Here is a 115343-nt window from a genome sequence, read left to right as displayed (position 1 = left end):
CCGCGGCAACCTCGGCTATGTGACCGTGGGCGCCAGCGTCGGCTTCTCCTGGATGAGCGGCTCCGCGGTGGCCGATGCAGCCGCGCTGGGCAAGGTCCAGATCCCGGCGATGCTGCGCAACGGCTATACCCGCCGCTTCGCCACCGGGCTGTCCGCCGCCTCCTCACTGATCGCCCCGGTGATGCCGCCGAGCATCCCCGCGGTCATCTACGCCGGCCTCGCAGCGGCCTCCACCGGCGCGCTCTTCGCGGCCTCCGTGGTCCCCGCGCTGCTCATGGCGGTGGGCCTGTGCCTGGTGGTCTGGATCCTGGTCCGGCGCAATCCGCAGCTCACCGCGGGCCGCTTCGACCGGCAGGAGCTGCTGGCCTCCACCAAGGGCGTGCTGCTGCCCGCGGTGACTCCGGTGATCATACTGGGCGGCATCCTGGGTGGCCTGTTCACCCCCACAGAAGCAGCCGCCGTCGCCGTCTTCTGGGTGCTGCTGATCTCGCTGGTCCAGCGCTCGCTGTCCTGGAAGGGCTTCCTCGCAGCAGTCCGCGAGACCGTCATCACCACCGGCGCGATCATGCTGATCGTGGCCTCGGCCGCGCTTCTGGGCCACATCATGGCGCTGGAGCGGCTGCCGCAGCTGCTCACCGAGACGCTGCTGGGGATCACCGAGAGTCCGATGGTCTTTCTGCTGCTGGTCGCGCTGCTGATGCTGATCCTGGGCACGGTCATCGACGCCACCGCGATCCTGGTGCTGGTGGTCCCGATCCTGCTTCCGATCGCGCTGCAGTACCAGATCGACCCGATCGTGCTGGGCGTGGTGCTGATCCTCTCGCTGATGATCGGCCTGCTCACCCCACCGGTGGGCACGGCGCTGTTCGTGACCGCCTCGGTCTCGAACACCCGCGTCGGCGAGGTCTTCAAGGGCGCGCTGCCCTTCGCGATGCCGGCGGTGATCGTGCTGCTGCTGGTGATCATCTTCCCCAACGCGCTGATGTTCTTCCCGGAGGTGCTCGGACTGTGAGCAACCCCGACATCGGACGCAGCATCCTGGCCGGTCTGATCGGCCACGGCGTGGGACCCTCGCTGACCCCGCCGATGCACGAGCTCGAAGGCTCCCGACATGGCATGCGCTATATCTACCGCAGCATCGAATTCGCCGGCGGCGCCGATTCCCTCCCGGATCTGGAACGGCTGCTCGAGATGGCGCGCCGGCTGGGCTTCAACGGGCTCAACATCACCTTTCCCGCGAAGCAGAACATCATGCCGCTGCTGGATCGGCTGGGACCCTCGGCGGCCATGATCGGCGCGGTGAACACCGTGCTGTTCGACGAGGACGGCGCCGCCGTCGGGCACAACACCGACGTCACCGGCTTCAAAGCCTCCATCGATGACGCGCTCGCGCAGAACCGGTGCGGACACGTGGTGCTCGTCGGAGCCGGAGGCGCCGGGTCCGCCGTCGCCCACGCCCTGGTGATGCGCGGGGTCGAGAGCCTGCAGGTGGTCGATGTGGACGCACAGAAGTGCGCCGCGCTGGCGGCCAGCGTGCACGCGGCTCACGGATTCAGCATCGGCCAGGCCACCCCGGACCAGCTCCCGCAGCTGCTGGCACGCGCCGACGGCGTGGTCAACGCGACCCCCTTCGGCATGGCGCACCACCCCGGCACACCCTTCGACCCCGAACTGCTGCAGCCCCGGCACTGGGTGGCCGACGTCGTCTACCGCCCGGTGGACACGGCGCTGCTGCTTGCGGCGCAGAAGCGCGGCTGCCTCACCATCTCGGGACTCGGCATGGCCATGCACCAGGCCGCCGACGCCTTCGAGATCTTCACCGGGAACACCGCAGACCGCTCCGCCATGCTCCAAGACCTCAATGCCCTGATCGAAGCCGAATCACTCCACCCTGGTGCAGCGCTGCACCGATGAAAGGAACACCCACCATGTTCAAGTCCAAGAAGACCCTCAGCAAGGCAGCCGTGCTGGCCGCAGTCCCGATCCTGGCGCTGACAGCCTGCGGCGGCAACGGCGACGGCGGAGACGCGGGCGGCGATGGCGAGACCACCGAGCTGACCCTGGCGCACAGCTACAACGACGACCAGCCCCAGGCCCGCTGCGGCGCCGACGTGATCAAGGAAGAGGTCGAGGCCGCCGACGTCGGACTGAGCATCGAGATCTACGGTGCCAGCCAGCTCGGCGGCGACGCCGACCGGATCGCCTCGGTGGCCTCCGGCGACGTGGACATCGACATCCAGGGCGCCTCCGCCCTGGGCGCGGTCTACGAGCCGATCAGCGTGCTCGACGCCGCCTACGCCTTCGACGACGCCGATCACCTCGCCCGGTTCATGGAGAGCGAGGACGGCGCGGCACTCACCGAGGCCTTCGCCGAGGAGGCTGGGATCCAGACCCTGGGCGCATGGTCCGCCGGCGCCCGGCACTTCACCTCGAATGAGCCGATCCGCAGCCCTGAGGACCTCGCCGGGATGCAGATCCGCTTCCCCGGATCGCCGCAGTTCCTGATGAACGCCCGGGCGCTCGGCGCGGACGCGGTGGAGGTCGCCTATGAGGAGCTCTACCTCTCGCTGCAGCAGGGCGCGGTGGACGGCCAGGAGAACCCGATCACCAACATCGAGTCGGAGAACCTCGCCGAGGTCCAGGACTACCTGAACCTCTCCGCGCACCAGCTCAACACCAACCTGGTGATCATGTCCGAGGAATGGAACAACCTCGACGAGGAGCAGCAGGAGGCGCTCAGCGCCGCCGTGGACTCCGCGGTCACCCAGGTCACCGACTGTGTGGTCGAGGACGAGGAGGTCACGCTGGAGGAATGGCGCTCGGGCGATGACTGGGAGGTCATCGAGGATGTCGACGTGGAGGCCTTCCAGGAGCAGACCGTGAGCAACCTCGAGGATGCTCTCGAGGGCGAATCTCTGGAGGCCTTCGAGTCCATCCGCTCCGCGAGCGAGTGACACCACCTCTATGTCCAGCCCGAACCCCGGCCTGATCCCCGGCACGGTCCCCACGCTCACCGGAGAGGTGACCGGCGCAGAGCTGGGCACCACGCTGGTGCATGAGCACCTGATCGTCGGTGATCCTCAGCTGGATCGGGACCTGCCCCACCCCGAGTGGGACTCCACCGCGGTCATGGCCGAGGCCGTGAGGCAGCTGCAGGGGCTGGCAGAGCTGGGCGTAGAGACGATCGTGGACCTCACCGTCCCCGGTCTCGGACGAGATGTGCGGCGGGTCGCTGAACTGGCCCGCCGCACCTCGGTCCGGATCCTGGCCGCCACCGGCTGGTACACCAGCGACGTGCTGCCGCACTTCTTCCACCTCAACGGCCCGGGGCGGCTGGTGGATGGCCCGGATCCGCTGCTGCGACTGTTCCTGGGCGACATCCAGGAGGGCATCGCCGGCACCGAGCTGCGGGCGGCACTCATCAAGGTCTGCTCGGACAGGGCCGGAATCACCGAGGACGTGGCCCAGGTCTTCACCGCAGCGGCCGAGGCGCACCGGATCACCGGGGTGCCGATCACCACCCACTCGGACCCGGGATCAGGCGGAGGCCTGGATCAGCAGCGGCTGCTCGGGCGCCTGGGCGTGGATCTGACCCGGGTGGTCATCGGGCACAGCGGGGACTCCACCGACCTGGGCTACCTTCAGGAGCTCGCCCAGGCCGGGTCCTTCCTGGGCTTCGACCGTTTCGGGATGCGTCATACCGGCTCCGATGAGGACCGGATCACGATGCTGCTGAACCTCCTGGAGCTCGGTCTCGAGGACCAGCTGCTGCTCTCCCATGATGCGGCCGTCTTCAGCCGGATCACCCCGCCCTCCTGGCGGGCAGCGCACGCCCCGCACTGGCGGATGGATCATCTGCACCGACGGATCCTGCCCCGCCTGCGCACGCAGGGCCTGGACCCTGCGCTGGAGCACCGGCTGATGGTGGAGAACCCGCGTCGGATGCTGACAGGAGCATGACGGGCCACCTTTCTGAGCCTGAGGCATCTGATACTGTCGCGGCTGAGCCAGAGGAGAACACTGTGACGCAGACGCCCGCCCGACAGCGAGACGCCGTGCGCACCCGCGCCGAGGTCCTCGCGGTAGCCACCGAAGCCTTCGCCGATGACGGATATTCCGGGGCTCGCATCGACGAGATCGCCCGCCGCACCCGCACCACCAAGCGGATGATCTACTACTACTTCGGCGGCAAGGAAAAGCTCTACCTCGCCGTGCTGGAGAACGCCTACCGCGGGATCCGGCAGGCCGAGCAGTCCCTGCACGTCGATGAGATGCAGCCGATCGACGCGCTGCGCGAACTCGCGGAGCTGACCTACGAGCATCACCTGCGCAACACCGCCTTCATCCGGCTGGTCTCGATCGAGAACATCCACCGCGGCAAGTACATCCGGAAGCTGGAGTCCCTGGGCGACCTGGGCAAGCCGGCGGTGACCATCCTCGACGGGATCATTGCCGAGGGCAAGAAGCAGGGGGCCTTCCGCGAAGAGGTCAATGCGCTGGACCTGCACCTCTTGATCAGCTCCTACTGCGTGTTCCAGGTCGCGAACCGCTACACCTTCGGGCACCTCTTCGATCCGGACTTCACCACCGAGTCCCGCCAGGAGCACATGCGCCGGTTCATCGGCGACGTCGTCGTCGCCTGGGCCACCCACCCCACGCGTTGAGGGGCGGATTCTGCGAGCATCTGACCCCTCAAGAGGCTTCAGATAGTCGCAGAATCCGCCCCTCAGCGCGGGGTGTGTGGGACTGTGCTGCTGGTTATGCGTGACCGTCGAAGAGGGAGGTCACCGAGCCGTCGGTGAAGACCTCCTTGATCGCCCGGGCCAGGATCGGCGCGATCGAGAGCACGGTGAGGGTCTCGAAGCGCTTCTCCTCGGGGATCGGCAGCGTGTTGGTCACCACGATCTCCCGCGCCCCGCAGTTGGCCAGCCGCTCGGCGGCGGGGTCGGAGAAAACAGCATGGGTCGCGGCGATGATGACGTCCTTGGCCCCGGCGTCCTTGAGCACCTGCACGGCGCCGGAGATGGTGCCGCCGGTGTCGATCATGTCGTCGATGAGCACGCAGGTGCGGCCCTCGACCTGGCCCACGACCTGCTTCGAGACTGCCTTGTTCGGCTGGGTCACGTCGCGGGTCTTGTGCACGAAGGCCAGCGGCGCGCCGCCCAGGCGCTCGGCCCACTGCTCCGCCACGCGCACCCGGCCGGTGTCTGGGGAGACCACGGTGACCTCGTCGTCGGCGACGCGTCCGCGGATGTGATCGGCCAGCAGCGGGACCGCGAAGAGGTGGTCCACCGGGCCGTTGAAGAATCCCTGGATCTGCGCGGTGTGCAGGTCCACGCTCATGATCCGGTCAGCGCCTGCCGCCTTATAGAGGTCCGCGACCAGTCGCGCCGAGATCGGCTCGCGACCGCGGCCCTTCTTGTCCTGACGGGCATAGGGGTAGAACGGGGAGACCACGGTGATCCGCTTGGCCGAGGCGCGCTTCATGGAGTCGACCATGATGAGCTGCTCCATCAGCCAGTTGTTCATCGGCGCCGGGTGGGACTGCAGCAGGAAGATGTCCTTGCCGCGGACCGATTCAGAGGATCGGACGTAGATCTCTCCGTTGGCGAAGTCGTAGGCGCTGATCGGCAGCAGCTCGGTGCCGAGCTCCTTCGCGATCTCTTCGGCCAGCTCCGGGTGTGCGCGCCCCGATGCCAGCACCAGCGTCTTCTCCCCGCTCAGCCTGATTTCATCCATGGGTGTTGTTGCCTCTCGCCGGCGTTGCTGTGGGTGGGTTAAGTAGGTGGTCTTCAGACGGCTTCGGGCCGCGTGGACGCCGGGGCGTCGGCGGCCGTGGCCTGGGCGGCGTCGGCGGCTGCGGATCCTGGCCGTTTGGCCTGGACCCAGCCCTCGGCGTTGCGCTGCGGCGCGATGGAGAGCGCCAGCGCTCCGGCGGGCACATCCTTGCGCACCACGGCGCCTGCCCCGGTGTAGGCGCCGTCGCCCACCGAGACCGGTGCGACGAAGACGGTGTTGGAGCTGGTGCGCACGTGGGAGCCGATCTGCGTGCGGTGCTTGTTCTCGCCGTCGTAGTTCGCGGTGATGTTGCCGCAGCCGATATTGGTGAACTCCCCGATCGTCGCGTCGCCCGCATAGCCCAGATGGCTCAGCTTGCTGCCCCGCCCGATCTCCACATTCTTGGTCTCGTAGAAGGCGCCGATCTTGCCCTCGGTTCCCAGCACTGTGCCCGGACGCAGGTAGGTGAAGGGTCCCACGCTCGCACCGGCGCCGATCTGGGCTCCGGAGCCGTGGACCCGGGTCAGCGTCGCGGCCTCTCCGACGATCACGTCGCGCAGCGTGGTGTCCGGGCCGACAACGGCGTTGCGCCCGATATGCGTGGCGCCGTGGAGCTGGGTGCCAGGAAGGATGGTGGAGTCCTCCTCCAAGGTGACGGTGGCGTCGATCCAGGTGGTGGCCGGATCGATCACGGTGGTGCCGGCACGCATGGCCCGCTCCACGATGCGCTTGTTCATCTCCGCGCCGAGCGCCTGCAGCTGGACCCTGTCGTTGGCCCCCTCGACCTGCCAGCGGTCCTCGGTGATGACGGCAGAGACTCGCCCGCCCTCGGCGCGCGCGATGGAGAGCACATCGGTGAGGTACATCTCACCCTGCGCGTTGTCCGTGGTGACCTGGGCCAGCGCGCGGGTGAGCACGGCGGCGTCGAAGGCGTAGATCCCGGAGTTGATCTCGGTGATGCTGCGCTGCTGCGCGGTGGCGTCCTTATGCTCCACGATCCCGAGCACGTCCTGCGGGTCCTCTGCGCTGCGCAGGATCCGGCCGTAGCCGGCGGCGTCCTCGAGCACCGCGGTGAGCACGGTGACGGCGTTGCCGTCCCGCTCATGGGTGTCCACGAGCTCCGCGAGCATCTGGGTCTGCAGCAGCGGGACATCGCCGTAGGTGACGACGACGGTGCCGGTCTCGGCGGGAGCCCCTGCCGCGGTGAGCGCGTCCAGGGCGCAGGCCACGGCGCGGCCGGTGCCCGGGACCTCGTCCTGATCGGCGATCACGGCGCGGGGCTCGACCGAGACGATGTGGTCCGCGACCTTCTCGCGCTGGTGGCGCACCACGGCGACCAGCTGCTGCGGGTTCAGGCCCTTCGCCGCGCTCAGCGCGTGCCCGATCATCGAGACGCCGCCGATCGGGTGCATGATCTTCGGGGTGCTGGACTTCATCCGGGTCCCGGCTCCGGCCGCGAGCACGATCACTGCGGTGGGCTGGGATGACTGGGTGTTGGTCACGAAGGCTGCTCCTCGACGCGGTATTTGGGACTCCTCAGTGTAGAGAGGTCCGGCGATCTCGACTGCCGTTCCGCCTCTAGGATTCGAACCTAGACTGCACAGCTCCAAAGGCTGGCGTGCTGCCATTACACCAAGGCGGAGTGCGACGGCGGTCTAAGGATGCTCGGCGCTGCGAACACCCTCATCTCCGGCCACGCGCTGGTCCATCTTTGCATGGGCCGCCTCGCGGGATGAAACTGCGACCCCACCGTGGCATTACCCTGGATGGGTGGCACATCTTCTCGGGGCCGAAGCCCTACACCTGGAATTCCCTACCCGCACCGTGTTCAACTCGGTGACGATCGGCATCAACGAAGGCGACCGCGTCGGCGTCGTCGGGCGCAACGGCGACGGCAAGTCCTCGCTGCTGGCCATGCTCACCGGCCGGCTGGAGCCCGACTCGGGGCAGGTTACCCGGCGCAAGGGCGTGCAGTTCGGCGTGCTGGACCAGTCGGATGATCTCCAGGATGAGCACACCGTGGGCTACTCGGTGGTCGGGGACGCCGATGACCACGAGTGGGCCTCCGATGCGAAGATCCGCGACGTGATCGCCGGACTGGTGGCCGACATCCCTTGGGAGTCGAAGATCTCCGAGCTCTCCGGCGGGCAGCGCCGCCGAGTGGCGCTGGCGAAGCTGCTGGTGGGCGAATGGGACATCATCGCCCTGGATGAGCCTACGAACCACCTCGACGTGGAGGGCATCTCCTGGCTGGCGAACCACCTGAACCGACGCTGGCCGCGCAGCTCCGGGGGTCTGCTGGTGGTCACCCACGATCGCTGGTTCCTCGATGAGATCAGCACCACCACCTGGGAGGTCCATGACGGTCTGGTGGAGCCCTTCGACGGCGGCTATGCCGCGTATGTGCTGCAGCGGGTGGAGCGCGACCGGCAGGCGGCCACCGTGGAGGCCAAGCGACAGAACCTGATGAAGAAGGAGCTCGCCTGGCTGCGCCGCGGCGCCCCCGCCCGCAGCACCAAGCCGAAGTTCCGCATCGAGGCGGCCAACGAGCTGATCGCCGATGTCCCGCCCCCGCGCAACCCGATCGAGCTGAAGAAGATGGCCACCGCTCGGCTGGGCAAGGACGTGGTCGATGTCCTCGACGTCTCACTGGCCTTCGGCGATAAGCAGATCCTCAATGAGGTCACCTGGCGGATCGGGCCCGGTGAGCGCACCGGGATCCTCGGTGCCAACGGCGCCGGCAAGTCCACGCTGCTGAACCTGATCGCCGGGAAGCTGGAGCCCGACACGGGTCGGGTCAAGAGCGGCAAGACCGTGCGCCTGGCGACCCTGGATCAGCAGTTCTCCCAGCTGGCTGATATCGAGGGCGACCGGGTCCGCGAGGTGCTGGCGCGGGAGAAGACCCAGGTGGTCATCGACGGCAAGGAGCACACCCCGGCGCAGCTCCTTGAGCGCCTCGGCTTCTCCACCGCCCACCTCTCCGCCCGAGTGGGCGAGCTCTCCGGCGGCCAGCGACGACGCCTGCAGCTGCTGCTGGTGCTCCTCTCCGAGCCCAACGTGATGATCCTCGATGAGCCCACCAACGACCTGGACATCGACATGCTCGCCGCCATGGAGGACCTGTTGGACTCCTGGCCCGGCACCCTGATCGTGGTCTCCCACGACCGGTACCTGCTCGAGCGCGTGACCGATCAGCAGTACGCGATCTTCGACGGACGCATGCGCCACGTGCCCGGCGGCGTGGAGGAATACCTGCGACTCAAGTCTGCCCGGGCCAACGGCGCCTCCGCGGACGCCTCAGGGACTGGCGGCTCCGGGTCCGGCGGCTCCGGGTCCGGCGGCAGCGCCGGCGGCGGGTCGGGCAAGGCGGCGGCCGTGGCACGCCGAGAGGCGATGAAGTCGGCCTCGGCCGCGTCAGCTGGTGGCCCGGCGCTGAGCAGCGCCGAGGAACGCGAGGTGCGCAAGGAGGTCGGCGCGCTCGAGCGCAAGATGCAGAAGCTGATCACCCAGATGGAGAAGAAGCAGCGCCAGATGGCCGATCATGATCCCAGCGACTTCGAGGGCCTGGGCAAGCTCACCGCCGATGTGAGTCGGCTGCAGGGCGAGAACGCGACGCTCGAGGAGCGCTGGCTGGAGCTCTCCGAGAAGGTGGGCTGAGCCGGTCAGGCTGCGGGCCACGCGTGAGCGTGGCCTTCAGGTCACGCCCCTTCTCAGCCTGCTTCCAGGGGGTCCCGGTCTCCTGCGAGGCGCCAAGGATGTTCTCCGGCGGCGCCTCAGCGCAGTTCCCTCCGGCCTCAGATCTCGCGGCCGTTGATCAGCCGGGCGCCAGGGGCCGGCCCGGTGACCGGGATGGCCCACACCTCGGTGCGCTCCTCCAGGCTGGTGCAGAGCTGATGGGCGGACTCCGCGTCCCGGGCGAGGAACACCAGGGTAGGGCCGGAGCCCGAGACCATCCCCTGCAGCGCACCTTCGATCATGCCCATGTCCATCATGTCTTCGAGCGAGGGCAGGCTGGCCACGGCGGGAGCCTGCAGGTCATTGGCCATCAGCGTGGCCACCAGCTCGGCGTCGGCGGTGCACACCGCTCGGACCAGGTCTGGATCCAGAACCGGAGCCTCGGCCTCGACTCCGGCCTCGGCGCGCATCTGATCAAGCTTGGCGTATACGCCGGGCGTGGACAGCCCTGTGTTGGCCGGGACCAGGACCAGGTGAAGCTCTCCGCGGCTGAGCAGCGGCGAGAGCTCGTCGCCCACACCCTGACCCACGGCTGCCCCGCCCAGGATCGCGAACGGCACGTCGGCGCCGAGCTCGGCGCCGAGCTCCGCCAGCTGCTCCTTGGAGAGCCCCGCCTCCCAGAGTGCCGAACAGGCCACCAGGGCGGCGGCGGCATCGGCGGAGCCTCCGCCCATCCCGCCGGCGACCGGGACGTTCTTGGTGATCGTGAGGTCAACCCCGTCGGTGATGCCGAGCCGGTCACGCAGCTTCGAGGCGGCGCGGTGCACCAGGTTGCGCTCATCGAGCGGGATCGCCGCGGCCACCATCTCCTGGGTCTCCGGATCCCGGGTCTGGACCTCGGTGAAGCTAGAACGCTCCGAGAGGCTCACCGTGATCGCGCCGTCCTCACGCCGCGCCGCACTGACCTCCTCATAGAGCGAAACCGCCAGATAGAGCGTGGCGACCTCGTGGTAGCCGTCCTCGCGGAGTGGACCGACCCGGAGGCTCACATTGATCTTGCCCGGAGCTACGGCGGTGACATGTCCGAAGAATTCGCTATCGCGCATGCCTCGACCCTACTTCTCGCCACTGACATGTGGGACCGCGCGGTCCGGACCTGAGCCGGACTCGTCGTCGGCGGTGGGGGCCGACGTCGGGTCCTCGGCCAGGGCTTGCGTCGGGTCCTCGGCGGGGGCTTGCGTCGGGTCCTCGGCGGGGGCTTGCGTCGGGTCCTCGGCGGGGGCTTGCGTCGGGTCCTCGGCGGGGGCATCTCGCAGCGCGGCGGCGATCGCGGTGAAGCCGGTGATATCCAGGGTCTCACCGCGGGCGGAGGGGTCCACCCCGGCGGCGCGCAGCACCGCCTCGGCGCGGGTCGGGGAACCGGCAATGCCGGCCAGGCACGCGCGCAGGGTCTTGCGTCGGGTGGCGAAGGCGGCGTCGATCACGGCGAAGACCTCTTCACGGCTGAGCTCGGCGGAGGCCTCGGCGCGCCGGTCGAAGCGGACCAGGCCGGAGGAGATCCTGGGCTCGGGCCAGAAGACGCGCTTGCCGACCACGCCGGCCTTGCGCATGGTGGTGTCCCAGGCGGCCTTCACACTGGGCACGCCGTAGATCTTGGAGCCGGGCCCGGCGCAGAGCCGGTCCGCGACCTCGTCCTGGACCATGACCAGGCCCTTGCGCAGCGAGGGCAGGATCTGGAGCAGGTGCAGCACCACCGGGACCGCCACGTTGTACGGCAGGTTCGCGACCAGCACCTCCGGGCCCTGCCCGTCGCCGAAGTCCGCGAAGGACTCGGGAGTGAGCTTCAGCGCGTCCTGTTCCATCACACGTAGATTCCCGGCACGCTCGGGGCGGAAGCTCTGCACCGTCTCAGCCAGCTGACCTGCCAGCTTGGGGTCGATCTCCACGGCGCTGACCAGCGTCGATTCATCCAACAAACCCAGGGTGAGCGACCCGAGGCCCGGTCCGACCTCGAGCACATGCTCACTGCCGTCGAGATCGGCGAGGCTCACGATTCGCCGGATCGTGTTGGGGTCGATGACGAAGTTCTGCCCCCACTGTTTGGTGGGGCGCACGCCGAGCTGATCCGCCAGCGCACGGACATGGGCTGCGGAGAGCAGCTGCGGCGGTGACGACTGAGGTGACGCCTGGGGCTGCGGCTGGGGCTCCGGCTGCGGCGAAGCCGGCGGTGTCTGGGAATCACTCATGTCCAGCTCCCATAGGCCTGGGTGGTGTTGAACATGACCTGCTGGCACATCGAGTCCAGTCCGGTGTCGCGCACCTGGGCCATGAGCCGCATGGTCTGAGGGATCAGATACGGCGCGTTGGGCTGACCGCGGTAAGGATGTGGCGTCAGGAAGGGCGTGTCGGTCTCCACCAGGATCAGCTGCGGATCAGCGACCGCGAGCGCCTCGCGCAGAGCACGGGCATTCTTGAACGTGACCGAGCCGGCAAAGGACATGTACCACCCGTTGGCGTTGCAGATTCGAGCCAGGTCCGCGTCGCCGGAGAAACAGTGGAAGACCACCGAGCTGGGCAGCGTGGGCGCGGCGTTGAGCACCTCCACCACCTCTGCATGGGCCTGGCGGTCATGGATCTGCATGGCGAGTCCCCGTTCGACGGCGAGCGCGATGTGGTCCTCGAAGCTGCGTCGCTGGGCGGCGATGCCCTCCTCGCCGGTGCGGTAGAAGTCCAGCCCGGTCTCACCGATCGCCACCACCTGATCATGGCGGGCCAGCTCGGTGATCTGGGCGAACGCGGTCTCGTAGTCCCCCTGGGCAGCGAGCACCGGCGCGTCATTGGGATGCAGCGCGACAGCGGCCTTCAGCGCAGGGTGCTCGGCGGCGGCGTTCACCGAGAACTCCGAGGACGCCACGTCGTAACCCACGCACAGCGCGCCGACCACGCCGACGGCCCGGGCGGCCTCAAGGGCCTGCTGCACCGAGACCGAGATCTCTCCGTCCCGGAAGTCCAGGTGGGCGTGGTTGTCGATCACCGGCACAGCCAGCGGCTCGGGGGCAGGCGGGTACTGCAGCCGGCGCTTCTTCCCCGACTTCTCCTCCGCCTGATCGCGAGCGGGGCCGGTGGCCGCCCCGGTGGCGGCCTCAGTGGAGAAGGCGTCAGCGGAAGCCTCCGACGCGGGGGATGCTCCGGCCGAGACCGGGCGCGCGCCGTCGTCGTCGGACGGTGCCGGCCGGTAGGCGGGCGGGGTCTCCCCCGCCACCGCGGCGGGGCTCGACTCGGCGTCTGGAAGGATTCGCTGCTGATGACTCACGGTCATCAACTCTATCGCTCACCCCCTGCCTCGCCTTCCACACCCCGGCCTTCGCGCCTGCTCGCGCCCCGTGAGACCTGGTCTCCCCTTGCTGGGGCGAGAACAGGTGCCATATCCCGCGCGAAACCCTCCACAGCACCCGGTATCGCCCCGCGAACCGCAGCGAGTCAGTCCCGGCGGTGCGTGATGGCGCCACGGACCTGACGCGTCGCGGAGACGAAGCCCTCCGCGTGGTCCCTGGCGTTGAAGCGCAGCACGATCCATCCGGCAGCCAGGAACGCGTTGTCCCGCCGCTGATCGGCCATCGCCTGTTCCGGGGTGAAGTGGCTGGCGCCCTCGTACTGGATGGCGATCTTAAGTCCCGGATATCCCAGGTCGGCGCATCGGGACCGCGGATCATCCGCGGACAGCGGCACCTGGAGCCCCGGCTCGGGAAGCCCTGCGCGGACCAGCGCGAGTCGCAGCCGGGTCTCGGGCCCCGAGTCAGCCCCCACCCGGACGTGCGGCAGAGCTGCAAGCGCCCGCGCTCGGCCTGGAACTCTGATCACGCGCGCCAGGGTCGCCCGAAGCTCATCGATCGTCGTGTACGGAGTCCGTCTGCCCTCGAACTTCGGGTACGGGGACCGCACCAGGTGGTCACCGAAGCACACGAGCTCCACCTCCTGGAGCGCGGCGGCAAGGTCCAGCCAGGTGCGCGCCGGGCTCGCCACACGAGCCCCCTCGAGTGTTAACTGATCATCGAGCACAGCGGACTGCCGGTGGCTGATCACCTCGGGGCGTCGTATCCGCCGGTTCGACTCTCGCGGTTGGGTCAGGTGTATCGTCTCGCTCTCCCCCAACCGCCGAGGCGGCTCCCAGCCATAGAGGCGGGCGGCAGTGGCATGGGAGATCCAGCAGTCGGGCAAGGCCCGAGCCAGGGCTAGGGCATCCTGCAGAGAGGTCCGCTGCGTCGCGGCTGAGACGTGGAACCCATGAGCCAGGCAGCGGATATCCCGACGGCGGACCCGATCCTCATGCAGCTCCAGCGATCGCAGATCCGCACGGGTGAAGACGGTGTTCTGGAGGTCTGATGGCAGTTCCCGAGGCTCCCGCATGGGAGACATCCTGGCCCATCCCGAGCGTCACATCCGAGTTCTCCACAGGCCTGAACCTCGAGACACGAACCCCGAGATCGCTGGGGCGCAGACGGGTGGAACAACCTCTGGAAAACGGTTCATTCCGCCTGTTTGCGCCCCGCAGAGGCAGGCAGGCGCAGGCAGGCGCACGCTCGCAGGCGCTAGCAGCCAAACGGCCCGCAGCCCGGCTCAGTTCGCGTAGATCCAATCGATGACGCCCTCGAAGTCGGCGAGCACCCGATGCCGCTGCAGCTTCATCGAGGCGGTCATATGACCGGACTCTTCGGAGAGTTCGACGTCGAGCAGCTCGAACTTCCTGATGGACTCGGCGCGGGAGACCCTGCGGTTCGCAACCTCCACCGAGAGACCGATCTCCTGGCGCAGCCGGGGGTGCTTGGCGGCGTCGATCAGCGAGAGCGAGCGGTAGCCCTGAGCCCGGCACCAGTCGGCCACTGCATCGGCGTCCAGGGTGATCAGCGCGGCGACGAAGGGCCGGTCGTCTCCGACCACGATGACCTGCGCGACCAGCGGATGCGCCCGGATGACCTCTTCCATCGGCATCGGGTAGACGTTCTTGCCGCCGGCGGTCACGATCAGGTCCTTCTTGCGCCCGGTCAGCCGGAGGAAGCCGTCCTCGTCCAGGTCGCCGAGATCCCCGGTGCGGAAGAAGCCCTCCGCGTCGAAGGCCTCGGCCGTGGCCTCAGGCTGCCCGTGGTACCCGTCGAAGATCACCGGGCCCTTGAGCAGCACCTCCCCATCCGGGGCGATCCTCACCGTGTTGCCTGGCACCGGGATGCCCACGGTGCCGATGCGCGTGGCGCCGGGGATGTTCAGCGTGATCGGGGCCGTGGACTCGGTGAGCCCGTAGCCTTCCTGGACCGGCAGTCCCGCGCCGGTGAAGAAGTGGGCGATCTCCGGGTTCAGCGAAGAGGCGCCGGAGATCATGTAGCGCACGCTGCCGCCGAGGCGGGCATGGAGCTTGGCGTAGACCAGCTTGGCGAACATGGCGCGCCGCGCGCGCAGCCGCATCGAGGGGCCGGGGCCCTCTCCCGTGGCCTCGGCCTGCAGCGCCTTCGAATACGCCACGGCGGTCTCCTTGGCGGTCTCGAAGATCTTTCCTCTGCCCTCGGCGCGGGCCTTGGCGGAGGCGCCGTGGTAGACCTTCTCGAAGACTCGCGGCACCGCCAGCAGCCAGGTGGGGCGGAAGCTGGCAAGGTCCTCGAGCAGCTTCTCGGAGCTGGCCGAGTGCGCCACCTGCACGCCGCGCTGCAGACACATCAGCTGCACCGCCCGGGCCAGCACGTGGGCCAGCGGCAGGAAGATCAGCGTGCGGGACTCGTTCTCGCCAAGGATCTGATCCGCGAAGGGCAGCATGTTCGCCGCGCCCTCGGCCAGGTTGCGGTGCGTGATGCGCACTCCCTTGGGCCGACCGGTGGTTCCGGAGGTGTAGACCAGCGTGGCGACGTCGTCCAGGCCGGCCCGTGAGCGGGCGGCTTCAAGCCGCTCATCGGAGATGTGCTCTCCGGAGGCGGTGAGGTCATCGAACTGGAGCACCTCGCCGATGGGCAGCACCGTGGGGCGCTTCCCATTGAGCTTCGCAGCTGCCGCGCGGAGGTGGTCCTGGAGCTCCACGGTTCCCGCAAGCGCAAGCTTGGCACCGGAGTCCTGGAGCAGGGCACTGATCTGATGCGCGGAGCTGGTCTCATAGATCGGCACGGAGATCGCTCCGGCGAACCAGATCGCCTGGTCCACCACCGCCCAGCTGTAACCGGTGGGCGCCATCACCGCGATCCGGTCCTGGGGTTCGACGCCGAGCGCGATCAGACCCTTGGCGACTCCACGAACCTGGTCGAGGAAGCTGGTGATCGAGACGTCCACCCAGCCGCCGGTCCCGTTGGGCACGGCGTAGACCGGCTGGTTCGGGCGGGCGGCAAAGAGGTCAAGGACCCCGTCAGTAGCGTTGGTGTGCGGATCCAGCCACGCGACCTGCGCGGTGGCAGCTTCGCGGATCTGGTTGCCGCTCGTCTCGGCGGCATGTTCGCTGCCCACGTGCTCCTCGGTCATGACCCCGCCTGCCCATCGATTCCCCTGCGGTGGAGTGCCTCTCCGCTCTGGACGTCATTCTACTGTTCAACTGGACTCTTCGGCGCGTCTCCGGGCAAGTGCCGCATCATAGATCTTGCTGGCGGGGACGGCATGCGCGGCCCCGAGCTCCTTGGCCGCCGTCTTGAGCTTGGCCCCCTCGGCGACCCGGTGAAGCACGACGTCGGCCAGCTCCTGCAGGCTCATCGGTTCACCGCCTGTTCCGGCGGTTGAACCTCCACCCAGGACCAGGACCATCTCGCCGCGCAGGTGGCGCTCGGCCGCCACGCCGGCGAGCTCGCCCAGGCCGCCGCGCAGCACCTCCTCGTAGCGCTTGGTCAGCTCCCGGGCCAGCGCCGCCGGGCGGTCCTCCCCCAGCGCCGCAGCGAACTCACGCAGTGTGGCGGCGATCCGGTGCGGGGACTCGAAGAGCACCGTGGTCCATTCCTCGGCCGCCAGCCGGTCCAGCAGCTTCTTGCGCTCACCTGCCTTGCGCGGGACGAACCCGGCAAAGGTGAACCGGTCGGTGGGCAGACCGGAGAGCGCCAGCGCAGTGGTGACCGCAGAGGCGCCCGGCGCGACGGTGACCCCCACGCCGGCGGCGATGGCGGTCTCCACGAGCCGGAACCCCGGATCAGAGACCGAGGGCATGCCGGCGTCGGAGACCACGAGTATCCGGGTCCCCTGGCGCGCCTGCTCGACGAGCTCCTCGGAGCGCGCCGCCTCGTTGTGCTCGTGCAGGCTCACCACCCGGGCGTGGAACCTGACCTGCAGCGCCCGAGCCAGGTGGCGCGCGGTCCGGGTGTCCTCGGCGGCGATGACCTCCGCGGTGCCCAACAGCCGCTTGAGCCGGTCGGTCGCGTCCCCAAGGTTGCCGATCGGCGTCGCGGCGAGCACGATCGGGGTGTCCCACAGGCCGGAATCATCGGGCTCCTGGGTGTGCTGCGGCTGCTCTGCCTCGCCTGACTCCATGACACGCCCGCTTCTGATCGGTGACCGGCTTGCGCCAAGTAGCATACCCATAGTGAACCCCGCCGAGCCTGTCCGCAGCACTCCGGCCCCCGCCGGGGTGACCGGACGCCTCACCGAGCCGGAGTCCGGCAGCCTCTCCCGGATGCAGCGCCGGCTCGAGGCCGAGGCCTACCGGCCGGGGCTCTGGGGCTGGATCCTGCCCGGGATGATCACGCTCTTCGCCGGAATCCTGCGGATCAGAGATCTCGCCACCCCGCACCTGCTGATGTTCGACGAGACCTATTACGCCAAGGATGCGTACGCGCTGATGCTCGCCGGCTACGAGCTGGTCTGGCCGGAGGACGCCGACGATTCCTGGCTGGCCGGTGAGCCGCAGCCCACCGGTGAGGGCGGTTACGTGGTGCACCCGCCGCTGGGCAAATGGCTGATCGCGCTGGGGCTGCGGGTCTTCGGGACCGAGAGCGCGTTCGGCTGGCGGATCTCGGGGGCGCTGGCGGGCACCCTGGCGGTGCTGCTGATCGCGCTCATCGCGCAGAGGATGTTCCGCTCGGTCTTCCTTGGCGCGTTCGCCGGGATCCTCACCGCGATCGAGGGCCACCACCTGGTGATGAGCCGAGTGGGCCTGCTGGACATCTTCATGATGCTCTTCTGCCTCGCGGCCTTCGGCGCGCTGCTGCTGGATCGATACAGCGGACGACGGCGGCTGGCCGCCTGGGCGGTCGACCCGGGCGCCGAGGGGCACAGGGCCGGCGGGCCGTGGTTGGGAGTTCGGCCCTTTCGGCTTCTGGCGGCCGTGCTGCTGGGCGCGGCGGTGGCGGTCAAGCTCTCAGCGCTGGCGTTCCTCGCGGTGTTCGGCATCATGGTGATCCTCTGGGACCTGCAGGCCAGACGCCTTGCCGGGATCGAACGCTGGGCCCGATCCGGGATGCTCAAGGACGCCCTCCCGGCGGTGGTCACGGTGCTGCCCCTCGCGGCGAGCACCTACCTGGCCAGCTGGAGCGGCTGGCTGGCCACGCAGGGAGGCTGGGGCCGGCAATGGCACCTCTCCCACCCGGCTGAGGGGCTGGCCCGGCTGGTGCCGGATCCGCTGCGATCACTCTGGAACTACCATGTCTCCGCCACGGACTTCCATCAGGGACTCAGCAGCGGACATGACTACGCCTCCACCCCCTGGACCTGGCCGTTCATGGGCCGACCGGTCTCGATGCACTACGACTCGGTCTCCGCCGGAGAGACCTACGCACAGACCGGGGAGACCTGCGCCGCGGAGACCTGTTCCTCAGCGGTCCTGGACCTGGCGAATCCACTGATCTGGTGGAGCGGGTTGATCGCGCTGATCCTGGTGACGCTGCTCTGGGCCGGGCGCCGAGATTGGCGCTACGGCGCGATCCTCTCCGGCTTCGTGGCAGGACACCTGGTCTGGCTGCTCTTCCCGGACCGGACCACGTTCTTCTTCTACGCGATCAGCTATCACCCGTTCCTGATCCTGGCGCTCACCGCGATCGCCGCCCTGGTGCTGCGCGTCGGCACTGCGGCTCAGCGTCCTGGCGGGACCCAGCGCCCCGCGGCCACGATCGTGGCCGCACGTCAGCGCAACACCGTGATCCTGCTCTGCTTCGTGATGCTGTGTGTGGCCGTGTCGGTGTTCTTCCTCCCGCTGTGGACCGCAGAGCTGATTCCCTACGAGCAATGGCGCATGCGGATCTGGATCGATTCCTGGCTCTGAAATCGCGGGGCACCCGGCCTGCCTCGATCCCCTCCGGCTCCTCGGGCCTAAGCTGGTGGGAGCCGAACCGGTCGAAAGGAACGCCCCGAGCATGCTTGACCCCGCCGCATCGCTGCCCTCGCGCCCCCTGTGGGCCGAGGATGCACGCTGGTCTGTCGAGCGAGCCTGGCCGGTCCCAGGACGGCCGCAGGTGTTGACGGTGGAGGTCACCGCCCTAGAGGATCCCGAGCCCGCCGGATCCTCAGCCGCAGAAGCATCAGGCCCGGCAGCCTCGAGCCCCGGCGGGTCACGGCGCGCCCGACGAGCCGGGTATTTCCGGGTCGAGCACCACGGGGGTGCCGCCAGGCACAGGGAACACCTGGAACTGTTTCCGCCGAACACGGATCCCGCCCTGCCCGCCCTGCAGCAGGCCGCCCGGGGCGGTCTCGTGATCGCCCACGAACCCGGCCTGCGTGCAGTGGTGCGGCATCGCGACGAGGCGAATGAGACCTACACCGTCGTCCTGCCCGCTGGTGGGGCGAGCGATCTGCTCGCGGGCATGCGGCGGGCGCAGGCGTTCTCCGGTCCGTTCAGGCTTCCCCGATTGATCAGTCATGGTGACTCCACCGCCACGTTCCAGGCGCTGACCGGCGTTTCGCTGCACCGACCTCACCGGATCGGCGCGCAGGCATGGGAGACCGCCTGGGAGCAGTCCCTGGACGCGTGGTCCACCGCGATCCAGCACCCGGGCGAGCTGCCCGCGAGCACCCCGGTGCACGGGGCCGCCACGGAGATCCGCCGCCTGCAGCGCTGGGAGGCCCTGGTCAGGCCCTATATCGTCGGTTCGGAGCTGTTCCAGCGCAACGTGAGGACTGCCTGTGAAGCGCTGGCCTCGATCCCCGAGCGTCGGATGGTGCCTGCCCACCGGCAGCTGCGCGATGAAGATCTGCTCTACTCCCCGGAGGTGGGACCGGCACTGGTGAAGGTCTCCAGCGCCGGTTGGGCCCACCCCGCACTGGACTTGGGCGGGCTGCGTGCCTGCGCGAAGTGGAACGAGCTGCGCGGGCTGTGGGACGCTCCCCGTCGCGCGGTGGTCTTCCGACTGATCAACGACGCCGCCTACCGGAACGGTGTCGCCGCAGATGCGTTGGAGGCCTATGAGCGGGCTGCCCTGCTGCGCCTGAGCGCCCAGTTCACCTTCTCCCCCAATCTGGCCGACGCCGCAGAGTCTCTGCGAGCCAGCCTCCTGCAGCCGGAACTGCGGGGCTGAGGTCCATGCACACAGCCGACCTTGGCTCCGAATCCGGGGACCCCAGAGCCGAATCCGCGGCCGCAACCAAAGCCGCCGTGCGGTCCCGGCTCCGGGCGGCCCGCCGAGAACTCACCGCGGAACAGATCTCGATCCGCGGCAGGGCACTGGCCCAGGTCCTCCAGACGGTGGTGCCGGCTGGCTCCGCGGTGGCGGGGTATCTCCCGATGCCCGGCGAGCCGGACGTGCGACCGTTCCTCATCGACCATGCCGAGGTCGGCGGTCTGGTCTATGTCCCGGTGATCGCCAGCTCAACAGATCGACTCCTGACGTGGGCGCCGTGGTCGCCTGCGGCGCAGCTGCGACGCAGCGCCTTCGCGGCGGTCGAGGAGCCCCTGGGTGACGGGCTCGACACCGTCACGCTGCGCGAACATCACCCGGAGGGGCTCACGGTTCTGGTACCCGGCCTGGCAGTGGACCATCAGGGGGCACGCATGGGCCAGGGCGGCGGCTTCTACGACACCGCCTTCGGAGCCGGCAGCGATCAGCGGGTCTCCACGTCCGGCGGGTCCGCCGTGGGGCACCCGTCCGACCTCGGCCCGCTGCGCTTCATCGCCGTGGTGCACGCCGAGGAGGTCCTCCGCCCGGGAGCATTCCCGGTGGAACCCCATGACCTGCGCGTGCACACCATCGTGACCGAACGCGAAGCCACCACGCCGCGGCCCTTATAATTGATTGGCAGTATTGCCACAGTCTGGCCGGTGCACCCGACCGTCCAGCACCCTTCACCTCTGAGGAACTCGATGCCCACTTACGCCTATGCCTGCAAGGACTGCAGCCATGCCTTCGACATCGCCCAGAAGTTCAGCGAAGACTCGCTGACCGTCTGCCCCGAATGCCAGGGCACCTTGCGCAAGAAGTTCGGCTCCGTGGGAGTCTCGTTCAAGGGCTCCGGCTTCTACCGGACAGATTCCCGCGCCGCAGCCAGCTCCGGCGGCGAGACCTCGAAGAGCTCAGGCTCCGAGGGGTCAGCGGCCCGTCCCAGCGGCGGCTCCTCCGATTCCTCCTCCAGCTCGACCAAAGCGGCCTCCGGTGCAGGCTCCTCGGGTTCAGGGTCCGCAGGCTCGGGCTCATCGGGCACTTCCAGCTGACTCTTCGGGAGGGCTCACCCCCTCCCGAGCCGTTGCGGGCGGTCCGCCTCCGCGAAGACTCAGGTGCAGGCTTCCCTCCTGAGTGGCCTGAGCGATGGACTCCGCCGCAGCAGGATCCACGGCCAGAATGACGACCCCGCCGGCCTCGGCCCCGCTGGGCAGCCAGTTCTCCGAATCATCCTGCGGGGTCCACAGCACCGGCACGGCGGTCGCCACCAGCTGTGAGGCCGAACCGCGTTCCGGGGTGTCGCTCGAGGCCAGGACATCCACCCGCTGACCCGGTCTGACCAGCGCAACCATCGCCGGATCTGCCGGACGCACCGGCACTGCCACAGTGCCGCGCTGCTGTCCCGCGAGCAGGCCAGGACCCACGAGCTGATCCGGGTGGATCAGCGCACCTGCCGGCATCGGCACGGCGGCCTGGCGTCCCACCACCTGTTCGGCCCGCACGGAGTAGTCGTGCGGAACCGCCGCCACATCGACCTGGACCTCTTCCACCACGGCGGCACTCAGCCGCTCCCCTGCCCCGATATCGGCGCTGACCCGAAGCGCCGCGGTGGTCTCCACCTGCCCCTCGGCACCGGTGAGCACCGCAGCCCCTGCGACCCCCAGACCCAGGATCAGAGCGAGCGGTATCCGGAACCGTTGGATCAGCCGGGGCAGCCCGGAGCCGCGCAGACGGCGGTTGATCCTCGGGGACCTGCGCCTCTGATCCCGGACCGCGGGGGTCCGGTGGGCAGGAATCTGTGTCGTGGGAGACCGCACAGCTGGTGCCGGACCGACGCTGCGCTTCGAGGCTGGACTCTGCGGCGCTCGCCCCCTGCTCGGCGAAGCCGGCTGGGTCCGGACCCGTCGGGGACGCTGCGGAAGGAACGGACCAGCAGGCTCCTGGTGAGGGCCAGCGTCGCGGGAATCGCTGCGGAGACCGCTCCGGGGATCACCGCGAGGCCGGGTACGTCGAACGGGGCTGAGGCTGGACATGTCCACCAGCGTCGCCCACGGGGGCGCCGCAGCTGCCGCGACTCATCGCTCTGTGGAGCCGGGGCGCGGTCTGCGCCCGCACGGTGGGCTGGGGAAAAGTGCACCGGCTGCACCCGGCAGGTCCAGGATCAACCCCAGTGTGGGGGCCGCTGACTCAGGATCCATTGCTCATGGTCCGTCAAGGGCGCCTCGGGGCTTCGGCGCTGCGAGGGGCGCGGCTCGCCAGGGGCCCGCTCCCCCGCAGGATCCGGAGCCTGTTCCGAGGACCCGGCGCCGTGCCCCAGGGGCACCTCGTCTTGGCTGAAGGGGTCGGTGAAGTCAGACTCCACGGCATGGGACTGTCCCGAGGTCGGCGGCGCGACCACGCGCCGTCGTGGCCTCCGCCCGGCCCCGCCAGAACCGGCCCGTCCGGCGCCACCAGAACCGGCCCGTCCGGCCCCGCCAGGACCGGCGCTCCCCGAGGCAGCGTGATCCGAACCGGCCTCATCAGGCCCGTTGCCTACGGCTTCCATGCCCCGCGCTCCCGCGGCGGCAGCCACTTCTTGGACTTGCGGTGGGAATCCTCGTCCTCGAGGTCCGCCGCGCCTCCGAAGCGGATGCCTTCGCCGCGGGCATCCTGCTCGCGGGCTCGGCGGCCGCGCGGGGTCTCACCTGCGGTCTGCACGGTGATCCGGCCCGCTTCGGCGAACTCCGGCCCTGAGGCCAGGCCGACCTGTTCGGCCACGACCTCCGTGCAGCGCACCGGGTTGGAGAAGACCTCGATGGTCCACAGCGCCATATAGCTCCAGCCCAGCGCCTCGAAGGCGGCGGGACGCTGACGGGAGCGCTCGCGCACCGACATGGCGCCGTAGCTCTTGGTCCCGTCGGAGACCATCGCCACCGGCACCATGGGTTGATCCGAGGTGAACCTGCGGGAGCAGGCCGCGAGATCGAGGGTCCCGCGGAACCCGTCCTCGACCCGCCCGCCGCGCGCCCGGATCCGGTCCACCAGATCCAGCACCAGCGGATCGGTCAGCTGCGCCGAGGCAGTGGGGTTGTCCGAGCCTTCGAGGCCGAGCCTGATCAGGTCATAGATCTCACGGGCGCCATAGGTCAGCGAGTCGCGGTACATATCCGCGTTCGAGAGCGAGGTGACCACGCGCAGATGCTCCCGAGCCCGGGTCAGCGCGATCGCGAAGTGCTCACGGCCGCGCACCTCGGAGAGCTCCCCGAAGCGGGTCGCCGCCTCGCCCTTCACCGAGCGGCCGAAACCGAGGCTGAAGATCACGTCGTCGCGGACCAGGCCGGAGGCGCGCTCCACCGGAGTCACCACGAACCTCTCGCCGTGGGCGCCTTCGGTGAAGAACGGCTTCGCCCACGCATGATTGGCCAGGTTCAACCGGATCGCGTCGGCGACCCGGCGGGCGTGCCAGGCGGAGCCGGTGATCACGGCCAGCGAGTGCCCGCGTCGGGAGCGCACATGCTCGAAGACCATGTCCACCACCCGGTTGACCTCACCGGTCGGGGATTCCACGGCGTCGCGGTACCCGGCCTGGATGCCTGCGACCAGCTCCACGGTGAAGCGGCGATCCTGACCGGTCAGCTGCGCGGCGTCGGGAAGTCGCGTGAGCTCGCCGTCGTAGAGCGCGGAGGAGAGCAGACCGGTGAGCTCCTGGTCGACTCCGCGATGGACCTGACGCAGCGCATGGTGCGGCAGCACGGCGGCCAGCTCGTCGTAGATCGAGGCGGGGCGTGGCTGTTCGGTCTCGCGCGCCACCGGGTCGGCGGAGACGTGGAAGGGGGTGGGCGAACCGGCCACCGGGTCACCGAAGGCCACCACCTGTTCGGCCCGGGTCACCGCGTTCAGCGCCGTGGGCACGGCGAGCGACTCGGCGTCGAGCAGGATCACGACATCGGCGCGGTACTCGGGCGGGAACTGCTCCCCGAGCCCCAGCGGCGAGGTGGTCCAGATCGGGACCAGCGGCTGGGTCACCTTGGAATTGATCGTCTCCAGGGCCTCGATGGTGGGCGTGGCGTCGCGCAGCAGGGCGCGCAGATCCGCGGCGGCCTGGGGATGGGCCTCCACGGCGGACTTCCAGCGCACCGCCAGGGCATGGCCGAGGCGCTGCGCGCTGGACTCGATGTGGCCGGCGTCGGAGCTGCGGAAGGTCTCCTCGACGCTGCGCAGGTTCTCACCGGTGGTCATCGCCAGGTAGTCGTCCCCGGAGATCATCGCCTCCAGCGCGGACTGCCACCAGGCGAGCTCCAGCTCCTCGGCGACCACGCTCGCGCTGATCTCGCGCTCGGAGAAGTCCTCGATCAGGTCCCGGAAGCCCTGCTCGCGCAGCTGCTCCCCGAGCAGCGTGCGTTCGGGCAGGGTCTCCAGCGGCTTCTCATCGGCAGCCAGGGTCTCCACGGTGTCCAGCAGCACCTCAATGGGCATCTCGGTCAGCGACCCGGTCTCGAGCACCTCATCAAGACGCTGCAGCCGGGCCTGGACCTTCCCGAAGGCGTCACAGAGCGCGTCCAACCGGTGCGGCACCTTGGGCGCGGAGCCGGAGAGGGACCACTGGTTCCATTCCTCCCGCTCGGACTGCACATCGATCAGCGAGGAGTGCAGATCACCGATGGCGACGCCGGGGCGCACGTACTCCTTGGCGAGCCGACGCAGCCGGGAGCGGGTCACCGAGGTCATCTCGACGTTGTTCTGCCGACGCCACCACCCCGGGGCGGTGGCAGCGATCAGATCGTCCACCGCGCGGGCGTAGACGTCGTGGCTGAACCTGCCCAGGGATTCCTGCACCCGCTGGAAGAGCAGCACCTGGCTGTTCCACTCGCTGAAACTGGCACCCGGGGTGATCCCGGCGGCCTCGCAGGCGGAGACCATCATCTGTCTCAGCTCCGGGAGCTGCTCGCGCAGCTCGATGACCAGGGCCATCGCGTCCCGGGTCTCCTGTCGGTTGGAGAGCCGGGCGTTGAACCAGGGACTGTCGCGGGTCTCGGCGGAGAAGGCACCCAGCTCGGCGGCGCGCTTGAGCTTCACGGTGATCTGGCTGCGGTCCACGGTGTTGTCGAGCACCGAGCGCTTCAGCCGGACCGAGGTCGACGGCGCCGGGCTCAGGCTGGTCAGCGCGGCCAGGGCCTGCATGGCCTGGTAGGGCGAGCAGTCCCAGCGGCGGCGCACATTGTGCAGCGACTTCACGTGTTCCACCAGCTGGTGGCGGGACTTCTTCAGCTTCGTCTGCAGGGTTCCCAGCCGAGGCGGCTCGGCCCGCTCATTGCGGCGGATGGCGCGGATCAGCTGATCCCGGATCTCCTCGGAGGTCCCGGCGGCAGAGATGTTGCCGGCCAGCGTGCCCAGATGGACCTCGGAGAGCCGGTTCTTGAACTGCTCCAGGGTGGCGGTGCGCTCGGCGAGGACCAGCACCCGTCTGCCCTGCCAGGCCAGACCGGCCGCGGCGTTGATCGCGGTCTGGGTCTGACCGGTGCCGGCGGGGGCGGAGACCACCACGGACTGCCCGGCGAGCACCGCGTCCAGCGCTGCCTGCTGGTGCGGATCGGCGTCCGCGACCAGGCGCTCGTCGCGGGGCTCCCGCTCATCCACCGGGGGCAGGTCTTTGCGGGCGAGCTCGGCACGAGCCTGGCCCAGCGGCTTACCGGTGGCCATGGCCCGGATGACGGGGTGATCCAGATCCAGCCCGGTGGGGTCTCCCAGGAAGGTCAGGTCCGCGAAGGTCGAGACGTAGAGCTGTCGCCACACCTGCACCGAGTGCATGGTGTCCACGCCTCCGGCGATCCGGGCGAGCGCATCTGCGGGACGGCTGGGATCGAAGCGGGCGGTCACATAGCCGGAGCTGTGGAACTCCACCGGGTCCAGCCGGGTGCCATGTCGGGTGGCGAGGTGACGGATCAGGGCAGGGTTAAGCCGGGCGGCCGCGCTGAACTGGATCTCGAAGTCGCCACTGCCGTCCTCCCGCGGACGCAGGGTGATCGGCACCAGCATGACCGGAGCCGTGAAGTCCTCGGTGAACTGCTCCCCCGAGGAGGATTGACCGGCATCCTCGGTCCAGCTGACCACGCCGGCGGCGAGGAAGCCGACGTCGATTCCGCGCTCCTCGGACATCTCGCGGGTCTTGGCCCGGATGCCCTGGGCGGCCTGCTTGCCGATGGTGAAGGCGTGCTGATCGTTGAGCAGCGTGGAGAGCCGGGTCTTGCGCCCCGCCATCAGCTGCATCATCCCCGAAGAGTTTGCGTCGGTGAGGTCGATGGCATTGTGCTGGCTCGGTGAGAACCGCAGCATCGTGTCGTTCTCGGTCCCCGAGCCCACGGATTCCAGCCAGGCCGCGACCGGGTCGCGGCCGTTCTTGGCCAAGGGTGCCGAGGGCGTCGAATCTGGGGACGCCGCAGAGCCCGCGGACGCGGGTGAGGACGGGGACGCCGGTGAGTCTGCTGAGTCCGGTGAGCCGGGCGACCCGGCCGAGTCTGCGGAATCGGCCGATCCGGGCGACTCTGGGGTCGACGCCGATGCAGCCGAGCTCGCGGAGTCTACGGATCCAGGAGACTGCGCGGATCTCGGGGACTGCGCGGAACCGGGCGAGTCCGAGGCCGCAGGGGCGGCGTCGTCCTCGTTGTCACGGTGCTGATGCTCCAGCGCAGTTGCTGCGGGCCCATTCTCGGACGGCAGGTCCCACTCCTCAGCGGCTGGTTCTTTGCTCACAGACGACCTTCCACAATCCCCACCGGAATGGGCTCACGCCCATTCCGGCACCCTCGTCTCCCTCAGGGACGACGAGGATCGCCGATAATTACATGCAGTGAAGTCTAATGATCCCGGCGGCACAACCCGCAATCGGTCTCAGCCTGACCTTGAAGCCGCCGGTCGGCCGCGGGTCAGGGCCAGAAGTGGATCAGCGAGCCGATCAGGAACGAGGAGATCGCGAGCCCGGCGAGCAGAAATTCGAGCACGATCCCGAGCCCGACGGCGCGCAGCGCATGCAGGCTCGCGGTCCCAGCGGCACGCCAGTCGCGCTCCCGGCGCACGAATTCGGCGCCGAAGAGCCCTGCGGCGAAACCGATGAACAGCCCCAGCGGCGGGAACACGATCAGCCCGATCAGTGCCGTGAGGATCGCGATCATGATCGGCCCGCGCGGAATCTGCTGCCGGTGCAGCGATCGACCGGTGAGCACCGTGGAGCTGCCCCAGCCGATCACGGCCAGGACCACGCCCAAGATCGCCGCGGGCCAGGCCACCGGGCCACCCAGCAGCACCGCCCAGACGATCAGGGTGATGACGATCAGCAGCGAACCCGGCAGGATCGGGAGCACCACGCCGAGCGCGCCGAGCACCAGCAGGAGTCCGGCGACGACGGTGGTGATCGCCTCGGCGGAGGGAGCATCAAGCATGAGTCGTCTGACTCACTCCCATTCGATGGTGCCTGGCGGCTTGGAGGTGACATCCAGGGTGACCCGGTTGACCTCTTCGACCTCGTTGGTGATCCGGTTGGAGATCTTGGCGAGCAGCTCATAGGGCAGCCGTGACCAGTCTGCGGTCATCGCGTCCTCGGAGGAGACCGGGCGCAGCACGATCGGGTGGCCGTAGGTCCTGCCGTCGCCCTGGACTCCCACGGAGCGGACGTCGGCGAGCAGCACCACCGGCATCTGCCAGACCTCCTGGTCCAGCCCGGAGGCGGTGAGCTCCTCACGGGCGATGGCATCGGCCTTGCGCAGGATCCGCAGCCTGTCCTCGGAGACCGCACCGATGATCCGGATGCCCAGCCCGGGCCCCGGGAACGGCTGACGCTGGACGATCTCGGCAGGCAGTCCCAGCTCGGCACCGACGGCCCGGACCTCGTCCTTGAACAGCGCGCGCAGCGGCTCGACCAGCTTGAAGACCATGTCCTCGGGCAGCCCGCCGACGTTGTGGTGGGACTTGATGTTCGCCGCACCCTCGCCGCCGCCGGATTCCACGACGTCGGGGTAGAGGGTGCCCTGGACCAGGAACTCGACCGTGGCGCCGTCGGCGGCCGCCTCGGCGAGCACCGCCTTCTCGGCGCCTTCGAAGGCCCGGATGAACTCCCGGCCGATGATCTTGCGCTTGGTCTCGGGATCGGTGACGCCCTCAAGTGCGGCGAGGAAGCGTTCCCGCTCATCGGCCACATAGAGCTTCGCGCCGGTGGCGGCGACGAAATCGCGTTCGACCTGTTCGGCCTCACCTTCGCGCAGCAATCCGTGATCGACGAACACGCAGGTCAGCTGGTCTCCGATGGCCTTCTGCACGAGGGCGGCGGCCACGGCGGAGTCCACGCCGCCGGAGAGTCCGCAGATCACGCGGGCGTCCCCGACCTGGGCGCGGATCGCGGCGACCTGTTCTTCGACGATGTTGCCGGTGGTCCACTCGGGGGTCAGGCCGGCACCGTTATAGAGGAAGTTCTCGATGACCATCTGGCCCTGGGGCGAGTGGCGCACCTCCGGATGCCACTGCACGCCGTAGAGCCTGCGCGCCTCGTCGGCGAAGGCTGCGACGGGAGCGCCTTCCGAGGAGGCCAGGACCTCGAAGCCCTCCGGTGCCTGCTGCACGGAGTCGCTGTGCGACATCCAGGTGGACTGGACCGTATCGGTGCCGGTGAGCAGCGAATGCGGGGCGTTGACGCTGCGCACCTCGGTCTTGCCGTATTCGCGATCGCCGGTGCGGGCCACCTCGCCGCCGAGGCTGTGAGCCATGGCCTGGAAGCCGTAGCAGATGCCCATCACCGGGATGCCTGCCTCGAAGAGCTCGGTCTCCACCTCGGGGGCACCCTCGGCGTAGACCGAAGAGGGCCCGCCGGAGAGGATCACTGCGGAGGGATTGCGCGAGATGATCTCTTTCGCGGCGAGGGTGTGCGGGACGACCTCGGAGTAGACCCGGGCCTCGCGGACGCGGCGGGCGATGAGCTGGGCATACTGCGCGCCATAGTCCACCACCAGCACGGTCTGGGCCTCGGAGTTCGAGCGCTCCACGGCGGGAACGGCAGAGTCTGCGGAATCAGGCTGAGAAGTCACCGTCCCATCCTAAGCGACAGCACCCGCGGCGCACCGCCCTGCCCCGGAGGTCCTGCTCACAGGTCGCCTGCTTGAAAACCCGTCGAGGGCCCGCCGTAGGATGATCGGGACCAGATGCACACCTGTGAACAGGAGAGACTCATCGTGACTGCCGAAACATTCTCACTCAACGTTGCGCAGCTGGGTGAGTCTGGCGAGACCGTGGTGTTCCTGCACGGGCTGTTCGGGCAGGGTAAGAACTTCACCCAGATCGCGAAGGCGCTCTCCCCCGAGCTGCGCTCTGTCCTGCTGGATCTGCCCAACCACGGCGCCTCCGACTGGACCCAGCGCTTCGATTATGTCGAGCAGGCAGATATGGTCGCGGATCACCTGCGTCGCACCGTGGCCAGCGAGGCTCCGGTGCATCTGGTGGGGCATTCCATGGGGGGCAAGGTCGCCATGGTGCTGGCCCTGCGCCATCCGGAGCTGATCAGCCGCCTCGCCGTCGTCGACATCTCACCGGTCGCCCGGGAGTCCATGGGTGAATTCGATCATCTCATCAGCAGTCTGAGCCGGTTGGACCTGGCAGGCCTCTCCTCCCGCGGCGAGGCTGATGAGCTCCTGCAGGAGCCGATCCCCGAGCGGATGGTCCGCGGCTTCCTGCTGCAGAGCCTGGCGCGCGACGGCGAGGGGTTCCGTTGGCGGGTGAATCTGGACCTGCTCCATGAGTCGCTGCCGCAGATCGGGGGCTTCCCGGAGTTCACGGACGAGACGTTCGAGGGCCCCGTGCTCTGGATCGCCGGAGCCGAGTCCGACTATGTGCAGGATGACTTCGCTCCTGCCATGCGGGCGCTGTTCCCGCGCGTGAGCCTGACGACGATCAAGGACGCGGGTCACTGGGTCCACGCGGAGAAGCCCGAGGTCTTCTCGGCCGTGCTCAAGGCCTTCTTCACGGCGGACTAGCCCCAGAACGACGACGACGCTCGCCCGCGCCCTGCTTTTCAGCGCCCACGCGCCGTCTTTCGCGCCCGCGCGCCGTCTTTCGCGCCCGCGCGCCGTCTTTCGTGTTGCTGGGGCGAGAACGGGCGGAATGGCTGTGTCGGGCGAGCTGAGAACACCCGTTTGCGCCCCAGTGACGGGGATGAAGTCTCCGCTCAGCGGACTTCAGGGCTTTCGACCGCCGCGCTGGGGCGCGAACGGGCGGAATCGCCCCTTCACGCGAGCTGAGAGCACCCGTTTCCGCCCCGGAGACGGGATGACCCCTCTCCTCGGCGGAGGGTCGCGGCAGGCGGCGGTCTATGATTCGGGCATGACTCACGGGGGCGCCCAGCCGCGGACACTCACGCAGCAATCCGAGGCGAAGCGGGCCGAGGTGCAGCGGCGTACGCTCACCGTCGTCGTCTTCAGCCAGATCCTCGGCGGCGCCGGACTGGCCGCAGGGGTCACCGTGGGCGCTCTGCTGGCCCAGGAGATGCTCGGCTCAGCGAGCCTGGCCGGGCTGCCCATCGCGCTGTTTACGCTGGGCTCCGCGCTTGCGGCGTTCTCCGTGGGGCGGGTCAGTCAGCGCTGGGGTCGCCGGATCGGGCTGGGTCTCGGGTTCACCGCCGGAGGGCTCGGCGCGATCGGAGTGGTGGCCGCGGCGATCGCGGATCACGTCCCGCTGCTGTTCTTTGCCCTGTTCATCTACGGGGCCGGGACCGCGACGAACCTGCAGGCCCGCTACGCCGGGACAGACCTGGCGCCGGAATCACGCCGCGCCACCGCGATCAGCATCGCCATGGTCTCCACGACCCTGGGGGCCGTGGCCGGCCCGAACCTGGTTCAGCCGCTGGGAGATCTCGCGACGAGCCTGGGCATCCCGCCGCTGGCAGGACCCTTCCTGCTCGCGGCCGCGGCCTACCTCGCCGCCGCAGCGATCCTCCTCGCCTTCCTCCGCCCGGACCCGTTCCTGCTGGCGCGGGAGCTCGCCGAGATCGAAGCTGCGGAAACCCCTGGCATGGCCGGGGAACCCGCCGCCAGCACCCACGGGGGTACGGCGGCAGACGCGGCCGAACCTGTCTCCGAGCTCGCCGCCGGCGCAGGCTCCACCGGCTCAGCGCATTCCGCCCCTGCCCCCAGGCCCGAGCCCGGCGTCTATATCGGCGCGACCGTGATGGTGCTGACCCAGATCGCGATGGTGGCGATCATGACCATGACCCCGATCCACATGTTGGCCCACGGCCACGGACTGGGATCGGTGGGACTGGTGATCGGGCTGCATGTGGGGGCCATGTGGCTGCCCTCGCTGGTCACCGGGGTCCTGGTGGACCGGTTCGGTCGGATTCCGATGAGCGTCGCGGCTGCCGTGCTGCTGCTCGGCGCCGGCGTGGTGGGCGCCGCAGCCCCCGGGGATTCCCTGGGTCTGCTGATCCTGGCGCTGATCCTGCTGGGGGTGGGTTGGAACGTGGGGCTGATCTCCGGCACTGCGCTGGTCGTGGACGCCACGGTCCCGGAGAACCGTGCCCGCACGCAGGGCGGCGTGGATGTGCTGATCGCCCTTGCCGGAGCCGGCGGTGGGGCGATGTCGGGGGTGGTGATGTCCACGACGAGCTTCGAACATCTCTCGCTGGGCGGAGGGCTGCTCGCGCTGCTGCTGATCCCGGTGCTCTTCTGGGCCGGTCGTGCGCAGGCGCGGCCCGTTCCGGCGCCCCGCTAACCGTTCCGGCGCTCCGCTAGCCCGCCCGGGCCGGACTCTCGCCCTCCCGGGGCAGGCGTCGATGCGGTGGGCCGCTCAGTAGCGGCGCACGGCCTCGGGGTTGGACTCCATGTCGACCCGGACCTCGCGGGCGATCTTGCGCTCCACCACGAAGCTCAGGAACGGCACGACGCCGCCGAGCACGATGGTGACCAGCCGGCCGACCTTCCAGTTCATCAGGTACCAGAGTCGGAATCCGGCGATGATGTAGATGACGTAGATCCAGCCGTGGATCACCGCGATCCAGTAGGAGATCCCGGTGCCGTCAACAACCGAGTCCTTGGGGTGGAAGCCCAGCGAGTTCTCGGCTCCTGCGGCGGTGGTGCCGCCGGCGTAGAGCTCGTAGCCGAAGCCGTAGTCCATGGTCATCTTGGCGACCAGGATCAGCAGCATGATGCCGGTGATGAAGGCGAAGGCCTTGTAGAAGTTCAGCGATCCTTGGATCTGCGCGGCGGTGCCCCCGAAGCGGCGCTGCTTGGGCCGCGGCGGAGCCGGCGGGATGTCATCGGTCGCCGCGGGATCGGTCAGATGGGCGTCGCCGGTACGGGAGTCACTCATGCGTCTCTAGTCTTTCGCTTGGGTCTGTTGCCGCAGGGCGAGCTGCTCGGCGCGCCACTGCTCCTGCCATTCACGGTCGAGCCGCTCTTCCTCCAGCTGCTTCTCATGGGCGTCCTTGACCAGGCGCCACCACAGGTAGAAGGCGAATCCGGCGAAGACCGTCCATTCCACGCCGTAGAAGAGGTTCAGCCAGTTGATGTCCGAGGTCTCGGGCTGCGGGTCAACCTGCACCGGCTCCATGGCGGAGGACGACGTCGCTCCCACCTCCGCGCCGCTGGCGTCCAGCGTCTCGAAGGCCACGACGAAGCCTGAATAGCCCGGCTCATCCCACACGTTGATCAGTTCAGCCGGGGACAGCGTGGGGAAGATCTGCGTTCCATCGGCTGACATTCCGCGCTGACCCGGGCCGGGAGCCTCGGGAGGAAGCAGCCGGCCCTGGACCTCGAGCGCCTCGCCGGAGGGAAGCTCCTCGGCATCGGCCGGATCGGAGACCCAGCCTCGCACCACCGGGATGATGTTCTCATCCGGGGCGTCCTCGGGGCGGAAGGCCGCGACCACCCAGTAGCCAGACGTCCCATCCTGCAGGCGCTCATCGATGATCACCTGGGTGTCGGCGAGGAACTCGCCGCTGAGTTCCACGATCTGGTCGGCCTGGGCCACCGTCATCGGCTGCATCGGCGCATGCACCTCGGTGAGCGGGACCGGGTTCTCGGTGATCTCCTGGGTCGGCGGCGGCTCGGAGCTCGATTCGCTGAACTGCCAGGCGCTCAGCACCACGAAGACCGTGGCCAGGACCAGCGCCAGGGCGAGGGTCCCGATCCATTTGGGCTGCAGAGCGGTCTTGAGCACTCATCAAGGATACGCGCCCTGCAGAGCACTCCGGGCGCCATGGTCGCGATGTTTCTACAATCGGTAGAAAAATCCCGGATAAGTATGAATATTCAACTCGATTTATACCTGTGCGGTCAGTGGTGTCATGATGGCCTCATGATGCGCCTCGATCACGTCTCCTATGCAGTCGGTCCCGATGGAATGGAAGCCACGGTGGCACGAATCACCGATGCCCTGGGCGTAGAACGCGTCCGCGGCGGGATCCATCCGCGCTTCGGAACCCGCAACGCCATCATTCCGCTGGAGAACCGGCAGTACCTGGAGATCGTCGAGGTGCTGGACCATCCCAGCGCGGACAAGGCGCCCTTCGGTCAGGCCGTGCGCAACCGCTCCCTGGTGGGCGGCGGCTGGATGGGCTGGTGCGTCAGCGTCGATGACCTCACCCCGTTCGAAGAGCGGCTGGGCCGCAAGGCCGTCCCGGGCAACCGCAAGTTTCCCGACGGCCAGGAGCTGACCTGGCAGCAGATCGGCATCAAGGGGCTCATCGCCGATCCCCAGGTGCCTTATCTCCTGCGCTGGAACGATGGCAGCGACGGGCTGCACCCCTCGCAGGCCTATCCGCCGGAGGCCGCCCTGACGAAGCTGAGCATCGCCGGCTCCCCGGACCGAGTCACCCAGTGGCTCGCCAGCCCGAATGTGGATCCGTTCGAGGATGTGGACGTGGAGTGGATCGCACCCTCAGGCACACCGGGCATCATGTCGGTGACCTTCCGCAGCCCCAAGGGCGACGTCACCATCTGAGCCGGCGTCCTCGGCGTGCCTACCGGCACGCCGCTCCCTCGGCCGCGCCTTGTACGCAGCGGTCCCAGGGCGGAGCACCGTTGAAGCCGCGCACCTCGAAGCGGCTCAGCGCAGACTGTTCGCCTTGGTCACCACGTGGTTCGCCAGCAGCACCGCAGGGTCCACCAGCGGTCGCGGTGACTCCTCGGTGGTCATGGCCAGCGGGATCTCGGTGCATGCCGCGACGATCACATCAGCGCCCTGGGCCACCAGAGACCGGGCTACCCGGACCAGGCCGGCGCGCAGCTCGGGCCCGAGGCTTCCGGCCTTGACCGCGTAGATCGCCTCCATGACCGTGTGCTGGTCGGCGGGCTCAGGGACGATCGGCTGCACCCCGTAGGCGGCCAGGCTGTCCTGGTAGAGGCCTGCGGTGAGCGTCGCATCGGTGGCCAGAAGTCCGGCGGCCTTCACGTAGGGCAGCGCACTGAGGTGCTCGGCGGTCACCTCGATCATGGAGACGTACTCCAGGTCCACCTGCTCGCGGACGCGCGGCAGGAAGGCATGGGACCCGTTGCAGGCGGCCACGTAGAACGCCGCGCCGGCGTCCTTGAGCTGCTGGGCGCCCTCCGCGAGCTTCGGCGTCGGGTCCTCCCCGTGGCCCACGATCGCCTGCGAGCGGTCCGGGACGGTGGGATCGGCCCAGATCATCACCCGCAGGTGCTGCTGGTCCGTGGCGGCGGGGGTGGCTGCGATGAGCTTCGAATAGAAGTCCACTGTGGCGGCAGGACCCATGCCGCCCAGGATCCCCACGAGGGGGCCCTGGGCGGCATGGGTGGCGGCGGTGTTGTCACTGGTCATCAGCGAAGAGTGTACCCTTCGGCGCCTGCTGAACAGGCGCCCTCGGGCACCGGCGGGTCAGCCCACCGCAGTGGTCTGATCCCGCTCTCGGTCCAGGTTGCGATCACGCTTGCGACCGCGGGCAGGGGTGTGAGCAGGTGCCTCGCTGTACTCTGCGTTGCCCTTGTTCAGCTCCTCGACCAGCTTCACCTTGCGACGCTCGTGCACCTCGGCCAGGCGGGCTGCCCGGCGGGCACGACGACGGCGGGTCGGCCAGGTCGCGATCAGCAGGATCACGGCGAAGAGCACCGCAAGCGCGACCACGGCCACGCCGGCGTCGATCCAGAACTGCTCGGGGTAGAGCTGGATCAGCGTGGAGTCGGCCGGGAAGGTCCAGGTGCCGTCGGCGAAGAAGATCCGGTGGAACTCGGCGAAGAAGAGCTGCCAGTCGATGATCGCCAGGACCGCGACGGCGATGATGATGCCCAGGGTGACCCAGGCGCCGGCGAAGAGCCCGCGGGCCGTGCCTCCGGGACGCCAGGCGCGCAGCAGCAGGGCGAGGATCAGGGTGATCACCAGCAGGATGACGCCGATGAGCATGGCCCAGAGGACCACGAACTTCACGTCGATCATGTGTGAGACCTCACCGTCGGTGAACAGCTGCTCCCCACCGGGGGCCAGTTCCGAGAGGTACCGGCCGTTCGCCAGGTTGGTCAGGAAGTCTGTGCCGTAGGAGCCGTAGACCAGCCGGTCATCGGCGTTCATGCTGTAGGCCCCGTCGGGGATCCAGGGGCGGTTGTAGGCCACCCACAGGAAGAGCGGCGAGGCGACCAGGCGCACGGCGGCGACCAGCAGCAGGATCGGGGTGAAGATCGCGATCAGGACCTGGAAGAACCGTGAGACCCCGCGATTGGAGCGGGCGACCTCATCGTCGAGATCCGCGTCGGTGACCGACTCATCCGAGCCGTAGGCCGCGTGGGTCGGGCTGGAGGCCGAGCGACCGGAGCGGTCAACGCCCCCGGCACCTGCCGCAGTGCCTGCAGCTGCACCGGCGCCAGCCCCGGCGGCCGCCGGGGCCGCTGAGCCCGAGGCTCCGGCGGTGGCGGGAACCACAGCGGTGTCCTGATCCTCGGACTTCGCCTCGTCCCGATCACGACGGCGCTGCTCACGTCGGCTCAGTTCGGCGGCATTCTCTGTGGGCTGGTGGGCATCAGCACCCTGGTTCGAGGTTGCCGGGGTAGGGCTCGGCACGCCCTGCTGCGCTGCCCCGGGCTCCGCCGCGGCACCTGAGCTCGCGGCGCCTGAGCTGGCGGCATCTGCTCCCCCAGCACCTGCTCCGCCGGCACCTGCTGCGGCCGCCCCGGTGAACGTGGTCGTGTCCTCCATGGAACGGGTGTCCCGGGAGGTGCGCACATCATCGAGGGAACGCGTGGCATTGGGGTTCTGCGCAGCTGCTCCCTGGTCGGGCGTGCGCGGAATGTTCTCGGTGGGGGCATCCTGGTCCTGACGGCCAGGACCGCCCTGCGGTGCCCGGGTCGCGGGGATGGCCTGGGTGGCCTGGTCATCGGGCTGGCCTTGACCGGTCCGTGCCGGGCGCTGGTCTCGCTCCGCACTCAGGTTGTCGTCGGGGAAATCGGGTTCTTCGGATGCGAAGGCACCGTAGTCCAACCCGGATTCAAAATCTTCGTTCTCGTCGGCGGGCCTGCCGGCCTCGTTCCGATCGGAATTCGCGCTCATATCTGCCTCTCCACGCATTACTGACTCTCCCCAACAGTATGAGCGTGACGCCACTTATGCGGGGAGGAAGCCCGGAGAGTCGGCGATGAGCATCCCTGTGATCCCGCGGAAGGACCGCACTCGGACAGCCTTCGGGCGCTTCGGGCTCGTGTCCGGATCACTCCGGCCGCGATCACCGCGCGGCGCAGCAGGATCAGCGGAGCACTCTGGGCCCCGGCGGACACCGGCGTCTCCAGGCAATTGAGGTGAAAAACTCAGCGGTTCGAGCTCGACCGACCCAGGCTCAGGCAGTGAGCTCCACCGTTCCGGCGTCGTACTTGCCGAGGTCCCCGGTGACCCCGGCCCGGTGGGCGCGCCCGCCCAGCACCAGGGTGTAGACCCAGTACCCGGCCAGCACCGCGGCGCCGATGCCGATGCGCAGCCAGTGCGGCAGATCCGAGGGGGTCACGAAGCCTTCCACGACTCCGGAGATCAGCAGGATCAGCACCAGCCCGAAGGCCACCGTGATGAGCTTGCGCCCCTCGGCGGCCAGCGCGGCAGAGCGTCGCATCTGGCCCGGCGCAACCCAGGCCCAGAAGATTCGCAGCCCGGCCGCCCCGGCGATGAAGATCGCGGTGATCTCCATCAGGCCGTGCGGCAATATGTAGAGCCAGAAGGTGGACGCCTCACCCTGTTCCGCCATGACCCCGGCGGCCATGCCGAGGCCCTGGGCGTTGACGAAGAGCACGAAGGGCACGAAGACGCCGGTCACCCCGAAGGCGACCTCCTGGGCGGCGATCCAGGCGTTGTTGGTCCACACCTGTGCCGCAAAGCTGGAGTTGGGGTGCTCCGAGTAGTAGTTGGCGAACTCGGTGCCGGCGTAGCTCTGCCGAGCCTCCTGGGGCATCAGCAGATCGATCTGCGGGTGGTGGATCGTCCAGAAGGCGAAGGCCGCCGCCACGGCGATGAAGGCGGCACCCAGGATCACGGTGAGCCACCGGATCCGGTAGAACGCCACCGGCAGGGTCTGGGTGAAGAAATAGGCGCTGGACACGAACACGTTCTCCCCGGACCCGGTCAGATGCGCGCGAGCCCGTCCCAGCGGGGCCGAGAGTGAGGCCACCACCGGAGAATCCGGCTCGGCGGCGCGGATCATGGACAGGTGGGTGGAGGTCCGCTCGTAGAGCCGCAGCATCTCGTCGGCTTCGGCGGCGGCGAGCCGCCGGCGCGAGGCCAGCGCCGCGAGCCGGTCCCACTCGTGCTGATGCACGGCGATGAAGGCGTCGATATCCACGCCACGAGACTACCCCGTGCTCAGCGCGTCACCGCGGTGCCGGTGAAACTGCCTTCCCTCGGCGTCGCGCATGTGCCACGATGCCAAGATGACTTCCATAGAACAGCACGCCCAGCGCCTTCTGGATCTCCACCACCAGGCCACCCCGGTCATCCTGCCCACGGTCTGGGACGCCTGGTCCGCTGAGACCTGTGCCTCGCTCGGATTCTCGGCCCTGACCATCGGCAGCCACCCGGTGGCGGACTCCCTCGGCGAGGCCGACGGCGAGGCCATGGAGCTTGCCGAGGTGCTGCGCGTCGTGCGGCGGATCACCGACGTCGTCGACATCCCGGTCTCCGTGGACCTGGAGTCCGGATACGACACCCCTGCCGAGGAGCTGGTGCACCGAACCCTGGAGGCCGGCGCCGCAGGCATCAACATCGAAGACACGGTGCACTCGATGGATGAGATGCGCTCCCCCGAGGAGCACGCCGGCTACATCGCCGCGATCCGGGCCGCCGCGGACGCCACCGGCACCCACCTGGTGATCAACGGCCGCACGGATGCGTTCACCACCGACGCCGGACCGGAGGCCCAGCTCAAGGACGCGCTGCACCGGCTGCGTCTGCTGGAACAGGCCGGAGCCGATTCGCTCTACCCGGTGAAGGTCCCGTCCCGGGACTACCTGGAACAGATCCTGGCCGCGGTGAAGACCCCGGTCAATGTCACGGCACACCCGGTCAACGGCGCCATCCCCGGCGGACTCAGCATTGCCGAACTCACCACGCTGGGCGTGAAGCGGGTCTCCTTCGGCCCGTTGCTGCAGCGCAGCCTCACCGATGCCATGAACGAGATCCTCCAGCCGTGGACCCCGAGCACCTGAGCCTTCACTGCGCCGCCCGAACCCGCCCCGGCGACGCTAGGCTTGACCCATGCGCAATGTGATCACCGGTGAAGGCGTGGAGCTGGAGCTTCCGGCCGCGTCCTTGATCACCCGCGCCGCCTCGCTGATCGTGGACCTGATCATCGCGTGGGCAGCGCTGCTGGCCTTCCTGATCCTCTCCGGCCTGGCGGCCGGGGCCGGGGTCCTGGATCCGGCCATGGAGGCTGCGGTCATGCTCGGCGGCGCCGTGCTGTGCCTGGTGATCCTGCCGATGACGGTGGAGACCCTCTCCCGCGGCCGCTCGGTGGGACGGCTGATCTTCGGCACCCGAGTGGTGCGCGACGACGGCGGCGCCATCCGGCTCCGGCACGCCGGTATCCGCGCGCTGGTCGGCTTCGGAGAGATCTACCTCAGCTTCGGCATCATCCCGCTCTTCGCCGGAATGTTCAGCCGGCGGACCCGGCGCCTGGGCGATATGGTCGCGGGCACCTATGTGATCCGGGTCCGGCAGCCGGCCGTGAAGCCGATGATGCTGCCGGTGCCTGCCCAGCTGACCTCCTGGACCCAGATCGCTGACCTGGGCCGGATCCCGGACGCCGTGGCGGCCCGGGCCTCGCGGTTCCTGCGCACCATCCAGGACAACCCGCGCGGGCACAACGCCCAGGCTCTGGAGCACACCGCGCACCGGCTGGCCAACGAGGTCGCTGGCCACGTGGCTCCCCCGGCCCCGCCCTCCTCGGCCACCGAGTTCCTGGTGGCGGTGATGGCCGAGCGGCGCAACCGGGAGTACCGGCGGCTTCGCATCCAGGCGGAGCGGCAGCAGCGGCTCGGCCAGCGGCTGCACCAGCTGCCCTACAGCTGAGCTGGACCACGTCCACGAGCCCGGGCGTCGGCCCCTGGCCACGGCACCGGAGGGGGTCTGCTCGCCTGTGCTCCCGCTCCCGCGCACGGCCACTCTCCCGCGCGGCCACTCTCCCGCTCCCCCACATCGATAGTGCAATTTGTGCAGGTTTATCCGCCGAAACCGCCGCAAAATGCGCTCAAATTGCACAATGGATCTCGCAGCCGGTCGGAACAGAGCGCAGCAGGTGCGGGCGCAGCAGGCGCGGGCCGGGTACGCGCCGTGCCAGGCTATGGCGATCCGGGAGCACCGGCCTGAGCAGGGCGGATCCGGCGTAGTCGATCTCGCGCGCTGCCCTGATCGCGACCCACCTCCACGGATTCCGTCGCCTCGCTGAGCCCCGCTGCCGGGGTGTCCACGTAGACCGACTCCGCCTGCGCCACCTGGCAGCCCTCATGCCAGATCCCGACCGCGCCCGGAATCTTCTTCGCACGACGGTTGAACTCCGCCCAGGCCGGGCGGTGCAGCCCCTCGCGGTCGGAGGCGTAGGCATAGAGCTGCTCGGTGGAGGACCAGTACCGGATGCACAACGGGCCTCCGCGTCCGAACACCAGTCGGTGGCCGAGCAGCCCCGAGTCGGGGTCCGCGGTGAGCTCCTCGAGCATCTTCGGCATGGCAGCGAAGACCGGGAACCACGCGCGCACCCGCCACGGCTTGTGGATCGTCATCCCCACCATGAACACCACCAGGTCACCTTTGTGGTGGTGCGTCCGTCGTCCCGTGATCACCTTGCGCATCTGAGCCTCCTCCGCTTCGCGAATCGCTGCTCCTCAGCCTGCTTCGGCGAATTCCCTCTCAGTGTTGCGCATCACATCAACCCGTCGTAAAATGAACACGAATCATTATCTGATGGTGGAGGAGACCTCTGTGAACTCCCGGCTTGAGAATTACATCAACGGATCGTTCGTCGCGGCCAAGGGCACGGCGGAGCTGGAGGTCCTCAGCCCCATGACCGGCGAGCGCGTCGCGCTCTCACCGGTCTCCGATGCGGAAGACATCGACGCCGCCTTCGCTGCGGCACGCAGCGCCTTCGCCTCCTGGAAGTCCGTGACCCCCTCAGAGCGTCAGCGCTGTCTGCTGGCTCTGGCGGACAGGATGGAGCAGCACTCGGACGAGCTGGTCGAGGCCCAGCACCGCAACACCGGACAGCCACGCCGGATCATCGCGCAGGAGGAGGTCGCCGCGGGCGCGGACCAGCTGCGCTTCTTCGCCGGTGCGGCCCGGCTGCTGGAAGGCCGCGGGGCCGCAGAGTACCTGGAGGGCCACACCTCCTATGTGCGGCGTGAGCCGGTGGGCGTCGTCGCGCAGATCACTCCATGGAACTTCCCGCTCATGATGGCCATCTGGAAGATCGGCCCGGCCCTGGCCGCCGGCAACACCATCGTGCTCAAGCCCGCGGAGACCACTCCGGAGTCCACCCTGGTGCTGGCTCGTCTGGCCGGGGAGGTCTTGCCACCCGGCGTGCTCAACGTGGTCCTGGGCGACGGAAGCACAGGTCAGCTGCTCACGGAACATGACACCCCAGCGATGGTATCGATCACCGGCTCGGTGCGCGCAGGCCAGGCCGTGGCCACCTCTGCCGCGAAGGCGGTCAAACGCACCCACCTCGAGCTCGGAGGCAAGGCGCCCGCCGTGGTCTTCGCCGACGCGGACCTGCACAAGGCCGCCGAGCTGATCCTGACCTTCGGAACCTTCAACGCCGGCCAGGACTGCACCGCGGTGACCCGGGTACTGGTCCAGGACAGCGTCCACGACGAGTTCGTCGAGCTGCTCGCCGCTCAGGCGGCCAAGCTCACCACCGGAGAGCTCGATGACGGGTTGAACGACTACGGGCCGCTGAACAACGTGCGCCACTTCGAGACCGTCTGCGCCAAGCTCAAGAACATCCCCGACCACGCCACGGTGATCACCGGAGGCGTGCCCCCGGAGGGTGGGCGGGGATTCTTCGTGAAACCCACCATCATCACCGGGGTCCGCCAGGAGGACGAGCTGGTCCAGGAGGAGACCTTCGCCCCGGTGCTCACGGTGCAGCCCTTCAGCACCGAGGAGGAGGCCCTGACCCTGGCCAACGGCGTGGACTACGCGCTGGCCTCCAGCGTCTGGACCACGAATCAGGGTCAGGCGATGCGGATGAGTCGGGATCTCGACTTCGGCTGCGTCTGGGTCAACACCCACCTGCTGCTGGTGGCCGAGATGCCGCACGGCGGGTTCAAGTCCTCCGGATACGGCAAGGACCTCTCGCTGTACTCAGTGGAGGAATACACCCGGGTCAAGCACGTCATGCACGCCTTGGACTGAACGTCTCGCCGTCCTGGATCCGCCGGACCAGCCCGTCCACCAGGATCTCCAGCGTCATCTCGAACGCCCGGTCTGACGAGGCCCGGGCGTCGGCGGCGCGCAGCTCGGCCGCGCGTGCGAAGGTCGGCGCGATCTCCACGCTGTCGCCGGGGTCGAAGATGTTCGCCGGCGCCGAGGCGTCGAAGGCCGCGCCGAAGACCAGCGCCTCGATCCCGACGATGATGTCCACCGCGTCGCGGTCATCGATCCCCGCCGAATGCAGCGCCTCGAAGACGCGTTCATACATCCGCAGCGACTGCGGAGCGTCTGCGATGGGCAGGACGGCGATCAGCGGAATCAGCTCGGTGTGCTCGATGTAGCACTCCCGGTAGGAGCGCGCCCAGGCCATCAGCGCCTCGGGCCAGGGAAGCCGGTCGAAGGCGCTGCAGTCGATCTCCTCATTGAGCCGATCCTGGATCAGCACCAGCACCTCCTGCTTGGAGGAGACATGGTTGTACAGCGCCGAGGCCGAGACCCCGAGCTTGCGCGCCAGGCCTGCCATGGTCAGGTGGTCGTACCCGCGCTCGGCGACCAGGGTCATCGCCCGACCCGCGATCACGCCTCGCGAGAGCACCGGCGAGGTGGGTCGCCCTCGCCCCCGGGGTCGCGTCTTCTCCGCAGTCACTGTCTCTGTTCCTTCGCTCGTCGCGCTGGTCGTTCCTTGACTCGTCGCGCGGATGGTCGCGCCGTTCACAAGGGGCAAGTCTAAGAGCTCGGCGTCGCGCCGTTGAAAATCTCCGGCAGGTCTTGACAACCGCTCCGGACTGCCCGTTAATGAATATAGTTAATTTATCTGTGAAGGGGAACACTATGGAACCCAAGCGATCACTGGGCAGCAGCGAGGCGCAGGAGTGCGACGTCGTCGTCGTCGGAGCGGGACCTGCCGGACTGATGGCCGCCCGGACGCTCCATGCCGCCGGGCTCTCCACCATCGTGCTGGAGGCGCGTGACCGCGTCGGCGGCCGCACCTGGTCTCAGGAGATCGATGGGGCCTTCCTGGAGGTCGGCGGACAGTGGGTCTCCCCCGACCAGACCGTGCTCCTGGGGCTGCTCGAGGAGCTGGGGATGGAGACCTTCACCCGCCACCGCGAGGGCGCGAACATCTACCTGGACCGCGAGGGCGTCCGCCATGAGTTCACCGGAGAGATGTTCCCGGCACCGGAGCAGACCGTGACGGAGATGCAGCGGATCATCGAGACCCTCGACGAGCTGGCCGCCTCGATCGGTCCGGAGGAGCCGTGGGCGCACCCGCTGGCGCGCGAGCTCGACACCGTGACGTTCAACGAATGGCTGCGCCGCCAGACCCAGGACACCGCCGCCCGGGAGAACATCGCGATCTTCCTCGCCGGGGGGATGCTCACCAAACCCGATCACGCCTTCTCCGCGCTGCAGGCGGTCCTGATGGCAGCTTCCGCGGGGTCGTTCAGCAACCTGGTGGACGAGGACTTCATCCTGGACCGACGCGTGGTCGGCGGGATGCAGAGCGTCTCCGAGGAGCTGGAGGCCCGGCTGCCCGCAGGCTCGGTGCAGCTCTCCACCCCGGTGCGCACCATCGCCTGGCACCCTGAGGGCGGGGCGACGGTGTTCTCCGATCGGGTCACTGTGCGGGCCCGCCAGGTCATCCTGGCGGTGCCGCCGAACCTGTACTCGCGGATCAGCTTCGAACCTCCGCTGCCGCGGCTTCAGCACCAGATGCATCAGCACCAGTCCATGGGCCTGGTGATCAAGGTCCACGCAGTCTATGACCGTCCCTTCTGGCGGGAACAGGGGCTCTCCGGCACCGGCTTCGGCCCGAACGAGATCTGCCAGGAGGTCTACGACAACACCAACCACCAGGACAGCCGCGGCACCCTGGTCGGCTTCATCTCTGATGAAGTGGCCGACCAGATGTTCACCCTCTCCGCGAAGGAGCGCCGAGAGGCCATCCTGCGCTCCCTCTCCGCCTACCTGGGGGATCAGGCGCTGACCCCGGAGGTCTACTACGAGTCGGACTTCGGCTCCGAGGAATGGACCCGCGGCGCCTACGCCGCCAGCTTCGACCTCGGCGGCCTCTCGCGCTACGGCGCGCATCAGCGCAGCGCAGTGGGCCCGCTGCACTGGGCCTGCTCCGATCTGGCCGCGGAGGGCTACCAGCACGTCGACGGCGCGCTGCGGCAGGGACGCCGGGCCGCCGAGGACATCATGCATCGCTTCGCGGAGACCACGGATCGTCCCGCCGCTGCCTCCGACCAGGAAGAACACCTAGACCACATGGAGGTGCGTCATGGTTGAACCTACGATCCACCGAGTCGCCGTGGGCTTCGGCGGCGATGAGCGCAGCCACGACGCCCTGGCGCTGGGCATCGCGCTGGCCCGCTCTGCCGGGGCGCGGCTCGACCTCATCCTGGTGATCCGTCAGGACTCGGCGTTCAAGCAGGAGTACCCCCCGGTGGGCAGCGTCGTCGGAATCATCGCCGAACAGGCCCAGCAGTGGATCGCCGAGGCCGAGGCGGTCATCCCCGCAGAGATCCGGCACCACAGTCATATACGCCCCGGCGGCTCCGTGGCCGAAGGACTGGTCGCCGCGGTCCAGGAGCTGGACTCCGACGTGCTGGTCACCGGCTCCGGCATCGGGTTCGGGCGGATCATGACCCACCCGGCGGTCACCGCCCTGCTGCACAGCTCCCCGGTTCCGGTGGCGCTGGCCCCCTCGGGCTATCGGGCGAACACGCAGATCACTGACGTGATGGCCGCGGTCTCGGCGGCCCACCCCGATCACCAGGTCACCCGATCCAGTGAGTCCTGGGCTCGCCAGCTGGGGGCGGCGGTGACCCGCGTGACCTTCGAGGACAAGGAGTCTGGATCCGTCGCAGGTTCAGCGGATGCAGACCCAGCCCTCGACTCCGGCAGCTCCCAGCCCGGCAAGCACATCTACGCCACCGGGCGGTCGCTGCGCCATGCAGTGGGCACGGTCGACTGGCCGCAGGGCGGGATCCTGCTCATCGGTTCGTCCCCGCTGGCGCGCCGCCGGCACATCTTCCTGGGCATGACCGCCGCCCGGGTGCTCTCCCACCTGCCGATCCCCATGATCCTGCTGCCCCGCGAGCCCGAACCCAGCGCGTCTGACAACCGCGAACCTGACCCCAGCGCGTCACCCGCGCGCTGACCGAGGAGACCATCATGAGCGAACCACGCGGCCCCGTCGTCAAGGCACCCGGTCAGCACACCCACAGCAAGGGGCTCAGCGTCGGCAGCATCGGCGCGCTCGGCGCCGTGGTGATCGGCGTCTCCACGATCGCTCCGGCCTACACGCTCTCCGGGGCCCTGGGGCCCACCGCCTCAGCGGTCGGGGACCATCTGCCGGCGGTGCTGATCGTCGGGTTCCTGCCGATGCTGCTGGTCGCTCTGGGCTACCGCCAGCTGAACCGTGCGATGCCCGACGCCGGCACCACCTTCACCTGGGCATCGAAGGCCTTCGGTCCGTGGATCGGCTGGATGGGCAGCTGGGGACTGCTCGCCGCCACGATCCTGGTGCTCTCCAACCTGGCGGGGATCGCGGTGGACTTCTTCTACCTGGCGATCAGCCAGATCACCGGGGTCGATTCGATCGCCGAGCTGACCCGCAACGTCCCGGTCAACGTGATCACCTGCGTGATCTTCATGGCCGCAGCCGCCTATGTCTCCTACCGCGGGATGGAGACCACCAAGACCGTGCAGTATGTGTTGGTCTCCTTCCAGGTGCTGGTGCTGCTCTGGTTCGCCGTGGCGGCGTTCCGCCAGGTCTCGGCCGGCTCCGCCTTCGATGCCACCGGCTTCAGCTGGGAATGGTTCAACCCCTTCGGCATCGAGTCCTTCTCGGCCTTCTCCGCCGGCATCGCCCTCTCGGTGTTCATCTACTGGGGCTGGGACGTGGTGCTGACCATGAACGAGGAGTCCCGCGGGACCACCACCACCCCGGGGCGGGCCGCGATCCTGACCATCCTGGTGGTCGTGAGCCTCTACACCATCGTCACCCTCGGCGCGCTGACCTTCGCCGGAGTCTCCGACGGCGAGTACGGCCTGGGCAACCCGGACATCCAGGAGAACGTCTTCGCCGCCCTGGCCGGACCGGTGATGGGCCCGATGGCGATCCTGATGTCGCTCGCGGTGCTCTCCTCCTCGGCCGCCTCGCTGCAGTCCACGATGATCTCCCCGGCCCGGACCATGCTGGCCATGGGCCACTACGGCGCGCTGAACCGCAAGTACTCCCAGGTCAGCCCGCGCTACCAGACTCCGGCATACGCCACCGTGGTCGCGGTGATCATCGCCTCGGTGTTCTACGTGGTGATGCGCATCATCTCGGAGAACGTCCTGTGGGACACCATCACCACGCTGGGCATGATGGTCTGCTTCTACTACGGGATCACCGCGCTGGCCTGCGTCTGGTACTTCCGCCACGAGGCCACCGCCTCCGCGGGTGCATTCTTCAACAAGCTGCTCGCCCCGCTGGTGGGCGGAATCCTGCTGCTGATCTTCTTCTTCCAGACCATCTGGGACTCCATGGATCCGGACTACGGCTCCGGCTCGGAGATCGGCGGGATCGGCCTGGTGTTCATCCTGGGCATGCTGGTCTTCACCCTCGGCATCGCCGCGATGTTCTGGCAGCACCATAAGCGGCCCGAGTTCTTCCGCCAGCGCTTCGAGACCACCGAGTTCATCGCCGACTGACGGAGCCCCATGACCTCCTCCCCCCACCTCGACCTGCGAATGCCCCCGGAATGGGCGCCGCATGAGCGCACCTGGATGGCGTTCCCCTGCGCCAACGCCACCTTCGGTGCACCTGGATCCGCCACCCTCGACGCCGCCCGGGCGGCCTGGGTCCGGGTGGCGAAGCTGATCGCCGAGCACGAACCGGTCACCGTGGTGGTGGCCCCTATGGATCTCACCGTGGCCCAGGAGCTGCTCGGTGACACGGTCACGCTGCGGCCGCTGCCGCTGGATGACGCCTGGATGCGCGACATCGGACCGACCTTCGTCCACCGGTCCGACGGCGAGCTCGCCGCGGTGGACTGGGTGTTCAACGGCTGGGGCGCACAGAGCTGGGCCAGCTGGAACAAGGACGAGCACATCGCCGCCGCGGTCACCGCCGCGACCGGGGCCGTGCGGGTCACCAGTCGGCTGATCAACGAGGGCGGCGCCTTCCACGTCGATGGTCGCGGCACGGTGCTGCTGACCGAGACGGTCCAGCGCGATCTGGGCCGCAACCCCGGGATGTCCCACGCCCAGATCGAGGCCGAGCTGCACTCCGCGCTGGGCACCACCCACGCCGTCTGGTTCCCGCGCGGGCTGACCCGGGACTATGCGGAGTTCGGCACCCGCGGCCATGTGGACATGTTCGCGGCCTTCACCCCCTCCGGAAGCATCCTGCTGCACCGCCAGGACAACCCGGCCCACCCGGACCATGCGGTCACCCGTGAGCTGCGCGGCTTCCTGGAGACCGCCCGCGACGCCGCCGGTGAGCCCTTCGACATCATCGACGTCCCGGCGCCGGCGACCATCCTCGCGGACGGGGAGCATGTGGACTGGACCTATATCAACCACTACGTGGCCAACGGGGTGGTGCTGCTCTGCGCCTACGACGACCCTGCCGACGAGGAAGCAGCCGCGATCCTCGCCAAGGCCTACCCCGACCGGCGCATCGAGCTTCTCGACGCCCGGGACATCCTGCGCTTCGGCGGCGGCATCCACTGCATCACCCAGCAGCAGCCCGCCGCGGTGAACCCCGCCGCACCCCTGGACCTCCTTCCCGGAGACCCTGACCGATGAGCGGCTCACCATCGAGCGGCTCCTCTGCGAGCCGGCCTCCGGCGAGCGCGGAGACCACCGAGACTGCCACGACCAGCGGGGCGGGCTTCGACGTCGTCGAGGCCAGCATCGCCGAGCTGCGCGCGGCGCTCGAGCAGGGCAGCGTCACCAGCGAGCAGCTGGTGCAGGCCTATCTGGACCGGATCGAGGCCTATGACCGGCGGGAGGACCGGCAGGGCCCGGGGCTCAACGCCATGGTCGTGATGAATCCCGCCGCCCTGGATGAGGCCCGCGCCTCCGACGCCCGCCGCGCCGCAGGTCAGCCTCGCGGGGCGCTTGACGGGATTCCCTACACCGCCAAGGACAGCTATCGGGTGGCCGGGCTGAGCGTCGCCGCGGGCTCCCCGGCGTTCGCGGACCTGATGGCCGGCGGGGACTGCTTCGTGGTGGAGCGGCTGCGCGGCGCCGGTGCGATCCTGCTGGGGCTCACCAACATGCCCCCCTTGGCGAATGGAGGCATGCAGCGCGGCCTCTATGGCCGGGCCGAGAGCCCCTATAACCCCGCTTATCTGACCTCGGCCTTCGGCTCTGGTTCGTCCAACGGCTCCGGCACCGCCACCGCGGCCAGCTTCGCCAGCTTCGGGCTGGCTGAGGAGACCTGGTCTTCGGGGCGAGCCCCGGCGTCGAACAACGCGCTCTGCGCCTATACCCCGTCCTGGGGCCTGATCTCGATGCGGGGCAACTGGCCGCTGGTGCCGACCATGGACGTCGTCGTGCCGCATACTCGCACGATGGCCGACCTGCTCGAGGTCTTGGAGGTGATCGTGGCCGAGGACCCGCAGCCGCGCGGGGACTTCTGGCGGACCCAGCTCTGGCACCCGCTGCCCCCGGTCTCCGAGCTGCGACCGGCCTCCTATGCCGCGCTGCACATCTCGGATCCCGCGGCTGCCCGCGAGACGCTTGGCGGGCTGCGCATCGGGGCTCCCCAGATGTATCTGGGCGAGGACCCCGAGGCGGGGACCGCTCCGCCCTCACCCGAGGGCATCACCGGCATCGGCGGATCCACCGGCCGCCCGGTGATCCCACGCGCCTCGGTGCTGGAGCTCTGGCGGGCCGCCGTGGCAAGCCTCACCGCTGCCGGCGCGACTCTCACTCCCAGTGACCTGCCGGTGGTGACGAACTACGAGGGCGACCGGCCCGGGGCACCGAGCATCGCGACCCGGGGCCTGGTCCCCGCGGAGTATCTGCGCCAGGAGGTGGGGCTGCTCTCGGCCTGGGCCTGCGAGGACTTTCTGGCCGCCAACGCCGATCCAGCGCTGCACAGCCTGGTCCGGGTCGACGGCCGCGAGATCTTCCCTGCTCCTCCTTCAGCTCTGCCGGACCGCTATGACGGCTTCGAGGATGACATTGCGAGCCTGCCGGACCTGGTGCGCACCCACCCGGACCTGCAGCTGCGGCGCCTGCCGTGGATGCAGGAGGGCATCGACGGGCTGCTGCGCACCCGCGAGCTGGACTTCGACCGATGGATGGAGCAGCACGGCCTCGACGTCATCGCCTTCCCCGCCGTGGCCGACGTCGGACCCGCCGACGCCGATCACTCGGTGGACTCCGCGGATCTGGCCTGGCGCAACGGGGTCTGGGTCGCGAACGGGAATCTGGTCTGGCGCCACCTGGGGATCCCCACCGTGACGGTGCCCATGGGCACCATGGGTGACACCTCGATGCCGGTGGGGCTGACCTTCGCCGGCCGCGCCTATGACGATGCCCGGCTGCTGCGCATCGCGGCAGCCTTCGAATCCACCGGCTCCCGCCGCACCGAACCCCCGCTGACCCCCCGACTCTGAGCCGGTCCAGCGCCGAGGCCACCTGCGCCCCGGGCCCCCGCTGAGACCACCGCTGCGCACCCGCCCCTCCTTCGAAAGGCAGACCCCGATGACCGATCCCACCAGCACCCGCCAAGGCGCACTCCCTGCACTCTCGGCGCTGCCCACCCGGCTTCCGCAGCGTCGTGAGCTGCTCACCGAGGTGCCGGGCCCCTCCTCGAAGCGGCTCGCCCAGCGCCGGGCCGCCGCGGTGGCCTCCAGCGCGGTCTCCGTGATGCCGGTCTATGTCGCCGACGCCGACGGCGCCGTGATCCGCGACGTGGACGGCAACAGCTTCGTGGACCTGGGCTCGGGGATCGCGGTGACCTCCGTGGGAGCCAGTGCCCCCGCCGTCGTCGCCGCGGTGGCTGAGCAGGTGGCGCACTTCACGCACACCTGTTTCATGGTCACCCCCTATGAGGGATACATCGAGGTGGCCGAGGAGCTGGGCCGGCTGACCCCCGGTGATCACGCCAAGCACACGGTGCTGTTCAACTCCGGCGCGGAGGCGGTGGAGAACGCGGTGAAGATCGCTCGGCTCGCCACGGGCCGACAGGCCGTGGTGGCCTTCGACCACGCCTATCACGGGCGCACGAACCTCACGATGGCGCTGACCGCGAAGTCCATGCCGTATAAGACCAATTTCGGGCCCTTCGCACCGGAGGTCTACCGGATGCCGATGAGCTACCCCTACCGCGACGCGCACCCGCATATCAGCGGCAAGACCGCGGCGAAGCGGGCGATCGATCAGATGGAGAAGCAGATCGGCGCCAGCTCCCTCGCCGCGATCCTGATCGAACCCATCCAGGGTGAGGGCGGATTCATCGTTCCCGCCGAGGGGTTCCTGCCCACCCTGGCCGAGTGGGCGCGCGAACACGGCGTCGTGTTCATCGCCGACGAGGTCCAGTCGGGGTTCTGCCGCACCGGCGACTGGTTCGCCTCTGAGCACGAGGGCGTCGTCCCGGACCTGATCACCATGGCCAAGGGGATCGCCGGCGGGATGCCGCTCTCGGCAGTCACCGGACGGGCGGATCTGCTCGACGCCGTGCACCCCGGCGGTCTCGGCGGCACCTACGGCGGAAACCCCGTGGCCTGCGCCGCAGCCCTGGCGGCGATCAAGACCATGGAAGAGCACGACCTCGCCGGGAGGGCTCGAGCCATCGAGGCCCTGGTGCTGCCCCGGCTGCGCGCCCTGGCAGATGAGCTGGGCACCGCGGAGGGCCCGATCGGCGATGTCCGGGGTCGCGGCGCGATGCTGGCGATCGAACTGGTCCACTCGGGCAGCACCGTGCCGGACCCGGAGACGACTCGCGCCGTGGCGGCTGATTGTCTGGCCCAGGGCGTCCTGGTGCTGACCTGCGGCACCTACGGCAATGTCCTGCGGCTGCTGCCCCCGCTGGTGATCAGCGAGGAGCTGCTCAGCGAGGCCCTCGACGTCCTGGAGGGCGCGCTGCGCCGGCACAGCGTCGCGGCTCAGGAGGTCTGAACCATGGACGTGTCGCCACAGCGCCTGGATGCGCTGCTCACTCAGACCCCGACCAGCCTGTTCCTCGACGGGCAGTGGCGTCAGGCCAGCTCCGGGGCCCGCTTCGCGGTGAAGAACCCTGCCACCGAGGAGACCCTGGCCAGCGTCGCCTCCGCGGGCGCCGACGATGCCCGTGCCGCGATGGATGCGGCGGCCTCGGCACAGGACTCCTGGGGCCGGACCCCGTCACGGCAGCGCGCGGAGATCCTGCGGCGCGGATTCGACCTGGTGCAGGACCACGCCGAGCAGCTGGCCCTGCTGATGACCCTCGAGATGGGCAAACCCCTGGTCCAGTCCCAGGGCGAGGTCGTCTACGGCGGAGAGTTCCTGCGCTGGTTCTCCGAGGAGGCGGTGCGCGATCACGGCCGCTACGCCGACACCCCTGAGGGGACCCTGCGGATGCTGGTCACCCGCAAGCCGGTGGGCCCGTGTCTGCTGATCACCCCGTGGAACTTCCCGCTGGCGATGGCCACCCGGAAGGTCGCGCCAGCACTCGCCGCCGGGTGCACGATGATCCTCAAACCCGCCGCGCTGACCCCGCTGACCACGCTGTACCTCACCGCGCTGCTGGTCGAGGCCGGGCTGCCTGCTGGGGTGCTCAACGTGCTGCCCACCGACACCCCCGCCGCGGTCTCCGAGCCGCTGCTGGCCGACCCGCGGCTGCGCAAGATCTCCTTCACCGGGTCCACCGCCGTGGGCAAGCACCTGATGAATCAGGCGACCGAGAATGTGCTGCGAACCTCCATGGAGCTCGGCGGCAACGGTCCGCTGATCGTGTTCGAGGATGCGGACCTGGACAAGGCCGTGGCCGGGGCGCTGGCCGCAAAGATGCGCAACATGGGCGAGGCCTGCACCGCTGCCAATCGAATCCTGGTCCACGAATCGGTGGCGGAGGAGTTCACGGCGAAGCTCGCGCAGCGCATGTCCGCGCTGAAGGTCGGTTCCGGGCTCGAGGAGGGGGTCGACGTCGGCCCGCTGATCGACGCGAAGGCCTGTGCCTCGGTGGCGGAGCTGGTCGAGGACGCGGTGCAGCGCGGAGCCGAGGTGGTCCTCGGCGGAGGCGCTGTGGAGGGCCCGGGACATTTCTTCGCGCCCACGCTGCTGCGCAACGTCTCCCCCGATGCCCGGGTGGTGAAGGAGGAGATCTTCGGGCCGGTGGCACCGGTGCTGACCTTCGGCAACGAGGATGAGGCGGTGGCGATGGCGAACGCCACCGAATACGGGCTGGCCTCCTACGTGTTCACCGAGAACATCTCCCGCGGCCTGCGCATCGGGGACCGGATCGACTTCGGCCTGCTCGGCCTCAACGTCGGGGTGATCTCCAACGCCGCCGCGCCCTTCGGCGGGGTCAAGCAGTCCGGGCTGGGCCGCGAGGGCGGCGCGGAGGGACTCGCCGAGTACACCAGCACCCAGTACATCGGGATCGAGAGCCCCTGGAGCAGCTAGAGGCGATCACCGGGTCATGGCCTCGGACACGGAGGCTGCGAAGACCCAGGCCGGCACGGCGAAGAAGCCTACGAAGGCGCTGACCACGGCGAGCCCCCAGCTGCGGCCCCATAATGCCAGCCCGGCCCCGATCAGACCGCAGACGAACGGCGCGCCCATCAGCCAGAGGCTCACGGGCGCGCCGTCGTCGTTGAAGTCGACCAGCAGCACCGGTGACACCACCGCAAGCCCCAGGAAGACCAGGGCCGCGGTGAGTCGCCAGCGGTACATGCGGGATCAGCGGCGGTAGATCAGTACCGGTAGTGCTCCGGCTTATACGGCCCGGCCACGTCCACCCCGAGGTAGTCGGCCTGGTCCTTGGAGAGCTCGGTGAGCCGGGCGCCCAGGGCGTCGAGGTGCAGCCGGGCGACCTTCTCGTCGAGGACCTTGGGCAGCACGTAGACGTCGGTCTCGTAGCGGTCCGCCCCGGTGTAGTCCGGAGCGGTCTTTGCGAAGAGCTCGATCTGCGCGATGGTCTGGTTCGCGAAGGAGGAGCTCATCACGAAGCTCGGGTGCCCGGTGGCGTTGCCCAGGTTCAGCAGCCGGCCCTCGGAGAGCAGGATGATCGAGTGGCCCTGGGCGCGGGTGCCGTCGGCGGGCATGACCCACTCGTGCACCTGCGGCTTGATCTCGACCTTCTGCACGCCGGGGATCGCGGCCAGACCGGCGATGTCCACCTCGTTGTCGAAATGTCCGACGTTGCCGACGATGGCCTTGTTCTTCATCTTCTGCATCGCCTCGGCGGAGATGATGTCCTTGCCGCCGGTGGTGGTGATGAAGATGTCACCGGTCTCCAGGACGTCTTCCAGGCGGGCGACCTGGTAGCCGTCCATGGCAGCCTGCAGCGCGTTGATCGGGTCGATCTCGGTGATGATCACCCGGGAGCCCTGGCCGCGCAGCGCCTCGGCCGCACCCTTGCCCACATCGCCGTAGCCGCAGACCACGGAGACCTTGCCGCCGATGAGCACATCGGTGGCGCGCATGATGCCATCGGGCAGCGAGTGCCGCACGCCGTACTTATTGTCGAACTTTGACTTGGTGACCGAGTCGTTGACGTTGATCGCCGGGAACAGCAGCTTGCCCTCGCGAGCGAACTGATACAGCCGGTTCACCCCGGTGGTGGTCTCTTCGGTGACCCCGCGCAGGTTCTTCGCGATCCCGGTCCAGCGCTGCGGGTTCTCCTGAAGGGACTTGCGCAGCGTGGCCAGCACGTAGTGGTACTCCTCGGGATCGGAGTCCTGCGCCGAGGGCACCGCACCGGCGGCCTCGAACTCGACGCCCTTGTGGACCAGCATGGTGGCGTCGGCGCCGTCGTCGAGGATCATGTTCGCGCCCACCGTGGGGTCCTCATCGACTCCGGGCCAGGCGAAGATCTGGCTGGCGGTCCACCAGTACTCTTCGAGGGACTCGTTCTTCCAGGCGAAGACCGGGACGCCCTGCGGGTCCTCCGGAGTGCCGTGCGGACCGACGACGACGGCGGCGGCCGCCTCGTCCTGGGTGGAGAAGATGTTGCAGGAGGCCCAGCGGACCTCGGCGCCCAGCGCGGTCAGGGTCTCGATCAGCACGGCGGTCTGCACCGTCATATGCAGCGATCCGGCGATCCGGGCTCCGGCCAGCGGCTGGGACTCGCCATACTCCGCGCGCAGGGACATCAGTCCGGGCATCTCGTGCTCGGCCAGTCGGATCTGGTGGCGGCCGGCTTCGTGGGAGGTGATGTCCGCGATGCGGTAGTCGAAACTCATAGGTATAGAAGTCCTTCTGCTGTCTGGGGTAAAGGTCTGATGCCGTGCGTGGTCACGTCCGGCGGGCTGGCTCGGGCTCTGGGTCTGGGTCTGGCTCAGGTTCGGGCTCAGCGCGGGGCGAGAAGCTTCGGCACGCCGCGTTCAATCGGGTAGCGCAGGTTGGGATCCAGGGTGGAGATCAGCTGATCCCCGTCCTGGCGCAGGGTGCTGCCACTGACCGGGCAGCGCAGGATCTTGAGCAGATTCTCAGAGAGTGCGCCGGCGGACGGCCCCGGGGCGGGGTGCGGCGCGGCGGAAGGCTGGGCACTGGGCATGGCCCCAGCCTACCGCGCAGGCCACGGCACAGGGCCGGCGTCGTCATCCGAGGACACCGGCCCTGGGTGCAGTCAGGCCATGCTGTTGCGGGGCGGGTCAGTGACCGGCGCCGAGGTTGCCCGCCATCCGCTCGTGCAGTGCGGCACTGGCGGTGTTGAGTCCGGAGATCTCCACCCGCTTGCCGTATTTGGAGTACTTCTCGGTGATCGCGTCCAGCGAGGCCACCGTGGAGGCGTCCCAGACGTGGGAGTTGTACATGTCGATCACCACGTGATCGGGATCCTCCGCGTAGTTGAACTGGGTGTAGAGATCATTCGATGAGGCGAAGAACAGCTCGCCGGAGACCTCGTACTTCACCATCTCCTCGCCGAAGTGCTGCTCGATCCGGCGCTCCACCGTGGCCAGGTGGGCCACCCTTCGGGCGAAGAGCACCATTGCGGTGAGCACACCGAGCCCGACGCCGATCGCGAGGTTATGCGTCCAGACGGTGGCGATCACGGTGACCACCATGACCGAGGTCTCGGACTTGGGCATCATCTTCAGCGTGGAAGGCTTGATGCTGTGCCAGTCGAAGGTGGCCACCGAGACGAAGATCATCACCGCGACCAGCGCGGCCATCGGCATGAGGGCGACGATATCTCCGAGGCTCACGGCGAGGATCAGGATGAAGATGCCGGCCATAAAGGTGGAGATCCGGGTGCGAGCTCCAGAGGCCTTCACATTGATCATGGTCTGACCCACCATCGCGCAGCCGCCCATGCCGCCGAAGAAGCCGGTGATGATGTTTGCCGCGCCCTGGCCCCAGGACTCGCGGACCTTGTCGGAGCGGGTGTCGGTGACGTCGTCGACCAGCTTCGCGGTCATCAGCGACTCCAGGAGTCCGACGGCCGCCATGCCCAGCGCGAAGGGCGCGATGATCTGGAAGGTCTCCATGGTGAAGGGGACGTCCGGGATGAACAGCTCAGGGATCGACTCGGGCAGTTCGCCCTTGTCTCCCACGGTGGGGACGTTCAGCGCGAAGACCACTGCCAGCACGGTGAGCAGCGCGATGGCGATCAGCGGCGCCGGGACCACCGTGGTGATCCGTGGCAACAGGTAGATGATCACCAGACCCACCGCCACCATCGGATAGACCAGCCAGGGGACGCCGATCAGGTCGGGGAACTGCGAGGTGAAGATCAGGATCGCCAGAGCATTGACGAAGCCGACCATCACCGAGCGCGGGATGAACCGCATCAGCTTGGCCACACCCAGGACCGCGAGCAGCACCTGAAAGACGCCGGCGAGGATGACCGTGGCAATGAGGTACTCAATGCCGTGGCTCGCCACCAGCGGGGCGATCACCAGAGCGGTCGCCGCGGTGGCGGCTGAGATCATCGCGGGGCGTCCGCCGAGGAACGCGATCGAGACCGCCATGGTGAAGGAGGCGAAGAGTCCGTACCGCGGGTCCACGCCGGCGATGATCGAGAACGCGATGGCCTCGGGAATCAGGGCCAGCGCCACGACGAGCCCGGCAAGGATCTCGGTCTTGAGCAGCCGCGGGGACTTCAGCGTGCGAAGAACTGACTGCCGCTGTTCCGGGGTCAGCTCCTCGGCGACGGCCGTGGGAGTGTGGGCCATGAGGCTCCGTTCGCGGGTTGTGGACACGGCGGTGTCCCTTGAATTGATTGAGCGGTGCGGGGCGCGGCGTTGCGCAGAGAAGAACGGGGAACCGGTGAGCCGAGCTCCAACCAGGCACGACAGAGACCCTACTCTAACGTTAGGGTAGGGTTCGATTCATGTGAGCAACGTCTCAGGGAATGGACGGATGCTCAGCTGTCGAGCTGGTGGCTCAGCTGCTCGGCCAAAAGGTCAGCCTGTTTCAGGTAGGCGGCGAGCTTCTCTCGCTCGCGCACCACGTGGTCCAGGGACGCCTGGGCACGTTCACGCTGTTCGGCGTCGAGCGAATCCAGCTCCAGCAGCGCGACGACCTCGGTGAGCTCCTCGAGGCTGAACCCCAGTGGCTTGAGGTACTTGATCCGCATCAGTCGCTGCTGGTCCGCCTCGCTGAAGAGCCGGAAGCCGCCCTCGGTCCGACCGCTGGCAGGGAGCAGACCGACGTCGCCGTAGTGCCGGATGGTCCGCAGTGACATGCCGGTGCGGTCAGCGAGCTCGCCGATGTGCATCGTCTGCGCGTGCGCATCTGTTCTCACGTGACCTCCCGATGTCATTGGCGATTCACTCTACCAACGCCTGCGGGCGCAGGACCCGGGATGCGGTCTCCCCAACGGGGGCCACGCGCGCTGCGGCCCAGTCCTCGGCTCAGTCCTCGAGCATCCGCAGATGGCCGCGGGAGATCCCGGGGCCTCCGGCGCGGACCGGTGGCGCCATGCGTTCGCGCGTGGAGCGGGTGGGCAGCTCCGGCTCGGAGCCGCGTTCGGCTCTCGGCCCCTGGGATGAGTGGTCCGTCTGGCCCGACTGCTCCGCCTCGCGCTGGGCCTTCTGGGCCAGCGCCCAGGCGGCCTGGACCTCGGGAGACTCGCGCACGGCGTCGGCCAGTGCCAGGAGGTCATCCTCCTGCTTCGGCGCTGAGGACAGCGTGAGTCGCAGCACCTCCCAACCGCGCGGCGGGGTGACCGATGCGGCGTGCCGGTCGCAGAGATCGTAGGTGTGCGGCTCCGCGTAGACGCTCAGCGGACCCACCACCACGGTGGAGTCCTTATAGGAGTAGGTCAGGGTGGCGGCGGCAGGCCGCTCACAGCTGTTTCTGGTGCATCGACGCGAGGAATCCACGAGAGACCACCCTAGCAACCACTCCCCCAGACGCCGGTCAGGCGCGGCGGCCGATCGGTGCGGGCATGTTCCCACCTGGATCAGGGAGCAGGCCTGCTCCGCCCCCGCTGTGGGCCCGCACGGTGTCAGATCCGCGGCCCCATGTGCTCCAGGAACCTGATGATCGCGCGTTCGGTGAGCTCGGGCTGCTGTGACTGCGGGTAGTGTCCCGCCTGCGGCACCATCACGACGTCGGCCTTCAGCGTCTCCCCGATCCAGTGCGCCTCTGCCTCGGGGTCTTTGAAGTCGGGGTCCCGTTCTCCCATCACCACCAGCACCGGAGCGCTGACCTCCAGGAGTCGGGCCTCAGCCGGGGCATGGTCGGTCTGCCGGGTGGTGAGCGAGAACGCCCGAGCATAGGCGGGGCGGCGCAGGCTGGCGATGACCGTGTTGCGGTAGTCCGTGAAGTCCACCGGCTTCTTCCCCGAGTACAGCGTGGGCATATAGGCCTTCCACATCGACGCGACCCAGAACGGAGAGGTCATCGCGCGGAAGATCGCCAGGCTGATCCGTCCGGCCGGCGGGTTCCGCACGAAGGGCCCCAGCAGCACCAGACCGTCGACCTGCTGCGGGTGATCGGCCGCCACGATCACCCCGGCCCCGGCGGCGAGCGAGTTGCCGATGAGCACCGCAGGGCCGCCGAGCGAGTCGATCAGCGCGCTGAGGTCCGAGGCGGTCTCAAGATCACCGTAGGCGGAGAAGCTCGGGTCGCTCTCGCCGTGGCCGCGCAGATCCGTGGTCACCACGGTGTAGCCCGCCTGCACCAGTCCCGGTGCCAGGAACCGATAGCTGGAGCGCAGCTCGCCCATCCCGGGCACGAGCACCAGGAGCGGACCGGTGCCTTCGACGTCGTAGGCGAGCTTCCCCTCGGGGCGCTGCAGGAACTGCGTGGAGGGAGCGGCCGCGGCGGCAGAGGAGCTCATATCGGGAATGCTCCACAGTCGCTCAGGCCGCTGTCAATGGTCTGCGCCGCGCGGGGCGCTGCCGGCTCGGCCCGCCGGCCCAGTCCGCTCGTCCAACTTACGGGCTCAGCGCTCCGGCCCAGCGCGCGGGCCCAGCGCGCGGGCTCAGCGCGCGGGCTCAGCGCGCGGGCTCAGCGCAGCAGCCGCACCGGCACGTGCTCCTGGGCGCCGCGCAGCTGCGAGACGGGGGTCAGGCTGAACTGATCTTCGTCGGTGGTACTGGTCATCGTGGCGTGGACGCTGCCCTCGCCGTCGAGCTGCGGATCCTCGAACACGATCACCGCAGCCTCCTGGCCGCCCTCGGGTTCCGCGGCAGCCAGATCCTCGGCGGAGACGACGCTCGCGCCACCAGCCGGGAGCTCCACGCTCTGCTCGGGGCCGAACTCTCCCTCGGTGTCCATCACTCGGTAGGCGATGCTGCCCGAGGCTGCGGAGGCGAACAGGTGCAGCTCCGTCTCACCGAGCTGCGGCAGCAGGGTGCCGTAACCCTCCTGCAGAGCCGCGGCCGGAGCGGCCCAGCTGAAGTCTGAGCCGGTCTCGGTCTCGCTGCGCACCGCCACGTAGGCGGGAACATCGGTGCGCACCCGGATATCGCTGACGCCGGGCTCGAGCCCGCGCAGGTTCACCGCGTCGATCTCGCCGCCGTTGACCGTGAAGACCCCAGGGGTCTCGATGACCTGCTGGCCGTCTTCGCCGTAGACCTGCAGCTCTACGGTCGCGCCCTGGTCGCCCGGGACGTGGATCCAGAGCTCCGGCGGAGTGGTGGACTCTTCGTCCGCCTGCTCTGCCGAGTCCGGGACGCCTTCGGGGATGGGCACCCCGGGCATCAGGTGTTCGGAGCCCGGTGCGGTCAGCCGAGGCAGGAACTCCACGCCGGTGCCGGTCAGTCCCGCAGCGCGCGAGGACTGCAGCTGGGCGGTGACCGGCGCTCCTGCCGAACGGACCTGCACCCCCAGATCCGAGCCGGCCGAGGCCAGCCCGGCGATGTTCACGGAGCGAGTCGTCTGGCCAGGGACCACCACGGAACGTGTCCCGGTGGCCCCGCGGTCACCGTCGGAATCCACACTGGTGACCTCCACGGTGGCGGAGCGGTCGAAGGGGTTCGCCAGAGTCAGCAGCGAGGTGGACCCGGCCGCGACCTCCGGGCCGAAGAACCACTGCCCGCGCTCTGGCGCGGTGCACTGACCGACCGCGAGACCGGCCACCGGGCCGTCCTGAGCCTCGTACTCGTAGAGCGCCGCGGCAGCGAGCGCACCGCCATCGGGGGGCGCGGAGGCCTCCAGCAGCGGGGGCCGAGCGACGTCGAGGGCCGATTCATGGACCGCCTCGCGCTGACTCAGCCCGGCGTCCGCAGAGTCTTCGGCATCTGAGTCTGTGTCAGCGGTCTCGGCGGGGTTGGTGGATTCTGCCGCGGAGGCGTCGGTGACGGGGGTTTCGTTGATCCGCTCGTCCTGGTTCAGCTGGGCCCACGAGGAGTCGGGGAAGGACCCGCTGAGGTCCGTGGCGAAGAGCACCGCGGAAAAGCGTGAGTCGGCCGAGGAGTCCCGGTCGCGGTACTCCAGCTGACCATCGGTGCTCAGGGAGTCGGGCTGACCGGGCAGCGGGGGGCAGATGAAGGTCGCGCCGGCCTGGGGAGCCGTCACGGAGGCGCCGCCCAGCGCTGCGGCGGCTGGCTGTGGCTCTCCGGGTGCCCCCGTGGCGGCCTGGGAATGACCGTCCATGAGTCCATCCAGCGCCACGGATCCGACCATGGTGGCCAGGACGCCCGCGGTCACGACGACGGCGGCGGCACGGGAGTTTGCACCTCGTCGCTCTCGCCGAGTGCCCTTGCGACGGGGCCGGGGCTGGGGACGGGAGCGGGGCTGGGGCCCCGGGGCACTTGGCGCCGCGTCGGCGTCGGCGTCGGCCGGAATCGCCTCGGCGGCCGGAGTCGTGGCGGACGCGGGCACGGCAGCCGGAGTCGTGGCGGACGCGGGCACGGCAGCCTGAGTCGCGGCGTCGGTCGGCGTCGCGGCGTTCTCCGGAGACGCTGCGGGAGTCCTCGCCTGCTGCTCCGCGCGCTGCTGGCGTTCCTGGTCCTGCCGCTGGCGCTCCTGATCCTGCTGCTGGCGTTCCTGTTCCTGACGCTGGCGCTGCTCGGTCTTCTGCTGCTGGCGCTCGGTCTGCCGCTCCACGCGCAGCCGCTGCTCCTCGGCCTTCAACTCGGTTCGGGCCGCAGCGGCGTCTCGCTTGGCCTTCCGTGTGGCGGCGCGCTCCTGGTCCCGGATGGCGCGTCGACGCGCCTGGCGCTGCTCCTTGATGAGCTTCTTGACCCTGACCTTCTTGGCGCTCATCCTCGGCGTCCTTCCAGCTCATCGGTGTCTGCCACGGGCAGCATCCGGCTTCCGCGGGGCAGCGGAACGGCGATCAGCGCCACCAGCAGCAGGAACACGCTCAAGGTGATCAGCACCGGAAGCTGATAGCTGCTGCGGTGCTCGGCGCTGAGCTGGCCTTCCCACCCGGCACCTGTATCGGTGAGCGCCTCTGCGGGCAGCTCGAAGCGCTGCATCCAGGAAGCGGATCCATCGGACGTCTGCCCGGAAGCCTCGGTCTGCACCGCTGCCGGTTCCAGCGCCTGGCCGTCCCAGCTGGCCCGCCAGCGGCGCGCCTGCTCGGTGGAGAGTTCCAGCAGGTACTCGGTCTGGGGATCCAGATCCAGGCCGGCTCCGTCCTCGGCGGTGACCTGTTCCAGATCGACGTCGAGCGCGTGTGACCGGCTCGGCAGCAGCGCCTGGACCTCACCCTGGGGGTCCACGATCCGGGCCCAGCTTGCGGGGACCCCGGAGATGCCCGGCCCGGCGGGCAGCAGCGCCTCCTCGTCGATCTCGGCGCGCCACAGCTCGCCGCGGTCGGTCACGCCCACGGGCACGAGTCCCGCGGCGGTGTCCACGGCGTCGCTGAGCACCTCGGGCTCTGAGGGATCGATGAGCACGTAGCCCACCCCCAGTTCTGCCATCAGCTCCTCGGTCTCCAGTGCCCCGGGAGTGATCAGCGAGGCGATCAGCGAGGCCAGGCGCTGCTCGGCGACGGTGAACTCGGTGCTCGTCGTGGCCGCGGCCATCGGATCGGCTGCGAGACCGGCGTCATCTCGGGCGCCGCCGAGAAGGTTCGGGACGCGCTCGGGCTGCGCCCACAGCGGCAGGTCTCCAGCGGCTGCCACCGCCCGGGACTTGTCCAGCGTGCGCCCCTCTCCGGAGACCAGCTCGCCGATCACCCCGGGATCGGCCGCAGAGAGCACCAGCGTGCGCAGTTGTGCGGGGCCGGTGCCCTGATCCGCGGCGGTGGCCGGGAGCTGACGCAGCGAGCCGGCTTCGATGAGCGTCGGGGCGGCGTTGACCGCGGTCAGCGGCTGACCGGTCAGCGGTGCTCCGGGCATCACGCGGGGGCTGTAGAACAGCACCAGGGATGCGCCGATGGCGAGCACCAGCAGCGTGGAGATCACCGGGGTGATGGTGCCGCCCACCCGGGGGAAGGCCAGCGGGAATCGGTCCAGGGAGGCCATCCCGGCCGCCAGCAGGCAGAACAGCATCACCGACACCACGGGTCCCGGGTTGCCGCTGATCACCGCGGTGCCATCCGATCCGGCGGCCAGGAGCCCCACCAGCGCGGAGAGACCCAGGGCCGCGAGCAGCAGCGTACCGGCCACGATCGGCAGTGGTCGGGTGCGGCTGCCGGTGAAGATCCCCAGCAGCGCGATGACCAGCAGCGGCAGCCCGATCAGCAGCGCGATGCGTAGGCTCCAGAAATCCCCGGCGAGGTAGCCCGGCAGCCAGGAGCCGGCGGCTCCGGCGGAGGCCAGCCCGGCGGCAGGGTCGAAGGCACGCGAGAAGCCGAGCAGCTGCTGCCACAGCGGGGCGGCGTCGGCCGCCAGCGCGCGGCCTGGCTCGTGGACCAATACCGCTGCGAGGTTCTTGCCCTGCAGCACGGCGGAAGCGATCATCGGTGCGGCCACGGCCAGCGAGGTCAGCGGAATCAGCCACAGCGGGCGTCCTCGGCGACCAAGGATCGAGGCGAGCACGATGCCGACGATCACCACCAGCGGAAGCAGCGCCGGGGAGGCGGCGGTGAGCACCATCAGCAGCAGCGCGGCACCGGTGGCGTATTCCCAGCTTCCCGCGACGCCCAGGCCGACGGCGGCGCGACCGACCGCGCGGACCGTGGCCACCACCGCGACCGGCAGCAGCACGTGGACCAGAACCGCTCCGATGCGACCTTCCCCTACCGCGATGTGCAGGGTGGGCATGGCGGTCCAGAGCAGCGCCGAGACCACCCGCCGGGAGGCCTTCGTGGACCAGAGGCCGGCGGCGTACCAGGCGCTGAGCGCGCTCAGCGGCAGCGCAAGGATCAACAGCCAGACCAGCACTGCGGACCCATGGCCGAAGCTCAGTGCCGAGAGGGCGAGCAGCAGCAGGTTGAACGGGTCCGCGGCGGAGAGCGTTCCGAGGCTGTCTGCAGCCAGGAAGCTCACCGAATGGGCGAAGACCTCCGGCAGCGAGGCGGCCACCGGCAGGGCGGCGCCGCCGGTGATCGCCTCGGCGGAGAGCAGGTCGCGGAAGGCCAGCAGAGAGGCTCCGGCCAGGGCCAGCAGCATCAGGAACAGCCCGAGCCGGTCTCCGGAGCGCCGCGAGGGCATCTCGTCGAACTCGCCGTCGGAGGCGCCGATCTCGAGCAGGGCGTCCTCGTTGTTCTCACGCTCCCCGGTGTCCTCGGGCTCGCCGTAGAACCCGGGGGTGAACCGGGTGCGCGGGACCGAGACGGTCTCCGCGGTCATCGCCGAGCGGCGCTGGGCCCGGACCTCGGCGGGGCTGCACATCATGCGCGCCTCGGTCTGGCGTCCGCTGCGCAGGAGCTCGGCGGAGGAGCTGATCTGTTCGTCGCGGCTGAGCCTCGCCAGTGCAGCACGGCGACCCTGGGTGGCGAATCGACGCGTGTGCACGATTGCCGCCCAGTTCAACAGTGCGCGCAGCGAGGCGAAGAACTGGCCGGCCCCGGCGTCGGGGGCCTTGACCACGGTCAGCCCGATCAGACGCAGCAGGGCGGCGAGCCACATGCCGACCCAGAGGAACGGCACCGCGAGCGGATTGGCGTCGGCGAGTCGACGGCGGATCTGGCTGACCCGCTGGGCACCGGGAAGGTAGAGCGCTCCACCGAGCCGGTGCACGGCGTCTCGGCGCGGCGGGTCCTCGCGCAGCACCCGTGCGCTGGGTTCGATGACGATATGGGCACCGACCTCGCGGGCACGGCGGCAGAACTGCGCGGCGGCGTAGTCTCCGCTGAGTCCCGGGTCGAAGCCGCCGAGATCTCCGAACAGCGGGGCGTGGACCAGCATGGCCTCTCCGGAGACGGCGGGTACCGCGTCGCGGCCGTCGTACTGCCCCTGGTCCAGCTCCTTGGGCTCGGTGGCCGTGAGCACCTCGGCGGAGCGGGCGCTGTAGAGACCCACGTTGACCAGCCGCTCTGGGATCTCGGCGGAGAGCTGTTTGGCGCCGATCAGCTGGATCTGGCCGTGGCGCTCCTCGTCCTTGACGGTGAAGAGGCGCTCTTCGAGCCGCTCCAGCGCATCGGTCGTGGGCACGGTGCCGGCGGGCAGGATCCAGAGCCATTGGTGGCGCGGGTTGAATCCTTCCGGCAGCTGTCGCTCCAAGCTGCGCCAGAGCTGGGTGACCTTGATCCCGCCCGGGCCCTGGCTCGCCGTCCCCCGGGCCTGCCGGCGGTCTTCGAGCAGGCCGGAGCGCAGCGACCGGGAGAGGTCCTGGACCCCACGGTAGCCCGCGGCGGAGAGTTCGATGATGTGATCCGGGGCCCGGGTCTGCGCGGCCAGTGCCTCCCGGGTCCGCTGCACCGCGGTGCCGAACTCGCCAAGAGCAGTGTCGAGGGTTCCGGGAGCGGGGGCTCCGGCGCTTGAGCTGTCGGCGTCGGTGAAGGACCCGCCTGGAGCGGACGACAAATCGCCGCCGTCGTGCAGGACGACAGCGGCGATATGAGGGCCAGAATGAGCGTTGATCAGAGCGCTCTCTTTCGCAGCTTGCGCCGCTCCCGCTCGGAGAGTCCACCCCAGATGCCGAAGCGCTCATCGTTGCCCAGCGCGTATTCCAGGCATTCCTGTTTCACGTTGCACGCGCCGCAGACCTTCTTGGCGTCCCGGGTGGAGCCGCCCTTCTCAGGGAAGAAGGCTTCCGGATCGGTCTGGGCGCAGAGCGCATCGACCTGCCAGGCGAGCTCACCCTCGATCTCCTCGGTCGGGACCAGCGCGGGCAGACCCAGCCAGGTGGTCCGGCCCGAATCCGCGGACTGGGTCTCCGGAGCCGGAGTCGCCCGGGCGGGCAGCTCGTGGGCCGGGGCCTCAGTGCGGCGGGAAGGCGCCTCACTGAGAGCCGTGACCGAAGATCGGGTGACGGCCGCGTCCTCCTCGGAGCGGCGTTCAGCCTCCTCGTGGGCGGCGAGGAAGGCCGTGGCCTGATCCTCCAGGGTCTTGCCGTGCTCCAGCCGCTCCGCGGCCTGAGGATCAGCAGGGTCCACGAACCAATCAGCAGGAACCTCGAGACCTGTCCTGCGCGCTGTGGCCGTGGTGCCGGGCTGTTCTGCGCCCAGCCGCTCTGCGTTCCCCATCAAAGGGCCTCCCGAGGTTGATCATGCGTGTACTGCCCCTAATTACACTGGCGTAAGTAATGATCCGTCAAGTGAGCGACTTAAGTAGCCACTAGCAGACCGCCAACCCCATGATCACGCCCGACACGCCGTGAAAAATCAGCTTGCCGCGAGGCGCGGCGGACCCAGGAGAGAAACTATGACACCGATCACACTCGGCGGCTCTGCCGCCCAAGCACCCCAGAACTTCCCGGCCCTGCTGGACCTGCTCGAGTCCCGACCGCAGCCCGCGCTGATCTGGTACGGAGCTGGTGAGAACCAGGAACGGGTGGAGCTCTCCGGGCGGGTGCTGCAGAACTGGGCGGTCAAGCTGATCGGTCTCTTCAGCCAGGAGACCGAGATCGACGAGGATGCCCCGGTGCTGGTCGACGCCGCCCCGCATTGGAAGGCCGCCGCCGTCCTGCTGGCCGCCGGGGCGCTGGGCTGGAGAACGACGCTGAGCGCCCCCGCAGCGGCGCAGGACGACGCCGAGGCTCTCGTGTCGCTCGCTTCCGGGCTGGAACCCGGGTTGATCATCACCGACCGGCCCGACGCGTGGACCGGTGCAGGGCCGATGGCGTCTGGGCTCGGCGAGGCCGAGCTCGCGGCGCTCTCGCCCGGGCTGCTCGATGCTTCCTTCGAGGAGTCCACCGGAGAGCGGCTTCCCGCCTGGGCGCTGGACATCTCCGCAGAGGTCCGGCAGCACCCGGACCAGCTGCCGGCCCCGCTGCCGCCGCTCGCGCTTCCCGGAGCGACCACCGGGGCCGAGTCCGGCGCTGCGGCAGGAGGTGGGCTCGTCGTCGTCGGCGCTGCGATCGAGACGAGCCTGAAGGACTGGCGACTTGCCCGCTGGGCCGGCGAGGAGCTGTTCGCGCAGATGCTTCAGACCTGGGCGCAGAGCCGCCCGGTGGTGCTGTTCCAGGGCGATCCCGCCGCGCAGCCCGAGGCGTGGGAGCAGATGCTGCGCAATGAGGGCGTCCGCTGAGGGCGGCGACGCGGGCACGGGCAGGGGCAAGGAGCCCCTCCCTGGGGCGCAGATGGGTGGAATCCTGCCCGGATTCGTGATCTTTCCGACCGTTCGCGCCCCCGCGACAGGGGCGGCGGGCCCGGGCTCAGCGGGAAGTGACCTCGGCGGCGTCGGCGGCGGGGTCCTGCTCGGCGGGCAGGTCCGAGAAGCTCGTGCGGTCGGTCGTGAAGACCCAGTACTTATAGGCGAAGAAGCGGAAGATGGTGGCCAGCACCAGGCCGATCACGTTGCCGGCGATGAAGACCTCGCTCACCGAGTCCATGCCCAGGACGTACTTCGCGATGCCCACGCAGCCGGTCTGGATGCCCAGGCCGATCGCATTCATGAACAGGAACAGCACCAGCTCGCGCGCCTTGCCGGTGGAGCGCCGGTGCCGGAAGGTCCAGTAGCGGTTGGCCATCCAGGAGAACATGGTGGCGACGACGCCGGCGACGACCTTGGCCTTGAGCTGCGAGTCGTCCATGGGCCCGCTGATCAGCCAGAGGAAGATCGCGGAGTCGATGATGAAGGCGACACCGCCGACGGCGCCGAACTTCGCGACCTCGCGCCAGAGCGCGAGGAACAGGGTCTCGATGCGCCGATACAGCTTGGTGATCATGGGCGATATTCCTGCCGGTCTGTGCTGGCGAAGGTGGAGCTGGCCAGGAAGGCCTGGGCGTGAGCGGCGGCGCTCAGCCGGTGGCCGGCGGTGGCCGGCAAGAAGGCGGATTCGCCGGGGGTAAGAGTGAGCATATGAGGTGTTCCTGAGCCTGAGGTGGGTCCCACGCCGACGCCGGGGTCACTCGGTGCCGCTGACTCATCCCGCGTTCCGGGCGGAGCGTGCAGCGTCAGCTCGCCGGCCGTGCACAGCACGATACCGGGGCCGGGCCGTTCCAACATCACCTCTCCGGGAAGCTCAAAGGATTCCAGCGCGAACTCCTCGAACGGGGCCTGGTATCTGGTCCGGTGCGGGGAAGCATCGCTGCGCTGCACCGGGCAGTGCGGGACCGGGAGCACCCCGAAGTCGGTGACGCTGAGCAGCTCCTCGACATCCAGGTGCTTGCCGGTCAGTCCGCCGCGCAGCACGTTGTCGGAGTTGCCCATGAGCTCCACGCCGACCCCATGCAGGTAGGCGTGGAGATTCCCGGCGGGAAGGTAGATCGACTCTCCGGGCGCCAGCTGCACGCGGTTGAGCAGCAGCGTGACGAAGATGCCCGGGTCCCGGGGGAACGCCGCGCTGACCTGGTCCAGCATCCCTCGCGTGCCCGGATCCAGGGACGCGCTGATTCCGGCGTCGTCTTCCCGCCGCGGTCCTGACGCCGGGTCCAGCATGCCGTGCAGCTGGCCGGCGGCGATCGCGGACTCGTCCCGGTGGCTGCCCAGCAGCTGCTCCAGCGCTGCGGCGTAGTCCTGGGCGACCACGCAGCTGTGCAGCCGGTCCAGCACCGTGCGCAGCTGCGGGTGATCCTGCGGCTCAGCTCCGCCGTGGCCGAGACCGGCAAGCGAGGTGCGAAGCGACTCCAGAACCGTCACAGCCTCCGCATAGGGCCGGAAGCCGCACAGCGCGGAGAATTCCGTCAGCGCGACGACCAGTTCGGGTTTGGCGTGGGGGTCTTTATAGCTGCGGTGCGCAGCGTCCCGGGCGACCCCGGCGGTTTCCTCTGCCGCGAAGCCGAGGCGGGCGCGCTCTGCGGTGGGGTGCGACTGGATCGAGAGCGGCTGCTCGGCGGCGAGCACCTTGAGCAGAAAGGGGAAGCTCTCCGAGGCCTGGGCTGAGTCGTGGAGGTACTCCGGGAGGGAGGTGATCTCACCGGGACCCTGCGCGCCAGCAGATGGCAGTTCCAGAAGGGACGGGCCTGAAGGATGGGCCCCCATCCAGAGCTCGGCCTGCGGGGTCGCGGATGCGGCCCAGCCGAAGAGCTCTCTGAACGCGGTGGTGGAACCCCACGCGTAGTCGCGAACAGGGTTGATCATCTTGAACATCGGGAGAACCTTATCAGCCCTAATTCACCGGGTCGCAGCGGTAGTTCGAGGAGGCGGCCTCCTCGAGGACCCCGGTCTGACCATTGCGCTGAGCGTCGATCAGATACTCCCGGGTCAGTTCCGAGCCGTCTGGCTGGGTAGGCGGCGACGTCGGGTCGATCGAGGGCTCGTCGTCCTCGACCGCGCCAGCGGCCTGTCCGGTGGCCTGGGCCGGTGTCGCCAGCATCACACCGAGCGTCCCGGATTGCGCGGGCAGGAACCCGGCGGAGCCGAAGAGCCCACCGCCGTTCTGGTGCTCCTCGTTGGCGATCAGCTCATCCACCCGCTGCTGGATCTGCTCGAAATCGGGGTAGGTGGAGAACAGGTCGCCGGAGGCCCCGAAGTCGGGGGCGCCTAGCACCAGGCGCTGCGGGGTCTGGCCCTGCGCGTCGACGGCCAGGTCCAGGAACGAGCCCAGCTGGGACTGCGGCAGGTTGGTCTCCACCACGTTCCCCCCGGCCTGCATGATCTCGCTGAATCGCGAGAGCAGCGTCTGCGGATTGAACTGGGACATCATCGCCTGCTGGATGCACTGCTGACGCTGGATCCGGTTGTAGTCGGAGCTGAAGGTGCGCGAGCGTGCGTAGGCCAGAGCCTCCTGGCCCGAGAACTCGTACACACCGGGGGCCCACCAGTTGTCCCCCCAGCTGCCGTCGGGCATCGGGCCGCGGTAGGGCACCCAGCCGCCGGAGTCCACGCTCACCCCACCCATGGCGTCGATGAGCTGCTCGAATCCGTCCATGTCCACCATCACGTAGCCGGAGACCTCCAGGTTCAGGCTTCCGGAGACCGCGTCCATCATGGCTTCGGCACCGGGATCCTCAGCTTCGGGGTAGAGGTCCTGATGGTTGTTCATCACATCCGTGTAGAGGAAGTTGATGATGCACTCGTCGCCACAGTCATAGCCTGTCGGATAGACCGCGTTGAGCGGGGAGTCCTCGTTGAACTGGGCGTTCTGGAAATTGCGCGGGATCGAGAAGATGATGGTCTCTGCGGAGTCCTCGTTGACGCTGACCACGTGGATGGAGTCTGGGCGCAGGCCCTCGCGCCCCTCGCCGGCGTCGGCGCCCATGAGCAGGAAGTTATACCGCCCGTCCACGGCGTCGATGCCGGGACCGGAGGCGAAGATCCCGTCCAGCGCGGCACGACCCTCGTTGACCAGTTTGGCGCCGTAGCCCAGTGCCCCCGAGGTCACGGTGATCAGCACCACCAGCACGACGGCGACGATCGGCTTGAGCCCCTGCGCCAGGGAGGTGAAGTGAAGCAGCCGGAAGGTGTCAAGCCAGAGGATCAGCCAGCCGAGCGCCAGCGCGCCCAGCACCACCGCGCTGAGCCAGAGCATGAACGGCTGGGTCAGCAGCGAGAGCACGACTCCGCGCATGGTGAGGAACATCAGTCCCAGCAGGAGCGCGGAGAACCAGCAGCCGATGGTGACGGCCAGGGCGGCGCGGCCGAGCTTCTTGGAACCCGCAGCGATCTGGGCGGCGCCGGGGATGAACAGGGTCAGCGCCAGGAGCATCAGGGCGCGTCGGGTGCGGTCAGTCTCGGAACCGCGCTGCGGGCTTCGGATCACCTCGGGTTCGGTGGTGAACCGGTGATAGCTGATCGTGGAGTCGCTCATCGCGTCCGGTACGTGCCCAGCTCGGCGGCCTCTTCGCGCAGTGCGGCGCCCTTTGCGTGGGCCTCGGCGGCCAGCGACTTCTGGAAGTCCAGCAGGCTCTCGCGCAGCTGCGCGGCCTGGGCGGAGTCTCCGGCGGCCAGGGTGCGCACGGCGAGCAGCCCGGCATTGCGGGCGCCGCCCACCGAGACGGTGGCCACGGGCACCCCAGCTGGCATCTGCACGATGCTCAGCAGCGAATCCATGCCGTCGAGGTGCTTCAGCGGCACCGGCACGCCGATCACCGGCAGCGGCGTGACCGAGGCCAACATGCCCGGCAGGTGGGCCGCTCCCCCGGCACCGGCGATGATCACCCGGATCCCGCGCTCGTGGGCGGTCTTGCCGTAGCTGATCATCTCTTCGGCCATCCGGTGGGCCGAGACGACGTCGGCCTCGAAGGTGATGCCGAACTCGTCCAGCGCCTGCGCGGCGGCCTTCATGATCGGCCAGTCGGAGTTCGATCCCATGACCAGACCGACCTGGGCCGCAGAGGCGCTGCGGGTCTGTGCCTCGGCGTCGCTCGAGGACGCTGCGGCGGCCTGGTGCTCAACAGGGTGACTCACGGGGTTCTGGCTCACTGGCTTCTCACTCAAGGGTTGGGTTCTCACTCACGGGGCTCTGGTGCGCTGGGTGCTGGTGCGCTGGGTTCTGGCTCACTGGGTTCTGGCTCACTGGGCAGGTCCTTCCACGATGATCTCGGCCACATCCGCGGCGGCTCGGCGCACGCGCTGGAGCCTCGCGCGGCGCGCTTCCCAGGTCTCCTGCGTGGAAAGCGTCTGGGTGAGGATGTTCACATGCCCGATCTTGCGACCTGGGCGGGCTTGTTTGCCGTAGAGGTGGATCTTGGATCCCGGCGAGCGGCGCATCGCCGCGGCGAAGGAATCGTGTGGGGACCGTTGCTCCTCGGCGTCGCTGCCGAGCAGATTCTTCATCACCGTGTAGCCGCCGGCGCCGCCCTTGACCTCGGTGGCGCCCAGCGGAAGCCCGAGCACGGCGCGAAGGTGCTGCTCGAACTGGCTGGTGACGGATCCGTCCATGGTCCAGTGCCCGGAGTTATGCGGTCGCATGGCGAGTTCGTTGATGAAGATCCCGGCGGTGGTCCCGGTCTCGGGGTCGGCATCGTCTTCACTGATCTCGAAGAGCTCCACCGCGAGCATGCCGGTGACCTGCAGCTTCTCAGCCACCGTGCGTGCGATGCGCTCGCACACCTCCAGGTGGTCCGCGCTGGTCTGCGGCGCCGGGGCGATGACCTCATCGCAGACCCCATTGGTCTGGGTGGATTCCACCACCGGGTAGGTCACGGTCTCCCCCGCAGCGGAGCGCGCCACCTGCGCGGAGAGCTCACGGGTGTAGCGCACCTTCTGCTCCGCGAGCAGACCTGAACCGGTTTCGGCGGCGCGGCCGAACCAGTCCTGGGCCTCGGCGGCCTGTTCGGCTGAGTCGATCATCCGCACCCCCTTGCCGTCATAGCCTCCGCGCGGGGTCTTCAGCACCACCGGCCAGCCGACGTCGGCGCCGAATCCCAGCAGGTCCTCGACGCTGCGGACCTCGGCCCAGCGCGGGTTCGGCAGGCCAAGCTGCTCCACGGCGCTGCGCATCGCGAGCTTGTCCTGGGCGTAGATCAGCGCCTCGGGACCGGGGTGCATATCGGTGCCGGCGGTGGTGAGCGCCTCGAGCACCTCGGCGGGCACATGCTCATGGTCGAAGGTGACCACGTCCAGGCCGGCGGCGAAGGCGGCCACCTCGTCGGGGTCGGTGTAGTCCCCAAGGGTGGTGTGCGGGATGACCTGGGCGGCCGAGGAGTCGGCCGAGCCCGCGAGCAGGTGCAGCTCGATGCCCAGCTCCACGGCGGCCGGGGCCATCATGCGGGCCAGCTGGCCGTCGCCGATGACCCCGATCTTCGGGGTGCCGGCGGGGCTGCTGGGCTGGTCTGGGTTGCTGTCCTGTCGCGTCACAGTCCCCAATTATGCGCCATGACCTCCGCTGGCCCGCACAGGGAAACACCCCCGGCCGGAGCCGGGAACGCCGGACAGCTGACCGGCCCCACCAATCCCAGGTCACTCGGCGGATGTGCAGGTTGCGACCCTAGCCTGGGCTTCACATGTCGGCACGACGCAGGGATGGGACCGCAATGGGACGTTACGTAGTCACCTTCGACACCGCAGATTCTCAGATGCTCGAGCACGATGCCCCCGGGCTGCTCAGCGCCCAGGGCTTCTCCACGGACAGCTATTTCCCGCGCCTCGGCGTGGGCGTGGTGGACGGTGAGGCCGGTGACCTGGAGGCCTTCAGCGGACGTTGCCGGGACCGTCGAGCCCCGATGAGCTACAGCCCCGAGCTGACGTATTACGCGATCGGCGGCCGGGCGGCTGATCTGTCGGCCGTCGAACTGCCCTCCGCCGTCGGGTCCGTCGAGGCGCCGTTCACCGACACGGCCGAGCTCACCTGGGGGCTTCAGGCGGTGGAGGTCGGGCGTGCCCAGGAGGCCGGACTCACCGGCGCCGGGGTGCGCATCGCGGTGCTGGACACCGGCTTCGACCTCGAGCATCCGGACTTCCTCGGGCGCGCCGTGACCGCAGAGTCCTTCATCCCAGGCGAAGGACCCGCAGACGTGCACGGACACGGCACCCACTGCGTGGGCTCCGCCTGCGGACCCTGGGCTCCCCCGTCTGGGCGAGGCTTCGGAGTGGCCTCCAGAGTCGAGATCTTCTCGGGCAAGGTCCTCGGTGCAGACGGCTCCGGCTCGGACGCCTCGATCCTTGCAGGCATCGATTGGGCCCTGCAGAACGACTGTCAGATCATCTCGATGTCACTCGGCGCCGATGTGCGCGAGGTCCATCCTCCGTATGTGACCGCGGGTCGGCGGGCACTCGAGCGGGGTTCGTTGCTGATCGCGGCGGCGGGCAACAACGCCGGGCGCAGCGCGGGTGATCCCGGGTTCGTGGGGGCACCGGCGAACAGCCCCTACGTCATGGCGGTGGCGGCGCTGGACGCGGGACTGCAGGTCGCGGACTTCTCGGCCCGCTCGCTGCCTCATGACGGCGGGGAAGTCGACATCGCCGGCCCCGGGGTGGACATCTATTCCTCCTGGCCCGGTCCCGCGCATCACCGCAGCATCAGCGGCACCTCCATGGCGGCCCCGCATGTCTCCGGCGTCGCCGCGCTGCTCTCGGCCTCCACCGGGCTGCGCGGCCAACCGCTGTGGGACGAGCTGATTCGGACCGCTCGCCAGCTCTCAGGTGCTGACATGGAAGACGTCGGGGCCGGACTGGCCGTGATTCCGGCGCAGGGCGGGTGATCGGTCGTGACGGATCAGCAGTGGATCATCACCGTCGACGAGGAGCACCTCGACGGGATCGACCAGGTGGTCGCGGACCTGGAGGCGGCAGGGCTGATGGTGGACCGGGTGCTGCGCAGCCTCGGGCAGATCACCGGGCACACCGTCACCTCCCCGGGAGTGCAGGCCCAGGCGGCGGACGAGCCGCCGAGCTTCTCTGCCGTGGCCGGAGTAGCCTCCGCCGACGGCGCCCAACAGCACCATATAGCCCCACCCGACGCTGAGGTCCAGTAGCGGCCGCGTCGTGGCGTCGGGTGGTCCCTGCTGCGTCGATTTCAGTGCAGCGGGGACCCGATCACCTCGAACCGGTGGCCGTCCATGGCACCGGAGAGCAGGGGCATGGCCTCTGCGATGAGCGCCTGGACACTTGCCAGCTGGAGTGACTCTCGGTGGGCCTCGGCGGAGGTCCAGAGCTCGGTGACGAAGACCGTCTCGGGGTGCTCTTCGCTGACGCCCACCTCGTAGAGCAGACAACCCGCCCGCTGCAGGTCTGGGTTATGCCGGGTCAACAGGGACACGACCTGGTCCCGGGCGCCCGGCGCTACTCCCAGCGTCCCCACATTGGCGAAGGTCATGGGATCACAGTAGAGGCGCCGCGCGGACCTGTCAGCCCCTCCCGGCGGGGCCGCTCAGGGCGTCACTGCCGGGTGTAGGACTCCCACTTGCGGGCCTGGTGCTCGGCGTCGATGATCCGGACGGTGCCGGACTTCGAACGCATCACGATGGACTGGGTGGAGACCTTGTCCCCCTGGTACCGCACGCCGCGCAGCAGGTCGCCGTCGGTGATCCCGGTGGCGGCGAAGTAGCAGTTGTCCCCGGTGACCAGCTCATCGGTGGTCAGCACCCGGCTGACGTCGTGACCGGCGTCGAGCGCCTTCTGCGCCTCCTCGTCGTCCACCGGGGCGAGGCGACCCTGGATGACGCCGCCCACGGCCTTGATCGCGCAGGCGGTGATGATGCCCTCGGGGGTGCCGCCGACGCCCATGAGCACATCGATCCCGGAGCCTTCGCGAGCCGCGGCGATGCCGCCGGCCACGTCACCGTCCATGATGAACCGGACCCGGGCGCCGGCCTCGCGGATCTCGGTGACCAGCTTGGAGTGGCGCGGGCGGTCCAGCACGCAGACGTTGAGCTGGCTGATCCGCTTGTTCTTGGCCTTGGCGATCAGGTGCAGATTCTGCTTCACCGGCAGGCGAAGGTCCACCATGTCGGCGGCTTCGGGCCCGGTGATCAGCTTGTCCATGTAGAAGACCGCGGAGGGGTCGAACATGGTGCCGCGCTCGGCCACGGCGAGCACTGCGAGTGCGTTGTTGTAGCCCAAAGCGGTGAGCCTGGTGCCATCGATCGGATCGACCGCCACGTCGGCCTCGGGCCCGGCACCGTTGCCGACCCGCTCACCGTTATAGAGCATCGGAGCCTCATCCTTCTCGCCCTCGCCGATGACCACGACACCGTTGAGGTTCACGGTGTCGAGCAGGGAGCGCATCGCGTCCACGGCGGCACCGTCGGCGGTGAGCTTGTCCCCCATGCCGACCCAGGCGCCACCGGCGATGGCTGCGGCCTCGGTGACCCGGACCAGCTCCATGGCCAGGTGGCGGTCCGGCTCGGAGTCCCCCACGGCCAGTCGTGCCGAAAGATGGGAGAAGTCCTGGGACGAGCCGTCGTCGGAGCGTGTCCCGCGGTGCTGCGAAGAATCGTTCATGGGCTTGGGCCACCTTGTCGTCTCGGCTTCTGGCCGGCCTCGTCGCCGGCCCTGCCGCCATCATAGCCGCGAGCACGGACGCGGCATCGAGTCACGGACCCGGGCATGTCAGTCCACGGTGACACAATAGAGAGGTGACCGAGCCAGAAGAAGCCCCCACTCCGCAGCTGACGCAGTCCCAGGCGAAGCGTCTGCGCCAGCCCCTGATCGGCGTCGTGATCACGGTGGCCATCACCCTGCTCGCGGTTTTCGCCGTGACGGGACTGCGACCCGAGCGCGACGTCGCCTTCACTCCGGACGTCGATGTCGCGGAGGCGGCGGGGTGGACCAGCGACGTCGCGGACTTCACCGCCATCTCCCCAGAGGTGCCCGAGGGGTGGACCGCGAACTACGCCCGCTGGGAGAACCGCGTCGAGCTCGGCGTCACCGCCTGGGAGGTCGGGTACTCCGTGGACGAGGAGAGCTTCCTGAGCTTCGCGCAGACCGATGAGCCCAACCCGGCGTGGGTCAACGATGCGACCCGGCAGCTCGGGCCCACCGGGGAGGAGACCATCGAGGGGCTGACCTTCGAGGTGCGCGAGGATGACCAGTGGAAGTACTACGTCCTGGAGGCCGAGGAGAACCCGATCGACGGCACCGCGATCGTGCTCGGCGGCGATGCCACGGCCGAGCAGTTTGAGACCTTCCTCGCAGCTGTCGCGACATCGATCGATGTTGAGGTAGAAACAGAGGACGACAACGGAGGTTCCACAGGATGACCGCATCGACCACGCCCGTCCAGCCGCTTCCTGCGGAGGTCTGGGAGCTGCTCAAGGCCGGAAATGCCCGTTTCGTCGCCGGCGACTCCAAGCACCCGAACCAGAACGCCGCACGCCGCTCCTCGCTCACCGAGTCCCAGCACCCGGTGGCCACGATCTTCGGCTGCTCGGACTCTCGTCTGGCCGCCGAGATCATCTTCGACGTCGGCCTCGGTGACGTCTTCGTCGTGCGCACGGCAGGTCAGGTCACCGACGACGCCGTGCTCGGCTCCCTGGAGTTCAGCGTCGCCGAGCTCAAGGTCCCGCTGATCGTGGTGCTGGGCCACGACTCCTGCGGCGCGGTCTCGGCCGCGCTGCAGGCCACCGAGTCCGGGGTCACCCCCACCGGCTTCGTGCGCAGCCTGGTGGAGCGCATCACCCCCTCGGTGCTGGCCGCGCAGCGTGCGGGGATCACCAGTGTCAATGAGACCGTCGAAGAACATGTGAAGCAGACCGCGCACCGGATCGTGGATCACTCCCGGGTGCTCCACGATGCCGTGGCCCAGGGTCGCACCGCGGTCATGGGGGTGACCTACCGGCTCTCGGAGGGCCGTGCCGACGTCGTCACCAGCATCGGCGAGGTCTGACCTTCGGCTCAGCCGGCTGAATCTCCCCAGGTTGGTCAGCCCCATTCCCTCCGGAGGGGCTGACGCCTAGGGTGGGTCCGTGATCGCGTTCATCACCGAGCTCCTGAGTTCCGGATCGCTGGGCCAGGCCCTTGCGGGGCTGTTGCTGCTGGTCGGCGGGGTCGTCTTCGTGGTCTGCGCCATCTCGCTGAGCTTCATCGATCTGCGGGAACACCGGCTTCCGAACCGCATCATCTACCCCTGGGCCGCAATCGCGCTGGGCCTGCTGATGCCCACGGCACTGCTGCTGGGGGACCCGTTCGCCGCGCTGCGGGCCCTGGCTGCCGCACTCATCTGGGGCGGGCTCTTCCTGCTCGTGCGGCTGATCGCTCCGCCGGCACTGGGCATGGGAGACGTGAAGCTCGCCGTCGTGCTGGGGCTCTACACCGGCCTCCTCGGCTGGGACACCGTACTGGCCGCCGTCGTGGTGTCCTTCCTGCTCGGCGGACTGGTCTCGGCGGGGCTGCTGGTCTCCGGGCGAGGCACGGCCAGGACAGCGGTTCCCTTCGGGCCGTTTCTCCTGGTGGGCACCGCTGTTGCGCTGATGCTCAGCGGCGGCGACTCGCTAGGCTGAACCCATGCCCACCCCTGACTTCATCAAGGAACTGCGTCAAGACATCGGCACCAGGGAGCTCTGGATCCCGGCGACCCAGGGTGTGGTGCTGCGCCGGGCCACCGGGAACCACGAGACCGAGGTGCTGCTGGTGCGTCGAGCCGACAACGGAGCCTGGACGGTGACCTCGGGGATCCTGGATCCAGGCGAGGACCCGGCCCTCGGCGCCGTCCGCGAGGTCGAAGAGGAGACCGGGGTCATCGCCCGTCCGGTGCGGGTGGCCGGGGTCTTCGCGACCGGGCTGGTGCGCTACCCCAATGGGGACGCCTGCCGGTACCTGGACACGGTGCTGGAGATGGAGCCCGTCTCGGGACAGGCCCGGGTCAACGATGACGAGTCCGTCGAGGTCGGCTGGTTCCCCGTCTCGCGGCTCCCGGAGCCGATCAGCGACGATCAGCGGATGGTCATCGACTGGGCGCTGGACGCCGAGGCCCCCGCCCGATTCCGCAGCTGAGTCCACCCCACCCCGCTGGTTGAGTTCTCCGGTCGGTACGTATCGACCGGAGAACTCAACTGCCTGGGACGGAACGGAACGGGGATCAGCCGGGGCGGGTCATGCTCATCAGGTCCAGGGACTCATCGAGCTGCGCCTCGGTGAGGTCGCCGCGCTCGACGTAGCCCAGCTCGATCACGGCGTCGCGCACGGTGAGCTTGTTCTTCACCGCGTGCTTGGCGATCTCGGCGGCCGCCTCGTAGCCGATGTGCTTGTTCAGCGGCGTCACCACCGAGGGGGACGCGGCGGCGAGGAACGCGGCGCGCTCCTCGTTGGCGGTCAGGCCCTTGATCATCTTGTCGGCCATCACGTAGCTGGTGTTCTTCAGCAGCCGGATGGACTCCAGGAGGTTCGCGGCCATCACCGGGATGCCCACGTTGAGCTCGAAGGCGCCGTTGGTGGAGGACAGCGCCACGGTGGTGTCGTTGCCGATCACCTGGGCGCAGACCTGGATCGCGGATTCGCAGATCACCGGGTTGACCTTGCCGGGCATGATCGAGGAGCCCGGCTGCAGGTCCGGGATCGCGATCTCACCGAGACCGGTGTTCGGACCCGAGCCCATCCAGCGCAGGTCGTTGTTGATCTTCATCAGCGAGTAGGCGATGTTGCGCAGCTGCCCGGAGGCCTCCACCAGCCCGTCCCGGTTGGCCTGGGCCTCGAAGTGGTCCCGGGCCTCGGTCAGCGGCAGCCCGGTGTCCTGGGCGAGGCTGGCGATCGCCTTCTCGGCGAAGCCCAGCGGGGTGTTGATCCCGGTGCCCACGGCGGTTCCGCCCAAGGGGACCTCGGCCACGCGCGGCAGGGCGGAGTCGATGCGTTCGACGCCGTAGCGGACCTGTGCGGCATAGCCGCCGAACTCCTGGCCCAGGGTGACCGGGGTGGCGTCCATCAAGTGGGTGCGGCCGGACTTCACCACGGAGGCGAACTCTTCGGACTTCGCCTCCAGGGCCTCGGCGAGGTACGCCAGGGCCGGCTGCAGATCGTTGACCAGCGCAGAGGTGGCGGCCACGTGGACGGAGGTGGGGAAGACGTCGTTGGAGGACTGCGAGGCGTTGACGTGGTCGTTGGGGTGGACCTCCTTGTCCGAGCCCTTCTCCGCCAGGTAGCGGTTGGCCAGGGTGGCCAGCACCTCGTTGGTGTTCATGTTCGAGGAGGTCCCGGAGCCGGTCTGGAACACGTCGATCGGGAAGTGCTCGTCGAGGTCTCCGGTCTCCACCAGCTCGGCGGCGTGGACGATGGCCTCGGCGAGCTCGGCGTCGAGCACCCCGAGGTCCTTGTTCGCCCGGGCTGCGGCCTTCTTCACCCGCGCCAGCGCCTCAATGTGGGCGCGCTCCAGGGTGCGTCCCGAGATCGGGAAGTTCTCCACGGCGCGCTGGGTCTGCGCGCGGTACAGGGCCTGGGCGGGCACCTTCACCTCGCCCATGGTGTCGCGCTCGATACGGTATTCGGTCTCAGTAGTGTTCTCGGTCATAGCCTCAGTCTAATAACCGATCCCCGGGGACCGAGACAGTGACGCGCAGCCCGAGCGGAGCACACGGCTCGGCTCACCGGCCGGGCCCACCGGCCGGGCCCACCGGCCGGGCTCACCGGTCGGGCTCAGTCGACGCTGGCGATGAGTCCGTTGAGGAACTTCGCGGCGGCCGCGCGTTCGGCCTCGGTGAGCGCCTCCACGGCCGCAAGCATCCGGCGGTGCATCTCGCTGAGCGTCTCGCGCACCTCGTGGTCCCCTGCGATGGTGGGTTCGATCGCCACCGAGCGGCGGTCGCTGGGGAACGGCACGCGGCGGACATATTCATCGCGGATCAGTCGGTCCACCAGGACGCTGACCGAGGCGGCGCTGATGTCCAGTTCGCGGGCCAGGTCCCGTTGACGCAGCAGCTCTCCCGCCGCCTGGGCCCGCAGCACGTGGCGCAGCGCGAGGAGATCCGTCTCCCCCATGCGCATCGAATCCCGGGTGCGCGAGCGCATCTTCCGCTCAGACTCGCGGTACCTGCGCAGCAGGTTCAGCACCTCCACGGAGCTCGGCGCATGCGGAGTGTCCTGGTACCAGTAGCCGCCAGTTCGGAGACCGGGGGAATCTGCCTGATGTCCGTCTTGGTCCTTCAACATCCCCGCCTCGAAGTGGCCGTCACGCCACTGCCTCTCGATAGTTGCTTGGGCTAGGTGTTAGCTCCTGAAGGCAATGGTAGGACACCGCAGAAAGCCGGGCCACCGAGGGTGCACACCGAGCCCCGGCATCTGCGTAGCATGGAGTGATGAGCAGAGCGTTCCAACGATCCGGCGCGGGCGATCAGATCGGCAGCAAGTCCGAGGATTCCTGGGGATCCCTGAGCTCGGACCTGAGATCCACCTTCGGCCGAACCTTCCTGCCGGTCGTGGTGCCCATGATCGGGATGTGGGCGGTCTATCTGGTGATGGTCTTCACCGGGAACTGGCTCAACCGGGCCTTCGGCCTGCAGGCTCGCGACGTGGACGGGCTGCTCGGGATCCTGTTCATGCCGCTGCTGCACGGCAGCCTCGGGCACATCCTGAGCAACTCGATGTCCTGGCTGGTTCTGGGTGGCATGGTCTCGCTGCTGACCCGGCGGTTCGTCAGCATCACCGCCGTGATCTGGCTGCTCTCCGGGGTGCTGCTCTGGCTCGGCGGCACACCCTGGATCTGCCACGCCCCGGAGGGTTTCGACTGCGGTCGACTGCACATCGGCGCGTCCGCGGTGATCTATGGCTTCGCGACCTTCCTGGTCGCCTTCGGCTTCATCACGCGGCGGATCCTCGCGGTGGTGTTCTCACTGGCCGTGCTCTTCCTCTATGGCCTGAGCATGCTCGTCGGGATGACCCCGATCAGCCCCGGCGGGGTGTCCTGGTCCGGGCATCTGGCCGGGGCGGCGGCCGGCGTCGTCGTCGCCTTCATCTTCACCAGGTCTGCGCGCGCCGAGCGTGCCAGCAGGAGGATCGCGCGAGGCTGAGCAGATCCGATCGGCCGGCGGGCCGAGCGCGCCCCGGGTACCTGAGCCGGACGGGGCACGCTCAGCCGCGAAGGATCTAGACGTCCTCGAGCAGCTCCGTGACCAGCGCGGCGATCCGGGAACGCTCCGAGCGGGTCAGCGTGACATGCCCGAAGAGCGGGTTGCCCTTGAGGATCTCCACCACCGCAGCGATCCCGTCGTGCCGGCCCACCCGAAGGTTGTCGCGCTGAGCGACGTCGTGGGTGAGCACGATCTTCGAGTTCTGCCCCATCCGCGACATCACGGTGAGCAGCACGTTCTTCTCCAGCGACTGCGCCTCATCGACGATCACCCAGGCGTCATGCAGCGAGCGCCCGCGGATGTGGGTCAGCGGCAGCACCTCGAGCAGCCCGCGGTGCATCACCTCCTCCAGCGCGTTCTCCGAGACCAGCGCCCCGAGGGTGTCGAAGACCGCCTGTCCCCAGGGGTTCATCTTCTCGGCCTCGGAGCCGGGCAGGTATCCCAGCTCCTGGCCGCCCACCGCGTAGAGCGGGCGGAACACGATGATCTTCTTGTGCTCTCCGCGTTCCAGCACGGCCTCGAGCCCGGCGCAGAGGGCCAGCGCGGACTTCCCCGTTCCGGCTCGACCTCCCATCGAGACGATGCCCAGCTCCGGGTCCATCAGCATGTCGATGGCCAGGCGCTGCTCGGCGGAGCGTCCGTGCAGCCCGAAGACCTCTCGATCTCCCCGGACCACCTGGACGTATTTATGTGAGGCTCCGTTCTGCTTGACCCGACCCAGTGCGGAGCCGCGGTCCGAGGAGATCACCAGCCCGGTGTTCACCGGCAGCTGCTCGGCGTCCTCGAGGTCGATCTTCTCGCCCTCGTAGAGCTGGGAGATCTGTTCCGAGCTGGCGCTGACCTCGGCCAGGCCGGTCCAGCCGGAATCAGTGACCCATTCGTTGCGGTACTCATCGGCCGCGAGCCCCATCGCGGAGGCCTTCACCCGCATCGGCAGATCCTTGGTGACCACGGTGACATCACGGCCCTCGTCGGCGAAGCTCTTCGCCACCGCGAGGATCCGAGCGTCGTTGTCGGAACCGCGGAAGCCCTGCGGCAGCACCTCCAAGGAGATGTGGTTGAGCTCGACCAGCAACCGTCCGCCCTGGTCATTGAGCGGGATCGGTCGGTTCAGCGCACCGTGCTTCACGCGCAGCTCATCGAGGAGTCGCAGCGCCGAGCGGGCGAAATAGCCCAGCTCGGCATCGTGGCGCTTCTTCTCCAGCTCGGAGATGACGACGACGGGGAGGATCACCTCATGCTCGGCGAACCTCAGGAAGGCCTTCGGATCCGAGAGCAGCACCGAGGTGTCGATCACGTAGGACTTCTGGGCCAGTGCGCCGGCGATCTCCTTCTCGAGCTCGTGCTTGTCGACGGAGTCAGGGGTTGCAGGGGTCACATGCGAGGAGGCCACGGTTTCTCCATATCCGGAAACACAGAAGGTCCCGTCCGCGAGTCTCGACGGCGGACGCCTGGTGGCGTCTCCGACTCGCGGCGGAACCTTGAACTGTCCCCGTTGTGATTCTCAGGGGTGGTCGGTTCGGCCCTGAGGGGCCGGTCCGACCCCTTCTCCGTGATGCCTGCGGCATACGCGATCGGGCCTCTCCGGTCAGTGTTCTGACACTTCAAAGCGTACTCCGCATCGAACTACATGGCAGTAGTTTTCGATGAGATCGGCATGACGAAACGGTAAACAGTTCGAGACCGGACGCTCATGACGCCGACCGGCTGCGGCGGGGAACGGCGTCAGTTTCCGAAGCGCCGTTGCCGCTGTGCGTAGTCCCGCAGCGCACGAATGAAGTCCACCCGGCGGAAGTCGGGCCACAGCGCCTCGCAGAAGTAGAACTCCGAATAGGCCGACTGCCACATCAGGAAGCCGGAGAGCCGCTGCTCCCCCGAGGTCCGGATGATCAGCTCCGGGTCGGGCTGGCCGCGGGTGTAGAGCCAGTCGGCGATCGAGCCTGGGGTCAGCTCCTCGGCCACTTCGCTGATGCTGCGGCCCTGAGACTCGGCGTCACGCAGCAGGTCCTTGACCGCGTCCACGATCTCCTGACGCCCGCCGTAGCCCACCGCCACGTTGACATGCACGGCCGGCTCCTCCTCGGCCCGGGCAAGCTCGGCATCCACGCAGCGCAGCCGCTCGGCCAGCGGGGCGGGCAGCAGCTCGGGCTGCCCGACGGGGTGGACCCGCACCGGGCGCCCGCCGGGCCGGGATTCACACAGCCGCTCGAGGGTGTCGGCGATGATCTCCATGAGCTGGTCCAGCTCCTCGGCGGACCTGCTCATGTTGTCCGTGGAGAGCATGTAGAGGGTCACCGTGGGCACGCCGAGCTCGGCGCACCAGTCGATGAACTCCACGATCTTGTTCGCGCCCGCCAGGTGACCGTCCGCAGTCGGAGTGCCGGCCAGCTTCGCCCAGCGACGGTTGCCGTCCACCACCACACCGATGTGCTGCGGGATCCGGTTCTGCGGCAGCGCGCGGCTGATCTGCCGCTCATAGACGGCATAGGCGAGAGAACGCAGCCCCATGGGACCTCCTGCAGTGTTGGCCATTCCCACCCTAAGGGACGGCCCTGGGATCTGCGCCCGGGGGCGGCGCGCGTCCAGATGCGGCGTGTGACACAGTATGTTACTGACAGGTCACCTGTGGCTCTACACTGGTGCCGTGGCCCCGCATGAGCATAAGACCGAGCTTCCTCACCGCAGCACTGCCCCGGCGGAGCGGCTCTTCGATTCCGAGGTGCCGCCGAAGCCGCGGATGCGCGGCTGGCTGCACGCCGCGATGGTGCCGCTGGCCCTGAGCGCGGGCATCGTGCTGATCGTTCTGGCTCCCCCCGGCACCCTGCGCGTGGCCTCGGTGGTCTATGTGATCACCGGGCTGCTGCTGTTCGCGGTCTCTGCGACCTATCACCTGGGCACCTGGTCACCACGCACCGCACGGGTGCTCAAGCGCCTGGACCACACCAACATCATGCTGATCATCGCCGGGACCTACACCCCGCTGACCTTGGCGCTGCTCCCGGAACCGCGCGACCTGATCCTGCTGGTGGCGGTCTGGACCGGGGCCATAGGCGGGGTCGCCTTCCGGGTGTTCTGGACCGATGCGCCGCGCTGGCTCTACACCCCGGTCTACGTCCTCCTGGGCCTGGCGGCGCTGGTGTTCCTGGGTGACTTCTTCGCCGCCGACGTCGCCGCGGCCACGCTGATCTGCGTGGGCGGGCTGTTCTACATCGTAGGTGCGGTCTTCTATGCGCTGAAGCGGCCGAACATCTCGCTGCACTGGTTCGGGTTCCATGAGCTCTTCCACGCGTGCACGCTGATCGGGTTCATCTGCCATTACATCGCGATCATGTTCGCCCTGCTGGACTGAGGCCTTCGCTGCGCAGCCGCGGACTTCACCCGCGCAGCGCGGCCAGCGCCTGGTCCAGTGAACCCACCGGAGGCAGGCAGACCATCGCGCCCACGGCGTTGAGGCATACGCTGAGCTTCAGCCCGGCCTCCGGCTGCACGGTCTCGGCGGCAACCGGCTCCACCGGCACCCCATGAAGCGCCCCGGCCCGGCGCACCTGAGCCAGGTCCGCCGCGGTGCCGGCGAGGAACCGGAACGCCGGGGACTGCCGTCCCGCGCGGCGCGCCACCAGCATGGAGGCCCCGATCACCGTGGGCGCCTTGGCGGAGGCGAGCTTCACGTGCTGCAGGATCATCCCCGGCCTGAGGTCCTCGGCACCCAGCAGCTCCAGCGCCTCGGCCATCTGCAGCGCTTGGGCCAGGGCGGCGACGCTGCTGGGCTCGGGTCCGTCCAGCGGGGTGGCCAGCAGCGGGCCCTGCTGCGCGGCGGTGAGCAGCCCTTCGGCATCCGAGCTCTCCAACAGCTGGATCTCCCCGCCCTCGCGGATCACGAAGCTTCGCAGGATCTGACCCAGCACGGCGGCGCCGCGGCGCACCCACTCGGCGTCGGCGCCGGCCGAGCTGAGTTGGAAGCAGGCCACCGCCAGATGCGCGTGATCGGCGAGGCCGCCGAGCTCGGCGGCGGGCACCCCGGCATAGGAGATCCGCTGCACGCGCACCCCACCGGCCTGGTGGAGGGCAGCGGACTCGGCCGCCGGATCCTCGCCGGGTTCACTCGTCACGTGGATCTGCCAGAGCCGTTCGGCGAGCGCCTCGGCCTGGGCCAGCAGCGCAGAATCGTCCCAGAGCGCCGCGGCCGTCGCCATCGAGGTGATCGCCTGGGCGTTCCAAGCCGCCACGACCTTCTCATCCCGGGCCGGCTGATCCCGCAGCCGCCGACGACGGCGCAGCTCCGGCGCCACCTGCTCCATAAGCTGAGTCTGGGCACCGGTCAGCGGGGCATCGAAGTGCAGGGTGCGCGGAGTCTGCGCGCTGATGTGCAGCGGGGCGCCCTGCGTGATCGACTGCTCGTCGGCGGGGACGCCGCGGTTCAGCGCCACCAGCTGCTGGGCCTGCTCCTCCCCCAGGCCGGCAGCCCCGGCGGCCTCGTTCAGCTCGTCGTCGGAGAAAAGGTAGGTGGCGCCCTCACTGTGCTGACCGGAGGTGTCGACCGTGTCGGCGTCGAGCGAGGAGGCCAGCAGCCCCGAGTCCGGCAGCAGCATCCGCTCGGTGAGCCAGTCCATGCTGAGTCGAGCCTGACGTTCGGCGCGTCCACGAGAGACCTCGTCCACGGCGGGGTGCCTGCTGAGCCGGGCGTAGTGCCCGATGAGCTGGGCATTGTCGTAGAGCATCTTCTCGAAGTGCGGCAGCGCCCAGGCGAGGTCGGTGGCGTAGCGCGCGAAGCCGCCTTCGACCTGATCAAAGAGCGCAGAACGGCCCAGGGTCTCCAGCGTTCGCAGCGCCAACCCGGCCGCCGCGGAGCCGGGGTCCCAGACGGACTCCTCGAGCAGGAAGCCCAGCAACGGGGAGGGAGGGAACTTCGGCGCGGAGCCGAAGCCGCCGTGGACCGGGTCCTCCTGGTCACCCAGCACCCGCAGGGCGTCGTCCACGAGGCCGTCGAGCTCCGCGGATTCGATGCGTGAGGGGTCGATGCGCGCGGGATCGGTATCCGCGCCGTCGATGGGTGCGCCGTCGTCCAGGGCATGGACCGTCGTGGCCAGTCCCGCCTGCTGCCGGCGCTGAGCCCCGAGGGACTCGGCGATCTTGCCCGCGGAGGTCTCGACCTCGCTGCGGCGCTCGGTCCAGGCCTGGTGGACGGCGTCGAGGACCTCGGCGAAGGAGGGGACCTGGCCCACCCGGCGGGGAGGGAAGTAGGTGCCGGCGTGGAAGACCCGGGCGTCGGGGAGGGTGAAGACGCTCATCGGCCAGCCGCCCTGCCCGGTCATCGCCTGGGTGGCGGCCATATAGGTGTCATCGACATCGGGGTGCTCCTCGCGGTCCACCTTGATCGCGACGAATCGTTGGTTCAGCGTCGCCGCGAGCACCGGGTCCGCGAAGGACTCGCGCGCCATCACGTGGCACCAGTGGCAGGCCGCATAGCCGATCGAGACGAAGACCGGGACGTCGCGTCGTCGCGCCTCGGCGAAGGCCGCGGCCCCCCAGGGGTGCCAGTCCACGGGGTTCTCCGCGTGGGATCGGAGGTACAGCGAAGAGCTTTCAGCAAGGCGATGTCCCATCCGTCCAGTCTCGCGCACCCGCGACCCGGCGTCGAGCGTCCCCCCACCCGCGTTGAGGGGCGGAATCTCCGCGCATCTGAGGCCTTGATCCCACTCAACTGCTCGTGGAATCCGCCCCTCAACGTCAGGGAGGGGTCAGCGGCTCAGCTGCAGGTGTGGGATCCCCTTAGGTTCGAAGCCGAAGATCTGGCCGTAGAAGCTCAGCGCAGCCTCGAAGCTGGTGATGATGTTCTCGGCCTTGCGGAACCCGTGCTGCTCCCCGGCGAAGAGCAGGTACCCATGCGGGATGGACTTCGCCGCGAGCGCATCGCGGAACATCTCGGCCTGGTTCGGCGGGACGATCGGGTCCTCGTCGCCCTGAAGCAGCAGCACCGGGCAGCTCAGGGTGTCCACATGGTTCAGCGGCGCCCGCTCGCGGTAGATCGCTGCGGCCTCCGGGTAAGGGCCGACGAGCCCATCCAGGTAGCGGGACTCGAAGTCGTGGGTGTCCTCGGCCAGCGCGACCAGATCAGCCACCCCGAAGCTGGAGACCCCTGCGGCGAAGGTCTCGGTGCGGGTCAGGCAGGCCAGGGTGGTCCATCCCCCGGCACTGCCGCCCTCGATCCCCAGCCGACGCGGATCGGCGATCCCTTCCCTCACCAGGTGTTCCATGACCGCGACGGTGTCCTCCACGTCCACCACGCCCCATTGGCCCTTGAGCCGTTCGCGGTAGGCCCGGCCGAAACCGGTGGATCCGCCATAGTTGATGTCCACCACGCCGAGTCCGCGCGAGGTGTAGTAGGCGATTCCCAGTGAGAGTCCGACGGCGGCCTGGCCGGTGGGCCCGCCGTGCACCTGGGCGATGAAGGGTGGCAGCTCACCCGCCGGAGCTGCGAATCCCTCCTGGCGCGGCCGGTAGAGCACCGCATGGATCTCCTGCCCTGAGGCGTCGTGCACCGTGATCGGCTCGGGCACCGGCAGCAGCCCGGGGTCGGGAGCGTCCTGTCGGGAGGAGCGGACGACGTCGAGGCTCTCCACCGTCCACTGCCCCTCGGTCACCACGAGTTGACCCGCACTGATCGCGGGGAACTCGGTCCTCGAGGAGCCATGCAGCGCGAGTGCGCCGTCCTCGCGCAGGCTCACCCCGGAGATGGCGGTATGCGGCAGCGCGACCGGCGAGACCGTGCCGTCACGCAGGTTCAGCACGCCCAGCGAGTCGGTGGCGGTTCCATGGACGCACAGGGCGTGATCGGCGTCGATCGGGGTGACCCAGCGCTGGCCCAGCTGCCAGAGCGGCCCGGCGTACTCCTGCTCATCGACCAGCAGCTGGCGCGGCGTCTCTGCCGGGGCGGCGCCAGCCGAAGCGGCGCCGTGGGACGCGGCGCCGTGGGACGCGGCGCCGTTTGGAGCGCTGAGCTGAGTCCCGGTCTGCACCGTCCAGGGGTTCCACCACCCGGAACGGTCGCTGAGGTAGAGCAGTTCCCCGTCGCGACGCCACTGGGGCTGCAGCACCGAGACCTCGGGGCCGCCGTCGAGGACCTGATCCTCGACCACGATCCCGCCGGCGACTTGGCCCACGTGCAGCGCGGTGCCGTCCCAGGGCATCTGCGGGTGTTCCCAGGAGATCCAGGCCAGCTGGGTCCCATCCGGTGAGAGCTGCGGGTGTGCGACGAACCGCGAGGACGGGGTCACCTTGCGCACCGCAAGCTGGTCCTCGGCGGCCGAACCGTCCAGCGGAAGCGCCGCGATATAGCGTTCGATGCGCGCCGCGCCCGCTGAGTCCTCACCCCCGAGGTGTTCCTCGCAGATCCACCACACCTCCATGGTGCCGTCGGCGAGAGAGACCGCGGTGGGCTGCGCCCAGCGCAGCGAGGGTCCGCCGGCGGCGGGGATCTCGGCACCCACCGGACTGATCGGCTGCGGGGTCGCGCCCTCGACGAAGGCGTAGACCCGCTGGTCGGTGAAGTTCACGAACAACACCAGCGGATCCCGGGAACCAGACTGCTGGGAGCCGGCCTGCTCCGGGACGGCGCCGAGGGGCGGGGCTGTCGAGGCCGGCGGGCCGGCGGGCAGCGCGATCCACGAGGAGCCGCCGTATTCGTGGACCCGGGACCGGGCGTTGAACGGGGCCGGCAGCACACTCACGGTGCGGGCGCGCGCGGCAGGGGTCCGGCGAGCCGCGTCGTCGTCATGCTCCGCGGCCGCCAGCGGGTCTGCATCGGTCCGCACGATGGTCTGTCGGCCGCCCTCGGCGGCGAGGGACTCGCTCCACCAGAGCTGGGCACCGACCCACTGTGGGGAGCCCAGCCGGTTGCCGCCCACCGCCAGCTGTTCGGCAGAGATCGTCGACGGCCAGGATCCATGAGGAAGGGTTGTCACCATGGCGACAGTGTAGGACACCCCACCCACACGTTGAGGGGCGGAATCTCCGGGTATTCAGTCCCCGAAACCCACTCAACTGCTCGCAGAATCAGCCCCTCAACGAGAGGGGGAAGAGGGGCCCGACTCAGCGGGCGGGGGGGCTGGGACTCGTTCTCGGTGGGCGGGGTCGTGGGCGCCGGGCCGAAGCGGGCCTCGGCCGCGGCATCGCGGGAGCGCTGCTGGGAGGCTGAGATCTCGGCCTCGGTGATCTCGCCGGGGAACTCCGCCTCGTCCTCGCCGTACTCGGCCTCCACCTGCGCCCGGTACTTCATCCGGCGCATGCGCTTGACCAGGTCACGGACCACCACGATGAGCAGCACCACGACCAGGGCGGTGAAGAGGAAGCCTTCGATCCCCGGGGTGATGTCAGCCTCTTCCAGCCCTGGACGGAGCTCGGGGGCGTCACCGCCGCCCCCACCTGGCCACGGGTTGTTGACCGAGGGAATTAGAACCACAGGTGTCTCTGCCTTTGAACGTCGTCAGTCCTGATGGACCGGGCTTATCCGGCAGCCGCCGAGGGCGACCGGTGAGTCAAGTCTACGCGTTGTAGAAATCCAGCGAGGAACCGAGACCTCAGCGCAGACCGCTGAACAGGTCCTGCTCCGGCAGCTGCGTCTCCACCCGGGAATCGACCAGGACGTAGTCGTCGTAGGGCCAGACCTCGCGCAGGAAGTCGTTCGGGGTGGCGAAGAAGAAGCCGTCGGGCTCGACCTGGGTGCGGTGGGCGCGCAGTGCGCGGTCGCGATGCTCCAGGAAGGTGCCCACCGGGATCTGGGTGGTGACCTCATGCTCGGTCATCCATGGAATCGACCCATCCCGGAAGCGCAGCAGCCGATCCTCATAGGGGGACTTGTGCCCGGCCTCGACCAGGGCCTTGTGGATCGCCTCGAACCGTCCTGGGTTGAAGGCGCGGTCGTAGTAGAGCTTCTGTGGCTCCCAGGCCTCGCCGAGGCCGTGGTACCGCGTGGGGTCTCCGGCGGTCCGGTAGGCCTCCACGGTGATCTTGTGGCTCATGATGTGATCCGGGTGCGGGTACCCGCCGACCTCGTCGTAGGAGAGGATCACATGCGGCCGGAAGCGGCGGATCAGGCGCACCAGTGGAGCGGCGGCCTGCTCGAGGGGCAGCGTCGCGAAGCTGCCGAAGGGCAGCGGCGGTGTCGGGTCCCCCTCAGGCAGCCCGGAGTCGGCGAAGCCCAGCCAGACATGGGAGATGTCCAGCGCCTTGGCCGCCTCGGCCATCTCCATCCGGCGCACGCCGGGGAGGTCACGGTGGGTCTGCAGGATCTCGCCGGCCTCGGGGTTCAGCAGGTCGCCCTGCTCGCCTCCGGTGGCGGTGGCCACCATGACCTCAGCCCCGGCGGCCGCATAGGCCGCCATCATGGCGGCACCCTTGGAGGACTCGTCATCGGGGTGGGCATGCACGGCCAGCATGCGCAGACCGGAGGATCTCGGAAGGCTCTGCGCCTTGGCGCCGTCTACCGCCGCCGCGACCACCTCGGCACTGATCCCGGCACCGACCTCGGGGCTTCCGCCGTCGCCATGATGGGCGCCGCCGGCGTGCCCGGCGCGGGAATTCAACGGACCCGAGGAGCGGGTGGTGCGGTCCGGTAAGGACTTCTGGGAGAAGGTGCGGTGTGAGCTCTGCATAAGCACCTAGAATAGTCCTGATGACTGAGTCCAGCACCACCGACGCCGCTGCCTCCACCGAGCTGGAGTCCCGCTACGGCGCCCCGAGGCGCAGCGTGTCGGCGAAGTCTCAGCGCTGGATGATCCTCGGCGCACTGGTTCTGGCCTTCGGCGCGATCGTCTACTTCACCCTTGGCAACGCGGTCGGTCAGCTCACCCACAACGACGTCGGCTACACGATCACCTCCGACACCGAGGCCTCGGTAGACTTCGAAGTCTCCAAGGACCAGGATGCTACGGTTCAATGCATGATCCACGTGCTGGACAATAGTTACGCGGTCGTCGGAGCACGGGTGGTCACCATCGGTCCCCACGAGGGGTCAAGCCCAGGAGATCGCAGCGAGTATTACCGCACCGATCTGCGGACCGAGTCCCGCGGAGTCACCGGAGTGGTGGACTCCTGCTGGCAGCTCGAATGACCGCCGCGCACGACTTGCATCACCCATAGAGCTCTAGCAGACGGGCTCCACACCCTCATAGGGGCCTGTCCATGAAACCCGACTCTCTCTTCTTCCGCCTCCGCGGCGTGATCGCGCTCGTGCTGCTGCTCTGTTTCGTCGCAGCCTTCGTGCTCAGCGCCTGCGGCTCTGCGGCAGGGATCAACACAGACGAGGGCCGCAGCGTGAACGTACTCGCGGCACCTTCCACGGCACCCGCGCTTCAGGCGCTCGATGCAGACCTTCAAGAACGGCAGAGCGGCGTCTCCACCCAGGTGGAGTACCTCGACGCCGAGGCGCTACAGCGCAGGATCGATTCCGGGCACGAGGCAGACCTCGTGCTCACCGCCTCACGGGAGCAGATGCAGGCGCTCAGGCGTCAGGGCAGCATCGAGGGTGATCCGCTCCCGATGGCGAGCAACCGCCTGGTGCTGGTCGCCACGGCGGAGAACCCCTCGGACATCTTGGATTTCGAGGACTTCTCCGCCCGCTCCTCCGAGCTGAGGGTGAGCACCTGCACCGGGGACGCTCCCTGCACCGAGCAGATCACCGAACTCTCCGGCGACTTCGATCTGGACCTGAAGCACGAAGACTCCCGCGTCGCTCGTGCCGGCTTCTCCGCTGAGCCGGAGAGCGCCCTGCAGAACCTCATCCAGGGCGAGAGCGATGTTGCTCTGGCCTATGTCACCGACGTGCTGGCCCAGGACGCACCGCTGCAGACCTTCGAGATCCCGCAGTTCCAGCACAGCACCACGCAGGTCTGGGCGGGAGTGCTCGCCGATCCGCAGAGCCCTGGAGCTGCCAATGAGTTCTTCGGGATACTCGCCGGGGAACAGGCGCGTTCAGCCTTCAGCGGAGCAGGCTTCCTTCCCGCGCCTGTCGCGGAAGCTGGGGCCAGTTCCGAAGAATAGCCACGGTCCTGATTGAGAATCCGGAGCACCCCCACTAGCATGTGGGGAACGCATCAACACCCCGCCGAGGCATGTTCCGGGCTGAAGGGCCGAAGCACCATGCCGACCTCCGGCGGGGTCTTTGCATGAATAAGGAGAGATGAACCGTGTCAACGCACACCCCCGAGATCGACGAGAACGCTCAGTGGCTGACCCAGGAGGCCTACGATCGGCTGGAAGGCGAGCTCAAGCACCTCAGCGGACCCGGTCGCCAGGAGATCGTTGACCGCATCGAGTCTGCCCGCGAAGAGGGAGACCTCAAGGAGAACGGCGGCTACCACGCCGCGAAGGAGGAGCAGGGCAAGGCTGAGGCGCGCATCCGCTACCTCAAGGACCTGCTGGAGAACGCCTATGTCGGCGAGGCTCCCACCGGTGACACCGTGGTGCCCGGAATGCTCGTGGAGGCCAAGATCGCGGGCAACACCATGAAGTTCCTCTTCGGCAACCGCGAGATCGCCGGAGACACCGACCTCGAGGTCTACTCCGAGCGCTCCCCCATCGGCGAGGCGATCAACGGCGCCAAGCCCGGAGACAAGCTCAGCTACTCCGCGCCCAACGGCAAGGACATCCCGGTGGAGATCCTCTCCGCCGAGCCCTTCGGCGGCTGAGAGCCACACCCAGCAACACGACGGCGGCGGCCCCCACCTTGAGACTCCTCAGGGTGGGGGCCGCCGCCGTCCTTGTGCGGTGAGCTTCCGGGCCGGCCCAGCGGGCCGCTGGCGTCAGTGCTGCGGGACCATGGGTTCGTAGCCTTGGGCGCGCAGCCGGTTGAGCACACGCTCGGAGTGCTCGGCACCCTTGGTCTCCATGTTGATCACGATCGAGACCTCCCCCATGGAGAGCGCACCTCCGATCCGGCTGTGGTCGACCCCGGTGACGTTCGCGTCGGCATCGGCGATGATCTGGGAGATCGTGGCCAGTTCGCCGGGAAGATCTTTCAACATCAGCTTCACGGTGAGGAACCGGTCGGCGGCGGAGAGGCCGTGCTGGATCACGCGCAGCATCAGCATCGGGTCGATGTTTCCGCCGGAGAGCACGGCCACCACGTTCTTGGACTCGATGCCCAGCTCGGTGAGCTTGCCCTCCATCAGCGCGGCCACCGGCACGGCACCTGCGGGCTCCACGACCATCTTGGAGCGCTCCAGCAGGAAGATCAGCGCCCGGGCGATCGCGTCCTCGCTGACCGTCACGACCTCATCGACCAGGTCCTTGATGATTTCGAACGGGATCTCGCCGGGACGGCCCACGGCGATCCCGTCGGCGATGGTGCGCACCCCCTTGATCGGGACCAGCGCGTCGGCTGCGAGCGAGGGCGGGTAGGCGGCGGCGTTCTCGGCCTGGACGCCGATGATCCTGACCTCTCGGCCCAGCCTCGCGGCCTGCTGCTTGATCGCCACGGCGGAGCCGGCCAGCAGGCCGCCACCGCCGATGCCCATGATCACGGTGTCGACCTCGGGCTCCTGCTCCAGGATCTCGAGGCCGATGGTCCCCTGTCCGGCGACGACGTCGGTGTTGTTGAACGGGTGGATGAAGACCGAGCCGGTCTCATCCGAGTGTCGCTGCGCCTCGGCCAGGGCCTCGTCCACGTTGGAGCCGTGCAGGATGACCTCTGCGCCGTGGTCCCGGGTGGCGGCCAGCTTCGGCAGCGCCACACCGTGCGGCATGTAGATCTTCGCGGTGATGCCCAGCTTCTTCGCCGCCAGGGCCACGCCCTGGGCGTGATTGCCCGCGGAGGCTGCGACGACGCCGCGAGACTTCTCCTCCTCGGAGAGCCGCGCCATGCGCACATAGGCCCCGCGCACCTTGAAGGAGCCGGCGCGCTGAAGGTTCTCGGCCTTCAGGTGCACGGTGGCCCCCACCAGGCGGCCCAGCGCACGGGAGTGCTCCATCGGGGTGCACACGATGATGTCAGAGAGCAGCTTTTGAGCGGCTTCGATGTCCTCGAGCTGCACGCTCAGCTGGGCGCCCGGGCGGTCCTCCGCCTCGGAGTGGTGCTGGATCTGTGTCATTCTCTTGTGCCCCCATCCTCAGACCGGGTGTCGTCTCGGGTCTGTGTTCGAGTCTCTGTTCCCGACTGCGCTCCTCTGCCGTGGTCAGTCTCCTCGGCATCGGGATGCGGGCGGGTGCCGGCAGCGGTGTGCGTCTCGGTGCGGGTCACCTGAGCCTCGGAGGAGTCCCCACGGCGCCCGAATCCACGCCGCTCCGGATCCAGCCCGGGGATGGTCTCCTTGAACCGTCGGGTGATGTTCGCCAGCGAGGCCTGTTCCTCGGCCTCCTGGACCTCCTTCTGGGCGGCGCGTCTGACCGCCTCCTCCTTCTCCAGCTTCTCCATCGCCTTGGCCTCAGGGTCGCCGCGCCATTCCTCCTTCACGAGGTATCGGGTGGCTCGGGTGACGAAGGCCAGGACCGGCACGGCGAAGAGCGCGCCGACGATGCCCAGCAAGGTGGTGCCGGCGGTCACCGCGAGGATCACTGCCAGCGGGTGCAGCCGCACTGCCTTGCCCATCACGATGGGCTGCAGGATGTTGGACTCGATCTGCTGGACCAGCAGCACCACGCCGACCATCAGCAGCGCATTGCCCAGTCCGTTGGCCACCAGGGCGAGGATCACGGCGACGGCGCCGGTGACCACGGCGCCGACGATCGGGATGAAGGAGCCCAGGAAGACCAGCACGGCCACCGGCAGCGCCAGTGGCACGCCCAGCAGAGCCGCACCGACGCCGATGCCCACCGCGTCGACCCCGGCCACAAAGACCTGCACGCGCATATAGGAGCCCAGCGCGGTCCAGCCGCGGCGCCCGGCCCCGTGGATGGCGGGGCGGTGCTTGCCGGGGGCGAAGAAGACCAGGAAGTCCCAGATCTTGCGGCCATCGGCCAGGAAGAAGATCAGCGTGAACAGGGCCAGGATGCCGCCGACCACGATGTTGCCGGCGGTGGAGCCCAGCGCCATGGCTCCACCCAGGATCGCGTCGGAGTTGTCCTGCAGGTAGGTCAGGCCTTCTTCCAGGCCCTGGTTGATCTGCTCGGTCGAGATCTCGATGTTGAAGCCTGCGGCGGTCTCCTCCGCGAGGGCGACCAGCTCGAAGAGGCCCTCCTCGACCTGGGTCGCCATCTCGGCGAAGCCGGTGACCAGCTGCTGGCCGACGAGGGTGAGGAGCCCGGCGACGAAGCCGATGAGCACCAGCAGCGTGGTGATCGCGGCGAGTACGCGCGGGAACTTCCACTTCACGAAGACGTTGTGCAGCGGGCGCAGCAGCGTGGCCAGCAGGGCGGCCACCAGCAGCGGGATCAGCAGCAGCGAGATGTGGCTGAGCAGCCAGATCAGCACGCCCGCGAAGAGCAGGATGATGATGACGCGCCAGGACCAGGCGGCAGCGATCCGGATGCCCCAGGGCACGTCGTCCTGGATTCGCTGTTCCTCGGCCATCCGGGGAGGGACGTCCTCTTCCATCAGCTCGAGCTTTTCAACAGTGTTCATTGCTACATCCTGCCATGGCAACCAGGGGGTGAAACGACGACGGGCCCGCCGGATGCTAGCGGCATCGGGCGGGCCCGTCGTCTCTTGCGGGAAGTCAGTTCCTCGGCGCTCGGCGGCGTGGGAAGGACTCGGTTCTCGGGTGTTCCTATTCAGTCATCGAGCGCAGGATCGCGATCACGCGAAGGATCTCGATGTAGAGCCACACCAGGGAGACGGTGAGTCCGAAGGCGGCGGCCCAGCCGTACTTCTGCGAGACACCGGCCTCCACACCTTCCTGGATGTTGGTGAAGTCCATGACCAGGGAATAGGTGGCCAGCAGGATGGCGAAGGCGCCGATGGCGACACCCATCCAGCCCGCGCGCAGACCGAACATGCCGATGTCGGTGAACATCACAAGACCGAAGTTCATCAGCGAGAACACCGCGTAGCCGATGATCGCGACGAAGAACATCTTGTTCAGCTTCGGGGTGGCGCGGACCTTGCCGGACTTGAACAGCGCCAGCACGGTGCCGAAGACTGCCAGTGTGGCCATGACCGCCTGAACGGCGATCCCGGGGAACATGGCCTCCATGACCATGGTGAAGGCACCGAGGAAGAAGCCCTGGGTGGCCGAGTAGGCCAGGATCAGGGCCGGGTTCGGCTCCTTCTTGAACGCATTGGCCAGGCCGAGACCGAAGCCAGCCAGGGCGGCGACCAGCGCCAGCCCCATGATCGCGCCGGGCATCACCAGACCGAGCGCCACGGCTCCGGCCGCGCCGAGCAGCACGACGGCGAAGCTGGTGACGGTCTTGCGGATGACGTCGTCATAGGTCATCGCCGCACCCTGCGAGCCCGCGGCGTCAGGCAGGTTGTACTGGCGGTTCAGCTGATCCGCGCCCGCACCGCCGGCCTGCTGGCCGGGCATGCCGTACTGGGCCGCGAAGGGCTGGCCCTGGGAGGGGCTCTGGCGCGACTGCTCCGTCACGCCCTGATCGTTCATGTAGAACCGGCGCCGCTCGCGCTTCTTCTCGCTGAACTGATCAGGGAAGGCACCGGTGTTGAATATGGGGTTGGACATGTGTGACCGCACTCCTATCGGTGCTCGGGTGGATGTCTCATCGTCTGTCCCCGCAGGTCACGGCTGTCCGGCCGGTCCCATCAGAGACGAGTCCCTCAATATTCTAGCGCCATGGCCCCGGCTCAGCTGGAGATTACCCGGTAATCTGCCGCCAGCGGACGACAGGCGATCTGAGGCGCTATATTTGAACGGTGTTCAACAGATCCTCTGCGACTTCCGCATCAACTGCCCCATCCCCCGCCCCAGGATCCTCCGGTGGTGCTGCGCCCGCCGCGCCCAGCACCGGGGTGCGCAGCATCGCCCAGATGGCGATGTTCGCGGCCCTGGTCGCGGTGCTGGGCCAGCTCCCCGCCATCCCTCTGGCCGGCGGGGTCCCGATCACGCTGCAGACGCTCGGAGTGATGCTGGCCGGTGCCGTGCTGGGACCGTGGCGCGGAGCCGGGGCCATCGTGCTGCTCCACGTGCTGGTCGCAGCCGGACTGCCGCTGCTGGCTCACGGCTCCGGCGGCCTGGGGGCCTTCGCCGGTCCCAGCGCCGGCTTCGCGCTGGGCTGGATCCCCGGAGCCTTCCTGGTGGGACTGATCACCCAGGCTTCCTGGCCGCTGCGCGTCTGGCGCACCATCTTGGGCACGGTGCTCGGCGGGATCGTGGTCGTCTACGCCTGCGGGCTTCCGGTGATGGCATTCCAGATGGGACTCAGCCTGGAACAGGCCGCGCTGATCAACCTCGCGTTCCTCCCCGGTGATGCCATCAAGGCCGCGATCGCGGTGACGCTGACCCATTCCCTGGCTCGCGCCTACCCGGCACCGTTCACCCACGCGCGCAGGCGTCGGCGGTGACGCGGCCGAGGACACCGCCGTTGAGGGTCACGCCCACCGTGGGGGCGCCCCGGTGATCCCGCTCTACCAGCCGGGCACCTCGTACCTGCACCGGCTGCCGGTGGGGGCGAAATTCCTCGGAATCTTCCTGGCGGCCCTCATCGCCTCGATCTTTCGTGAAAACCTCGCGGTGCTGCTGGGAATATGGGCGCTCACCCTCACCGGCTTCCTGCTCTCCGGGATCGGACTCCGGGGCCTGCTGGCCCAGCTCTGGCGGCTCAAATGGTTGGCTCTGGTGCTGACCATCCCCCAGCTGATCTTCCTGACCCCCGCAGAGACGGGATTCAACGTGGCGCGGGTGCTTGCCGTGGTGCTGATGGCCGCCCTGTTCACGCTGACCACCGCCACCTCGGACATCCTCTCCAGCTTTGAGCGTCTCCTGCGACCGGTGGATCCGCTGCTGCTGCGCCTGGGACTCAGTGCGGAACGGATCTCCCTGGCCCTGTCCCTGACCATCCGCTCGGTGCCGCTGATCCTGTCCTTCTACGCCGACATCCGCGAGGCGCAGCGGGCCCGCGGAATGCGTCCCACCCCGCGCGCCACAGTGCTGCCGCTGCTGGTGATGAGCCTGCGTCATGCCGAGGAGACCGCCGAAGCGCTGGCTGCGCGCGGAGTCCGCTGACGCCGCGTGTGCTCGGGTCCGGCTGAAACGGGTTGAGTCCGGTTGAGTCTGGGTCAGTGCTGCTCGGGGCCCGCTCCGGTCCAGGTCTGCAGCCGCCCACACATTCCCCACAGCCGGGGCTCCGGACGGGGTTCGCCTCGGATGACCGCTGCCTCCTGAAGATGCGCGCCGTTCCCGGCACCCAGCGCGAGCAGCTGCGCCCTGGTGCGTTCGGTCTCGGCCTCGACGCTGCGCTCCCAGATCTGCTGCCAGTCCCTCACCCGCGGACGGACCAGGCCCACGGCGAGCGCGTGGAAATGCTGCATGGCCTGTGGCCCCTGGACCTCTATCCTGCTCAGCAGCTGCCGATGGCCTTCGATGGCCAGGTCCCGCCGGGCCCGCGCCGCCTCGGCCCGACCGTCCTGATCGGCCTCGGCGGGCAGCGCGACGGCGTCGCGGTAGCGCTGCGGATCGGCAAGGATCTCCTCGGGGAAGGTCAGCACCGCATCCCCGGCCTCGGGCAGTCCGGCGTTGGACATGATGACCTGCATCTGAAGCTGGTCGTGGTTGACCAGTCGATGCACCGTGCCCGGGGTGAACCAGAGCAGCGAACCGGCGGCGAGCTCATCGACGGCCGGACCGGCAGCGCTGATGGTGTGGACCTCTCCGCGACCTGAGGTCACCACATAGGCCTCGGTGGAGAGCGTGTGCAGATGCGGCGATCCGCCATGCAGCCCATCGGAGGTCTCCCAGTCATAGACACACAGCTGGCTCAGCGAGGTCCCACCGGGGAACCGTGGCAGCGAGCGGGACGGCGGGGCCTGCCCCGGTGTCTGTGCCGGGGCCTGCCCCGGTGTCTGTGCCGGGGCCTGCCCCGGTGTGTGCGCCGGTGTCTGGTGGTTCATCAGAGCGCGAACTCCTGTCCGATCTGGTTCCGCTCCTGAGATGTCAGGACCCGGGCGATGAAGACGAAGCGGTGGTGCAGTCGCAGGGTGGCGCCTGCCTGGAGCTGGATCTCCTCATCGAAGGCCGGTGACTGACTGGCCACCGCGAAGATCGAGGTGCGGGTGAACCACTTGATCGGCGGCAGCTGGGTCCCGGCGCACTCGGAGGTGCCGGCGAAGGCCATGATGGTGCCGCCGCCGTCGAGGTCGTCGTGCTCCGAGGAGAAGGCGACCCAGTCGGCCACCTGGCCCATGGTGTTCTCCTCCCCTTCGGCCCCGTTGGAGTTCACCACCTGGCAGCCGCTCCAGGACCGGGGGCCGCGCCAGAACCAGCCGGTGTATCCGGCGTTGGGGCGCCCCGCCGTCGTCGGACTGCCCAGCGGCAGGGTTCCGGTGGAGACGTTGGTGAGCTCGGTGGTCAGGTCGATGGCCCAGATTCCGCGGGCGGGGTCCAGGGAATGCACGCGCTGGACCCGGTGCTCATCGAACCAGTGCTCCCCGCGGGAGGTGATCCATTCCAGGGTCTCGTTGAAGCTGACCTCATCTCCGCCGGAGGGCTGCGTGCTGAACCCGGTGTGGTTCATCCTCCCCAGGTTGCCGCGCATCTTGTAACCGTCCTCGGCCGCGAAGGTCGGCCCGCCCCAGAAGTTCTGGTCCGCGACGTGGGACCAGGTGAACTGCAGCCCGGTGTGCCAGCGGTGGTCCCAGGGGCGGCGGACCGAGGCCTCGCCGCCGTCGAGGAACCGCAGCGGGTAGAGGTAGGGCTTCGGGGCCTCCTCCTGCGGGGAGTCCGGGTGGGTGACGTAGCGCAGGATCTCGGTGCCGGCGGCGGTCACCGCGATCTCCTTCTCCCCCGGGGTGACCTCGAAGTGTGCGGCCCCGGTCTGAGCCGAGGTGGCTGATCTGGAGTTGGTGGGGGCGGTGGAGGCGGCTGATGCGGAGACGGCAGGAGTGCCGGGCGTGGCTGGCGCGGATTCGGTGTGCTGCTGATCGGTGCTCATCGGGTCAGTTCTGCTTTCCGTAGATGTAGGACTCGTCATGCATCGCGGTGTAGTAGGTGCCGTCCTGGCTCAGCTCGGAGCGCTTCACGGACTTTCCGGTCTCTGCCGACTGATACAGCGCGGCGATGAACTCCAGGGTGCGGCGCCCCTCCTCCCCGGAGGCGCGCGGCCGGACCTTGGCCTCCATGGAGTCCAGAAGCTCGGCGAGCTGCTGCCGGTGTGAGGAGGGCACGTTCTCCTGCGGCGACCACGCCTCCACGGCCGCGAGGTTCTCGGCAGCATGCGGCGCCGGAGTCCAGGTCCAGGAGCTGTTGTCATAGCCGTAGAGGTGTTCCACCTCCACGGTGGCGTCTTGGAAGTCGAAGCGCAGGTAGGAGACCTCCCGCGGTGAGATCACACTGGTGATCACGGTGGCGATGGCGCCGTTGGCGAAGCGCACGATGGCCGAGGAGAAGTCTTCGGTCTCGACCTCGCGGTCCAGCCTCTCGGCCACCGCGGTGATCTCGGTCCACTCCCCGAGCACCTCCAGGAGCAGATCGATCTGGTGGATCCCGTGACCCATCGCCGGGCCTCCGCCCTCGGTGGCCCACTTCCCCCGCCAGGGCACGTCGTAGTAGGCGTGCGGCCGGTACCAGAGGGTGTTGCACAGCGCGACCAGCGGCCGGCCCAGGGTGGATTCAGCAACCTGCTTCTTCAGCGTCTTCGCGCCGGAGCCGAAGCGGTGCTGGTAGACGTAGGAGGCATAGGGCCCGCCCTCCACCTCCTCGGCGGCGACCGCATCGTACTCGGCCAGCGTCAGCACCGGCGGCTTCTCGCACCAGACCCAGGCGCCGGCCTGCAGGCCCTGGATGGCGGCGTCCTTATGCGCCGAGGGCGGGGTGCAGATGATCAGCAGGTCCGGAGACTCCGCATCGAGCAGCTCCTGCGCGGAGCGATATCGGCCCGCGATCCCCCACTCGTCGGCGACCTGGCCGACCCGATCAGGATCGAGGTCGGCGATGCCCACGACCTCCACGCGATCCGCGTGGGCCTTCAATGTGGGCAGGTGGGCGATGGTCGCGATCCCGCCGGCCCCGATGAGCCCGGCTCGGATCTTCGCGCTCCGGCCGGAGTGTGCGGTCTCAGACATGCGGTCTCCTCGGTGACTGTGGCAGGTGATTCATTCCAGAATGTGAACGATCACTCTGAGCGTTCCACCTGAGGTTATTGACTCCGCGGTGTGACTGTCAACACATTGGCCTGATCGGAGTGCTGAACCGGTGTGCGAGGATCGTCGTGGCGGCCGAGATCCGGCCCCGCACCCCGCCGAGGAGCAAGCACATGGCCAGCACACCCCCGCGCGCGGCCACCCTGCACGAGGTGGCCGCCCTGGCCGGGGTCTCGCACCAGACCGTCTCGCGGTTTCTGCACAATAAGGGGCCGTTCAAGCCGGCCACCATCGAGCGGGTCGAGGCGGCGATCCAGGAGCTGAACTACCGTCCGAACATGATCGCGAGATCCATGCGCACCCGGGAGACCGGGATCCTGGCCGCGATCCTGCCCTCCCCGGTCACGGCGATGCCCACCCCCACCCTCGCCGCGGCCGCCGAGCTCGCCCGGCAGAGCGGCTACTTCATGGAGATCTCGGTGATCGAGGGCCCCGCACAGGATCGGGCCCGGCGCACCCAGGAGCTGCTGGACTCCGGACGCCTTGAGGGCGTCCTGTCCCTGGGCGCACTGCCCGGCATGAGCGAGCGGCCCCGCAGCCCAGGCACGACGGCGCTCGCGATCCTCGACCAGTACGATGACCGGCTGCGCGGCATCGGCCCGCTGGCCGACGCCTCCGCGCTGCGCGAGATCATCGAGACCCTTGCCGGCATGGGACACCGCCGCTTCCTGCACATTCAGGGGCCCCAGGACTGGTCCTCAGCGCGGGCCCGACGCGAAGAGTACCTGCGCAGCATCGAGGACCTGGGGCTTGCCTCCCATGGCATCCGGGGCGGTGACTGGACCATCGAGTCCGGGTACGCAGCGGTCAGCGGCCTCGAAGAGGACTCCGGCGTCACCGCGGTCATCGCGGCCAACGACTACCTCGCACTGGGCGCCGCCCGCGCGGCCCACGACCGGGGGTGGCCTGTGCCCAGGCAGCTGAGCATCACCGGCTGGGATGACCTGCCGACCGCACGCTACGCCGTTCCAGCACTGTCCACCGTCGCGGTGGATCAGAGGTCGCAGGGCCGCTCGGCCATGGAGCGGCTGATCGCCCTGGTCCGCAATGAGCCGGCACCGGATCCGAGCATCCCGGTGAGTCGACTGATCCTGCGCGAATCCACCGGCCCGGCGCCTGCACCGGGGACCTGAGAGCCCACGCCATGGCCCGAGACGCGTGACGGTCTCCAGGGCTGGGAGTGAACGTTCACACTAATCGGCGAGAACGCTGCCGGTGAGTTCCGCCGCCGAGGTGGATGGGCGAGGTGAGCGCCGCACTCCCCGGTGCCCCCAGTGGGACTCGAACCCACACTGGACCGATTTTAAGTCGGTTGCCTCTGCCGATTGGGCTATAGGGGCCGAAGGCGGGCTGTCAGTGACAGCCCGCCTTCTCGTGCTGAGTCATGGATGACTCAGGGTCAGCCCTTGGCTGCTTCCTTGGGCTTCACGCCGCCGGCAGCTTCCTGGAACTGTCGGTAGGGGCTCTCGAGATCGCGCACCGGAGTGTAGTCCCGGCCCAGCACCAGCTCGTTGACCCAGCCGCCGATCACGCGGACCTTGCGCTCCACGGTGGGGATCGCCAGCGCGTGGTAGCCGCGGTGGGCCATCCAGGCCGGGAACCCACTGATCTTGACCTTCAGCGGGTTGCCGACGCCCTGGAACATGCCCAGTCCGGCGACAGCGCCGAGGGAGTCGTGCTTGTACTCGTTGAGCTGCCCCTGGCCGTAGCTCGCGGCCAGCAGGTTCTTCGCGAGCACCTTGGCCTGGCGGGAGGCGTGCTGCGCGTTGGGCACGCAGGTGCCGTCGGGCAGGCCGCCGCCGCTGAGGTCGGGGATCGCGGAGATGTCACCGGCGGTCCAGGCGTTCTGCAGGACCTTGCCGTCTTCGTCGGCGATCTGCAGCGTGGCGGCGCCGGTGACCCGGCCGCGCGGGTCCACCGGGAAGCCGGACTTCTTGGCGACCACGTTGGCCGCGACGCCGGCGGTCCAGACCAGAGTGTCGGATTCGAAGCGGTCGGCCTCGGACTTGTCCTTCATGTTGATCAGGCGCATCTCGCCGTCCACGACGGAGCCCAGCGAGGTGTTGAGCAGGACCTCGATGCCGCGGCCGCGCAGGTGCTCCACGACGCCGACGGCCTGATCCTCGGTGACCTCGGGCATGACCCGGCCCATGGCCTCGACCATGACGATGCGCACATCGGTCTGCCCGATGCGCGGGTTCACGGCCACGGCCGCACGGATGATGTCTTCCATCTCGGCGACGGTCTCGATTCCGGCGAAGCCGCCGCCGACCACGGTGAAGGTCAGGGCGCGGGACTTGGCCACCTCATCGGTCATCACCGAGGCGGCCTCGATGCGCTCCAGGATGTGGTTGCGCAGAGTCAGCGCCTCTTCGATGGTCTTCAGACCGATGCCGTGCTCGGCGAGACCCTCGATCGGGAAGGTCTTGGTGGTCGCACCGGCGGCCATGACGATGTCCTGGTACGGCAGTTCGACGGTCTCGCCCTGGGAGAGCTCCACGGTGGCGGTCCGGCCGTCGTGATCCACGGCGGTGACCTTGCCCGTGATGATCTCGGAGTCCTTGAGGTGGCGGCGGTGGGATACGACCGCGTGGCGGGCCTCGATGTGGCCGCCGACGACCTCGGGAAGGAACGGCTGGTAGGTCATGTACGGCATCGGGTCGACGACGGTCACGATCCCGCCGGCGGCCTTCACCTTCTTCTGAAGCAGCTGTGCGGTGGTGAGACCGACGTAGCCGCCGCCGACGATGAGGACACGAGGTTTCGCAGAAAGCGTCTGTGGAATAGCCATATGCCTCATCATATACGTAGCTCGATGGTGGGTGGTGAGGTCACCTCAGGCCGCAGGAGCCGGGAGCAACGCTCAGCTCTGCTCCTGGCGGCGGACCAGGCGATAGTGGATCACGGCCATGGTCAGCACTGCCACCACCAGCATCGCGGCGGCACCGACCGCCACGGGCCCGGCCCAGTCCTGTGCGGTGCTTGGCTGTCCCGGCTCCGGCATCGCGCGCGGCTCGCCCTCGGGTCCGGCCACGACGCCGGCGTCCTCGGGGATCTCGTCGGTCTCGGTCGGCTCGACCTCGCCCCGGCGATGCACGCGCACCCATTCGGCCAGGGTCGGATACTGGGCCGTTTCGAAGGCCGGGACGTCGCCGGAGACCGCCTCGGCCACGTCGAGCACTCCATGTCCATACTCCGGGTCCACTCCCTCGGCTCCCTCGGAGTCTGCGGTGGAGAGCACTCGGTGCTTGACCTCTTGGGCGCTGAGCTCCGGGTTGGCGGCCCAGACCAGGGCGGCGGCTCCGGCGACGATGGGAGAGGCTCCCGAGGTGCCGTTCCACTGCATGTAGTCATCACCCGGCATTGCTCCGACCAGGGGTTCGGAGGCGGCCGCGATGCCGATCGCGATGCCCTGGGAGGAGGAGTCCGCGCTGATCTCACGGGACTCATCGACCCCGGCCACGGCGAGCACCCCCGGGATGGTGGCGGGGGCACCGACCGAGAGGTGTCCGGAGGCACGGTTGCCGGAGGCTGCCACGACGAGCACGTCGTTCTGCTCGGCGTAGAGGAAGGCCTCATCCCAGGCCTCGGGCCATTCCTGGAAGCCCGAGCCCAGGGACATGTTGATGATGTCGGCGCCGTTGTCCACGGCCCAGGTCACGGCCTCGGCGATCTGCTCCTCGGTGCCGCCGCCGTAGGGATTGGGGTCCTGGAGCAGCAGCGAGACCGAGAGCAGGGACGCTTCCGGAGCGACACCGATCACGCCGTCCTGTGGATCGGCATCCTGGGTGAGCTCGCGGGGCGCGGTGCGGGTCTCTTCGAACTCGGAGCGTGCCTCGGCGTCGACCTCGTCCTGCCAGTCCTCGCCGTAGATCTCCTCCAGCGAGGCCTCGAAGTCCTCCCACCAGTCCGCCCACTCGTCCTCGTCGAGGTCCTCGACGTCCTCGTCCACCAGTGCCGCGACCGCATCGGCCTGCGCGGAGGTGCCGCGGCCGGCCGCCAGGGAGGCCACCAGCGTGCCGTGCTCGGTGGCGACCTGACCCACCGGGGCACCGCCGTCGCCGGCGCCCGAGACGTCGGTGCCACCGACCACGGCGCCGGAGAGAGTCGGGTGCCCGGAGTCCACCCCGGTGTCGATCACGGCGATGGTCATGCCCTCCCCGCGGGTGGTCTCCCAGGCCTCGGTGATGCCGTAGTCCTCGAGCCAGTACTGCTGGTCGCGCCACTCATCGGCGTGGGAGGCCGGAGCCGCGAGGATCATGCCGCTCAGACCCAGGCCGAGGGCGAGTGCGGCACCGAGGGCGCGGGAGCCGACTGTCATCCCTGGGGCTTTGCTGAAGCCGCGGAGGGCGCGCGCGCCTGAGCGTGCGCCAGGGACATCGCGATGCCATCGAGGATGTCATGCTCGGAGGCGACCGCAGAGACGATCCGCCCATGGGTGACCTTGTTCAGATAGTCCAGGATCGTGCCCCAGATCAGCGCGCCGGCGCCGATGACGTCGACCCGTCCGGGGTGCATGATCGGCATCTGAGCCCGCACGTCCCGGGTGGAGTGCACCAGCTGCTCCACCGACTGGTGCAGGGTGTCCAGATCGATCTCGGCGCCGTGGATCAGGTCCGGCTCGTAGTCCTCGAGCTTCAGCGCGTGGGCAGCCACGGTGGTGACGGTGCCGGCCACCCCGATGACCACCTCGGTCTCGTGCAGCGGCATCACCTCGGAGACGTTCTCCAAGAAGGAGAGCGTCTCGAAGCTGGTCATCGAGGTCTCGGTGTCGGTGGGCGGGTCGCTGCGCATATGCCGCTCGGTGAAGCGCACGCAGCCCATGTCGGTGGAGATGGCGTGCTCGACTTCGGCCGAGGTGCCGAGCACGAACTCGGTGGAACCTCCGCCGAGATCGACGACCAGGATCTTGCGCTCGGCGTCCCAGTCCAGCACCGAGGCGGCGCCGGCGAAGGACAGACCGGCCTCCTCGCTGCCGCGGATGACCTCGGGCTCCACGCCGAGCCGGTGCTTGACCCCGGCGACGAACTCGTCCCGGTTGGTCACGTCGCGGGAGGCCGAGGTGGCGACGAACCGCACCGCCTCCACATGGTGCCTGCGGATGAGCGCCCCGTAGCTGTCTACCGCCGCGAAGGTGCGTTCCAGGGCGCCGGCGGAGAACTCTCCGGTCTCGTCCACACCCTCCCCCAGGCGGACCACGGTCATCTGCCGCACCACATCCCTGACCCGGCCGCTGGCCTCGACATCGGCGATCAGCAGCCGGATGGAGTTGGTTCCGCAGTCGATGGCAGCAACTCTCATGGGGGTGTCCTTCTCCTCGCCGGTATGGGTGAGCGGTCGACGCGCTGGCCGAGCCGCGGGGGTCCTTGCCAGCACTCTATGCGGTCTCTTCGGGGTCCTGCGAGACCCGGTCCTGCGCGTCCGCGTCCTGCGTGCGGGCGAATCCCTGGTTCCGGCGGCGCACGTGCCGGCTCAGATCACGCTGCGGGACCGCAGCCTCGTGATCCCAGGAGGTGGCACAGATGCAGATCTGCGGGGTGAACTCCTCGGCGATGCGTTCCAACGCCTCGTCACCGAGCGGGTTGATGCCGGGTCCCACCGCCAGCGAGTGCCCGACGAGCACATGCAGACACTTGACCCGATCAGGCATCCCGCCGGCGCTGATGCCTTCGATCTCCCAGACCGGGTCCAGTCCGGCGACGCCGCGCAGCCGTTCCCGCTCGGCGAGGTAGTTCTCGTGGGCTCCACGGTGGGCCGCGGCGAAGTCGGCGTCGGCGCTCAGCCGCTGGCTCATCTCGGCCATGAGTCCTGAGGCCTCGAGCCGGGAGACGGCGGCGGTCGCGGCCGGATGGGTCAGGTAGAAGGTGGTCGGGAACGGAATCCCGTTGCTCAGCCGTGGCGCCGTGGCTGCCACCAGGGGGTTTCCGCAGGTGCAGCGTGCGGGGATCTCGACGACGTCGCGCACTGGCCTGCGCAGCTGAAGGCTCAGGGTGTCCAGATCGCTGGGGTGGGGGGTAGTCGAGTTCACGGGAGCCGAGTTTACTCCACCGCCTCGGCCGGTCGGCCCAGTCCGCGGCGAGTCGACTCAGTCCTCTGCGGCGGAGCGGACCAGGGAGTCCCAGAGGGCCTCGGCCCAGGGGAGGTCGTGGCGGACCTCGGCGGAGTCCAGCTGCTCGACGTCATCGGTGCTCGCTCCGGGCTCACCCATGACCTGGTAGCGGCGCTCCCCCGGCATGACCAGGTTGATCCGCTCCCGGGCCTGCTGGCGGACGAAGTCCGGATCGTCCCAGCGCACCAGCTCCGATTGCAGCTGGGCCTGTTCCTGCTGCTCGGCGGCGATCTGAGACTCAAGCTCGTTGAGTTCCGAGCGCTGCTGGAAGAAGCTGTTCACGGTGGGGACCAGGAAGGAGATCACGACCAGGACCACGATGCTCAACAGGATCATCCGGCCTGGGAAGGTCCGCTCAGGGACCGTCGTGGCGGCGCTGACCGGGGTCTTCACCGACCCAGCGGAGGCTGAGGCCGAGGTGCGCGTCTTGCGGCGTGCTGTGATGTCCGCAGGGGTCCGGATCTCTCCGGAGACCTGCTCGCGTTCGGCCAGCCGACGGGCCTGGGCCGCGCGCGCCTTGACCTCCGCTGAGGAGGCACGTCTGCTCGGCACGATATGTCACCGCCTTGCGGGGAAGAGGGGAAGTAGGCGTGGCTTCTGAGGATATCTGCCGTGCGCCTCGCGGCTGGAATCTGACACGCGAGAAGACCGAGCATGGCGGAGTTCACCCGCCGACAGGCTGGGAAGGCCAGCAGGCCGGGAAAGCCGACGGGGCGCCATGGGAGCGGAACCTGTGTCCTAAGACCAGGACCCGCACCCATGACGCCCCGTATCACTCACCGGCGTCGAAGATCCCTGCGGCTATGCGGTGAAGCGCGGGAACACCGAGGCTCCGGCGTAGCGTGCGGCGTCGCCGAGCTCCTCTTCGATGCGCAGCAGCTGGTTGTACTTGGCCACGCGCTCGGAGCGAGCCGGGGCGCCGGTCTTGATCTGACCCGAGTTCGTGGCCACCGCGATGTCCGCGATGGTGGTGTCCTCAGTCTCCCCGGAGCGGTGGGAGATCATCGTGGTGTAGCGGCTGCGCTGAGCCAGCGAGACCGCGTCGAGGGTCTCGGTGAGCGAACCGATCTGGTTGACCTTCACCAGCAGCGAGTTCGCCGTGTCTGCCGCGATGCCCTTGGCCAGCCGGTCCGGATTGGTGACGAAGAGGTCGTCGCCGACCAGCTGGACCTTGGCCCCGATCTGATCAGTGAGGTTCTTCCAGCCGGCCCAGTCGTCCTCATCCAGCGGGTCCTCGATGGAGACCAGCGGGTAGGCCTCGACCAGCTCGGCGTAGTAGGTGCTCATCTGCTCCGGAGTCCGGGACTCGCCCTCGAAGGTGTAGACGCCGTCGGCGTAGAACTCGCTGGCCGCCACGTCCAGGGCCAGGGCGATGTCCTTGCCCGGGGTGTAGTTGGCGCGCTGGATCGCCTCGGTGATCAGGTCCAGAGCCGCACGGTTGGACGTGAGGTTCGGGGCGAAGCCGCCCTCGTCACCCAGCCCGGTGGCCAGGCCCTTCTCCTTCAGCAGCGCCTTCAGCGAGTGGTAGACCTCCACGCCGGCGCGCAGCGCCTCGGAGAAGGTGGCCGCGCCGATCGGGGCGATCATGAACTCCTGGATGTCGACGTTGGAGTCCGCGTGGGAGCCGCCGTTGAGGATGTTCATCATCGGCACGGGCAGCAGGTGCGCGTTGGGGCCGCCGAGGTACTTGTACAGCGGCAGGTCGGAGGCGTCTGCGGCGGCCTTGGCCACGGCCAGGGAGACGCCGAGGATCGCGTTGGCGCCGAGCGAGCTCTTGTTCTCGGTGCCGTCGAGATCGAGCAGAATCTGGTCGATGATCCGCTGCTCGGTGGCGTCCTGTCCTTCCAGGGCGGCGGCGATGACGTCGTTCACGGCGCCCACGGCGCCGGTGACGCCCTTGCCGAGGTAACGGTCCTTGTCACCGTCGCGACGTTCAGCGGCTTCGAAGGCACCGGTGGAGGCGCCGGAGGGGACTGCGGCCTGGCCGAAGCTGCCGTCCTCGAGGAGGACATCGACCTCCACGGTCGGGTTGCCTCGTGAGTCGAGGATTTCGCGGCCGTACACGCTGACGATAAGAGACATATTCTGTCGGCTCCTTGTTGTTCATTCAGTGGGAAACTTTTCGGATGTGCCGAGCGCGCCCTTGCGCCGGTGCCTTGGGGATCGAGCTGTTGAGCTTCTCGCTCAGGCCATGCGGTTCAGGTGGCTGCGCAGCGCGCGCTCCGGGTCCTGGCCGTTCGCGCGTGCGGTCCGCACCACAGCAAACAGTAGTTCACCGAGCTCCGCCTCGTCAGCCGCCGCCAGCGTGGCCGATTCAGAATTGGGGAGATGTTCATCGGGCTCCCGGCCGAGCCGGTCGATGAGCTTCGCGGCCCTGGCCAGTGCCGGCAGGTGCGCCGGCAGCGAGCCGACGACGGCGGAGAGGCCGCCGTCGTCGACCGGTGCCGCTGGTGCTGCGCCCGCCGGCGCCGGATTCTCCAGAGCCTTCTCCTCGGCCTTGATCCGGGTCCAGGCGGCTTCGACCTGCTCGATGCTCGCGTGGGGGTCCACGTCCAGGCGGCCCTCCGCGGTGAAGACATGCGGGCTGCGCCGGACCAGCTTCGCGGTGATGGCTTGGGCCACCCCGTCGAGGTCGAAGCTGCCGCGCTCCTGGGCCAGCTGAGCATGCAGCGCGATCTGGAACAGCAGGTCCCCCATCTCCTTGCGCAGGCCTTCGTCGAGGCTGCCGGCCTCGATCTCCTCGAGCACCTCGTAGGCCTCTTCCACGAGGTATTCGGTGAGATCCTCGTGGGTCAGCTGGGAGGTCCAGGGGCAGTGCTCGCGCAGCCGGGCGATGACCCAGCGCAACAACGCGATCTGGTCCTCCCCCGTGGGGCGGGGCCCGGACTGGTCGCTGGGCTCAAGCTGGTCGCTGCGGGTGGGCCCGGACTGGTCGCTGGGCCTGGGGCTCACTGCCAGGCTTCGAGGATCATGCCGGCCAGTGCCTCGCGCTCCTCGTGACCGAGGAAGGAGGACTCCAGCGCGTTGATCTGGAAATCGGCGAGCTCACCCAGGCCGTAGTCGAAGGTGCTGGCGATCAGCGCGAGCTCTCCGGAGAGGGTCACCCCGGAGACCAGGCGGTTGTCCGTGTTGACCCCGACGTTGAAGCCCAGCTGGTAGAGCATGTCGAAGGGGTGATCGCTGAGCTCCGGCGACTCGCCCTGGGCGAAGCCGGCGATCGCGCCGGTCTGCAGGTTGGAGGTGGGGCTGACCTCGAGGTGGATCTGGCGGTCGCGGACCCAGCGGGCCACCGGGCCGAGCTCGACCTGGAAGACCTCTTCTCCGGCCTCGAGGTCATCCTCGGAGTCGGGCTGGGTCTCGATGACGCTGATGTCCTCGGCGACGCGGACGCCGTGGCCCAGGCGCTGCGCGCGGCCCGAGACCAGCGCGTCGCGCACGGACTCGATGCCGTCGCCCTCGCCGGCGTGGACGGTGGTGGGAAGCATCTCGGTGGCGAGCCGGGTGAACGCATCGGCGAAGCGGCTGGGCGGGAATCCCGCCTCAGGCCCGGCGATGTCGAAGCCGACCACACCCTTGTCCCGGTGGCGCAGCGCGACCTCGACGATCTCATCGGCACGGTCGGACTGGCGCATCGCGGAGACCAGCTGGCCGACGACGATGACGCCGTCCTGCTCGGCGACGGTCTCCATGCCCTGGTTCAGCCCCTCCTGGACCGCCTCGACGGCCTCATCCAGGCTCAGGCCCTGCGTCTGGTGCTGCTCGGGAGCCCAGCGGACCTCGGAGTAGATGATGCCGTCCGCGGCCAGGTCTTCGACGTACTCCTTCGCGACCCGGCGCAGGTTCGGCGCGGTCTGCATCACGGCGGTGGTGTGCGCGAAGGCCTCCAGGTACTTCTCCAGCGAGCCGGAGTTCGCGTTCTGCCGAAAGCGCTCGGCGAGCTCCTCGGCGTCCTGGCTGGGGAGGTCGTGACCGATCTCGGCGGCCAGCTCGATCAACGTCGCTGGGCGCAGCGAGCCGTCCAGGTGATCGTGCAGGGAGACCTTGGGCAGGTTGCGCAGCTGCTCTTCGAGCTTGGCGGCGGCGGTGCGGAGGTCAGCGGCGGTAGAAGTCATGACGCCGAGTCTATCGAGGAGACGGACGGAAGTCGCCCGGGTGGTTCTGCGCGGGCAGCTCAGCGGCGGGGATGCTCCTGGTCGGCGTCGCGGTCCTCGTCCTGACCTCCGCGGTAGCCCCCGTCACGGCCTGTGTCACGGCCTGTGTCACGGCCTGTGTCCCGGCCTCTGTCACGGTCCCCGCGTGGGCCCCCGTCGCGGTGCCGGTCATGATCCGCCCGGTCGCGGTGCAGCCGCAGCGGGGGTTCCACGGGCAGCGCCGCCGTGTCGAAGTACCCCTCGGGGTCCAGGTGGACGCCCTTGCGGTCCAGCCAGCGGGTCAGCAGCCGGAAGATCCGGTCGAAGATCCAGCCCAGCAGCACCGCCCCGGCGATCGAGACCGTCATCGCCACCAGCACCGAGTCGAAGATGTTCGCGCTGATCGCGCCGATCCCCACCGAGTAGGAGGCCCAGACCAGGGAGGCGATCGCATCGATCACCAGGAACCGACGGAGCGAGAACCCGGTGGTGCCGGCGACGAAGTTGATCGCCACCCGGGCTCCGGGGATGAACCGGCCGACGAAGATCAACAGCACTCCGCGCTTGTCCAGCTCGTGACGTGCCCAGATCAGCGTGCGCTGGGGGGTGGGACGGCGCATCCATCCGAAGCGCATCGGGCCGATCGCGCGCCCGATCCGGTAGGCGATGAAGTCTCCGAGCAGGGCTCCGGAGGCGGCCACCAGGATCACCCAGAGCAGGAACGGGGTGCCGGGCTCGTTGGCGAGCGAGCCCAGGCCGATCACCAGCGAGTCTGAGGGCACCACCGGGAAGAACCCGTCGACCACGCAGAGCACGAACAGGCCCACCAGCGTCCACCATCCGGAAGCGGCTTCCAGGATGGTCTGGTTGATGACGTCAAGGAGCTCCCCCGGGCGCATCCGCGTGGCCTCAGTCGGTCAGGTCTGCCGCACTGATGCGGCCGAAGACCAGATCAGGCGTCTCGTGCGGGCCGGAATCGACGTCGACGTCCACGGCGCGCTCCAGCGACTGCTGCGCCCGAACGATCCGGTGCTCGTCATCGGTGAGCAGGGTGAACAGCGGCTGACCTTCGGTGATGCGGTCCCCGGGCTTGGCGTGCATCCGCACCCCGGCTCCAGCCTGCACGGAGTCCTGCTTCCGCGCCCGACCTGCGCCCAGCCGCCAGGCGGCGAGCCCCACGGCCATCGCATCCATCCGGGTCACGGTGCCGGAGACCCCGGCGTGGATCGTGTGACTGTGCACCGCCTGCGGCAGGGCCGCGTCGGGGTCACCGCTCTGCGCGGAGATCATTCGGCGCCAGGAGTCCATCGCGCGTCCGTTGCGCAGGTTCTCCGCCGGGTCCACCCCGGTGATGCCCACGGCGGTGAGCATCTCCTGCGCCAGCGCCACGGTGAGCTCGACGACGTCGCCGGGCCCGCCCCCGGCGAGCACCTCCACCGATTCTTCGATCTCGATGGCGTTGCCTGCAGTGAGCCCCAGCGGGGTGTCCATGTCGGTGAGCAGCGCGGAGGTCTTCACGCCGGCATCGGTGCCCAGGGCGACCATGGTGCGGGCCAGCTCCTCGGCGTCTGCGCGGGACTTCATGAACGCACCGGAGCCGGCCTTCACATCGAGCACCAGGGCGTCGGTGCCCTCGGCGATCTTCTTGGACATGATCGAGGAGGCGATCAGCGGGATCGCCTCCACCGTGCCGGTGACGTCGCGCAGCGCGTAGAGCTTCTTGTCCGCCGGGGCCAGCCCCGGGCCCGCGGCGCAGATCACGGCGTTGACCTCGTCGAGCTGGCGCAGCAGAGCCTCGTTGCTCAGATCCGCCTGCCAGCCGGCGATGGCTTCGAGCTTGTCCAGGGTTCCACCGGTGTGGCCGAGACCGCGGCCGGAGAGCTGCGGGACGGGCACGCCGAAGCTGGCGACCAGCGGGGCCAGCGGGAGCGTGATCTTGTCGCCGACTCCCCCGGTGGAGTGCTTATCGGCGGTGAGCCGACGCGCGCCCTCGGGTGTGCGCAGGGAGGAGAAGTCCATCCGCTCGCCAGAGGCGATCATCGCGGCGGTCCAGTGCCCGATCTCCTGACGGGTCATCCCGTTGAGCAGGATCGCCATGGCCAGCGCCGACATCTGCTCATCGCCGACGAACCCATCGGTGTACGCGGCGATGATCCATTGGATCTGGTCCTGGGAGAGCCGTCCGTGGTCACGTTTGAGCCGGATCAGTTCCACGGCGTCGTGGGCCGAGCGGTCGTAGGTCATGCCGGCAGCGGTCATCGCATCTCCAAGTCGTTGGTCTCAAGATCGCGAGGACCGAAGGATTCCGGCAGCAGCGCGTCCAGGGTGGTGGTGCCCCGCGCGGTGCGCACGTGCATGGTGGGGGCGGAGAACTCCAGCAGCAGCTGCCGGCAGCGGCCGCAGGGCGTGATGTATTCGCCCTGCCGGTTGACGCAGGTGAACGCCACGATCTTGCCGCCGCCCGCCATCTGCAGGGCACCGATCATGGTGCACTCGGCGCAGAGGGTGAGCCCGTAGGAGGCGTTCTCCACGTTGCAGCCGGAGATGATCGTTCCGTCCTCGAGCAGCGCCGCGGCGCCCACCGGATAGTCCGAGTAGGGCACGTAGGCCCGGGTCATCGCGATCCGGGCCTGAGTGGTGAGGCGCTCCCAGTCGGCGGCGTGGTCCGGCGCGGGGATCCGTGCGATGCGTCCGGTCAGAAAGTCATCGTCCTGAGTCATAGGGGACATCCTACGAGGCCACGCGGGGGCCCGAGTGCCAATCACTCAGGCGCAGGCGCGTCGAGCCCCGGCTGCTGTGCGCTAGGCCCGGCGGAGCTCGTTGATCGCGCTGAGCGCTGTGGTCACCATGATCTTGGTGCCGTAGCCGATGCACCGCTCATCGGGGACATAGTCCCCGCGGTGCAGGTCGAAGTCGATGCCGCCCGGGGTCTTGGTCCCCAGCCGGAACATGGCGCCGGGGAGCTCCTGGGTCATCCAGGCGAAGTCCTCCCCGCCCATGGACTGCGGGGCCAGCTCCAGGCCCTCGGCACCGAGCACCTCGCGGCCCGCACGCTCCAGCAGGGCGGTCTCGCGCTCGTTGTTGATCACCGGGGGCACGCCGCGGATGTGCTCCAGCTCTACGTCCACGCCCCATGGCGCCGCGACCTGCTCGACGGTCTCATCCAGGAGCGCCCCGGCGTCGCGCCAGGCCTCGGCGTCGAGGATTCGCATGGTCCCGACCAGTGTGCCGTGGGCGGGGATGGCGTTGTGCGCGCTTCCGGCCTCGATCTGACCCCAGACCAGCGAGACCGCGGAGCGCACGTCCACCCGGCGGGAGAGCACCGCCGGGACCGTGGAGGCGATGTGGGCCAGGGCGGAGACCATGTCCTCGGTCAGGTGTGGCCGGGAGGTGTGTCCGCCGCGTCCGGTGACATTGATCCGCACCACGTCGGCGGCGGAGGTGATGGCCCCGATGCGGGTCCCGATCAGTCCGACCTCGATGCGGGGGTCGCAGTGCAGCGCGAAGATCCGGGGCAGCGGTGCGAGCACGTTCTGGCGCACCATCTCCAGGGCGCCTCCGGGCATGGTCTCCTCGGCCGGTTGGAAGATCACCCGGACCTTGGCGCCCAGGCCCGCCGGGTCGCCGTCCTCGATCCGCTGCTGGTGCAGCCGCTGCAGGCTCAGCGCGACTCCGAGTGCGATCGTGGTGTGGATGTCGTGGCCGCAGGCGTGGGTGACGCCGGCGTGGGTCGAGGCGAAGGGCAGCTCGGTGAGCTCCTGGACCGGCAGCGCGTCGATGTCCCCGCGGAACCCGGCGGCGAACTCCCCGGCACCGATGTCCACGTAGAGCCCGGTGGTCTCGGGCATGAGCTCCGGCTCCAGCCCGGCCGCACGCAGGGCCGCGGCGAGCCGCTCGGTGGTGCGCTCTTCCTTCCAGGAAAGCTCTGGGTGGGCGTGCAGGTCCCGGCGCATCTCGATGAGCGTGGCTTCCAGGTCCTGGACCACCGCGTCGGCCGAGGCATGCGCGGCCTTGAGCATCACGACGGGGCGATCCGGCTCAGAGGACATCGGATTCTCCCTGCGCCCGCAGTGCCTCGACGGCCTGCTTCACCGACTGCGCGTGATCGGTGGTGGTCACCAGCAGCGCATCCGGGGTGTCGACCACCACGATGTTCTCCACGCCGATCAGGGCGACCACCCGCTGGGTGTCCGAGACGACGACGCCGGAGGACTGGTCCGAGTACACCCGGGCCTTCTCCCCCAGCACGGTCATCGACTCCTGCTCACGCGCAGGGTTCAGCCGGGCGATCGCGGCGAAGTCTCCGACGTCGTCCCAGGTGAAGTTCCCGGGAATCACGGCGACGTCCCCGGCGGCCGCGGCGGGCTCGGCCACCGCGTAGTCAATGGCGATCTTGGGAAGCTCGGGCCAGACCCGCGCGGTGACCTCCGCCTGATCGGGAGTTCCCCAGGCGGCCGCGATCTCGGTGAGCCCCGCGTGCAGCACCGGTTCTGCGCGGGCCAGGTGATCCAGCAGCAGCGCGACCGGGGCCACGAACATTCCAGCGTTCCAGAGGTACTCCCCGGAGGCGACGTACTTCTCGGCGAGC

Annotated in this window: 103 protein-coding genes and 2 tRNA genes (2 of these 105 cut by a window edge); 39 read left to right on the top strand and 66 right to left on the bottom strand. The window is 69.0% G+C overall.

The annotated features are described in order from the left end of the window. From EV640_RS05690 to EV640_RS05670, 5 genes are all read left to right on the top strand, one after another. A protein-coding gene (locus tag EV640_RS05690) for a TRAP transporter large permease (protein WP_243832244.1) crosses the window boundary here: on the top strand, positions 1-1012 show its 3' portion. Its footprint begins 242 nt before the window's first position; the window shows 1012 of its 1254 coding nt (coding positions 243-1254); its start codon lies off the left edge, out of view; its stop codon occupies positions 1010-1012. After that, positions 1009-1914 carry a shikimate dehydrogenase gene (locus tag EV640_RS05685; protein WP_084479703.1) on the top strand — a complete coding sequence of 302 codons (906 nt, stop codon included), beginning with the start codon at positions 1009-1011 and terminating at the stop codon, positions 1912-1914. Before EV640_RS05690 ends, EV640_RS05685 begins: the two co-directional genes overlap by 4 nt. Before the next feature lie 14 nt (positions 1915-1928). Continuing rightward, positions 1929-2954, top strand: coding sequence for a DctP family TRAP transporter solute-binding subunit (locus EV640_RS05680; protein ID WP_166645875.1), 1026 nt, complete (start codon positions 1929-1931; stop codon positions 2952-2954). Between the two features lie 10 nt (positions 2955-2964). Beyond that, entirely contained in the window at positions 2965-3960 is a 996-nt protein-coding gene (locus EV640_RS05675; protein ID WP_051501410.1) for a phosphotriesterase family protein, read from the top strand. Between the two features lie 62 nt (positions 3961-4022). Further along, entirely contained in the window at positions 4023-4664 is a 642-nt protein-coding gene (locus EV640_RS05670) for a TetR/AcrR family transcriptional regulator (protein ID WP_036477281.1), read from the top strand. Positions 4665-4758: 94 nt separating this feature from the next. On the opposite strand, the gene EV640_RS05665 is transcribed toward EV640_RS05670, so the two are convergent. The 3 genes from EV640_RS05665 to EV640_RS05655 all read right to left on the bottom strand — a co-directional run bounded on the left by EV640_RS05665 (position 4759) and on the right by EV640_RS05655 (position 7420). Continuing rightward, positions 4759-5739: a ribose-phosphate diphosphokinase gene (locus EV640_RS05665; protein WP_036477284.1), complete on the bottom strand. Its 981-nt coding sequence runs from the start codon at positions 5737-5739 to the stop codon at positions 4759-4761. Positions 5740-5792: 53 nt separating this feature from the next. After that, positions 5793-7280 carry a bifunctional UDP-N-acetylglucosamine diphosphorylase/glucosamine-1-phosphate N-acetyltransferase GlmU gene (gene glmU / locus EV640_RS05660; protein WP_036477287.1) on the bottom strand — a complete coding sequence of 496 codons (1488 nt, stop codon included), beginning with the start codon at positions 7278-7280 and terminating at the stop codon, positions 5793-5795. 68 nt (positions 7281-7348) lie between these two features. Then, positions 7349-7420, bottom strand: a tRNA-Gln gene (locus tag EV640_RS05655). A 128-nt stretch (positions 7421-7548) separates the two neighbouring features. Here EV640_RS05655 and EV640_RS05650 point away from each other — a divergent pair. Then, positions 7549-9435, top strand: a complete 1887-nt coding sequence (locus EV640_RS05650) for an ABC-F family ATP-binding cassette domain-containing protein (RefSeq protein WP_133726044.1) — start codon at positions 7549-7551, stop codon at positions 9433-9435. A gap of 137 nt (positions 9436-9572) precedes the next feature. Here the strand turns inward: EV640_RS05650 and EV640_RS05645 are convergent, their stop codons facing one another. The 6 genes from EV640_RS05645 to rsmI all read right to left on the bottom strand — a co-directional run bounded on the left by EV640_RS05645 (position 9573) and on the right by rsmI (position 16935). Further along, the gene (locus EV640_RS05645) at positions 9573-10559 is read right to left on the bottom strand and encodes a 4-(cytidine 5'-diphospho)-2-C-methyl-D-erythritol kinase (RefSeq protein WP_036477293.1); all 987 of its coding nucleotides are present in this window, start codon (positions 10557-10559) and stop codon (positions 9573-9575) included. Positions 10560-10568: 9 nt separating this feature from the next. Then, the gene (rsmA, locus tag EV640_RS05640; protein ID WP_133726043.1) at positions 10569-11699 is read right to left on the bottom strand and encodes a 16S rRNA (adenine(1518)-N(6)/adenine(1519)-N(6))-dimethyltransferase RsmA; all 1131 of its coding nucleotides are present in this window, start codon (positions 11697-11699) and stop codon (positions 10569-10571) included. Continuing rightward, a complete protein-coding gene (locus EV640_RS05635; protein WP_235181100.1) occupies positions 11696-12766 on the bottom strand; it encodes a TatD family hydrolase in 1071 nt (356 codons plus the stop codon). The genes rsmA and EV640_RS05635 overlap by 4 nt, the downstream gene beginning before the upstream one ends. 167 nt (positions 12767-12933) lie before the next feature. Continuing rightward, positions 12934-13476 carry an endonuclease domain-containing protein gene (locus tag EV640_RS05630; RefSeq protein WP_133726042.1) on the bottom strand — a complete coding sequence of 181 codons (543 nt, stop codon included), beginning with the start codon at positions 13474-13476 and terminating at the stop codon, positions 12934-12936. Positions 13477-14070: 594 nt separating this feature from the next. Beyond that, complete coding sequence (locus EV640_RS05625; RefSeq protein ID WP_243832243.1) at positions 14071-15945, bottom strand: AMP-dependent synthetase/ligase; 1875 nt, start codon at positions 15943-15945, stop codon at positions 14071-14073. Between the two features lie 66 nt (positions 15946-16011). Continuing rightward, positions 16012-16935 (bottom strand): 16S rRNA (cytidine(1402)-2'-O)-methyltransferase, encoded by a 924-nt coding sequence (gene rsmI, locus EV640_RS05620; RefSeq protein WP_133726041.1) that lies wholly within the window; start codon positions 16933-16935, stop codon positions 16012-16014. 52 nt (positions 16936-16987) lie between these two features. Here rsmI and EV640_RS05615 point away from each other — a divergent pair, with 52 nt between their 5' ends. The 4 genes from EV640_RS05615 (at position 16988) to EV640_RS05600 (ending at position 21040) form a co-directional block, all read left to right on the top strand. Then, complete coding sequence (locus EV640_RS05615; protein WP_036477297.1) at positions 16988-18661, top strand: dolichyl-phosphate-mannose--protein mannosyltransferase; 1674 nt, start codon at positions 16988-16990, stop codon at positions 18659-18661. Between the two features lie 91 nt (positions 18662-18752). Continuing rightward, on the top strand, positions 18753-19910 hold the full coding sequence (locus EV640_RS05610) for a hypothetical protein (RefSeq protein WP_133726040.1): 1158 nt from the start codon (positions 18753-18755) through the stop codon (positions 19908-19910). Between the two features lie 5 nt (positions 19911-19915). Next, complete coding sequence (locus EV640_RS05605) at positions 19916-20620, top strand: 5-formyltetrahydrofolate cyclo-ligase (protein WP_036477301.1); 705 nt, start codon at positions 19916-19918, stop codon at positions 20618-20620. Between the two features lie 72 nt (positions 20621-20692). Beyond that, positions 20693-21040: an FmdB family zinc ribbon protein gene (locus tag EV640_RS05600; protein ID WP_036477303.1), complete on the top strand. Its 348-nt coding sequence runs from the start codon at positions 20693-20695 to the stop codon at positions 21038-21040. On the opposite strand, the gene cpaB is transcribed toward EV640_RS05600, so the two are convergent. From cpaB to EV640_RS05590, 3 genes are all read right to left on the bottom strand, one after another. Beyond that, positions 21020-21805 carry a Flp pilus assembly protein CpaB gene (gene cpaB, locus EV640_RS05595; protein ID WP_161634842.1) on the bottom strand — a complete coding sequence of 262 codons (786 nt, stop codon included), beginning with the start codon at positions 21803-21805 and terminating at the stop codon, positions 21020-21022. The genes EV640_RS05600 and cpaB overlap by 21 nt on opposite strands. A gap of 344 nt (positions 21806-22149) precedes the next feature. Then, positions 22150-22386 carry a hypothetical protein gene (locus EV640_RS13575; RefSeq protein WP_161634843.1) on the bottom strand — a complete coding sequence of 79 codons (237 nt, stop codon included), beginning with the start codon at positions 22384-22386 and terminating at the stop codon, positions 22150-22152. Positions 22387-22520: 134 nt separating this feature from the next. Continuing rightward, a complete protein-coding gene (locus tag EV640_RS05590; RefSeq protein ID WP_133726039.1) occupies positions 22521-26300 on the bottom strand; it encodes a DUF4011 domain-containing protein in 3780 nt (1259 codons plus the stop codon). 1 nt (position 26301) lies between these two features. On the opposite strand from EV640_RS05590, the gene EV640_RS05585 reads away from it, so the two are divergent. Beyond that, positions 26302-26643: a hypothetical protein gene (locus EV640_RS05585; protein ID WP_036477305.1), complete on the top strand. Its 342-nt coding sequence runs from the start codon at positions 26302-26304 to the stop codon at positions 26641-26643. Positions 26644-26890: 247 nt separating this feature from the next. On the opposite strand, the gene EV640_RS05580 is transcribed toward EV640_RS05585, so the two are convergent. After that, positions 26891-27403, bottom strand: a complete 513-nt coding sequence (locus EV640_RS05580; protein WP_036477307.1) for a DUF456 domain-containing protein — start codon at positions 27401-27403, stop codon at positions 26891-26893. Between the two features lie 12 nt (positions 27404-27415). Next, on the bottom strand, positions 27416-28966 hold the full coding sequence (gene guaA, locus EV640_RS05575) for a glutamine-hydrolyzing GMP synthase (protein WP_051501427.1): 1551 nt from the start codon (positions 28964-28966) through the stop codon (positions 27416-27418). Positions 28967-29182: 216 nt separating this feature from the next. On the opposite strand from guaA, the gene EV640_RS05570 reads away from it, so the two are divergent. Beyond that, entirely contained in the window at positions 29183-29980 is a 798-nt protein-coding gene (locus tag EV640_RS05570) for an alpha/beta fold hydrolase (protein ID WP_036477440.1), read from the top strand. Positions 29981-30326: 346 nt separating this feature from the next. Beyond that, positions 30327-31712, top strand: a complete 1386-nt coding sequence (locus EV640_RS05565) for an MFS transporter (protein WP_036477442.1) — start codon at positions 30327-30329, stop codon at positions 31710-31712. A 75-nt stretch (positions 31713-31787) separates the two neighbouring features. On the opposite strand, the gene EV640_RS05560 is transcribed toward EV640_RS05565, so the two are convergent. After that, positions 31788-32309 carry a DUF3817 domain-containing protein gene (locus EV640_RS05560; protein WP_133726038.1) on the bottom strand — a complete coding sequence of 174 codons (522 nt, stop codon included), beginning with the start codon at positions 32307-32309 and terminating at the stop codon, positions 31788-31790. A gap of 6 nt (positions 32310-32315) precedes the next feature. Continuing rightward, the gene (locus tag EV640_RS05555; protein WP_133726037.1) at positions 32316-33158 is read right to left on the bottom strand and encodes an SURF1 family protein; all 843 of its coding nucleotides are present in this window, start codon (positions 33156-33158) and stop codon (positions 32316-32318) included. 138 nt (positions 33159-33296) lie between these two features. Here EV640_RS05555 and EV640_RS05550 point away from each other — a divergent pair, with 138 nt between their 5' ends. Then, the gene (locus EV640_RS05550) at positions 33297-33941 is read left to right on the top strand and encodes a VOC family protein (RefSeq protein ID WP_133726036.1); all 645 of its coding nucleotides are present in this window, start codon (positions 33297-33299) and stop codon (positions 33939-33941) included. Positions 33942-34046: 105 nt separating this feature from the next. On the opposite strand, the gene cuyB is transcribed toward EV640_RS05550, so the two are convergent. The 3 genes from cuyB to EV640_RS05535 all read right to left on the bottom strand — a co-directional run bounded on the left by cuyB (position 34047) and on the right by EV640_RS05535 (position 37767). Next, positions 34047-34778, bottom strand: a complete 732-nt coding sequence (gene cuyB / locus EV640_RS05545; protein ID WP_036477311.1) for a cysteate racemase — start codon at positions 34776-34778, stop codon at positions 34047-34049. A 57-nt stretch (positions 34779-34835) separates the two neighbouring features. Then, positions 34836-36494 carry a DUF1461 domain-containing protein gene (locus tag EV640_RS05540; protein WP_051501418.1) on the bottom strand — a complete coding sequence of 553 codons (1659 nt, stop codon included), beginning with the start codon at positions 36492-36494 and terminating at the stop codon, positions 34836-34838. A 283-nt stretch (positions 36495-36777) separates the two neighbouring features. Then, positions 36778-37767, bottom strand: a complete 990-nt coding sequence (locus EV640_RS05535) for a stage II sporulation protein M (protein ID WP_200869335.1) — start codon at positions 37765-37767, stop codon at positions 36778-36780. A gap of 88 nt (positions 37768-37855) precedes the next feature. Here EV640_RS05535 and EV640_RS05530 point away from each other — a divergent pair, with 88 nt between their 5' ends. Beyond that, positions 37856-38629, top strand: coding sequence for an isocitrate lyase/PEP mutase family protein (locus EV640_RS05530; protein WP_036477453.1), 774 nt, complete (start codon positions 37856-37858; stop codon positions 38627-38629). A 49-nt stretch (positions 38630-38678) separates the two neighbouring features. Then, positions 38679-39491: an RDD family protein gene (locus EV640_RS05525; RefSeq protein WP_036477313.1), complete on the top strand. Its 813-nt coding sequence runs from the start codon at positions 38679-38681 to the stop codon at positions 39489-39491. A gap of 269 nt (positions 39492-39760) precedes the next feature. On the opposite strand, the gene EV640_RS05520 is transcribed toward EV640_RS05525, so the two are convergent. Further along, positions 39761-40267 (bottom strand): DUF4188 domain-containing protein, encoded by a 507-nt coding sequence (locus tag EV640_RS05520; RefSeq protein WP_036477315.1) that lies wholly within the window; start codon positions 40265-40267, stop codon positions 39761-39763. A gap of 130 nt (positions 40268-40397) precedes the next feature. On the opposite strand from EV640_RS05520, the gene EV640_RS05515 reads away from it, so the two are divergent. Then, on the top strand, positions 40398-41828 hold the full coding sequence (locus EV640_RS05515; RefSeq protein WP_133726035.1) for a gamma-aminobutyraldehyde dehydrogenase: 1431 nt from the start codon (positions 40398-40400) through the stop codon (positions 41826-41828). Here EV640_RS05515 and EV640_RS05510 read toward each other — a convergent pair. After that, positions 41809-42492, bottom strand: a complete 684-nt coding sequence (locus EV640_RS05510; RefSeq protein ID WP_036477317.1) for a TetR/AcrR family transcriptional regulator — start codon at positions 42490-42492, stop codon at positions 41809-41811. The genes EV640_RS05515 and EV640_RS05510 overlap by 20 nt on opposite strands. 185 nt (positions 42493-42677) lie before the next feature. Between EV640_RS05510 and EV640_RS05505 the strand changes: the two genes are divergently transcribed. From EV640_RS05505 to EV640_RS05475, 7 genes are all read left to right on the top strand, one after another. Beyond that, complete coding sequence (locus EV640_RS05505) at positions 42678-44138, top strand: flavin monoamine oxidase family protein (protein WP_133726034.1); 1461 nt, start codon at positions 42678-42680, stop codon at positions 44136-44138. Then, positions 44131-45012 carry a universal stress protein gene (locus tag EV640_RS05500; protein WP_051501419.1) on the top strand — a complete coding sequence of 294 codons (882 nt, stop codon included), beginning with the start codon at positions 44131-44133 and terminating at the stop codon, positions 45010-45012. Before EV640_RS05505 ends, EV640_RS05500 begins: the two co-directional genes overlap by 8 nt. Before the next feature lie 14 nt (positions 45013-45026). Then, the gene (locus EV640_RS05495) at positions 45027-46553 is read left to right on the top strand and encodes an APC family permease (protein WP_133726033.1); all 1527 of its coding nucleotides are present in this window, start codon (positions 45027-45029) and stop codon (positions 46551-46553) included. Positions 46554-46562: 9 nt separating this feature from the next. Continuing rightward, positions 46563-47651 carry an agmatine deiminase family protein gene (locus EV640_RS05490; RefSeq protein ID WP_051501420.1) on the top strand — a complete coding sequence of 363 codons (1089 nt, stop codon included), beginning with the start codon at positions 46563-46565 and terminating at the stop codon, positions 47649-47651. After that, positions 47648-49474: an amidase gene (locus EV640_RS05485; protein ID WP_133726032.1), complete on the top strand. Its 1827-nt coding sequence runs from the start codon at positions 47648-47650 to the stop codon at positions 49472-49474. Before EV640_RS05490 ends, EV640_RS05485 begins: the two co-directional genes overlap by 4 nt. An 88-nt stretch (positions 49475-49562) precedes the next feature. Then, positions 49563-50978: a 4-aminobutyrate--2-oxoglutarate transaminase gene (gabT, locus tag EV640_RS05480; RefSeq protein ID WP_133726031.1), complete on the top strand. Its 1416-nt coding sequence runs from the start codon at positions 49563-49565 to the stop codon at positions 50976-50978. A 3-nt stretch (positions 50979-50981) separates the two neighbouring features. Beyond that, positions 50982-52463, top strand: coding sequence for an NAD-dependent succinate-semialdehyde dehydrogenase (locus EV640_RS05475; protein WP_133726030.1), 1482 nt, complete (start codon positions 50982-50984; stop codon positions 52461-52463). 6 nt (positions 52464-52469) lie between these two features. Here the strand turns inward: EV640_RS05475 and EV640_RS05470 are convergent, their stop codons facing one another. From EV640_RS05470 to EV640_RS05425, 10 genes are all read right to left on the bottom strand, one after another. Further along, positions 52470-52733, bottom strand: coding sequence for a hypothetical protein (locus EV640_RS05470; RefSeq protein WP_036477320.1), 264 nt, complete (start codon positions 52731-52733; stop codon positions 52470-52472). Positions 52734-52753: 20 nt separating this feature from the next. Continuing rightward, positions 52754-54244: an adenosylhomocysteinase gene (gene ahcY / locus EV640_RS05465; RefSeq protein WP_036477321.1), complete on the bottom strand. Its 1491-nt coding sequence runs from the start codon at positions 54242-54244 to the stop codon at positions 52754-52756. A 107-nt stretch (positions 54245-54351) separates the two neighbouring features. Beyond that, entirely contained in the window at positions 54352-54558 is a 207-nt protein-coding gene (locus tag EV640_RS05460; RefSeq protein WP_133726029.1) for a Trm112 family protein, read from the bottom strand. Between the two features lie 97 nt (positions 54559-54655). Then, positions 54656-56179, bottom strand: a complete 1524-nt coding sequence (locus EV640_RS05455; RefSeq protein WP_133726028.1) for a SulP family inorganic anion transporter — start codon at positions 56177-56179, stop codon at positions 54656-54658. A 191-nt stretch (positions 56180-56370) separates the two neighbouring features. After that, positions 56371-56751 carry a MerR family transcriptional regulator gene (locus EV640_RS05450; RefSeq protein ID WP_341802707.1) on the bottom strand — a complete coding sequence of 127 codons (381 nt, stop codon included), beginning with the start codon at positions 56749-56751 and terminating at the stop codon, positions 56371-56373. A 109-nt stretch (positions 56752-56860) separates the two neighbouring features. Beyond that, the gene (locus EV640_RS05445) at positions 56861-57331 is read right to left on the bottom strand and encodes a DUF3499 domain-containing protein (protein ID WP_084479713.1); all 471 of its coding nucleotides are present in this window, start codon (positions 57329-57331) and stop codon (positions 56861-56863) included. A 125-nt stretch (positions 57332-57456) separates the two neighbouring features. After that, a complete protein-coding gene (locus EV640_RS05440) occupies positions 57457-58293 on the bottom strand; it encodes an alpha/beta fold hydrolase (protein WP_133726027.1) in 837 nt (278 codons plus the stop codon). 170 nt (positions 58294-58463) lie between these two features. After that, positions 58464-60665, bottom strand: coding sequence for a DUF5719 family protein (locus EV640_RS05435; RefSeq protein ID WP_133726026.1), 2202 nt, complete (start codon positions 60663-60665; stop codon positions 58464-58466). Further along, entirely contained in the window at positions 60662-64318 is a 3657-nt protein-coding gene (locus EV640_RS05430) for a glycosyltransferase family 2 protein (RefSeq protein WP_133726025.1), read from the bottom strand. The genes EV640_RS05435 and EV640_RS05430 overlap by 4 nt, the downstream gene beginning before the upstream one ends. Before the next feature lie 56 nt (positions 64319-64374). After that, positions 64375-64980, bottom strand: a complete 606-nt coding sequence (locus EV640_RS05425; protein WP_133726024.1) for a WhiB family transcriptional regulator — start codon at positions 64978-64980, stop codon at positions 64375-64377. A gap of 178 nt (positions 64981-65158) precedes the next feature. On the opposite strand from EV640_RS05425, the gene EV640_RS05420 reads away from it, so the two are divergent. Continuing rightward, positions 65159-65983, top strand: coding sequence for a TIGR03089 family protein (locus EV640_RS05420; protein ID WP_051501368.1), 825 nt, complete (start codon positions 65159-65161; stop codon positions 65981-65983). A gap of 127 nt (positions 65984-66110) precedes the next feature. Here EV640_RS05420 and EV640_RS05415 read toward each other — a convergent pair whose 3' ends face one another. The 5 genes from EV640_RS05415 to EV640_RS05395 form a co-directional block, all read right to left on the bottom strand. Continuing rightward, complete coding sequence (locus EV640_RS05415) at positions 66111-66623, bottom strand: GtrA family protein (protein WP_133726023.1); 513 nt, start codon at positions 66621-66623, stop codon at positions 66111-66113. Further along, positions 66620-67987, bottom strand: coding sequence for a mannose-6-phosphate isomerase, class I (gene manA / locus EV640_RS05410; RefSeq protein ID WP_133726022.1), 1368 nt, complete (start codon positions 67985-67987; stop codon positions 66620-66622). The genes EV640_RS05415 and manA overlap by 4 nt, the downstream gene beginning before the upstream one ends. A 19-nt stretch (positions 67988-68006) precedes the next feature. Beyond that, a complete protein-coding gene (locus EV640_RS05405) occupies positions 68007-69647 on the bottom strand; it encodes an LCP family protein (protein WP_036476849.1) in 1641 nt (546 codons plus the stop codon). Beyond that, positions 69644-70156 carry a 5-(carboxyamino)imidazole ribonucleotide mutase gene (gene purE / locus EV640_RS05400; protein ID WP_036476978.1) on the bottom strand — a complete coding sequence of 171 codons (513 nt, stop codon included), beginning with the start codon at positions 70154-70156 and terminating at the stop codon, positions 69644-69646. The genes EV640_RS05405 and purE overlap by 4 nt, the downstream gene beginning before the upstream one ends. Before the next feature lie 195 nt (positions 70157-70351). After that, positions 70352-71638: a 5-(carboxyamino)imidazole ribonucleotide synthase gene (locus EV640_RS05395; RefSeq protein WP_133726021.1), complete on the bottom strand. Its 1287-nt coding sequence runs from the start codon at positions 71636-71638 to the stop codon at positions 70352-70354. A gap of 176 nt (positions 71639-71814) precedes the next feature. On the opposite strand from EV640_RS05395, the gene EV640_RS05390 reads away from it, so the two are divergent. Next, a complete protein-coding gene (locus EV640_RS05390; protein WP_243832242.1) occupies positions 71815-72981 on the top strand; it encodes a S8 family serine peptidase in 1167 nt (388 codons plus the stop codon). Positions 72982-72987: 6 nt separating this feature from the next. Next, the gene (locus tag EV640_RS05385; RefSeq protein WP_036476843.1) at positions 72988-73254 is read left to right on the top strand and encodes a hypothetical protein; all 267 of its coding nucleotides are present in this window, start codon (positions 72988-72990) and stop codon (positions 73252-73254) included. Between the two features lie 41 nt (positions 73255-73295). Here EV640_RS05385 and EV640_RS05380 read toward each other — a convergent pair whose 3' ends face one another. Further along, positions 73296-73595, bottom strand: a complete 300-nt coding sequence (locus EV640_RS05380; RefSeq protein ID WP_036476840.1) for a putative quinol monooxygenase — start codon at positions 73593-73595, stop codon at positions 73296-73298. A gap of 62 nt (positions 73596-73657) precedes the next feature. Further along, a complete protein-coding gene (gene glpX / locus EV640_RS05375; RefSeq protein WP_051501366.1) occupies positions 73658-74722 on the bottom strand; it encodes a class II fructose-bisphosphatase in 1065 nt (354 codons plus the stop codon). Between the two features lie 134 nt (positions 74723-74856). Between glpX and EV640_RS05370 the strand changes: the two genes are divergently transcribed. The 4 genes from EV640_RS05370 (at position 74857) to EV640_RS05355 (ending at position 77212) form a co-directional block, all read left to right on the top strand. Further along, positions 74857-75480 (top strand): DUF4245 domain-containing protein, encoded by a 624-nt coding sequence (locus EV640_RS05370; RefSeq protein WP_036476838.1) that lies wholly within the window; start codon positions 74857-74859, stop codon positions 75478-75480. After that, entirely contained in the window at positions 75477-76106 is a 630-nt protein-coding gene (locus tag EV640_RS05365) for a carbonic anhydrase (RefSeq protein WP_036476835.1), read from the top strand. Before EV640_RS05370 ends, EV640_RS05365 begins: the two co-directional genes overlap by 4 nt. A gap of 79 nt (positions 76107-76185) precedes the next feature. Further along, positions 76186-76719 carry a prepilin peptidase gene (locus tag EV640_RS05360; RefSeq protein ID WP_051501365.1) on the top strand — a complete coding sequence of 178 codons (534 nt, stop codon included), beginning with the start codon at positions 76186-76188 and terminating at the stop codon, positions 76717-76719. 4 nt (positions 76720-76723) lie between these two features. Continuing rightward, positions 76724-77212 carry an NUDIX hydrolase gene (locus EV640_RS05355; RefSeq protein ID WP_133726019.1) on the top strand — a complete coding sequence of 163 codons (489 nt, stop codon included), beginning with the start codon at positions 76724-76726 and terminating at the stop codon, positions 77210-77212. Positions 77213-77297: 85 nt separating this feature from the next. On the opposite strand, the gene EV640_RS05350 is transcribed toward EV640_RS05355, so the two are convergent. Together EV640_RS05350 and EV640_RS05345 are read right to left on the bottom strand one after the other, a co-directional pair. Beyond that, entirely contained in the window at positions 77298-78719 is a 1422-nt protein-coding gene (locus EV640_RS05350; RefSeq protein ID WP_036476827.1) for a class II fumarate hydratase, read from the bottom strand. A 125-nt stretch (positions 78720-78844) separates the two neighbouring features. Continuing rightward, positions 78845-79357, bottom strand: coding sequence for a MarR family winged helix-turn-helix transcriptional regulator (locus EV640_RS05345; protein ID WP_036476823.1), 513 nt, complete (start codon positions 79355-79357; stop codon positions 78845-78847). A gap of 146 nt (positions 79358-79503) precedes the next feature. Between EV640_RS05345 and EV640_RS05340 the strand changes: the two genes are divergently transcribed. After that, positions 79504-80214: a rhomboid family intramembrane serine protease gene (locus tag EV640_RS05340; protein ID WP_133726018.1), complete on the top strand. Its 711-nt coding sequence runs from the start codon at positions 79504-79506 to the stop codon at positions 80212-80214. Between the two features lie 76 nt (positions 80215-80290). On the opposite strand, the gene EV640_RS05335 is transcribed toward EV640_RS05340, so the two are convergent. Both EV640_RS05335 and uppS read right to left on the bottom strand, forming a co-directional pair. Continuing rightward, the gene (locus EV640_RS05335; RefSeq protein ID WP_243832248.1) at positions 80291-81601 is read right to left on the bottom strand and encodes an RNA 5'-3' helicase PhoH2; all 1311 of its coding nucleotides are present in this window, start codon (positions 81599-81601) and stop codon (positions 80291-80293) included. 398 nt (positions 81602-81999) lie between these two features. After that, the gene (gene uppS, locus EV640_RS05330; protein ID WP_133726016.1) at positions 82000-82782 is read right to left on the bottom strand and encodes a polyprenyl diphosphate synthase; all 783 of its coding nucleotides are present in this window, start codon (positions 82780-82782) and stop codon (positions 82000-82002) included. 229 nt (positions 82783-83011) lie between these two features. On the opposite strand from uppS, the gene trhA reads away from it, so the two are divergent. Further along, positions 83012-83623: a PAQR family membrane homeostasis protein TrhA gene (trhA, locus tag EV640_RS05325; protein WP_235181091.1), complete on the top strand. Its 612-nt coding sequence runs from the start codon at positions 83012-83014 to the stop codon at positions 83621-83623. A 25-nt stretch (positions 83624-83648) separates the two neighbouring features. On the opposite strand, the gene EV640_RS05320 is transcribed toward trhA, so the two are convergent. The 4 genes from EV640_RS05320 to mca form a co-directional block, all read right to left on the bottom strand. After that, the gene (locus EV640_RS05320; protein ID WP_133726015.1) at positions 83649-85877 is read right to left on the bottom strand and encodes a thioredoxin domain-containing protein; all 2229 of its coding nucleotides are present in this window, start codon (positions 85875-85877) and stop codon (positions 83649-83651) included. A gap of 135 nt (positions 85878-86012) precedes the next feature. Continuing rightward, the gene (locus EV640_RS05315; protein WP_133726014.1) at positions 86013-88238 is read right to left on the bottom strand and encodes a prolyl oligopeptidase family serine peptidase; all 2226 of its coding nucleotides are present in this window, start codon (positions 88236-88238) and stop codon (positions 86013-86015) included. After that, positions 88232-88732 carry a hypothetical protein gene (locus tag EV640_RS05310; RefSeq protein WP_133726013.1) on the bottom strand — a complete coding sequence of 167 codons (501 nt, stop codon included), beginning with the start codon at positions 88730-88732 and terminating at the stop codon, positions 88232-88234. Before EV640_RS05310 ends, EV640_RS05315 begins: the two co-directional genes overlap by 7 nt. A 118-nt stretch (positions 88733-88850) precedes the next feature. After that, complete coding sequence (gene mca, locus EV640_RS05305) at positions 88851-89708, bottom strand: mycothiol conjugate amidase Mca (protein WP_133726087.1); 858 nt, start codon at positions 89706-89708, stop codon at positions 88851-88853. A 236-nt stretch (positions 89709-89944) separates the two neighbouring features. Here mca and EV640_RS05300 point away from each other — a divergent pair, with 236 nt between their 5' ends. The 3 genes from EV640_RS05300 to greA all read left to right on the top strand — a co-directional run bounded on the left by EV640_RS05300 (position 89945) and on the right by greA (position 91958). Then, on the top strand, positions 89945-90382 hold the full coding sequence (locus tag EV640_RS05300; protein ID WP_133726012.1) for a DUF4307 domain-containing protein: 438 nt from the start codon (positions 89945-89947) through the stop codon (positions 90380-90382). A 71-nt stretch (positions 90383-90453) separates the two neighbouring features. Beyond that, entirely contained in the window at positions 90454-91311 is an 858-nt protein-coding gene (locus EV640_RS05295) for a molybdate ABC transporter substrate-binding protein (protein ID WP_036476819.1), read from the top strand. 146 nt (positions 91312-91457) lie between these two features. Then, positions 91458-91958: a transcription elongation factor GreA gene (greA, locus tag EV640_RS05290; protein WP_084479677.1), complete on the top strand. Its 501-nt coding sequence runs from the start codon at positions 91458-91460 to the stop codon at positions 91956-91958. A 114-nt stretch (positions 91959-92072) separates the two neighbouring features. On the opposite strand, the gene ilvA is transcribed toward greA, so the two are convergent. The 3 genes from ilvA to EV640_RS05275 form a co-directional block, all read right to left on the bottom strand. After that, positions 92073-93359, bottom strand: a complete 1287-nt coding sequence (gene ilvA, locus EV640_RS05285) for a threonine ammonia-lyase (RefSeq protein ID WP_051501360.1) — start codon at positions 93357-93359, stop codon at positions 92073-92075. After that, positions 93356-94828, bottom strand: a complete 1473-nt coding sequence (locus EV640_RS05280) for an AI-2E family transporter (protein ID WP_051501359.1) — start codon at positions 94826-94828, stop codon at positions 93356-93358. The genes ilvA and EV640_RS05280 overlap by 4 nt, the downstream gene beginning before the upstream one ends. A 145-nt stretch (positions 94829-94973) precedes the next feature. Then, entirely contained in the window at positions 94974-95885 is a 912-nt protein-coding gene (locus EV640_RS05275; RefSeq protein ID WP_051501358.1) for a Bax inhibitor-1/YccA family protein, read from the bottom strand. Between the two features lie 191 nt (positions 95886-96076). Between EV640_RS05275 and EV640_RS05270 the strand changes: the two genes are divergently transcribed. Continuing rightward, positions 96077-96724, top strand: a complete 648-nt coding sequence (locus EV640_RS05270; protein WP_243832241.1) for a biotin transporter BioY — start codon at positions 96077-96079, stop codon at positions 96722-96724. A gap of 52 nt (positions 96725-96776) precedes the next feature. Next, positions 96777-97385, top strand: coding sequence for an energy-coupling factor transporter transmembrane component T family protein (locus EV640_RS05265; protein WP_133726011.1), 609 nt, complete (start codon positions 96777-96779; stop codon positions 97383-97385). 53 nt (positions 97386-97438) lie between these two features. Here the strand turns inward: EV640_RS05265 and EV640_RS05260 are convergent, their stop codons facing one another. The 3 genes from EV640_RS05260 to EV640_RS05250 are packed head-to-tail and all read right to left on the bottom strand — an operon-like array spanning position 97439 to position 100438. Then, on the bottom strand, positions 97439-98269 hold the full coding sequence (locus EV640_RS05260; protein ID WP_133726010.1) for a cupin domain-containing protein: 831 nt from the start codon (positions 98267-98269) through the stop codon (positions 97439-97441). Next, the gene (locus tag EV640_RS05255) at positions 98269-99309 is read right to left on the bottom strand and encodes a DUF6807 domain-containing protein (RefSeq protein WP_133726009.1); all 1041 of its coding nucleotides are present in this window, start codon (positions 99307-99309) and stop codon (positions 98269-98271) included. The genes EV640_RS05260 and EV640_RS05255 overlap by 1 nt, the downstream gene beginning before the upstream one ends. A 4-nt stretch (positions 99310-99313) precedes the next feature. Further along, a complete protein-coding gene (locus EV640_RS05250) occupies positions 99314-100438 on the bottom strand; it encodes a Gfo/Idh/MocA family protein (RefSeq protein WP_133726008.1) in 1125 nt (374 codons plus the stop codon). Between the two features lie 191 nt (positions 100439-100629). Between EV640_RS05250 and EV640_RS05245 the strand changes: the two genes are divergently transcribed. After that, a complete protein-coding gene (locus tag EV640_RS05245) occupies positions 100630-101649 on the top strand; it encodes a LacI family DNA-binding transcriptional regulator (RefSeq protein WP_133726007.1) in 1020 nt (339 codons plus the stop codon). A gap of 133 nt (positions 101650-101782) precedes the next feature. Here EV640_RS05245 and EV640_RS05240 read toward each other — a convergent pair. From EV640_RS05240 to EV640_RS05175, 14 genes are all read right to left on the bottom strand, one after another. Further along, positions 101783-101856 (bottom strand) — tRNA-Leu (locus tag EV640_RS05240). Between the two features lie 59 nt (positions 101857-101915). Continuing rightward, positions 101916-103307, bottom strand: coding sequence for an NAD(P)/FAD-dependent oxidoreductase (locus tag EV640_RS05235; protein WP_036476811.1), 1392 nt, complete (start codon positions 103305-103307; stop codon positions 101916-101918). Between the two features lie 72 nt (positions 103308-103379). After that, positions 103380-104837 (bottom strand): S8 family peptidase, encoded by a 1458-nt coding sequence (locus EV640_RS05230; protein WP_133726006.1) that lies wholly within the window; start codon positions 104835-104837, stop codon positions 103380-103382. Continuing rightward, positions 104834-105817, bottom strand: coding sequence for a Ppx/GppA phosphatase family protein (locus tag EV640_RS05225; protein ID WP_133726005.1), 984 nt, complete (start codon positions 105815-105817; stop codon positions 104834-104836). Before EV640_RS05225 ends, EV640_RS05230 begins: the two co-directional genes overlap by 4 nt. A gap of 76 nt (positions 105818-105893) precedes the next feature. Then, positions 105894-106544 carry a DUF501 domain-containing protein gene (locus EV640_RS05220; protein WP_133726004.1) on the bottom strand — a complete coding sequence of 217 codons (651 nt, stop codon included), beginning with the start codon at positions 106542-106544 and terminating at the stop codon, positions 105894-105896. A gap of 57 nt (positions 106545-106601) precedes the next feature. Next, positions 106602-107177, bottom strand: a complete 576-nt coding sequence (locus tag EV640_RS05215) for an FtsB family cell division protein (RefSeq protein WP_133726003.1) — start codon at positions 107175-107177, stop codon at positions 106602-106604. Positions 107178-107426: 249 nt separating this feature from the next. Beyond that, a complete protein-coding gene (gene eno, locus EV640_RS05210; RefSeq protein WP_133726002.1) occupies positions 107427-108707 on the bottom strand; it encodes a phosphopyruvate hydratase in 1281 nt (426 codons plus the stop codon). A 102-nt stretch (positions 108708-108809) separates the two neighbouring features. Then, complete coding sequence (locus EV640_RS05205; RefSeq protein ID WP_243832240.1) at positions 108810-109577, bottom strand: MazG nucleotide pyrophosphohydrolase domain-containing protein; 768 nt, start codon at positions 109575-109577, stop codon at positions 108810-108812. Then, positions 109574-110737: an adenosine deaminase gene (locus EV640_RS05200; protein ID WP_036476799.1), complete on the bottom strand. Its 1164-nt coding sequence runs from the start codon at positions 110735-110737 to the stop codon at positions 109574-109576. The genes EV640_RS05205 and EV640_RS05200 overlap by 4 nt, the downstream gene beginning before the upstream one ends. Positions 110738-110796: 59 nt before the next feature. After that, complete coding sequence (locus EV640_RS05195; protein WP_133726001.1) at positions 110797-111654, bottom strand: DedA family protein; 858 nt, start codon at positions 111652-111654, stop codon at positions 110797-110799. 10 nt (positions 111655-111664) lie between these two features. Beyond that, positions 111665-112999 (bottom strand): thymidine phosphorylase, encoded by a 1335-nt coding sequence (locus tag EV640_RS05190; protein WP_133726085.1) that lies wholly within the window; start codon positions 112997-112999, stop codon positions 111665-111667. Between the two features lie 11 nt (positions 113000-113010). Further along, a complete protein-coding gene (locus EV640_RS05185) occupies positions 113011-113475 on the bottom strand; it encodes a cytidine deaminase (RefSeq protein WP_084479675.1) in 465 nt (154 codons plus the stop codon). 81 nt (positions 113476-113556) lie between these two features. Beyond that, entirely contained in the window at positions 113557-114774 is a 1218-nt protein-coding gene (locus EV640_RS05180; protein WP_133726084.1) for an amidohydrolase, read from the bottom strand. A gap of 19 nt (positions 114775-114793) precedes the next feature. Beyond that, positions 114794-115343 carry the end of a mannose-1-phosphate guanylyltransferase gene (locus tag EV640_RS05175; protein ID WP_243832238.1) on the bottom strand. It continues 581 nt past the right edge of the window, so 550 of the gene's 1131 nt are visible here — the last part of the coding sequence; the start codon falls outside the window, past its right edge; its stop codon occupies positions 114794-114796.

The organism is Nesterenkonia aurantiaca (assembly GCF_004364585.1).
Classification (GTDB): Bacteria; Actinomycetota; Actinomycetes; order Actinomycetales; family Micrococcaceae; genus Nesterenkonia; species Nesterenkonia aurantiaca.
The sequence above is the reverse complement of the archived record's forward strand: the minus strand, read 5'-3'. Positions and strand labels throughout refer to the sequence as shown.

What these genes read in the sequence shown, in the direction of transcription:
- EV640_RS05680 (WP_166645875.1), top strand. Translation starts at nt 1,929, where the DNA reads ATGTTCAAGTCCAAGAAGACCCTCAGCAAGGCAGCCGTGCTGGCCGCA.
- EV640_RS05675 (WP_051501410.1), top strand. Translation starts at nt 2,965, where the DNA reads ATGTCCAGCCCGAACCCCGGCCTGATCCCCGGCACGGTCCCCACGCTC.
- EV640_RS05665 (WP_036477284.1), bottom strand. Translation starts at nt 5,739, where the DNA reads ATGGATGAAATCAGGCTGAGCGGGGAGAAGACGCTGGTGCTGGCATCG.
- EV640_RS05645 (WP_036477293.1), bottom strand. Translation starts at nt 10,559, where the DNA reads ATGCGCGATAGCGAATTCTTCGGACATGTCACCGCCGTAGCTCCGGGC.
- rsmA (WP_133726043.1), bottom strand. Translation starts at nt 11,699, where the DNA reads ATGAGTGATTCCCAGACACCGCCGGCTTCGCCGCAGCCGGAGCCCCAG.
- EV640_RS05625 (WP_243832243.1), bottom strand. Translation starts at nt 15,945, where the DNA reads ATGACCGAGGAGCACGTGGGCAGCGAACATGCCGCCGAGACGAGCGGC.
- rsmI (WP_133726041.1), bottom strand. Translation starts at nt 16,935, where the DNA reads ATGGAGTCAGGCGAGGCAGAGCAGCCGCAGCACACCCAGGAGCCCGAT.
- EV640_RS05610 (WP_133726040.1), top strand. Translation starts at nt 18,753, where the DNA reads ATGCTTGACCCCGCCGCATCGCTGCCCTCGCGCCCCCTGTGGGCCGAG.
- EV640_RS05605 (WP_036477301.1), top strand. Translation starts at nt 19,916, where the DNA reads ATGCACACAGCCGACCTTGGCTCCGAATCCGGGGACCCCAGAGCCGAA.
- EV640_RS05600 (WP_036477303.1), top strand. Translation starts at nt 20,693, where the DNA reads ATGCCCACTTACGCCTATGCCTGCAAGGACTGCAGCCATGCCTTCGAC.
- EV640_RS05590 (WP_133726039.1), bottom strand. Translation starts at nt 26,300, where the DNA reads ATGCTGCGGTTCTCACCGAGCCAGCACAATGCCATCGACCTCACCGAC.
- EV640_RS05580 (WP_036477307.1), bottom strand. Translation starts at nt 27,403, where the DNA reads ATGCTTGATGCTCCCTCCGCCGAGGCGATCACCACCGTCGTCGCCGGA.
- EV640_RS05565 (WP_036477442.1), top strand. Translation starts at nt 30,327, where the DNA reads ATGACTCACGGGGGCGCCCAGCCGCGGACACTCACGCAGCAATCCGAG.
- EV640_RS05560 (WP_133726038.1), bottom strand. Translation starts at nt 32,309, where the DNA reads ATGAGTGACTCCCGTACCGGCGACGCCCATCTGACCGATCCCGCGGCG.
- EV640_RS05550 (WP_133726036.1), top strand. Translation starts at nt 33,297, where the DNA reads ATGATGCGCCTCGATCACGTCTCCTATGCAGTCGGTCCCGATGGAATG.
- cuyB (WP_036477311.1), bottom strand. Translation starts at nt 34,778, where the DNA reads ATGACCAGTGACAACACCGCCGCCACCCATGCCGCCCAGGGCCCCCTC.
- EV640_RS05540 (WP_051501418.1), bottom strand. Translation starts at nt 36,494, where the DNA reads ATGAGCGCGAATTCCGATCGGAACGAGGCCGGCAGGCCCGCCGACGAG.
- EV640_RS05530 (WP_036477453.1), top strand. Translation starts at nt 37,856, where the DNA reads ATGACTTCCATAGAACAGCACGCCCAGCGCCTTCTGGATCTCCACCAC.
- EV640_RS05525 (WP_036477313.1), top strand. Translation starts at nt 38,679, where the DNA reads ATGCGCAATGTGATCACCGGTGAAGGCGTGGAGCTGGAGCTTCCGGCC.
- EV640_RS05520 (WP_036477315.1), bottom strand. Translation starts at nt 40,267, where the DNA reads ATGCGCAAGGTGATCACGGGACGACGGACGCACCACCACAAAGGTGAC.
- EV640_RS05505 (WP_133726034.1), top strand. Translation starts at nt 42,678, where the DNA reads ATGGAACCCAAGCGATCACTGGGCAGCAGCGAGGCGCAGGAGTGCGAC.
- EV640_RS05500 (WP_051501419.1), top strand. Translation starts at nt 44,131, where the DNA reads ATGGTTGAACCTACGATCCACCGAGTCGCCGTGGGCTTCGGCGGCGAT.
- EV640_RS05495 (WP_133726033.1), top strand. Translation starts at nt 45,027, where the DNA reads ATGAGCGAACCACGCGGCCCCGTCGTCAAGGCACCCGGTCAGCACACC.
- EV640_RS05490 (WP_051501420.1), top strand. Translation starts at nt 46,563, where the DNA reads ATGACCTCCTCCCCCCACCTCGACCTGCGAATGCCCCCGGAATGGGCG.
- EV640_RS05485 (WP_133726032.1), top strand. Translation starts at nt 47,648, where the DNA reads ATGAGCGGCTCACCATCGAGCGGCTCCTCTGCGAGCCGGCCTCCGGCG.
- gabT (WP_133726031.1), top strand. Translation starts at nt 49,563, where the DNA reads ATGACCGATCCCACCAGCACCCGCCAAGGCGCACTCCCTGCACTCTCG.
- EV640_RS05475 (WP_133726030.1), top strand. Translation starts at nt 50,982, where the DNA reads ATGGACGTGTCGCCACAGCGCCTGGATGCGCTGCTCACTCAGACCCCG.
- EV640_RS05470 (WP_036477320.1), bottom strand. Translation starts at nt 52,733, where the DNA reads ATGTACCGCTGGCGACTCACCGCGGCCCTGGTCTTCCTGGGGCTTGCG.
- ahcY (WP_036477321.1), bottom strand. Translation starts at nt 54,244, where the DNA reads ATGAGTTTCGACTACCGCATCGCGGACATCACCTCCCACGAAGCCGGC.
- EV640_RS05460 (WP_133726029.1), bottom strand. Translation starts at nt 54,558, where the DNA reads ATGCCCAGTGCCCAGCCTTCCGCCGCGCCGCACCCCGCCCCGGGGCCG.
- EV640_RS05455 (WP_133726028.1), bottom strand. Translation starts at nt 56,179, where the DNA reads ATGGCCCACACTCCCACGGCCGTCGCCGAGGAGCTGACCCCGGAACAG.
- EV640_RS05440 (WP_133726027.1), bottom strand. Translation starts at nt 58,293, where the DNA reads ATGAGCTCCTCTGCCGCCGCGGCCGCTCCCTCCACGCAGTTCCTGCAG.
- EV640_RS05435 (WP_133726026.1), bottom strand. Translation starts at nt 60,665, where the DNA reads ATGAGCGCCAAGAAGGTCAGGGTCAAGAAGCTCATCAAGGAGCAGCGC.
- EV640_RS05425 (WP_133726024.1), bottom strand. Translation starts at nt 64,980, where the DNA reads ATGGGGAACGCAGAGCGGCTGGGCGCAGAACAGCCCGGCACCACGGCC.
- EV640_RS05420 (WP_051501368.1), top strand. Translation starts at nt 65,159, where the DNA reads ATGACACCGATCACACTCGGCGGCTCTGCCGCCCAAGCACCCCAGAAC.
- EV640_RS05415 (WP_133726023.1), bottom strand. Translation starts at nt 66,623, where the DNA reads ATGATCACCAAGCTGTATCGGCGCATCGAGACCCTGTTCCTCGCGCTC.
- manA (WP_133726022.1), bottom strand. Translation starts at nt 67,987, where the DNA reads ATGTTCAAGATGATCAACCCTGTTCGCGACTACGCGTGGGGTTCCACC.
- EV640_RS05405 (WP_036476849.1), bottom strand. Translation starts at nt 69,647, where the DNA reads ATGAGCGACTCCACGATCAGCTATCACCGGTTCACCACCGAACCCGAG.
- EV640_RS05390 (WP_243832242.1), top strand. Translation starts at nt 71,815, where the DNA reads ATGGGACGTTACGTAGTCACCTTCGACACCGCAGATTCTCAGATGCTC.
- EV640_RS05380 (WP_036476840.1), bottom strand. Translation starts at nt 73,595, where the DNA reads ATGACCTTCGCCAATGTGGGGACGCTGGGAGTAGCGCCGGGCGCCCGG.
- glpX (WP_051501366.1), bottom strand. Translation starts at nt 74,722, where the DNA reads ATGAACGATTCTTCGCAGCACCGCGGGACACGCTCCGACGACGGCTCG.
- EV640_RS05365 (WP_036476835.1), top strand. Translation starts at nt 75,477, where the DNA reads ATGACCGCATCGACCACGCCCGTCCAGCCGCTTCCTGCGGAGGTCTGG.
- EV640_RS05355 (WP_133726019.1), top strand. Translation starts at nt 76,724, where the DNA reads ATGCCCACCCCTGACTTCATCAAGGAACTGCGTCAAGACATCGGCACC.
- EV640_RS05350 (WP_036476827.1), bottom strand. Translation starts at nt 78,719, where the DNA reads ATGACCGAGAACACTACTGAGACCGAATACCGTATCGAGCGCGACACC.
- EV640_RS05345 (WP_036476823.1), bottom strand. Translation starts at nt 79,357, where the DNA reads ATGTTGAAGGACCAAGACGGACATCAGGCAGATTCCCCCGGTCTCCGA.
- EV640_RS05340 (WP_133726018.1), top strand. Translation starts at nt 79,504, where the DNA reads ATGAGCAGAGCGTTCCAACGATCCGGCGCGGGCGATCAGATCGGCAGC.
- uppS (WP_133726016.1), bottom strand. Translation starts at nt 82,782, where the DNA reads ATGGGGCTGCGTTCTCTCGCCTATGCCGTCTATGAGCGGCAGATCAGC.
- trhA (WP_235181091.1), top strand. Translation starts at nt 83,012, where the DNA reads ATGCGCGGCTGGCTGCACGCCGCGATGGTGCCGCTGGCCCTGAGCGCG.
- EV640_RS05320 (WP_133726015.1), bottom strand. Translation starts at nt 85,877, where the DNA reads ATGGGACATCGCCTTGCTGAAAGCTCTTCGCTGTACCTCCGATCCCAC.
- EV640_RS05315 (WP_133726014.1), bottom strand. Translation starts at nt 88,238, where the DNA reads ATGGTGACAACCCTTCCTCATGGATCCTGGCCGTCGACGATCTCTGCC.
- mca (WP_133726087.1), bottom strand. Translation starts at nt 89,708, where the DNA reads ATGCTGGCCGTGCATGCCCACCCCGATGACGAGTCCTCCAAGGGTGCC.
- EV640_RS05300 (WP_133726012.1), top strand. Translation starts at nt 89,945, where the DNA reads ATGACTGAGTCCAGCACCACCGACGCCGCTGCCTCCACCGAGCTGGAG.
- EV640_RS05295 (WP_036476819.1), top strand. Translation starts at nt 90,454, where the DNA reads ATGAAACCCGACTCTCTCTTCTTCCGCCTCCGCGGCGTGATCGCGCTC.
- ilvA (WP_051501360.1), bottom strand. Translation starts at nt 93,359, where the DNA reads ATGACACAGATCCAGCACCACTCCGAGGCGGAGGACCGCCCGGGCGCC.
- EV640_RS05280 (WP_051501359.1), bottom strand. Translation starts at nt 94,828, where the DNA reads ATGAACACTGTTGAAAAGCTCGAGCTGATGGAAGAGGACGTCCCTCCC.
- EV640_RS05275 (WP_051501358.1), bottom strand. Translation starts at nt 95,885, where the DNA reads ATGTCCAACCCCATATTCAACACCGGTGCCTTCCCTGATCAGTTCAGC.
- EV640_RS05260 (WP_133726010.1), bottom strand. Translation starts at nt 98,269, where the DNA reads ATGAACCACCAGACACCGGCGCACACACCGGGGCAGGCCCCGGCACAG.
- EV640_RS05255 (WP_133726009.1), bottom strand. Translation starts at nt 99,309, where the DNA reads ATGAGCACCGATCAGCAGCACACCGAATCCGCGCCAGCCACGCCCGGC.
- EV640_RS05250 (WP_133726008.1), bottom strand. Translation starts at nt 100,438, where the DNA reads ATGTCTGAGACCGCACACTCCGGCCGGAGCGCGAAGATCCGAGCCGGG.
- EV640_RS05245 (WP_133726007.1), top strand. Translation starts at nt 100,630, where the DNA reads ATGGCCAGCACACCCCCGCGCGCGGCCACCCTGCACGAGGTGGCCGCC.
- EV640_RS05235 (WP_036476811.1), bottom strand. Translation starts at nt 103,307, where the DNA reads ATGGCTATTCCACAGACGCTTTCTGCGAAACCTCGTGTCCTCATCGTC.
- EV640_RS05230 (WP_133726006.1), bottom strand. Translation starts at nt 104,837, where the DNA reads ATGACAGTCGGCTCCCGCGCCCTCGGTGCCGCACTCGCCCTCGGCCTG.
- EV640_RS05225 (WP_133726005.1), bottom strand. Translation starts at nt 105,817, where the DNA reads ATGAGAGTTGCTGCCATCGACTGCGGAACCAACTCCATCCGGCTGCTG.
- eno (WP_133726002.1), bottom strand. Translation starts at nt 108,707, where the DNA reads ATGTCTCTTATCGTCAGCGTGTACGGCCGCGAAATCCTCGACTCACGA.
- EV640_RS05200 (WP_036476799.1), bottom strand. Translation starts at nt 110,737, where the DNA reads ATGACTTCTACCGCCGCTGACCTCCGCACCGCCGCCGCCAAGCTCGAA.
- EV640_RS05195 (WP_133726001.1), bottom strand. Translation starts at nt 111,654, where the DNA reads ATGCGCCCGGGGGAGCTCCTTGACGTCATCAACCAGACCATCCTGGAA.
- EV640_RS05190 (WP_133726085.1), bottom strand. Translation starts at nt 112,999, where the DNA reads ATGACCTACGACCGCTCGGCCCACGACGCCGTGGAACTGATCCGGCTC.
- EV640_RS05185 (WP_084479675.1), bottom strand. Translation starts at nt 113,475, where the DNA reads ATGACTCAGGACGATGACTTTCTGACCGGACGCATCGCACGGATCCCC.
- EV640_RS05180 (WP_133726084.1), bottom strand. Translation starts at nt 114,774, where the DNA reads ATGCTCAAGGCCGCGCATGCCTCGGCCGACGCGGTGGTCCAGGACCTG.